Origin of the sequence: Salmonella sp. NW1250 (genome assembly GCF_051812965.1) — a bacterium.
GTDB classification, from domain to species: Bacteria; Pseudomonadota; Gammaproteobacteria; order Enterobacterales; family Enterobacteriaceae; genus Salmonella; species Salmonella enterica.
On sequence record NZ_JAMNDD010000005.1, the window covers coordinates 115,344 to 228,683 of the forward strand.

The window sequence follows — 113,340 nt, forward strand, 5'->3', positions numbered from 1 at the left end:
AGGTGCAGAAGAAAAATCCGTTATGATGACCGGATAGCGGGACTGTCATTTTACAGCTAAAGGTGTCGATTTTTTCAGGGGCGCTTTCTACGATGACCAGATCATCCGACATAAGCGCCCGGGCGTTCAATTTTGGCAGGCAGATCCCTGACACTTCAGGCGCCAGGGTTACGTCCGGGAACGGTTATCGATCGCTGCCGGCTGGTAAGCCGAACTGATTTCATGATCAGTGCAGGAATCAGGAAAAATAGCCCGACCGGGAATATTCACCCGGATGGGCTGACAAAGAAATTTGTAAAAGCCAGAAAAATTTCAGGCGCTAAATTTAGTGATAACCCACCGACATTTTACGAGATCCGTAGCCTGCCCGGGCGGCTGTACAAAAACGAGCACGGCGAGGTGTTCGCCCAAAAACTCCTGGGCCACACATCAGCGAACACCACGAAACTCTATCTCGATGAGCGTGATGATAAAGCTTATATGATGCTCTAATACTCCAATTTTCCTTGTGAAATAAATGTTAAATTTAATTTGATTGTGATATAACCAAAAAGACCGGAATACAGAAATTCGGACAAATTTCGGACATTTTCGGACAAGCGTTTTTAATTGTTTGATTTGTAAGGAAAATAAAAAGAGACCGAATACGATTCCTGTATTCGGTCCAGGGAAATGGCTCTTGGGAGAGAGCCGTGCGCTAAAAGTTGGCATTAATGCAGGCTAAATCGCCTTGCCCTTTAAGAATAGATGACGACGCCAGGTTTTCCAGTTTGTGACGAAGGTGATTGAAAAAACCTGGCGTTTTGTCTGTTATCAGGGATAAAAAAACCGTAAGCCTTTTCGTGAAGGTTTACGGTTTTTTATTAAAAGTCAGTCAGCTATTGGATGGATCACAAAGCTTTTGCGCCCGTTCGATAAACGGTGCCAGACTCATTTTCTCACCGGGCTTCGCCGGGTCATCGATTTGAATGACGGCAATAGGCTGAGCGCGCGTTTTACCCTCCGCTACTTGCTGTTCGGCAATGGCATTCAAGGGATACTGCACCAGCGTACTGGGGTTGATCACATAGAGCGCCTGGCCAGGCCGACAGGTCAACATGACCTCTTCCCGATTAAACGCCCACTTGTCTTTTCCTACTTCAAAACGACTTACGGTAATCACCTGCGGCGCCGCCAACGCTACGCCCGAAGTGGCCAGCAGAAGCGCCGGAAGGAGTATTTTTTTCATTCGTTATGCCAGTCCATCAGAAAGGTTCGAGGGTTGCAAACAGGCTGACGATCGCCAGAACTATGCCTCCAACTCCCCATTCAATTTGCGTCATCCTGACAAACCATAGGTCAGTCCGGGGATTTTCCTGTCGCATACGTGGTACGAGAACATACCGATTCGTCAGCGCAATTGCTACCATAAGCACCACCAGCGCACATTTTAACAAAAGCAACTGTCCATAGGTGGTCTGCCAGATAGCGGTAAGTCCCGTGATAAATAGCGTGTTGCCAATGCCTGTGAGCAATACGCCCGCCACAAAAAAGTGACCATAACGAGAAAAACGCATCATGGCGCTAATAGCATGTTGACGCCAGCGTCCCTGAGCCATGCGCATACAATAAACCACTGGTAACAGCCCGCCAAACCAGGCTGCGGCACAGAGCAAATGCAGAGCATGGTTAATCTGCTGTAATGTTCCCGCTACACCGTCGCGCATCGTCGCATGTCCAACGCCTGCCAGCAGGATAAACTGAGCAACGGTTAGAATAAGAAGCCGTCGTTGCATTTTTACCGGCGCAATGACTACCACCGCCAGCGTGACCAGCGCGAGGATAATTTGCCATATCCAGACCGCGCCAAAGCGGGTTTGCAGTACCGCGCCCCACACCGAGACGGAAAAAACATCGGGCCAGCCGCCGCCCATCAGTCCGCCCTGAATCGCCAGCATAAAAGCCGCGCTGATAACGCTCCAGGCGGCGGCATGTCGTTGCAGATGTAAAAATCGACGCGTCATTAAACGACGAATTGATGCGGGTGCCAGCCAGGCGCCGTAAAGCGCGCAGCCGTAGACCAGCATCAAACTAGCAAAATGAATAAATCGGAGAGTTATCCAGACGAATGTCAGCATCATTTATTTCACGCTGAAGGTGTATTTCCCTTTTGTTTTATGTCCATCCACCGACACAACGTGCCAGTCTACCGTGTAAGCGCCAGATTTTAACGGCTGCTCAAGCGGGATAATCAACTGCGTTTTATCCTGTTCATTTCGCTTTGCCGGGCGCGTTTTGATGAGCTCTTGCTGAGGGCCAGTAATGGTTGCGCCGCTGAACCCTGGCTCAATCCCTTCAGAAAAGTTCAGGGTCAGCGCCTGTGGCGAGGCCGTAACGGCAGCATTAGCCGCTGGATACTGATGCGTCAGGTGCGCATGTGCCCAGGCCGCTGGCGTCGCAAATGTCGATGCCAGCAGCAGTAAAGCTAAACGTCGCGATGGTGCAGAAGAAGCCATATTCACTATTCCTTTTTGTTATACCTACGTTACAAAGAATAACCTTCAACAATCAATGAGTCGAGGATCATCATTTCCATCTTGCCATTACCGCGGACTCTTAGTACCTTCTGGCGGCAACAAAAAAGGAGACGCGTATGAAAACGAATCTGGCTCAGCTTGAACAAGCGGAAATGGATAAAGTCAATGTGGACCTGGCGGCAGCCGGGGTGGCATTTAAAGAGCGCTACAATATGCCAGTTGTCGCGGAGGCGGTCGAACGTGAGCAGCCAGAGCATCTACGCGCCTGGTTTCGCGAGCGGCTGATTGCCCATCGTCTGGCTTCCGTATCACTATCCCGACTCCCTTACGAACCCAAAGTTAAATAAAAATTATATAACGTTACACTTCCTTACATGCAGACGACTACATTATAAGGCGATTCTTAACCTATGCTTTTTAGAATGGCTGTAGAGACTATGAAAAGGAAGTCATTATGTCCTCCTGGAAAATTGCTGCTGCGCAGTATGCGCCCCTGAACGCCTCGCCGGCGGAGCATGTCGCCCATCATCTGGAATATATTGAGCTTGCGGCTCGTCAACAGTGCGAACTGCTGGTCTTTCCGTCACTGTCGCTATTAGGCTGCGACGAAAGGAATAAATCGTTGCCCGCCCCGCCTGACGAGGCGCTTTTACAGCCGCTCACTCATGCGGCCGATACCCACCATATGACTATCATTGTGGGTATGCCTGTTGAGCATAACTGCCGCTTCGTAAAAGGCATCGCTATTTTTGCCCCATGGCTAACGTCGCCGCTCATGTTTCACAAAAGTCATGGCGCCTGTATTGCCAGGCAGCGAAGCGCTATCAACGTGGTGGATGAGCAGCCAGAAGGTGGTGATATAGATCCCTCATTTACGTTATTCACAACCAGTCAATGTCTTAACGAACCTGAACTCCATGCTTCTACCTCACGCTTACAACGTTTTTCGCATAAATATGCGCTGGCCGTACTGATGGCCAATGCCTGTGGCAGTAGCGCGCTGTGGGATGAAAGCGGGCAACTTATTGTTCGTGCCGATTGCGGTTCGCTATTACTGACGGGCCTGCGCACAACCGAGGGTTGGCAAGGCGATATCATTCCATTACGCTAAGGTCTTTCGGTGAGGAATGAATCATGTTGCGGATTATAGACACGGAAACCTGCGGGCTGCAGGGCGGGATCGTAGAGATAGCTTCTGTAGATGTCATTGATGGCAACATTGTCAATCCCATGAGTCACCTGATACGCCCCGATCGCCCTATTACGCCGCAGGCAATGGCGATACACCGTATTACCGAAGCCATGGTCGCCGATAAGCCGTGGATTGAAGATGTCATACCGCTTTATTACGGTAGTGAGTGGTATGTCGCTCACAATGCCAGTTTCGACAGACGCGTATTACCTGAATTGCCGGGTGAGTGGATCTGTACCATGAAGTTGTCGCGACGCCTGTGGCCGGGAATAAAATACAGCAATATGGCGCTCTATAAATCGCGCAAACTAAGCGTACAAACGCCGCCGGGGCTGCATCATCACCGGGCGCTTTATGATTGCTATATCACCGCCGCCTTGCTGATTGATATTATACGAACCACCGGCTGGACCGCGGAAGAAATGGTCAATATCACGGGCCGTCCTGCGCTGTTAACCACTTTCCCGTTCGGTAAATACCGCGGTAAGGCGGTATCTGAAGTCGCAAAACGCGATCCGGGCTATTTACGCTGGCTTTTTAATAACCTTGATAATATGAGCCCGGAACTTCGCCTGACGCTTAAACACTACCTGGAAGATGTTCAGGCTGGCGAGCAACGCAGCAATGGAACACCACAATAACCCGCGACGCTCACAAGCCATTGCGGGCGCGCGTCTATGCGCTATGTAAGGTTCCCTGCGCCAGGCCGATTAAAAAGGCGAACTCCAGCGCAACGCCTTCGTAGGATTTAAACCGCCCCGACTTACCACCGTGCCCGGAGTCCATATCCGTACATAACAGCAGCAGACGTTGGTCCGTTTTTAGCTCGCGTAATTTTGCCACCCACTTCGCCGGCTCCCAGTATTGCACCTGAGAATCGTGCAATCCTGTTGTCACCAGCAGGTGCGGATAGTCCTGCGCTTTGACATTGTCATAAGGACTATAGCTTTTCATATAGTCATAATACTCAATATCTTGCGGGTTCCCCCACTCTTCAAACTCTCCTGTCGTTAGTGGGATCGACTCATCCAGCATCGTGGTTAATACATCAACAAAGGGTACCTGGGCAATAACGCCGTGGAAAAGCTCGGGGCGTTCGTTGATAGCGACGCCCATTAACATTCCGCCCGCGCTCCCGCCCATCCCATAACACAGCGACGGTGAACCGTAACCCAGTTTTAATAAGGCATCGCAGGCATCAAGATAGTCATTAAAAGTATTCCGCTTTTTGAGGAATTTGCCATCTTCATACCACTGCTGCCCCAGCTCACCGCCGCCGCGAACGTGTACGATTGCGTAAACAAAGCCACGATCCAGCAAGCTCAGTCGGCTGCTGCTGAAGTCGGCGTCAATACTGGAACCGTAAGATCCGTAGCCGTAAACCAGAAGCGGATTTTGCCCTTTACGAAAATACTTCTGATGATAAACCAGCGATACCGGCACTTCGACGCCGTCGCGCGCGGTGATCCACAGGTGTTCGCTCTGATAACAGCCAGAATCAAACCCAGGCACTTCCGTCTGTTTAAGTATCCGTCGCTCTCCGGTATCCATATCCAGTTCAAACAAGGTATCTGGCGTCGTCATTGAAGAATAGCCGTAACGCAGCCGGGAGGTCTCAGGTTCGGGATTATAGGCAAGCCACGTCACGTAAGCCGGATCGTCAAAGGCGATGCCTATCACTTCACGGGTTTTACGGTTAATTTGCCGCAGGCTGGTAAGCCCCCGTTGACGCTCTTCTACTACTAACCAGTCGGTAAACAGGGTAAACCCTTCCAGCATGATATGCTCGCGCGGAGGGATCAGCTCTTCCCAGGCGTTTTCATTGCGCACGCGGGTACGGTACAGCCCAAAGTTTTTACCGTTCCGGTTAGAACGCAGGTAAAACTTATGTTGATAGTGATCGAGACTATATTCATGGTCTTTGCGGCGCGGTAAAAATGAAAACGGCTCGGCATCGGCCAGTTCCGCGTCAAGTAACAGCACTTCGCTAGTGGTGGCGCTGGCAAGATGAATCACCACATAATGCTGCGAAGTGGTTTTATGCAGGCTGACATAAAAGGTATCGTCTTTCTCTTCATATACCAGTTCATCTTGCGATGACGGAGTGCCAATCGTGTGCCGCCAAACCTGATAGGGCAGCAGCGTCTTCTTATGCTTACGCACATAGTAAAGGGTCAGGGAATCATTGGCCCAGACAAATTCAGGCGCAACGTTATCCAGCAGTTCCGGATACCAGTTACCGCTTTCGAGGTTACGAAAACGCAACCCATACTGACGACGGGATAAATAATCTTCTGCCAGCGCCATGATGGTATTATCCGGCGTAATGGCAAGTCCGCCGAGCGTATAAAATTCGCTGTGCGCGGCCCGCTGGTTCGCATCGAGCAAGGTTTCCCACACATCCCACTCTTCGCTTAACGCCGATTGTCGTTGATAGATGGCATATTCGCAGCCGGGTTCATAGATATAACGGTAGCGATAGCCATTTTTCACATACGGAGCGGAAACTTCTCTGGGCGGGATGCGATCGATAATTTCTTTTAGAATGCGGTCCTGTAACGCCTGCTGAGAGGACATGACCTTCCGGCCATACTCATTTTCCTGATGCAGGTAATCAAGGACTTCCGGCTGCGAGCGAGTGTCATCTCGCAGCCAGTAATAATTATCAATGCGCGTATCGCCATGTACGGTCATGGCATAGGGAATTCGATTGGCTTTTGGCAACATGTCGTTTTTTCTTTTGCGTTAATATTTGTTATATATCACGCGGCAAACACAGCGGCTTAGCATGGTAGTCCCGGTCCGCTCACCTCGGTAAGCGCCTGAGATGTCACTGCTTCGCCGCTATCTTGCAACATGAATGACGTAAACTATCCATCCTATAAGGGTGGCAAAAGACACGCATGATGCAAGCGAAACATGTTACTTAATGGCAGGTTATCAGCCTGGTAGCGCTTGTTTTTGCTGCTGCAAGTCCTGCTCGATACCGTCCCGAACCTCTTGAGGAATTTTTAGCGCGTCTCCTAACGCATTCAGATAGCTACGTTCCATAAAGTGGTCAATATCAATGGCGGCACAGCTCAGGAAGTAGAGTTCCAGGGCTTCTTCTTCATTACGAACGCCCTGTGCCAGACGTTGTGGATCAAGCGGCTGCTCAATAGCTTTCTCGATAAACACACGCCCTTGCTCTTCCACACCTGATTCTCGCAGTTGGTGCTCAATCGCCGCGCGTTCTTTGGCATCAATATGCCCATCGCTTTTTGCAGCAAAAACCAGCGCCAGGATCAGTCGCTCAGTGCGAACATCCAGCGGCGTACTTTGGCTGCCGAATTGCGGCTCCCCCTGATGCGCGGCGCGTACTTTATCTTTGTACTTATTCCACAATACGGAACCCGCTACCGCGCCGCCGCCCACCAGCAAAGCGCCAGTACCGTATTTGGTTAATAATTTGCGCGAAGACTTATTGGCGACCAACAGTCCAGCCAGACCGCCCAGCGCGCCGGGAACCAGCAGTTTATTTAACCCCTGTTCACCGGAAGGCGATGCAGAAGCGCCTTTTTGCCCAAGAAGTGATTGTAATTGGTTCAACCAGTTAGCCATAGTACCCCTCAAATACAGACCAATAATGGTCAAGCGTACCTGAGGGGATGTCAGGAATTGTCTGTTCCGGCAAAAGAAGCGCAAATTACGCTGCTAGCGGGGCTTATATTCCGCCTTGCCGGCTTTGCAATCAACGATAACCTGATAATGAATATCGGCACTTTTACCGCGAACGGTTAGCGGAACTGTCCATTTATCATTTTGACCCACAACGTCCTGCACATTAACCCACGCGACCGGGTCAGCCTGCCCGACCTTTTTTTGGTCGTCTGCCCACCGCACGATACGATTTTGCTGGTAGTCGCGCTTCACGCTTGCCGCAATCCCGGCAGCATCCAGCCCTTCGCACTGCGGAAACTTAACCGATTTACTCTCGGTGGATGCCGCAAATGCCGATACGCTGGCGGATAACAACAGCAGGCTCAACAACGCTCCTCTTTTATTCATACTTTTCTCCTTAGCACAATGATTCAGGAAAAGCATGGTACAAAACGCTGGGAGCGCAAGTGTGGGTTCAGGCGGCTTGCTTTTTCGTTTTACTCACGGCGTCCTTTTCAACCGCCTGCGGAGAAGGCAACTTACCGGTTTTGAGGATAGTGCTTAACACCTCTTTATGTTCCGCCAGCCACAGCGACAACGCTTCGCGCTGCCCATCTTCCAGCACGACTGGCGACTGCTCAAGCCAGGTATCAAGAAGATCGGCAGTATCGAGCATTTTGTCCCAGGCGTCGGCTTCCTTTTTACTGGTAAATGACATCTTCTCCTCACCCTCGCGAATGACTACGTATTTAACTTCAACCGCCATTTTGCAGCCCCTTATTTACCTGTGTTTATATACAGTATATTGCAAGGCAGCAAGAAAAGCAATCTATTCGAAAAGACATACGCAAACGTTTTCGTATATACTGCGCGCAGGTAAATAAGGGGACAGAAATATGACGCTATTAGGCACTGCGCTACGTCCGGCAGCAACGCGGGTGATGTTATTAGGGGCAGGTGAATTGGGAAAAGAGGTGGCGATTGAATGCCAACGCCTGGGGATCGAGGTTATCGCCGTCGATCGCTATCCTGATGCTCCCGCCATGCATGTGGCTCACCGTTCACACGTCATTAATATGCTGGACGGCGAGGCGCTACGTCATGTGATTACAGAGGAAAAACCGCATTATATCGTGCCGGAAATAGAAGCGATCGCCACCGATACGCTGCGCGAGCTGGAGGGCGAAGGGTTGAATGTCGTGCCTTGCGCCCGTGCAACGCAGCTCACGATGAACCGCGAAGGGATCCGTCGCCTGGCCGCAGAAGAATTAGGACTGCCGACATCGACGTATCGCTTTGCCGACAGTGAGGCCAGTTTTCATGATGCGGTAGCCGCAGTGGGTTTTCCTTGCATCGTCAAACCGGTCATGAGCTCTTCCGGCAAAGGCCAGAGCTTTATCCGCTCGGCCGAACAGCTTGCGCAGGCATGGGAGTATGCTCAACAGGGCGGACGCGCTGGCGCGGGTCGCGTGATTGTGGAAGGCGTGGTTAAATTTGATTTTGAAATTACGCTGCTCACCGTTAGCGCCGTCGATGGCGTGCATTTCTGCGCGCCGGTCGGTCATCGTCAGCAAGATGGCGACTATCGCGAATCCTGGCAGCCACAGCAGATGAGCGAACTGGCGCTGAAGCGGGCGCAAGAGATTGCGCGTCATGTGGTACTGGCGTTAGGCGGTCATGGGCTGTTCGGCGTTGAACTCTTCGTCTGTGGCGATGAAGTCATTTTCAGCGAAGTCTCCCCTCGCCCACACGATACCGGAATGGTCACGTTGATTTCTCAGGATCTCTCTGAGTTTGCGCTGCATGTGCGCGCCTTTCTGGGAATGCCCGTAGGCGCTATTCGCCAGTATGGTCCCGCTGCCTCGGCCGTGATTCTGCCGCAGCTTACCAGTCGAAATGTGACGTTTGATAATGTACACGCGGCGGTAGGAGCCGGAGTACAGCTACGGCTGTTTGGTAAGCCTGAGATCGACGGCACTCGTCGTCTTGGTGTAGCGTTAGCGACAGGTGAAAACGTTGAAGAAGCGGTGATAAGAGCGAAAAAGGCCGCCAGCCGCGTGACGGTAAAAGGCTAATGCGCCATCGCCTGATGGCGACGTTAGCGCATTTTTATCAGACCTGCCTGATCGCCACTCGTAAGCCCGATAAGCAAGCGCCATCGGGCATTTAACGGCTTACTGCTTCGCGCCTTCTACCGCTTCGCGCGCCAGTTTGGTGATGCGATCGTAATCACCCGCTTCCAGCGCGTCAGCCGGCACCAGCCAGGAACCGCCGATGCACAACACGCTTTTCAGCGCCAGATAGTCACGATAGTTTGCCGGAGAGATGCCGCCGGTTGGGCAGAAACGTACCTGAGAGAACGGACCGGCAATCGCCTGCAACGCTTTGGTGCCGCCATTTGCTTCCGCCGGGAAGAATTTGAACTCTTTCAGACCATAGTCCATGCCCAACATCAGTTCAGAAACGGTGCTAATACCGGGAATCAATGGGATAGTGCCTGCCGTCGCGGCTTTCAGCAGTGGCTCAGTCAGTCCCGGGCTAATCGCAAATTGCGCGCCCGCTTCCGTCACCTCCGCCAACTGCTGCGGATTGAGAACGGTTCCGGCGCCGACAATCGCTTCCGGCACGTCTTTAGCGATAGCGCGAATAGCATCCATCGCGCAGGCCGTACGTAAAGTCACTTCCAGAACGCGAACGCCCCCGGCCACCAGCGCTTTAGCCATCGGCACCGCGTGCTCCAGTTTATTGACTACAATGACCGGGACAACCGGGCCGGTGGTCAGGATTGCTTCTGCACTTGTTTTCCAGTTTTTCATCGGAATTCTTCTCTCGCCTGATTACTAGTGTGTCATCTTAAAAAGTGATACAGGTTGCGCCCTGCTCCGCACCCGACAGCTTTTCGCGCAGCGCGCCAAACAACTCACGCCCCGTTCCGACGCGCGACGCGCTCAGGTCCGGAATATGAGGCTGACGAGCGGCAAGTTCCGCCTCGTCGACCAGCAGAGTTAACTCACCTGTCTGCCCATTCACGCGAATGATGTCGCCATCGCGCACTTTTGCCAGTAAGCCGCCATCGTAGGCTTCCGGCGTTACGTGGATAGCTGAAGGCACTTTACCCGAAGCGCCTGAAAGTCGTCCATCAGTAACTAACGCGATTTTGAAACGGCGGTCCAATAATACACCAAGTGGCGGCATGAGTTTATGTAATTCTGGCATTCCATTCGCTTTTGGTCCCTGATGACGCACGACAACGACACAATCCCGGTCAAGCAGGCCCGCGTCAAACGCAGGCAGCACATCATGCTGACTTTCAAATACCATGGCAGGCGCTTCAATGCTCTGGTTTTCAACCGGTACCGCAGACGTCTTCATTACTGCGCGCCCCAGATTACCGCTTAGCACCTTAGTACCGCCGTGAGGAGAGAACGGCTTATCAAAAGAGGCAATGACATCGTTATCCAGTGACCTTTCCGCGCCTTCACGCCAGTCCAGCTCGCCGTTGTTGAGCCAGGGCTCCAGCGTATAGCGTTTCAGGCCGAAGCCTGCGACAGTATTAACGTCTTCGTGCAGCAATCCGGCATTGAGCAGCTCACGCATCAATACCGGTACGCCGCCCGCCGCCTGGAAGTGGTTAATGTCCGCCGGACCGTTCGGGTACAGACGCGCCATCAACGGAACCACTTCCGACAAATCCGAGAAGTCATCCCAGTTGATCAGAATGCCCGCCGCGCGCGCCATTGCAACCAGATGCATGGTGTGGTTGGTGGAACCGCCGGTAGCCAGCAGCGCGACAATGCCGTTCACCACGACTTTTTCGTCGATCATTTTACCGAGCGGCATCCACGTATTGCCGTTGCCGGTAAGACGTGTTACCTGACGTGCGGCAGCGGCAGTCAATGCCTCGCGCAGCGGCGCATCCGGATGCACAAACGAAGAACCCGGCAACTGCATTCCCATAAACTCCACCACCATCTGGTTGGTGTTGGCGGTGCCGTAAAATGTACAGGTGCCCGGCGCATGGTAAGAGGCGGCTTCTGACTCCAGCAGCGCCATTCTGTCTACTTTTCCTTCCGCATATAGCTGACGAATACGGACTTTTTCTTTATTCGGCAGGCCGCTCGCCATCGGGCCTGACGGAACAAAAATCGCGGGTAAATGACCAAAAGAGAGCGCGGCCATCGCCAGCCCCGGAACGATTTTGTCGCATACGCCGAGGAATAACGCGCCGTCAAACATATTGTGAGAGAGGCCTACTGCTGCCGACATCGCTATCACTTCGCGGCTGAGTAATGACAACTCCATGCCATCCTGCCCTTGTGTAACGCCATCGCACATTGCCGGTACGCCGCCTGCGACCTGACCTACCGCATTCACGGAATGCAGGGCCTGACGAATAATCTGCGGATAATGTTCATACGGTTGATGCGCAGAGAGCATGTCATTGTAGGAGGTAATAATGGCGATATTATTGCGCAACATACTTTTCAGCGAGGCTTTGTCCTCTGGCTGACAGGCGGCGAAGCCATGCGCCAGGTTGCCGCAGGCCAGTTGAGAGCGGTGGACCGTGGCGGTTTTCGCCTGCTCAATGCGGGCAAGATAGGCTTTTCGGGTCTGCTGCGAGCGTTCGACAATGCGCTGTGTTACGCGTAACAAATTAGGATTCATAGAGGCTCCTGAAATTTATCTGTCCGGCTACCGGGTTTACCATGCGTTTCATCAATGTGGAAAGACAGTAAAATACATGATGTCCGGGGATAATGGGGCAAAATCGTTTCAGGCAGTGTAATAAAAAAAGCCTCGCAGGTGAATCCACACGAGGCTTAAAAGTGCAAAAATGATTCTACAATCTGTGTTAGATCATGTTACCGGTAAAATACCACCTAAGAGTGAGTGGCAAATTTACTCAAACTCATTCCACGAACGACCGTCACGGGTAATCATCGCCACGGACGCTACCGGTCCCCAGGTGCCCGCCTGATACGGCTTCGGCGCGTCGTTGTCCATCGCCCATGCTTCGGTAATGGAGTCCACCCACTTCCAGGCTTCTTCCACTTCGTCACGGCGGACAAACAGCGCCTGAATGCCACGCATCGTTTCCAGCAGCAGGCGCTCATATGCATCCGCCAGGTGCGTCTGATTAAAGGTCTCGGAGTAGCTCAGATCAAGCTTCGTGATCTGCAGATTATGCTTATGATCCAGCCCCGGTACTTTGTTAAGCACCTGAATATCTACGCCTTCATCCGGCTGCAGGCGAATCGTCAATTTGTTCTGCGGCAGGTCTTGCCAGGACTCTTTAAAGAGGTTCAGTTCAGGCGTCTTGAAATAAACCACGACTTCAGAGCACTTGGTTGGCAGACGCTTGCCGGTGCGCAGATAGAATGGCACGCCCGCCCAACGCCAGTTATCGATGTCGACGCGGATCGCGACGAAAGTTTCGGTGTTGCTGCTTTTATTCGCGCCCTCTTCTTCCAGATAGCCCGGCACCTTTTGCCCCTGCGCAAAGCCCGCGGTGTATTGACCACGAACCGTTTTTTCACGCACGTTGGAGCGATCAATCCGGCGCAGCGATTTCAACACTTTGACTTTTTCATCGCGAATACTGTCGGCGCTCAGGTCAGACGGCGGTGACATGGCAATCATGCAGAGAATTTGCAGCAAGTGGTTCTGGATCATATCGCGCATCTGACCGGCCTGGTCAAAATATCCCCAGCGCCCTTCAATCCCCACCTCTTCCGCTACGGTAATCTCAACGTGATCGATAGTGCGGTTATCCCAGTTATTAACGAATAACGAGTTGGCAAAACGCAGCGCCAGCAGGTTGAGAACCGTTTCTTTACCCAGATAGTGGTCGATACGATATACCTGGCACTCTTCAAAGTATTCGCCGACCCGATCGTTAATCTCACGCGAGGTCGCCAGCGAAGTACCCAACGGTTTTTCCATCACGACACGCGCCGGTTTGGCGTTGAGTTTAGCCTCCCCTAACCCTTTGCAAATAGCGCCAAACGTGCTGGGCGGCATCGCAAAATAGTTAATGGTGGTGCGGTTTTTTTGATCCAGCATATCGCCCAGGCGACTGAACGCAGGCGTATCGTTCACGTCAAGATTACAAAAATCCAGACGGCCGCTCAGCGTATCCCACAAGCCTTCATCAATTTTTTCCTTCATGAAGGTTTCCAGCGCCTCACGCACGACGTGGGTATAAGCTTCTTTATCCCAGTCCGCGCGCCCCACCCCAATGATCCGGGTATCCGGATGGATCTGGCCGGCTTTCTCAAGCTGATACAGGGAAGGCAGCAGTTTCCGGCGCGCCAGGTCGCCTTTCGCGCCGAAAATGACCAGGTCACATGCCTGGGCTGTTTGCGTTACCGCCATGTCATTCTCCTCAGTTAATCTCCTGGTACTTTAGCCAGGATATCGTTGTAATTTTATTACACAGCACTGTACTGCTTTTACGAGATTACGGAAACCGTAAACGCCTTTTCATAGGTGAACCGGCGTTTGATTGGCAATATAATCGGCAAAACGCCTAATAAAATTGTCGCTTTTCCACACAAGCTGGAACTTAAAATCCGACGTCGGTCATGTAATGAAAAAAAACGACACCTTTTTTAGCCATTTTGCCCCCTTTGACAGCCGCCAGGAGTAATATCTAACAAAACGCGCTCGGTTTCGCGCATCATTGAAATCGCTAATACCCATGAGCCTTGCTAATCATGAATATGCTGGAAAAAGTCCAGTCTCAACTGGAACATTTAAGCAAATCTGAACGAAAAGTCGCCGATGTTATTCTGGCCGCCCCAGGCAGATCGATTCACTTAAGCATTGCCATGCTGGCCCAGGAAGCTAACGTTAGCGAGCCAACGGTGAACCGTTTCTGTCGCAGCATGAATACCCGCGGCTTTCCTGATTTTAAACTGCATCTGGCGCAAAGTCTGGCAAATGGCACCCCCTATGTTAATCGCAATGTGGATGAAGATGACAGCGTTGAGGCCTATACAGGAAAAATCTTCGAGTCCGCCATGGCCAGTCTCGACCATGTTCGTCAGTCGCTGGATAAATCGGCCGTCAACCGCGCCGTCGATTTACTGACCCAGGCAAAAAAAATCGCCTTTTTTGGTCTTGGTTCCTCCGCCGCGGTCGCGCATGACGCCATGAATAAGTTTTTTCGCTTCAATGTGCCGGTGATTTACTCCGACGATATCGTGCTGCAACGGATGAGCTGTATGAATTGTAACGATGATGACGTCGTCGTGCTCATTTCGCATACTGGCAGAACCAAGAGCCTGGTGGAACTGGCGCAGTTGGCGCGGGAAAACGATGCGATGGTGATCGCCCTGACCTCCGCTGGAACGCCGCTGGCGCGCGAAGCCACGCTGGCCATTACCCTCGACGTACCGGAAGATACAGACATTTATATGCCCATGGTCTCTCGACTTGCTCAGCTGACCGTGATAGATGTGCTGGCAACGGGATTTACTTTGCGTCGCGGGGCGAAATTCAGAGATAACTTGAAGCGTGTCAAGGAAGCGCTCAAGGAATCGCGTTTTGATAAAGAATTACTCATCAAGAGTGATGACCGCTAAAAGCAATAACAATGTTCTACCCTTTTCGTCATCCGGGGACGTTCATTTTATACCGTTAAGGTTTCAGAACGACCGGATCAATGTTCACGCAACACCAAGTTGTTTTAGTCAACGGAGTATTACATGTCCAGAAGGCTTCGCAGAACCAAAATCGTTACCACGTTAGGCCCGGCAACTGACCGCGATAACAACCTTGAGAAGGTTATCGCCGCGGGCGCAAACGTAGTACGTATGAACTTCTCTCACGGCTCGCCGGAAGATCATAAAATGCGTGCTGATAAAGTCCGTGAGATTGCCGCCAAACTGGGGCGTCATGTGGCTATTTTAGGCGACCTGCAAGGGCCAAAAATTCGCGTTTCCACTTTTAAAGAAGGCAAAGTGTTCCTCAATATCGGGGACAAATTTCTGTTAGACGCTAACCTGGGTAAAGGCGAAGGCGATAAAGAAAAAGTCGGCATTGATTACAAAGGGTTGCCGGCAGACGTCGTTCCTGGCGATATCCTGCTGCTTGACGATGGTCGAGTGCAGTTGAAAGTGCTTGAAGTCCAGGGCATGAAAGTCTTTACCGAGGTCACCGTCGGCGGCCCGCTGTCTAACAATAAAGGCATTAACAAGCTCGGCGGCGGGCTTTCTGCTGAAGCGCTGACCGAAAAAGACAAAGCCGATATTCAAACCGCGGCGCTGATAGGCGTTGACTATCTGGCCGTCTCCTTCCCGCGCTGCGGCGAAGATCTGAACTATGCACGCCGCCTGGCGCGCGACGCCGGCTGCGACGCGAAAATTGTGGCTAAAGTCGAACGCGCCGAAGCGGTATGCGATCAAAACGCCATGGACGATATCATTCTGGCCTCTGACGTTGTGATGGTCGCACGTGGCGATCTGGGCGTTGAAATCGGCGATCCGGAGCTGGTTGGTATCCAGAAGGCGCTGATTCGCCGTGCGCGTCAGCTAAACCGCGCAGTCATCACCGCAACGCAGATGATGGAGTCGATGATCACCAACCCGATGCCGACCCGTGCGGAAGTGATGGACGTGGCGAACGCCGTCCTGGATGGCACGGATGCGGTTATGCTGTCTGCCGAAACCGCAGCCGGTCAGTATCCTTCTGAAACCGTTGCCGCAATGGCGCGCGTCTGCCTGGGCGCAGAAAAAATCCCCAGCATCAATGTGTCTAAACACCGTCTCGACGTGCAGTTCGACAACGTTGAAGAAGCCATTGCCATGTCTGCGATGTATGCGGCAAACCATCTGAAAGGCGTTACCGCGATCATCACCATGACGGAATCCGGTCGTACCGCGCTAATGACTTCCCGTATCAGCTCCGGCCTGCCGATTTTCGCCATGTCGCGCCATGAACGCACGCTCAACCTGACCGCGCTCTACCGCGGAGTAACGCCGGTGCATTTTGATAGCGCGGCTGATGGCGTTGTCGCGGCGCATGAAGCTGTTAATCTGCTGCGCGATAAAGGGTATCTGGTTTCCGGTGACCTGGTTATCGTGACTCAGGGCGATGTCATGAGCACCGTCGGCTCAACCAATACCACGCGTATTTTGACCGTTGAGTAAAACTCCCCCACACCTGTTCATCAGGTAGTACAGGGTTTGTCAGCATAAAGCCTCTCTTACGAGAGGCTTTATTTATTTGATGGGATAAAGATCTTTACGCTTATACGGCTGAATCTCGCCTGGCTTGCGGGTTTTGAGCAGCTTCAGGATCCAGGTGTACTGTTCCGGATGCGGGCCGACAAAAATTTCGACCTCTTCGTTCATCCGTCTGGCGATAGTGTGGTCGTCAGCCGTGAGCAGATCGTCCATTGGCGGGCGAATCTGGATAGTCAGGCGATGCGTTTTACCATTATACACCGGGAAAAGCGGTATCACGCGTGCGCGGCACACTTTCATCAGCCGACCAATTGCAGGCAGCGTCGCTTTGTATGTCGCAAAGAAATCAACGAATTCACTATGCTCCGGGCCGTGATCCTGGTCCGGCAGGTAGTAACCCCAGTAGCCCTGACGAACAGACTGAATAAAGGGTTTAATCCCGTCATTACGCGCATGCAAACGTCCGCCGAAACGCCGACGCACTGTGTTCCAGATATAGTCAAAAACCGGATTACCCTGATTATGAAACATCGCCGCCATTTTTTGCCCCTGAGAGGCCATCAGCATGGCTGGAATGTCGACGCCCCAGCCATGCGGTACGAGAAAAATGACTTTTTCGTCGTTACGACGCATCTCCTCAATGATTTCCAGACCTTCCCAGTCAACACGCTGTTGAATTTTTTTCGGACCGCGCATCGCCAACTCAGCCATCATCGCCATTGCCTGTGGCGCGGTGGCGAACATCTCATCGACAATCGCTTCGCGCTCAGCTTCGCTACGCTGCGGAAAGCACAATGACAGATTAATTAGCGCCCGGCGACGAGAACTCTTCCCCAGCCGTCCGGCAAAACGCCCCAGCGTCGCCAGCAAAGGGTCGCGGAATGATGCCGGCGTTAATGCGATCCCCGCCATTGCCGCAGCGCCCAACCAGGCGCCCCAATACTGCGGATAGCGAAAGGATTTTTCGAATTCAGGGATATACTCACTATTATTTTTTTTGGTTTCCATGCTTTTCCAGGGTCTGCTGACGCGAAAAGGAATTGTGAATAGTGTAGCGACGTCTGCGTCTCACACAAAACAAAAAAGCCGGCACACATCGCGTACCGGCTCTGTCAGCGCATTTGTTAATCGAAGCGCAGTTGCGGCAGAACCTCTTTCACCTGTGCCAGGTATTCACGACGATCTGACCCCGTCAGACCTTCCGTGCGCGGCAATTTTGCTGTTAGAGGGTTAACGGCTTGCTGGTTTATCCATACTTCATAATGCAGATGCGGCCCTGTGGAACGCCCGGTGTTACCAGAAAGCGCAATACGATCGCCACGTTTCACTTTTTGCCCCGGTTTCACCAGCAGCTTACGCAAGTGCATGTAACGTGTGGTGTAGGTGCGTCCATGACGAATCGCAATGTAGTAACCGGCAGCGCCGCTACGTTTAGCGACCACGACCTCGCCATCCCCCACCGACAGCACCGGCGTACCCTGCGGCATCGCAAAGTCAACGCCACGATGCGGCGCAACGCGTCCAGTAACCGGGTTCAGACGGCGCGGATTGAAATTGGAGGAGATGCGGAACTGTTTGGCGGTCGGGAAGCGTAAAAAGCCTTTCGCCAGGCCAACACCGTTACGGTCATAGAATTTACCGTCAGCGGCGCGAATGGCGTAGTAATCTTTACCATCGGAACGCATCCGCACGCCCAACAACTGACTCTGTTCACGCTTGCCATCCAGCATCTCGCGCGACATCAGAACCGAAAATTCATCGCCCTTTTTCAGCTTGCGAAAATCCATCTGCCACTGCATGGCTTTTATCACTGCGCTGATTTCGCTGCTGGTTAAACCTGCCTCTTTCGCGCTGGCGACAAAGCTACCCCCTACCGTACCTTTCAGCAGACTGTTGACCCAGTCCCCCTGCTGCATTTCACTGCTCATTTTAAAACCGTTGGCAGTGCGATCGTAGGTACGCGTTTCACGGCGGGAGACTTCCCATGTCAGACGCTGTAAATCGCCATCGGCGGTCAGTGTCCAGGAAAGCTGTTGGCCAATTTTCAGATTGCGCAGCTCCTTATCAGAAGCGGCAAGTCGGCTAATATCGCTCATATCGATGCCGTACTGATTCAGAATGCTGCTTAACGTATCGCCTGTGGAGACGACGTATTCATGGACGCCGACTTCGCCTGCGGTTTTATCGTCCAGCTCATCCTGAGGAATAGCTTCATCTTCCTGCGCGGCCTGATCGATGGGTTCGCTGGCCTCCGGTAAGAGGGAACGAATCTCGCTTTTCTCCAGTTCAATAGTTTTAACGATTGGCGCGGATTCTGGGTGGTAAACATAGGGCCGCCATACGGCGACGGCCAGTGTCAGAACGGTAAGTGACCCCAGCATAACGCGGTGGGGTCGGGGCAGATTATTAAATGCCAGGGCGACAGAGCGGGCTATCTGTTGCACGTATTCACTTCCTCGTTAATCTCCTTTCAGGCAGCTCGCATACTGGTTGGCTAATTGGCTTAAAAACGCTGAATAGCTTGTTTTACCCAGTTTAATGTTCGTCCCGAGGGGGTCCAGTGTTCCCATTCGAACGGATGTCCCTCTCGCCACGGCTTCCACGACCGCTGGCCTGAATTGTGGCTCAGCAAAAACGCAGGTTGCTTTTTGCTCAACCAACTGTGTTCTTATTTCATGTAAACGCTGCGCGCCAGGTTGTATCTCAGGGTTCACGGTAAAGTGACCGAGCGGGGTGAGTCCGTAGTGTTTTTCGTAGTAACCGTAGGCGTCATGAAAAACGAAATACCCTTTCCCCTTGAGCGGCGCGAGCTCGTTACCGACCTGTTTATCGGTTGCGGCTAATTGTGCCTCAAAATCCTTCAGGTTGGCGTCGAGTTTGGCTCGACTTTGCGGCATAAGTTCCACTAATTTTTCATGGATTGCAACCGCTGTAGCCCGCGCTATCTCTGGGGAGAGCCAAAGATGCATGTTATATTCGCCGTGATGGTGATGTACGTCACCTTTTTCCTCATCGGCGCCCGTATGCGCATGTTCATCCTCATCATCATCCGCGCCCTTCATGAGTAACGGTTTTACATCGGCAAGTTGCGCAATGGTAACCTGCTTATTATCAGGGATATTCCTGACCGACTTCTCCATAAAGGCTTCCATTTCCGGGCCAACCCAGACGACTAAGTCCGCGCCCTGTAAGCGTTTTACGTCTGATGGACGCAATGAATAATCATGCTCGGATGCCCCATCCGGAAGTAATACTTGCGTATCCGTAACGCCATCAGCAATGGCGGAAGCGATGAACCCAAGCGGTTTAAGCGAAGCGACAACGGCGGCGTCGGCAGCCTGGGTTGCACTCCCCCAAAGCGCGGCGGATAATGCTGCGAAAAGAAGCGTATTTTTCTGTAACATAATGCGACTAATCATCGTAATGAATGTGTGAAATGTGATATTATAACATTCTATCACTTCTGCAAGCCTAAAATTAACATGACAAGTTTAGTTTCACTGGAAAACGTCTCGGTCTCATTTGGTCAACGCCGCGTCCTCTCTGACGTGTCGCTTGAATTGAGCCCCGGAAAAATTTTAACGCTTCTCGGCCCTAACGGCGCGGGGAAGTCAACGCTTGTACGCGTGGTTTTAGGACTGGTAGCCCCTGATGAAGGGGTGATCAAGCGCAACGGGCAACTCCGTATCGGCTATGTCCCGCAAAAGCTCTATCTCGATACCACGCTTCCGCTGACGGTAAACCGATTTTTACGTTTACGTCCCGGCACGCAAAAAACGGATATTCTCCCGGCGCTTAAACGCGTTCAGGCCGGACATTTGATTGACGCGCCCATGCAAAAACTCTCCGGCGGTGAGACACAGCGCGTACTGCTGGCGCGTGCTCTGCTTAACAGGCCGCAGTTGCTGGTACTTGATGAGCCGACGCAAGGCGTGGATGTCAACGGCCAGGTCGCGTTATACGACCTTATCGATCAGCTGCGCCGTGAACTCGATTGCGCCGTGCTGATGGTGTCGCATGATCTACATCTGGTCATGGCAAAGACGGATGAAGTGTTATGCCTGAACCATCATATTTGCTGTTCCGGCGCGCCGGAAGTGGTGTCTATGCATCCGGAATTTATCTCTATGTTTGGCCCGCGAGGCGCGGAGCAATTAGGGATTTATCGCCATCATCATAATCATCGCCACGATTTACAGGGTCGTATTGTACTGCGCCGGGGAAATGGTCACTCATGATTGAATTATTACTGCCCGGCTGGCTGGCCGGGATGATGCTGGCCTGCGCCGCTGGTCCTTTGGGCTCATTTGTGGTCTGGCGTCGGATGTCCTATTTTGGCGATACGCTGGCTCACGCGTCGCTTCTGGGCGTGGCGTTTGGCCTGTTGCTGGACGTTAACCCCTTTTATGCGGTAATCGCCGTTACGCTGCTGCTGGCCGCCGGTCTGGTATGGCTGGAGAAACGCCCTCACCTCGCGATTGATACCTTACTGGGCATTATGGCGCACAGCGCCTTATCTTTAGGACTGGTCGTGGTCAGCCTGATGTCCAACGTCCGCGTTGATTTAATGGCTTATCTGTTTGGCGATTTGCTGGCCGTCACGCCGGAAGATCTTATCTCGATCGCTATTGGGGTCGTTATTGTGCTGGCCATTCTCTTCTGGCAGTGGCGCAACTTGCTGTCAATGACTATCAGTCCGGATCTTGCCTTTGTCGATGGCGTGAAGTTACAGCGCGTGAAGCTGCTATTGATGCTGGTAACGGCGTTAACTATCGGCGTGGCGATGAAGTTTGTCGGAGCGCTGATCATTACGTCGCTACTGATTATCCCCGCCGCAACCGCGCGTCGCTTTGCCCGTACGCCGGAGCAGATGGCGGGCGTCGCCGTTGGTGTAGGTATGATAGCGGTTACAGGTGGACTGACCTTCTCAGCCTTTTATGATACCCCGGCAGGGCCATCCGTAGTGCTGTGTGCCGCGCTGCTGTTTATCTTCAGTATGATGAAAAAGCAGGCAAGCTAAGCGTGTGTTGCCCGGTGGCGCTGCGCTTACCGGGCCTACAAAATTGCCCAGGTCTGATGAGCGCAGCGACTTCAGGCGCTAAGGCATCTCTGGCGGCGTGATCCCGAAATGGTTCCAGGCGCGCACCGTTGCCATACGCCCACGCGGCGTGCGCTGCAAAAAGCCTTGCTGAATCAGATACGGCTCCAGCACATCCTCAATGGTTTCACGCTCTTCGCCAATCGCCGCTGCCAGGTTATCCAGTCCCACCGGACCACCGAAGAATTTATCAATAACCGCCAGCAGCAGCTTGCGATCCATATAGTCAAACCCTTCCGCATCGACGTTCAGCATATCCAGCGCCTGCGCGGCAATTTCCGCTGAAATAGCCCCGTCATGCTTCACCTCGGCGAAATCACGCACACGTCTGAGCAGGCGGTTGGCTATACGCGGCGTACCGCGCGCCCGACGCGCCACTTCCAGCGCGCCGTCATCGCTCATCTCAAGCCCCATGTGCCTTGCGCTGCGCCCGACGATGTGCTGCAGATCGGGCACCTGGTAGAACTCCAGGCGCTGCACAATACCAAAACGGTCGCGTAGCGGCGAGGTCAGCGAACCTGCTCGCGTCGTCGCGCCAATGAGCGTAAACGGCGGCAGATCGATCTTAATTGAACGTGCAGCAGGCCCTTCGCCAATCATAATATCCAACTGGTAATCTTCCATCGCCGGATAGAGTACTTCTTCCACCACCGGTGAAAGCCGGTGAATCTCATCAATAAACAGCACATCATGCGGTTCAAGATTGGTGAGCATAGCCGCCAGATCGCCTGCTTTTTCCAGCACCGGGCCGGACGTGGTTCGGAGATTGACGCCCATTTCATTGGCAACGATATTCGCCAGAGTCGTTTTACCTAACCCTGGCGGGCCGAAAATCAGCAAGTGATCTAGTGCGTCGCCACGCCGTTTTGCCGCCTGAATAAAGATCTCCATCTGGGAGCGCACCTGCGGTTGGCCGACATATTCCGCCAATAGCTTCGGGCGAATGGCGCGATCGGCGACGTCTTCTGCGATCGTGGCGCCTGCTGAAATCAGGCGATCTGCTTCTATCATCCTTTACCTCATAACGCGGCGCGTAACGCGTCGCGAATCAGTGTTTCACTGCTTGCATCCGGACGGGCGATCTTGCTTACCATCCGACTGGCTTCTTGCGGTTTATAACCCAGCGCCACCAGCGCAGCAACTGCTTCTTGTTCTGCATCTTCCGAGGTTGGGCTGGCCGGCGATGTCAATACCAAGTCGACCGCTGGCGTAAAGAGATCGCCATGTAGCCCTTTAAAGCGGTCTTTCATTTCGACAATCAGCCTTTCGGCGGTTTTCTTGCCGATACCCGGCAGCTTCACCAGTGCGCCAAGCTCTTCGCGCTCAACCGCATTCACAAACTGCTGCGCCGACATGCCGGAGAGAATCGCCAGCGCCAGCTTAGGCCCGACGCCATTCGTTTTAATTAGCTCTTTAAACAGCGTGCGCTCTTGCTTATTGTTGAATCCGTACAGCAACTGCGCATCTTCACGCACCACAAAGTGGGTGAAGACGATTGCCTCCTGCCCGGCCTCCGGCAGCTCGTAAAAGCAGGTCATAGGCATATGTACTTCATAGCCTACGCCCCCTGTCTCCAGCAGCACGATCGGGGGTTGTTTTTCGAGAATAATGCCTCTGAGTCTGCCTATCACATGACGCTCCTGCGTAAAGGGCTGAAAAGATAATGCACTATCATAAAAAAAGACTGGATGTTTATCCAGATGAAAAACACGTTATTCGCCTATCTCAATGGCCTTCCCTTCGAATCGGTCGCGCAACACCACCGGGTGCCGCCGCGCCCCATGATGTGGAGATATAATAAGTGTCTATAATAAATATAATTCAATAACATTTTCTGTAAGAATAATAAATAAAAAGTCCAGATACGCATTATCACTATAGCTTGAATTTCCTCCGGTGAAAGCACATCCTTTATAAACATTTTTAATCATCTTGTTATTTAATCATTCAGGACAGAAATTCAATGTTATTGAAAAATATTGTCATAGGTGCATTAATGGCTATTCCTGCGCTGGCGTCAGCTAATAGCCTCACGGAAACACGGGAAAGAATGGCCATTGAGCAACAAGCTATCGCCTATACTGTCAGCCAAAAGTGGGACAAGCTGGACGCTATGTTTCAGGAATACAATACCGGATTCCCGACAACCAGCGGCGGAACTCATAAACTGGTTATCGCATGGGGAGGGATCTATAATCTTTTTTCAGTAGATGTTTCCGACAATGGTATTTCTGGCGTGGCAAAAGAGTGGCTTAAAGCAAACCCCAAATCCACGGGTGCAAGGCTGCTGCAAGCAATGGTTTTTGATGCTAAAGCCGTGAATTTACGCGGTGAAGGTGCGGCCAGCACGGTGGACTCTGATATATGGCCGAAATATAAGAAGCTGATGATTCAGGAAAAAGAGTATCTGTTAAAGAACAAAGATATTGCCGACAAAGATGTGACCTGGTATCAGGAAATGGAAATGGTCGCACGCAATCTTGAGGATAAAGAGCTGCTCTATAGCACTTTGGAAGAAGCCAGCAAAAAATATCCCGCCTATCAAAATATTTATATCGAGGCCATGGTCGCTCGTTTGCCTAAATGGGGTGGTTCTCCGGAAGAAGTCGAAAAAATCGCCAGAATGGCCGCAGAAAAAAACAAAGATCAATCGGGACTTTCTTACTACGCTTATATCTGGAGTAATGCAATCCATTACCAACCTAAATTAATGGCTTTACTGAATAAACGTCAGATTGTCTCCTGGGACGATATGCTGCAAGGTTGGAGAGATCGCTACAAACAGTTTCCATCAACCCGCACGCTTAATAATATTCTGATAAGCTCCTGCATTGCCCGCGATAAAGACTCCTTTGTGAAAGCAGATAAAATGATTCAAGGGGAAACGGAGCGGGATACCTGGCCACAAGGGTTAAATTATCGGGAATGCCAGCAGTCCTTCCAATAATTGCCAGATTACCATCACAGTTTAATGCACAGCATTAATTGAATTAAGCCGCCTCAGCCGTTATATGCAGAAGTGGTTTAATGGAAAATGTCCTTCAACCTCTGGACCATGAACGAGATAAACGGTACCGTTGTTAATCACTTCCTTACCCTTTACAAGAATAATAATCAGCGATTGATGAACAGTACAAACTCGATATTTTTTTGCATTGCAACCTAACCTTTTGCACTTTCGCCTCCTGCTCCCCCTGGCGCTGAATATAACGCAGAGTCAGCCAAATATTTGCGCCAACCACTCTTGCCAGATCACACCTCAAATGCCTATTAAAAACAAAAGCAATAAGCATGAAGAGAAACACAACCAGACAATAACATAGACTCAAAAAAATATATGGCGATACAAACAATTATGTAATATGGAAAGGACAGTCCACTTATTCCCTGCGTTCGTCTATCTTCCCTTTCACTTTCACCTCTGGAAAGAGGTAAAAACATTATCACCGTAAATTATAATATTTATGATGGATATTTATTGATAATAATATCTTGTCATTATGTGAGTATAATGCTAATTATCCAATAGCGTAAAATAAAGGATATTATTTTAGGTAATAATGGAACGTGAACATGAAAAAACATTATTCTGTCCAATATGAAACCGGAGATATCGTCTTTACCTGTATAGGTGCCGCGCTTTTCGGCCAGATATCCACCGCTTCACAGTGCTGGAGCAACCATGTTGGGATTATTATTGGTCATAATGGTGATGACTATCTGGTGGCGGAAAGTCGCGTCCCCCTCTCAACCGTCACCACGCTGTCACTGTTTATACAACGTTCAGCCGGACAACGTTACGCCGTTCGCCGTCTGCGCGGCGGCCTGACGGTCGAGCAGAAACTCGCCATCATGGAGCAGGTTCCCACCCGGCTGAATAAGTTTTATCACACGGGGTTTAAATACGAGTCATCGCGCCAGTTCTGCTCGAAATTTGTGTTTGATATCTATAAAGAAGCATTGTGTATTCCGGTAGGCGATATTGAGACATTCGAAGAATTACTTCACAGCAATCCTGATGCGAAACTCGCCTTCTGGAAGTTCTGGTTTTTAGGTTCAATCCCGTGGGATCGTAAGACGGTGACGCCCGCCAGCCTGTGGCAACATCCCAATTTAGAATTAATTAGCGCCTGTGGAATTGAACCCCCTCAACGCGAGGCTGAGGGAGAATGATTTAGCGCAACCTTCCCCGCGCCAGATTGAGTCGGTTCTCGCTCATTTGCATCGCGTTCTGGCTAACGTGGCAATGCGTAATGGCGATAGCCAGCGCATCTGCGGCATCGGCCTGCGGGTTAGCGGGGAGCTTTAGCAACGTGCGCACCATATGCTGAACCTGGCTTTTCTCCGCGCTACCAATACCGACGACGGTTTGCTTCACCTGACGCGCCGCGTATTCAAACACGGGCAGTTCCTGATTGACCGCGGCGACAATCGCGACGCCGCGCGCCTGTCCCAGCTTGAGGGCTGAATCGGCGTTCTTCGCCATAAACACCTGTTCGATAGCAAAATAGTCCGGCTGGAACTGCGTGATGATTTCCGTCACGCCTGCGTATATGAGCTTCAAACGAGACGGCAAATCATCGACTTTGGTACGAATACATCCGCTGCCCAGATAGGTCAGTTGTCTGCCTACCTGGCGAATAACGCCATAACCGGTAATGCGCGAGCCGGGGTCAATACCGAGAATAATCGACACGCTATCCCCCCTGCCCGCCGGCGTTTAACAGCACCATTACAGGGTCGCCGCCACCTCATCAGAGATCTCACCGTTATGGTAGACTTCCTGGACATCGTCACAGTCTTCCAGCATATCGATCAGACGTAGCAGTTTCGGCGCGGTTTCCGCATCCATATCCGCTTTGGTTGACGGGATCATGGACACTTCGGCGCTGTCCGCTTTCAGACCCGCCGCTTCCAGCGCGTCACGCACTTTGCCCATCTCTTCCCAGGCAGTGTAAACATCAATCGCGCCATCATCATAGGTCACAACATCTTCCGCGCCAGCTTCCAGAGCGGCTTCCATGATGGTGTCTTCATCGCCTTTCTCAAAGGAGATGACCCCTTTCTTACTGAACAGGTACGCCACTGAGCCATCGGTACCCAGATTACCGCCGCACTTGCTGAAAGCATGACGCACTTCCGCTACGGTACGGTTACGGTTGTCACTCAGACACTCAATCATAATGGCCGTGCCGCCAGGACCATAACCTTCATAGATGATGGTTTCCATGTTTGAGTCTTCATCACCACCCACACCGCGAGCGATGGCACGGTTCAGAGTGTCGCGGGTCATGTTGTTGGCCAGCGCTTTATCTACGGCCGCGCGCAGACGCGGGTTGGCATCCGGATCGCCGCCGCCCAATTTAGCTGCCGTTACCAGTTCACGAATAATTTTAGTGAAGATTTTACCGCGCTTGGCATCCTGCGCAGCTTTACGATGTCTGGTGTTGGCCCATTTACTATGACCTGCCATAAATATTTCCTCAAAAAAAGCGCGCCTTTTCAGGCGACGTTAATGACAAACTCTTCAATCGCTTGCCGGTTACTCCAGGACTTGGTAAGCGCCGCCGCGTCAGGCGCATCAAGCCACTGGTACGTCAGATGTTCAGTGAATATCACCTGCCGCTCATGCGGTAACGCAAGGCAGAACCAGAATTCTGTATTGTGCATGACGCCCGGCGCATAGCGATGACGTAAATGTGAAAAAATTTCGAACTCCACCGTACGCTGGCAGTCGATTAAGGTCAGTTGCTCTGCCGCAACATCAATCGTGACCTCCTCTTTGACTTCACGTACGGCGGCCTGCAACGCGGTCTCCCCTTCTTCTATGCTGCCAGTCACTGACTGCCAAAAATCCGGGTCATCGCGTCGCTGCAACATTAGCACCCGTTTCGTATCCTGCGCGAAAATAACCACCAGGACCGAAACGGGGCGCTTGTACACTTTATCCTTCACGCGACCTCGTTGTTGGCTGTTGGGTGACGGATGAGACTCGCCCCTGCGGGCCGCCGCGATATCACGCGAATGATGTCGTGTACATTGTTCATATCAGTTATTCTCGGCTTTCTTTACAACCTGAATCCCCAACTCCGTCAACGCTGCCTGGTTGGCGAAACTCGGCGCTTCGGTCATCAGACACGCGGCGGCGGTCGTTTTCGGGAAGGCGATAACATCACGAATATTATCGGTGCCGGTCAACAGCATGGTCAGACGGTCCAGACCAAACGCCAGGCCCGCATGCGGCGGCGTACCGTATTTCAACGCATCCAACAGGAAGCCGAACTTCTCGCGCTGCTCCTGCTCATTGATACCGAGAATACCAAATACGGTTTGCTGCATTTCACCGTTGTGAATACGCACCGAACCGCCGCCCACTTCATAGCCGTTAATCACCATATCGTAAGCGTTAGCGACGGCTTCTTCCGGCGCAGTTTTCAGTTCAGACGCCGTCATATCACGCGGGGCGGTGAACGGATGGTGCATCGCGGTCAGACCGCCTTCGCCGTCGTCTTCGAACATCGGGAAGTCAATCACCCACAGCGGCGCCCATTTGTCTTCGTCGGTCAGGCTCAGGTCTTTGCCCAGTTTCAGACGCAACGCGCCCAGCGCATCGGCAACCACTTTTTTGTTATCTGCGCCGAAGAAGATCATGTCGCCGTCCTGCGCGCCGGTACGTTCAAGGATAGCGTCGACAATGTCGGCGGTCAGGAACTTGGCCACCGGACTGTTAATCCCGTCCAGACCTTTCGCGCGCTCGTTAACTTTGATATATGCCAGTCCTTTCGCGCCGTAGATCTTAACAAAGTTACCGTAATCGTCGATCTGCTTACGGCTAAGCTGTGCGCCGCCAGGCACACGCAGCGCTGCCACGCGGCCTTTCGGATCGTTAGCCGGGCCCGCGAAGACCGCGAACTCTACCGATTTCAGCAGGTCAGCGACATCTACCAGCTCCATCGGGTTACGCAGGTCTGGTTTGTCGGAACCGTAACGACGTTCCGCTTCGGCAAACGTCATGACCGGGAAATCCCCCAGATCCACGCCTTTCACTTCCAGCCACAAATGGCGCACCAGCGCTTCCATCACTTCGCGCACCTGTGGCGCGGTCATGAAGGAGGTCTCGACGTCGATCTGAGTAAACTCCGGCTGACGGTCAGCACGTAAGTCTTCATCACGGAAGCATTTGACTATCTGATAGTAACGATCGAAACCGGACATCATCAGGAGCTGTTTGAACAGCTGCGGCGACTGCGGCAACGCATAGAATTTACCTTTGTGCACGCGCGAAGGCACCAGATAGTCGCGCGCGCCTTCCGGCGTGGCTTTGGTCAGCATCGGCGTTTCAATATCAAGGAAACCGTGATCGTCCATAAAACGACGCACCAGGCTGGTAATTTTGGCGCGAGTTTTCAGGCGCTGCGCCATTTCCGGACGACGCAAATCCAGATAGCGGTACTTGAGACGCGCCTCTTCGGTATTAACGTGGTTAGCGTCAAGCGGCAGTGAGTCTGCGCGGTTGATGATAGTGAGAGAGGACGCCAGCACTTCAATTTCGCCGGTCGCCATATCCGCATTGACGTTTTTCGCGTCACGCGCACGCACGGTGCCCGTAACCTGAATGCAGAACTCATTACGCAGTTCAGAGGCCAGCTTTAACGCGTCCGCACGATCCGGATCGAAGAACACCTGCACAATACCTTCGCGGTCGCGCATATCGATAAAGATCAGGCTGCCAAGATCACGACGACGGTTGACCCAACCACACAGAGTCACCTGCTGCCCCACGTGGGACAGACGTAGCTGTCCGCAATATTCTGTACGCATGAGATATCCCTTAACTTAGCCGCAGGCGGATTGTTGCCTGCCATGCAGGCGACGAAGTCGCAGCTTTAGCTGTATGTCACAACTGGATGAAAAAAGGCGGCTATTATACTGGAAATTCTGCCGCACGATAAGAGTCAATCCAGCATGGGAGCGATAACTTGCCCGTTTCATGCGGTATCGACACTTGGTTCATACTGACTGTACCCGGGTTTTTCACGCGGGTATTGCGTATACTCACAAAAATTAACAATATTTGTCGCCGCTTTCCTCTTTAATCGCGCTTAAGGTGTAGTGAAATCCGCTATTTTTAGGAGAGTGATTATCATGCTGAAACTCAACGCGACCACAACCGCCCTGGTGGTTATTGATTTACAGGAAGGAATTCTTCCGTTTGCCGGCGGCCCGTATACGGCAAATGAGGTGGTCGCCCGCGCCGCGCGGCTGGCGGAAAAGTGTCGCGCCAACGGCTCGCCCGTGGTTATGGTACGCGTCGGATGGTCTGATGATTATGCCGAAGCGTTAAAACAGCCGGTGGATGCCGCAACGCCTGCGCACGCGTTGCCGGAAAACTGGTGGACCTGGCCTACGGCATTGGGTAAAAAGGACAGCGATCTGGTAGTGACTAAACGCCAGTGGGGCGCGTTTTACGGCACCGACCTGGAATTACAGCTTCGCCGCCGGAGTATCGACACCATCATATTGTGCGGGATCTCAACCAATATCGGCGTCGAATCCACAGCGCGTAACGCCTGGGAGTTGGGGTTTAACCTTATTATTGCCGAAGATGCCTGTAGCGCCGCCAGCAGTGAGCAGCATCAGAGCAGTATGACGCATATTTTCCCGCGCATTGGCCGGGTACGCAGCGTAGAGGATATTTTAAACGCCTTATGATCTACATTGGCCTGCCGCAATGGTCGCACCCGAAATGGGCGCGGCTCGGCATCACCAGTCTGGAAGAGTATGCCCGCCACTTTAACTGCGTGACGCGGGCATTTTAAAAATCATTAAAGAACGCCCAAGAGCATGTGTTTTCTTTAGTATAATCAATTCATTACTAATCTAGTGCATATAAATTTCGGCAAAGTTCATATGTGCAATAATGTCCCATTCATGCCCCATAATAGATATTTTTGTCCCATCCTTGCCCCATAAATCCACCGCCTACTGTCCATAACTTCTATACTTTCTGTCTGTTGTAAATTTGGAGGTTTCTATGTGCGGACGCTTTGCCCAGTCAATGACGCGTGAAGACTACCTCATTCTTCTCGCTGAAGAAGCAGAACGCAACATCCCATATGATCCTGAACCGATCGGGAGATTCAACGTAGCACCAGGCACCAAAGTTTTGCTACTAAGTGAACGTGATGAAAAATTACATCTCGACCCGGTGCTTTGGGGTTACGCTCCCGGATGGTGGGATAAAGCTCCACTGATTAACGCCCGCGTCGAGACAGCGTCCTCCAGCAGAATGTTTAAGCCACTATGGCAGCATGGCCGAGCTATCTGTTTTGCCGATGGATGGTTCGAGTGGAAGAAGGAAGGCGACAAGAAGCAGCCGTATTTCATTCACAGGAAGGACGGTAAGCCTATCTTCATGGCGGCGATCGGCAGTACACCGTTCGAACGCGGCGATGACGCAGAGGGATTCCTGATTGTCACATCAGCTGCTGATCAAATGCTGGTCGATATTCATGACCGCCGGCCGCTGGTTCTCACACCGGAAGCGGCCCGGGAATGGATGCGCCAAGATATTGGCGGGAAGGAAGCGGAAGACATAGCTATCGACGGCACTGTGCCAGCAGAGAAGTTTATCTGGCACGCTGTTACTGACGCAGTGGGGAATGTTAAAAATCAAGCTTCAAATTTGATAAAGCCTATTAAATAGGCCTTATCTCATGTGCATGATTTAATCAGCGGATCGCATATGATTCATCTTTCTGAATGTTAAACACATCACTAAGGACGCCATCAAGCTCTCCTTGCATATCTCCGACAAAACAAATTTTTGAATTGGCTTCAGCTTTCTTAAGAATGGACTTCACCTTATTTTTTAATGGCGTAGGACCAATTTTAATCTCTTGAATGGTAAGGGTATCATTTGGAGATGGATGATTCATGAGTACTTCTAAAGCAGCCCTACCGACAAGCGAAAAGTGAACATCACCATTTTCGATTTTTCCGCCAGAAAGGCAGCAGTAGTATTTCTTTCTATCGTAATCGACTTCCAGAGCCATAAACATCATATCTGTATCTTCAGAAAGTCCAAGTTGCTCCTGGAGTTCTTTTAGCGTTTCCTCGTTCGGCTTAACACCTCTAATCATACGCGATTTAATAGTTGGCATAAAACACCCTCTTGAAGTAAGTTAATGAATCAATTGAAAAAATAATCCATTAATTTACCATTGAAAGGGTAATTTTACTATTGAGCTATTTCACAATTAGTAAATCCGACCATCGTGTAGTGTAACGAGGGGAAAGCATCTCCCTTTTCATCTGCCATTGCTGCTGGATACCCTGCCCGGCGAAATAGAGCGTTCCCCGTCCTCCTTCAGCATTCAGGCGATCCAGCACACTCATCAACTTCTCACTGCCGGCGCGCGGCGCGTTATCGTCGAACAGGTTTAGTTGCGCGACGCCCTGACTGAAAAAGTCACCCAGCATCACACCCGCTTTCTGGTAGCGATAGCCGTCGCGCCAGATTTTATCCAGGCACTTCACAGCCGCATTGATAATGTCGCGTGAATCCTGCGTGGGGATAAGAACCTTCACTGCGGCGCTATTCCCATAGTAGGGCTCGTTTAGGGCAAAGGGGGAAGTTTTGACGAATGTTGAAATGAAACGACAGTACTGGTGTTCACCGCGGAGTTTTTCTGCCGCGCGCGCAGCGTAGCTGCAAATGGCTTGGCGCATATCCTCATAATCTGTGACCCGCTCGCCGAAGGAGCGGCTACAAACGATTTCCTGCTTTGCCGGCGCAAATTCTTCAAGCTCCAGACATGGCTCTCCGCGAAGCTCTCTCACGGTACGCTCCAGCACGACATTGAAGTGTTTCCTGATGATCCAGGTACTTTGTTCAGAGAGATCGAGAGCAGTTTTGATGCCCAGGGCATTGAGCTTCTTACTGATGCGCCTGCCGACACCCCAGACATCCTCTACGGGTATCAGGGCCAGCAGCCGACGCTGGCGGTCAATGTTCGACAAGTCAACCACCCCGCCGGTCTGGCGCTGCCACTTTTTCGCAGCATGGTTAGCCAGCTTGGCAAGGGTTTTCGTCTGGGCAATGCCTACACCGACAGTCAGGTGCGTGCGCTTCAGGACCGTCGCTCTTATCTCGCGCCCGAAATCTGTCAGATCCCGGCAGCTTCGTACACCAGTCAGATCACAAAAAGCCTCATCAATGCTGTAAATTTCTACCCGCGGCGACATCTCCTCGAGTGTGGTCATTACCCGGTTCGACATATCAGCGTAAAGCTCATAATTACTGCTGAAGCAAACAACGCCAAATTGCTTGAAGCGTTCTTTCTGTTTAAAGTATGGCTCACCCATTGCGATACCGAGCTGCTTCGCCTCGGTGCTGCGCGCAATCACACAACCATCGTTGTTCGACAGTACGACAACCGGACGCCCTCTCAAATCTGGTCTGAATACAGTTTCACAACTGGCGTAAAACGAATTAACATCGCAAAGTGCGAACATGCTCAGCTCACTGCTTTAACGATGAAAGTAACGACGCCGAATACGTCCAGCGTGTCTTCGCTGCCGACGATGATCGGCGAATAAGCGCTGTTCATCGGATTGAGCTGAACTGTAGGTCGCAGCTGCAGGCGTTTAACAGTAAACTCCCCATCCACGGCTGCAATAACAATATCGCCGTGTTCAGCGGTTCGTGAGCTATCCACCACCAGCAGATCACCGTCGTTGATGCCTGCATCAATCATTGAATCACCCGTTGCTTTGACAAAATACGTTGAGCTGGGATGAGAAACGAGCAACTCATTAAGATCGATACGCTGCTCAATGTAGTCTGCCGCGGGACTTGGGAAGCCACACGGTACTAAATAACTGAAAAATGGCAGATAAATAATTTCGCGCAACTCTGTAGGTCTGAAAAATTCCATAATCCATACCCAAATACTGTTTTTATATACAGTAGTTTCATTTGAATATACGCGCAAGATACAGGAATCGCTACGGCTGTTTAATTATTCATCTCTTCGTTTGTAAGTTTCTCTCTCAATTCAAATTATGGGTTTTGTAAATTTTCTGGTGGTATTGCCATATGCGCATATTTAAGCCAGTTTAGAGGCCGGGAACTTTCTGTACAGCGTCGACAGCCCCACATCATAAATAATCGCTACCTGCTGCCGCGGTACGCCTGCCCTAATCAGGCGCCCAGCCTGCGCCCATTGCTCCGGGGTGAGCTTTGGACGCCTGCCACCAATTCGCCCCTGCGCCCTTGCCGCTACCAGCCCGGCGCGGGTTCTTTCCACAATTAATTCACGTTCCATTTCAGCGAGTGCGCCCATGACATGAAAGAAGAAACGCCCCATTGGTGTACTGGTATCGATGGAATCGGTCAGGCTGCGGAAATTAACGCCACGCTCCCGCAGCTCCTCTATCAGAACGACCAGATGACGCATACTGCGACCCAGGCGATCTAACTTCCATACAACCAGCGTGTCCCCTTCTGATAACGTCCTGAGCAACTTTTTCAGTCCGGGCCTTTCGGATTTCGTTCCGCTTATTTTGTCTTCAAAAATCAGTTCACATCCTGCGCAATTTAGCGCGTTTCGCTGTAAATCGGTGTTCTGGTCATTTGTTGACACCCGCACATAGCCAATTTGCACAATAGGCCCCCTCGCAAAAGGCGGGATCATGCCATTTACGACCGTTTTCTGCATTTTCAGAAACGTTGGTTTACGGGAAACCATAAATAGCGCCGCCGGCGCCATGCAAAAATCGCAGAACGGCGATGATATTCCGGACAAAACGCGATTTGCGAGAACTATCGGCGCTGTGACTTCTACCAGCGTTACATTTGGTGAATCGGGATGGTTCAAAATCGCCACTGTTTTCATGCCGCAGGCCACATCTACTGCGGTGATTAAATTGTATGGCGGGTCGGGGTTTAACGTTGGTTCATTTGAGCAATCAACTATCAGTGAACTGGTGCTGCGCGCCGGTAATGGTTCGCCTGTCGGAATTACTGCCACATTATGGAAACGCTCACCTAACGGTGTTCTTGAGTGCGCCTGGATTAACACATCAGGCGACAATTACGACATTTATGTCAGGATCAACCAGTATGCGTATTGGTTAATTGCACAGTACGATTATACCGGTAATGCAAATGTCACACTATATAACGCTCCTGAATATTCAGAAACAAAACCTGCCAACGCTACGAACGGTCAGACATATACGCTGTATAACAGCATGATGAAACCCACTCCCGACGATGTCGGAGCGCTGTCAGTTAATGGAGGGAGGCTAAACGGTCCGTTAGGCATTGGTACTGATAATGCGCTGGGTGGCAATTCGATTGTATTCGGCGATAACGATACCGGGCTTAAACAGAATGGTGACGGGATACTGGATGTGTTTGCGAATAACCAGCACACCGTTCGTGTCGCTCCCGGTGAAATGATAGCTCTGGGAGTTATTCGTGCAGGCAACGGAAAAAAACTGTCACTGACGAGTGCTAATAATTCAGCACTAAATGCCGGGTTTAATTTGTGGGGCGACGGAGGAAACCGCCCAACGGTTATTGAACTTGGCGACGACCAGGGGTGGCATTTGTACAGCCAGCGAAATCCTGATGGCAGTATTCAGTTTGTTGTTAATGGACAGATTATTCCGGATAATTACGGTAATTTCGACGCCCGTTATTTATCATCAGGAAACGTATATACAAAAGGCGAGTCAGATAATCGTTATGTCCAGAATATCCAGCGTGGCGCTCCAGTATGGCCTGGAAAAGTAGATGAATATGGACCAGCAGAAGCACCTGCTGGTTGTTTTTTAACACAGGCCAGACATGACCCAACAACAGCATACGGTGTGACATTTGCGTATCGACCGCTGCAAATGTGGGTTGGTAATGGCTGGCGTACAATTAATGGATAATTTAGGTGAATATAATGGAATTAAAAAACGTTAACCGATACATTCCTGACGACCCGGATTATGATAGCAATTTTCTGTATTTTTGTAGTGAAGATGGTCAGGATTTTTATGAGTCGCTGAGTAAATTCACGAAAAAATATAAGTTGTGCATTGATTCTGAAAATATAATCCGTTCCGTATCAGAAGATGTGTCGCGACTCTATCCAGCTGGCTTTTCAGTTGTTGAGGTCAATAAACTACCAGCCGGATTTAATATCTATGGCGACTGGAAATATTCGAACGGCGCTGTTGTCGCTGTTCCCGTTGATTATCAGGCAAAAGCCGAAACCACCCGACAGAAACTACTGGATGCCGCAAACAGCACCATTGCTGACTGGCGAACCGAACTGGCGTTGGGTGAAATCAGTGATGACGATAAGGCCAGCCTGACTAAATGGATGGCGTATATCAGGGCGCTTAAAACGCTGGATTTGAGCGGCGTGAAAGACGCGGCCACCTTTACTGCAATCAGGTGGCCTGAATTACCACAATAACGACTACTGACTGGCTGGTCTTTCCGGCCAGTCAGGTTTTGATGTGTCCACCCGATTAACCAGAACGCTGTATTCCTCCCATACCTCCAGTCGCTTCTGCTCCTCATCAGTCGCGATACCACGCTTTACTGCACGCGCCAGTGGCGTAATAACGGTCTCGGCTTCTTCAAGTAACTTCAGTTTTTTCACTTCTGCCTGCTGGCGCAGCTCCTCCGATGTATAAACTCGCTTAATTACCTTCTCACCATCAAACACCCAGCCGCCGTATATATCAGCACGTCTGTTTGCTGTGATGTTCGGTAATTCAACGACGCTCAAACCAGATGGGTTTATTGTTGAAACATCTTTGCTGATATTCACAATAACACCGTTCTTGTCATAGGCTATTTTCAGTGTGTCAGCCGCAAAGTTTTTCTGTTCTTCGTACCAGTTCTGTCCGTCCTCCGAGAATAGCCAGATAACGCCGGAACGTTTAGTTAACTGAAATTGCGCCATCGTTTTTGGATTACCCGCAGAAATATTTTTCAAATGCATCATATCTAAATACTCGCAACATTATACCAGACGCCGCCAATGAGTTTTTGCAACGGGCGTCGGTGTACCCCATCAATTAATTCATCGCTATTGCCGTTCGTGACACCTGTGATGACATAGCCTGGTGTGTCGTTGTATCCAGGTCCGTTCCATGCCTGAGCATATTCAATTCCACCAAGCCTGATATCCTGGACAAAACGATTGATAATGGTGTTATTAATCCAGTCATTCAGCCAGCCGCCCCATAGCGAACCGTAAATATTTCCATCAGTGGAGATAGTATTGGCCCCCGCATGAATAGAGCTGGTAGTGAAAATCTCACCATTGACCATAAAACGAATTGAACCATCAGGGTTTCGCTGACTGTAATACTGCCACCCCTGGTCGTCGTCCAGTTCAATCACTGTGGGCCTGTTTGCATCGCCCCATAAATTAAAACGCGCATTTAGCGAGGAGTTATTGTCACTCGTCAGTGATAATTTTCTACCGTCACCCGCGAGTACATCACCCACAACATATAATTTCCCCGGCTGCAAACGAGCCACAAGAGCGTTATTGGCATAAACATCCAGTACCCCGTCGCTATTCTGTTTAAGCCCGGTATCGTTATCGCCGAGCACAATAGAATTACCGCCAAGCGCATTATCCGTACCGATACCCAACGCACCGTTAATGCGACCACCGTTAACTGAAAGCGCCCCCATTTCGTCGGCTGCTGGTTTGTTTACGGTGTTGAAATCGCGTCGCCAGCCCGGAGAGTAACCGTCTCCGTTATTGATATACGTAAACTGAGCGCTGGCAACCCCTCCTCCTGATGTTGTGGTGGGCGTTGTCACCCGAATAGTCATCGCGCCACGCACTCCCATGACCTCAATCACTGCGCCAGCGAGACAGATATTACCGCAGCCAGTATCCGTGATGATTTTGTTATGAGCGTAAGACCAGGAGCCACGACACATCCAGTAAGGGTGATTGAATGCGCCGCAACTCTCCAGCCAGGAGATAAACTCCGCCGTTGTCCACGGATTATCATCACCGCCGATATTAACTGCGCCATCAAACGCTCGCGTGGCGCCGATACGACGTACAAACAAATCCTTGTCCGGAATATCACCGCCGTTCTGCGATTTTTGCATGGCGCCGGCGGCGCTATTTATGGTTTCCCGTAAACCAACGTATTCGATAAGACCGTCAACGCTTTTTCCTGACAGCGCCGTCAGGGTTTCGTCCAGCGGCTGTTTGCCAGCCAGTTTATTCAGTACTGTGGTGGCAAAGTTCGGATCGTTTCCCAACGCGTCAGCCAGTTCCTGCAGGGTGTCCAGTGACTCCGGTACGGAACCAACCAGCGCGGCAATCAGTTTGCGGACAAACTCCGCGTTTGCAGTCTGAAGTCCCTTAGCGTCATCTGGCGGCGTCGGTGTGGTCGGTGTTCCAGTGAATACCGGACTGTCCAGCGGCGCTTTGGTCTGTACCTCGTCCATGACAGCATGGACCGCCTTTGGCGTGGCTGCCAGCGCTTCGCTGTCACTGTCCGTGGCGCTGCTTAACTTAACGATACCTTTTTTCGTCAGGCTGGCATCTTCCAGGGAAATCACGTCCGCGATATCTTCTGCCCGTTTTGCGGCATCTTCTGCTCTGGTGGCTGCTGCTCCGGCAGCAGTACTGCTTTGCGCCGCCAGTGATGCGCTGGTATCAGATGCGGCGGCGTGAGTGGATGCCTCCGATGCTGATGACGAGGCGGCTGTTGCGCTGGCCGCTGCTGTACTTGCTGACGTTGCTGCATTTGTCTCAGATGTTTTCGCTGCGGCTGCCGATGCGGCTGCCGCCTTTTCCGACGCTGCCGCCGCAGTTGCTGACGCACCTGCATCACCGGCACTGGAAGCCGCCTGCGTTTCTGACGTCTTCGCGGCGGTTTCGGATGCTCCGGCGCGCGCTGCTGATGTCTGCGCCGCCGTCGCGCTGGCGGCTGCGGCAGCAGCTGAATCTCCGGCGGCAATACGGGAGGCATCTGCATTCGCTTCAGATGTTTTCGATGCGGCTGCCGATGCGGCTGCCGCCGTTCTGGCTGTGTCAGCCGACGCCGCGCTGGCTGATGCCTCCCCGGCTTTTGTGGTCGCCGTACCTGCGCTGCTCTCCGCAGATGCTGCGGATGAGGCTGCCTGTGTGGCTGATGCTTCTGCCGCTCCGGCTGCATTCACTGCTGCCGTGGCGCTTTCCGCTGCCTGACCTGCTGATGTCTGCGCCTGTTCAGATGCCTGCCCTGCGGCGGTGGCATTCCGCGATGCCTCCGATGCCTGGCGGGCAACTTCTTCCACCATCGCCTCAAAACGCCGCAGCGCCTCCGGGCGGACGTCGTCTTCCGTCATAGCCCCCAGAAAATCATTCAGGGTGCCCGGCTTTGAATCATCGTAAACCGTAATAACTCCGGCATGTGACGGGGGATACCCTTCCACCAGGAGCGTGACAGTGTACTGCCCCTGCTCCACATCCATGCTGTAGCGCCCGGCGTCATCCGGATTTTCCGATGCCACCGTATTCACGACCACCGTCGTACTGGTCCGGCAGGCCTTCAGCTGAATGGTGCAGTTCTGTACCGGCGTTCCCGTAGCATCTTTCAGTACGCCGGAAATAAGTACTGGCATATTACCTCCATAAAAAAGCCCGCCCGCAGGCAGGCTTCAGATTCATTCACATCTCAGCACTGATTATCCGGGTCACGTAAATATGCCGGCAGAGAACACTGGACGCTCCGCGTGATTGTTTTTCCCTTTGCCTCGCGGTGCTGTTTCTGCCCACGGTCGGTGCCGGTATAAATCCGGGTCTGGTTTTCAATATTGCTGTTGCCGCTTCCTCTTCCGTTATCGGCAACGGCAGCAGTGGAGAATAAAACGGACAGGGAAAGCCCTGCCGCCAGCGAAATTAAGCGCGACATAGTCATATCTGTTCCTTGTTAAACGAAAGGGACCGGAAATCCGGTCAGTTTGTGAAGTTGTTCCCCGACCGGGAAACCATCACCAGCGGCCAGACGGAAGCAGACGTGGTGTACTGCCCACGAACCCTCAGAGAGACGCTGATATCCACGACAGGTGAAGTGGTGTAGACCGAAAAGACGACGGTCTGATACATGGCCGGAATACCTGCGGTATACGGCATAACCTCCGCCGTTTTCACCTGGCCGTTAATATTTATCGTGACGGTGATGGCACCGGAGCCACCATTACGCTCACAGTTAGCCATCACCGTGATGGTTTTCCCAATCTGATAGGTGGCGCTGTCGGTATACCGTGTTGAGGTGCTGCGTTCGTCGTTCGTCGCCCTGATGCTCACGCCCTGCATGACTTTTGAGCCGCAGATATCACCGACAAACTCTCTTGCTTCTATCACGCCAGAAAACTTACCGGAGGTGGCATTGATTTCTCCCGTAAACGAGCCAGATACAGCGTTGATATGGCCGCTGATATCCGCATTTTTCGCAGTCAGCTTTCCATCCGGCGTCAGGGAAAATGCCGGAGGATTCCCGCCACTGGTAATGGTCGGCGCGCTCAGGTATTTCAGGAACGCCTCGTTCATGATTATCTGGTCGCCCTGCATGACGAATCCGGGCGTCTCGTTTCCGTTTGCCGGGTTAATATAAGCAATGCGATCCGCCGCCACCAGGAACTGGCTTATCTTCCCGTCAGGCGTGTCTTCCATGCTCAGTCCAAGTCCGGCCACATAATATTTGCCGTCTTTGGTCTGCTCTATTTTGACGCCCCACATGGCGTTCCATTTATCGTTAGCGTCCTGCCACTCCTTCGAAAACTGCTGCAGTTTGCTGGCGTTATCCTCCGTCAGATCTACTTTTTCCAGCAGCTCCTTACCCAGGTGACTTTCAGTTATCTGCCCTTTGAAAAAATCCAGATAGCCTGCGGCATCGTTGCTGGCCTGCCCGGTCGCCTCCACGAATGCGGATTTACCGACCTGATTTACCGCCCGGATATAAAAATAGTAATCCCTGCCGGGCCTGATATTCACGCTGGCCGCTATCCAGTACAGCGCTGTTCCCAGATATCGTGCGGCGTTTTCCACCTGATGGATATCCGTAATCTGCGCGTCTGAAAACCAGAACTCATACTGCACCGTCGGGTCGTATACCGCCTGACGCGGTGTGGCTGTAATCTGGAAATAGCCAGGGGTGAGTTCGATAAATGATGGTGCCGCCGGCGCGGAGATGCTGAACTGTGTGCTGGCCGGGTCTCCCTGTTGTCCCTGGCTGTTCACCGCCCTGACGGACAGGGTGTAGCGCCCCGGCATCAGCCCCCGGAACCGGTACTGCGTATCCGGCGTTCCTGCGCTGCTTACCAGCCGGTCACTGCCATCTTCCGCCGCCACGTTCAGGCGCAACGAAAAAGAGACGCCCTTAACGACTCGCGGTGTGTCCCAGCGCGCCAGTACCTGATACTGTCCCTCCTCCGCCAGAATTTCTGTGGTCAGGTGCTGTATCGCCGGGGGAACGGTGCCGTGAATCGTTCCGGGCTGCGGGTCGAACGATGCCCCGTTGTCCACGATGGACTCTTTTTCCGGAACATGCTGTACGGCGGTGATGGCATACGTTCCGTCGTCGTTTTCCCGGACAGCCACACACCGGAAGAGACGCTGGCGCAGCGACGGCAGTTTCAGCCCCCAGACGCTGTATTCCGCCACGCCGTCCGGTATGCGGCTGACCTGAACCTGCACACCGTCGGTAACAGACTGCACGTCCACGCTGACCGGCGAACCTTCGCCATCCACCAGGCTTATCAGCGTGGTGCCGGACGACGGCAGGGTAATTTCCCTGTCAAGGGTCAGAATGCGGCGGGCGCGGTCAACGGACAGAATCCGCCCGCCCAGGCTGATGCCGGCATAATCCTCGTCGCAAACCTCAATCACATCACCGGGAACGTGGCGCAGCCCCTCCGCACCCACACTAAAATCAACCGTCTGGGTTTCCAGCAGCTCCGTTTTTATCAGCCACAGCCCGGCGCGGTGCGCCTGCCCGCGACTGGTACAGCCAAACGCATCCATTTTTACCAGATTGCGTCCGTAGTGACTGATGGCGACCGTGTCTTCCACCAGTTCCGTGGATGTCTGCCAGCCATTATCAGGGTCGATCCAGTTCACCTCTACCGCATTATGGCGGTCCTTCCGCGCACTGAAGCTGTAACGGAACGGTGTACCCTCATCCGGCATTACCACATTGCTGCGGGTATAGGTCCAGACTGTATCCGAGGGCCTGTCCTGCACGAAGGTCAGCCTCTGCCCGTTCCACACAGGCATACAACGCATGGCGGAGCAGAAGTCGGTCAGCACATCCCACGCCTTACGCTGCTGTGCCAGATACGCATTAAAGGTCATACGCGGCTCTGTCCCGCCGAATCCGTCAGGGACCATCTGGTCGCAGTACTGGCCTATTGCATACAGCGCCCACCTGTCCACGTCCGCCGCGCCGATTCGCTGTCCCATGCCATAACGGGGATGTGTCAGCACATCCCAGAGACACCACGCCGGATTATTGCTGTATGCAGGCTTGAACGTGCCGTCCCAGATGCCGCTGTAGGTTCGCGCTACCGGATCGTAATTCGACGGCACATGAATAATCCGCCCGAAAAAATGGTAATTTCGCGTCACCTGCTGGCTGCCGAACTGCTCAGACTCCACCTGCAGGCCAATTACGGCGGTGTTGGGATAGCGCTGCCGGACATCAATAATCTCGGTATACGACGACCAGACTGTGTTGTTCTGTAACTGGTCAGTGGTACTGTCTGCCGTCACACGTACCATCCGGATACCAAATGGCCGGGGAGGGAGATTATCCACTATCACCGAGGCCAGATACTGTGTGGTTGTTTTCCCGGTAATCGTAATCTCTTTTTCCACCACCCACTGACCATAGCGCTCAAGATGGATTTGCAGCCTGACGGATGTCGGATTGCGGTCGCCCTTGCTGTTGGCCTCCACCAGTGACTGCACGCCGAACGTAAAACGCAGGCGGTCAATATTTGCAGCCGTGATGGTTCTGGTTACCGGATTGTCGTATTTGACCTGTACACCAAGCACCGTCTCGGCGCCGGACGATTCAAATCCCTCGAGCGGGGTCTGTTCCTGCTCACCGACGCGGTATACCACCTTCACGCCGTGGATATTCGTGTTACCGTCGCGGTCCACCACCGGCGTCTGGTTTACCAGAACACTGTGCAGACCGTTCACCGGGCCTTCTATCGGTCCCTCGCTGATGGCATCGATGACGCTCAGTAGCTGCGTGGATTTCAGGTTATCCGGTGCCTCGCGGGGCGTATGCCCTTTTCCTCCGCCCTTTCCCATTTATTACCCCGTAAAACGACAAAACCGCCCGGAGGCGGTTCTGTCTGAATCTGTTCTGTTGTCAGCGGCCAATCACCACAACCTGACCACCATCTCCTTCATCAGCGGTACTGACTTCCTGGGAAATCACGCGTGACCCCACCTGCATCTCGCCGTACAGCACCGGCAACGTGTTACCGTTGGCAACCATATTATCCAGCGACGAGAAATACGTGTTCTGCCTGCCGTTATCGGTCTGCCTCATTTCGGACATTTTTGGTTTGGGGGCCAGCATCTGCGCCACACCGCCCAGAATCATCGACGCGCCGGTCATATACATACCGGATACCGCCGCCGCCCCCAGCCAGCCTGCCGGGTTCCACCAGGCAACGGCAATCAGCGCCGCACCAAGCACCGCCTGAAACACCCCGCCAGGTTTGGCCCCGGCCAGACGCGGCACAATATGAATCACCGCGCCAGGCGGCAGCGGGTCATGCAGGCTGGTTGTCAGGGTATCAGCCGTAACATCGTCTCCGGCTATGCGTACCTGATACCAGCCGTCGTTCAGTTTCTGCCGGAGACCGGGCAACTGTACCGCCAGTGCCCGGACAGCTTCAGCACCACTGGCTACCTGCAGGCTGACGCGGCGGCAAAATCGTTGCAGATCCCCGTAAAGGCAAATTCGCGCCATGCCCGGTGTCGCCAGATGGAGTGCGTGCGTCGTTGCCATTTGTCGGTATACCTCTCACGTTTACTCAGTTGTTCAGGAATATGGTGCAGCAGCTCTCCGTCGCCGCAGTAAATCGCTGCGTGGTTCGGAACGGAGGAGCCAAAGCAGCAAATCAGCACGTCGCCGGGCTGCGCACTGGCTGCGCTGACACGGTAAAACCCCGTCGTCTCCAGATTATCCAGATAGAGATTGTCACCATGCCGCCACCAGTCGTCGTCCCGGTGAAAATCCGGCATATCAATCCCCGCCAGATGATAGGCATCACGGAACAGCGTGTAACAGTCAAAAACCCCATGTTTAAAATGCCGTCCGGTCAGGTGTGGTACACAGCGGAATTTATGTACCTGCCCGTCGCATACCAGCCACCACGGCAGGTCGCTTTGAACCTGCAGCCTGCGGTCCACATCGCTCAGATACGGCTGGCCGCCAGGATGGCTGTGAACCAGCGCCACAATCTCCCCCTGCGTTTCAGCCCTCAGCCAGTCCTCCGGCGCCATACGGAAATAATCCTCCGGCGCGGCAGAAATATTCACACAGGGGAGATACCGTTCTCCCGCCTGTGTTCTCACCACGAAGCCGCACGACTCCGCAGGCGCACACCGTCTGGCGTGCGCCAGAATATCCTGTTCTTTCATGATGATTTACTGTGAAAGTTTATTAATGGAGAGGAAACCGCCAAAGTTTCCGGTATTGTTACGCAGGGCGCATCCCCGGGCGCAGCGGCTGCAGGCATCTTTTGCCGGATCGGCGGTAGGGTTATCAAATTCATCTGCGACAGCTGGTCCCGTATAACCACATTCGTCAGAGCGGTATATCCATGTACAGGTATTGGCCAGCATAATTCGCCCGGGGAAGACACATCCGTCCGTTTCAGTCGGTGTTGCCAGGACAAATGTCGCACTTACCGCCGTCAGATCACTGCACTGCTCGATCACCCATCGGCTTACGGATTCCTGCTCCGGGTCAGCCTCCTGGTTGCCGTTTTGAAAATTCACGGCATCGAGAAACCGGGCATATACTATCCTGCGGATGACCGTCGCCCCAACCAGGCTATGCAAATCCTCCACCATTCCGGTCACCATACCGTAAAGATTGGATACCTTCAGTGACGGGCGCGCAGCTGCGCCTTTGCCGTTCATTTCAAATCCGCTACCCTCTACAGGATAAACATCATATTTCCGTCCCCGCCAGGTAACCGCCTCCCCCTTTTCATTCGCCTCGTTACAAAAAAAATAACGATCACCACCAGACTGTGTCAGATCGATTTCCCACAAAGTGATCCTGGCGGACTGCGCCAGTTTAGCGGCTTCGTTCAGCGTATCCTGCGAAATGTCCTGCATCACTCCTCCTCAGATAACAACCTGTTCAAAAGTCGTGGTCACAGTCACCCAAAGAGAGCCAACGCTAATCGACCATTTGCGGCAAATCACCCGAATTTGTGTCCAGGTATAAGGCGGTGTCCAGAGAAAGGATTTCACTCCACCGTGGCGGGATAAAAATGCCTCAAGATTCTGATGTTCTCCCTTACGAATCCGGACCGTTACGTTATACTTCGCCAGATGGTTGTTCAGCCCGGCTGGACGCCGTTGTTCATACCCGTCACCCAGTTTTATGGAGGTGACTTTTGGTTCTGATTCCACTGTCATATCAGGGCGGATCTTCCAGTTAAATGTTTCCATTGTTATCGCCCTCCTCCAGCAATACCCCCGTCACGCGACTGCTGTTGCCAGAAATCAATGGCGGCTTTTTTTCCAATGTTATATACGGCCTGTAATGCCTGCGGACCAATCTGTCCGTTGCCGGCGTCGTTGTGGATTTCAATGTTGTACTCAGGCGCAAACATCGCCATCCCTCCTGAACCGGCTGCCACGACACCCAGCTTACCGTCAGCACCACGACGAAGTGGTAATATTGCCTCCGGTCCTGCCTCGCCCATCACCCCGGCACCTTTGGCAAAAGCAAAAAATGTCGGGCGATTAACAATGCTGCCGCTGTATCGGCTCAGTTCAGAAGACTGATAAACTCCACCAGTCGCATTGGCTGTCACACCAAATCCCAGAGCAGATCCGATTCCCTTTACAGCCTGCATCATTGCCATACGTGCTGAAATTTTTGCCAGATCTGACACGATGGATGCGGTGAAAGATTTAAAGTTTAGTTTTCCAGTGGTAACGAACGTCGCCAGCCCGTCGCCCATACTGTTGAATGCCGATGTGAACATTTGCTCCGTTGCGCCCGCCACGTTGCTGCCCTGCGCCATAAAGTTATCCAGCGCACGCGACGCCCCCAGAGTCCAGTCTCCCTGCGCAGCATCCACTTTCGCATTGTACTCAGCCCACTCAGCCAGCCGGCGATTGAGACTGCCCTTCAGCGCCTGCTCAGCCTGACGATATTCATCAGAACCGTATGTTCCCTTTGCCTTACTGTCGCGCTTAAGCTGCTCCAGTTGTTCCTGGTAGCGCTGCTGAATTTTCAGACGCTCTTCGTACCGGCCTCGTTGCTGATCGCCCATACCCATTGTGGCCAGCACCATTGCGTGCTGCTGCCTGACGCGGGATTCTTCGTCAGCGAGCTGGCTGGTTAATGTGAGCGTCTTTTTCTTCAGTTCATTAAGGGCATTCTGGTGTTGCAAATCCTGTTGTGAGATATCCAGCTTCTGTAGCGCAAGCGCAATTTCATCCTTATGTGCCAGTACGCTTTGTTCATCCGCCGTCAGTTTTTTACCGGACAAATCAGCGATGCGCTGCTGAAATGACAAAAGCTGCTTATGCGCTTCCGTCATTTTTTCGGTCGTGGAAAGCTTCGCGGCGGCAATCTGCCCTTCAGTCTGCGCCTGTTGCTGGCTGTACTGCAAAAGCAGTCGCCTGGCCTCGTCGTTGTGGTAAGTCTTTGGCTTTTTCGCCTGTTGTGACAACGCCTTTTTATGACGTTCATTTTCGCGCTCCAGTGCGGCATTGCGTACAGCAGCATCGGCATACTGCATGGCGGTAATGCGCGCCACCTCCCGTTGGTGCCGCAGGGATTCAGTTTCATTATCCCGGTTCAGCGCGGCGTTCTGCTCGTTCCGACGTTTCTGCGTTTCCTGATAATTACGCTCTGCCTGCGCCTTCGCATCCAGCAGGTCCTTCTGGCGTTTCTGTTCCTGAAGTTCGTTCAGCTGCTGCTGATCGTATTCAGTCTGGGAGGAAGACACCGTCCAGGGCGTTTTTCTGTCGCGCGCGATTTTTTCCTGCAGTGTCGCGATCTTTTCATCGAGCGTGTCTTCCCGCCCGATATCCAGCATCCGATCCCATGCCCACTTCGCCGCATCACCGACAGCATTCCATGCTCTTTCAATCCAGCCCAGATTGTCGTGTACGTCCCCCATCCGCTTATTCATTTCTTCCGAATACGCGGACATGGCAATTTTCGCGGCATCAGCCACTCTTCCCTGCTCACCCAGTACCCTGATTTGTTCAAGCTGGGTGGCTGTCAGAAAATGCAGTGTCCTGTCCAGTTCTTTCGCCGCATTCACCGGATCATCCCGCAGGCGTTTAAACTGGCGGATGGTTTCATCCACTGATTGTCCCACGTTTTCCTGCATTCTGGTCGCGGTACGGGATACCATTGCCACTGCCTGCCCGGTAAACGCTCCGCTACCGACCACCTGTGCCAGCACGCCTGCAGCATCGTGCTGCGTGACGCCATTTCCGGCGAGCGACTTCGCCATCGCATTAAGCTGGCCTGTGGTTTTTCCGGCATAACTCCCGGTCAGAATAAGCTGTTTATTGAACGTCTCGCTTTCTTTAGCTCCTTCATAGTAGGCCTTGCCCAGCCCGTAAACAGCAGCAGCCACGCCGCCAACCAGCCCGCCGAGCATCATGCCCTTCGGAGACATCAGTTGCTCGATCCACCCGGCGCGGTTAGCGAGCGTGATACCACTTCCCCGCAGTGCCCCGAAATTCCCACGGGCCAGCTCACCAGCCAGCACGCCCAGTTCACGACGGGCAGCAGCGCTTTTCAGTCCTAGCGTATGGGTGGCAGTTCCGGTACGCTCCAGTTTACGGATATAAATATCTGCGGCGCTGCTGACACCCAGTTCAGCCGCCTTCACCCGCAGCAGCTCGGCACGGGTGAGGCCCTGTACCGTCGTCTGCTCTTTCAGGCGGCGTATAAACTGTGCTTTTTTCTGCGTGGCCAGCGCTTCGGCATCGGTAAGCTCACGGGTCTTCCTGGCGGTTTCAGACACCAGCGCCAGATAATCGCCCTGTGAGATATCTCCGCGTCCTTTCGCCTGTCGTACCTGCGCCTGGATACGCTGCAGCTCCTGCAGACCACCGCTTAACTGTTTTACACTGTCAATCTGGCGGTAAAAAGCAGCACTTGTCCTGTCCTGTGCTGCCGCCACAGCCGCTGACTGCGCCTGTTCCTCACGCAGTTTCCTTCCCAGTGCCTCCACCCGCTGTCGCGTCTGATCCACATCCGCCGCCAGACGCGTACTGGCCGCTGCGCTTTTCTCCACAGAGGAACTGTACGCGGTACTGCTGGCAGTCACTTGCTCCAGACTGGCGGACGTCAGGCGCGTCGCCTCCGTCTGCTTATCCAGAAAACGCTGCATCCGGGCCGCTGAACGTTCTGAGTCACCAGCCGCATCGTTCAGCAATTTTTTAATGCGCGGAACTTCGTTTCGGAACTCTGCGCTGTCGATACTTAAATCAATGACCAGGTTCGCTATCTGGTCCATAGCGGACACCTCCGGTAATACCTTCGCCCAGGATCATCAGTTCATCATCCGTTTTTTCGTGCAACGACTCAGGATCAGTGATCAGGCTGAATATTTCTGCATCGTGATGCGTGCCTGTAACCAGTCCGGAAATCAGCGATTTCAGCGTTGCAAACTCCGCATCCAGCAACATGTCACTGAAGCTGTTCTTCCCGAAATGCTCCGCCCACTCACCCAGCTCTGTCGCACTCATTTCCGCCAGCATCCGCCGCCAGTCTGGTCGCCGGAACTCACGTGCGAGCCGCATCACAAACGCCAGCTCCCGGTTCAGGACTTTTCCGGCGTGGTCGTGTCCTTTTCACTCCCGCTGTCGTCTTCCTGCGATGCCGGAAGACGCATACCACTCAGGGACAGAACCATATCAGCGCCACGTCCCAGCGCCTCATAAGACCATTCCAGTCTGACGGACTCATACAGGGCGCGGGCCTCCTCCTCTTTTTTGCTTTCACACAGGGAGCGGGATACCAGCCATGCATTAATATCCACCCCCATCTGCATAAATTCTGTCTGACGCTCTGCTTCCGTCAGGGTTTCAGGCTGTGCGTCATAGTCTGCCGTCCGCTGCTGAATAAACTTCAGATAATCCACACGTTGCAGGGCAGAAAGCTCACTGAGCACGATGGAATGCCCACCGTAGTTAAAGGTGTCTGTATTGAGAAACATGATGATTTTCCATAGAAGCCCCGGAACCGGGGCGGACTGATAAGAGAGGGTTATGACGCCGTCACTGTCACTGCTGCCACCGCGACAAGACTGCCGTCACTGCTGATACCAACAATATTCACGCTGCCCGCCTTCACGCCTTTAACCGTGGCCACATTATCCTTCAGCGTGACGGTGGCGATCAGCGGATCGGCGGTCGCAACCTGCAGCGTTTTATCTGACGCGTTATCAGGTTTTACCGTAAATGTCAGCGTGGTGGTGGCTCCGGCAGCCACCGTGGCACTGGCCGGCGCAACGGTCACGCCGGATACGCTGACTACGTCAGGTGTATCCTCCTCCGCAAGAGAAGGACGCCCGACGCCGGTGATTTTTACGCTGCGTGTCATCACCTCTTTGGACGTCACGGTTTTACCCAGTGAACTCAGCCAGCCGCGGAACACATCAACCGTCCCGTTAGGATACCTGATACGGAAGGCGCGAACTTCGCCGGTGTCAAACAGCTCAACCAGTTTTTTCTGTCCGGTCTCACCGGGTTTCCAGGCCAGCGTGGCCGTGGTGTCACCGACGCTTTTCTGCCCCTGCGTAGTGCTTTTCCAGTCGGCATTTTCATCATCAAGATAGTCATCGTCTTCCGCATCTGCACTCATTTCTCCGGGCTGCAGATCCTTAATACCTGCCAGTCGCAGCCAGTCATCATCAGCCAGTGGATTTTTAAACGCATCGCCGCTGCCGGTATACAGCCAGAATGTGGTTCCGGCGCCTTTCGTTTTTACCAGTGGGTTTGGTGTTCCCATCATATCCTCCTCAGTTGGTATAGGTGATCCGGTAAGTAATTTCTGCCATCCCCCACGTTGCCATTTCGCTGTCACGCTGGTAGTCATAACCCAGCGGGGTCATGGTATCGATAAGGCGCTCCAGACCACTAACCTCTTCCAGCGCAGGAAAGATTTTTTCTTCCATCCAGATATCAAGCTCTGTATCAGGAGCCTGAGCCCTCAGAAAAACTGCCGTATGGAGAGTAGCCTGCCAGTCATCCTCATCGGTCATAAGGCCTGTATACTGTGCGTCTGTCAGCCAGACAGCTATTGCGGGTAAATCTTCCTGTTCTACGAAAGCAGGAAGTCCATCAAAAAGAGTGACAGGTGCGCCAGTCACGGATTCCAGCTTTTCCAGAACGGCCCGGCGGATTAATGTGTGTTTGCTCATCGTGAAAGATAAAGCCTCAGTTGTTGTTTCAGGGCATACCCCAGTTGCTTCGGTATTTCCTCGTCAATCAAGCTTTGTGTGGCGCTTTCGAATGCCTGAGTCAATGGTCCGGAAAGAGGAATTTTCACTACATCAATTGGATAACGGTTTTTCCCGTTAACGCGTCGCATAACATGCCAGCGTCCGTTAGCCAGTTGCTGAATAAAGGCATCCCGGAACAGATATGGCCCGATTTTCAGCACACTTCCACGATACAGCAGTTTTCCCCTCCGTTTGCTCATCCTGACCTGTGCAGCGCCCAACTTTATGGCGGGAAGGTTTCCCCGGTTAATCCGTATCCGGGCAGAGCGTTTACCGTCTGTACCGGCTTTAAATAACCTCACCCTCTGGCGAACCAGCTTCAGCGGAAGTCCTCTTACCTGGTTATCTCCGGCGACAGTCTCCCGCGCCACCTTACGGGTTGCCACTGAAACAGCTTTCTGCGCCACGCGATTCACAGCCCAGATACTGGCCCGGGGAACCATCTGCCGGTCAAGGCTGTTCAGATTCCGGATCGCATTTTCAAGCCCTTTCAAACATTCCTCCCGTCCTGCGCCGGTTATCCGTCGGCGGCTCCCCCCTGCCCAGCAGAATAATACTGCTGTCTCCACCAGCCGGAGTGATGCGATCCACCCAGAAGGTGTCACCGAGAATGGTTAGTGTGTCCGGGCGCTTCAGATGGACTGTCAGGGATGTTTTGACAAAAAATGTAGGCTTGTCCCCCTCAATCCGGACACCTCCGGCGGCATACGACACACTTTCAGGATCGTCAAATACGCCCGTAAGCGTGGCCCCTGCCAGAACGCCGGAGGTTATTGTTGCTACCGTTCCCATCACCCGGAGGATGGCATCATCAGCCTGAGAAATCGCGGTATCAAACAGGTTTTCGGACTGCGACATATCGCCACCATTACAGTTCAATAATAAGTCCTGCAGCAATCAGCTCGTCCACATCGTGTTGCGAAATACGCGCCGGGTTTCCCGCCATAACCATATCCAGTTCCCGGTTACTGTCCGGATCGATGGCGCAGATGTGTAGTGTACGAAGCGCCCTGATAAGTACCCGTTCGGATCTTTGCCCGATCCCGGGCGGCACTATGGATTCATCACTGTCATTTTCCACAGCAGGCAAATGCTCCGCCTCCGCCTCCGCTTCCTCTTCCCATTCCATGACACGCTGGCTGAGTTCAGCGGCGCTCCCGGACACATCCGGATCACGACCAAGCCGCGTCGCAAGCTCCCGCAGACGCTGTATATTCTCTTCTTTTGTTGCCATAAAAGATCCTCCCGCAATTTGTAACAATAAAGGCCTGAATCAGGCCTTTTGGGATGCTTAACCGACAGTGACAATGACAAACTCATCCGGGTCCGGCAGGACCATCAGCGGCGCAGACTGCGTCATGGTATATTCATTCGCCGGGTCCCCCACCGTCAGCCAGTGTTTGGGATAACGGGTGGCGGCAACAATACCCTCCGCGAGCGCCTGTGAATCCTGAATGGCACCATAGCAGCGGATACCTTCTGCCGCCATATTTCCCAGAACCAGAGTCCCTTCAGGCAGGTAACGCTTTTCGGTCCCGTTATCAGCAACATAGGATGTTTTAGCCACCACAATAGCCAAATCTCCGTAATACCCCTTGAACGACACCACAGCCCCAAGATCCTTCACCGCCGTTTCCAGCTGAGAATTTGAACCGCGGCTTGTATCCAGTTTTTCACGGAACAGCTTAAAACCGTTCAGCAGACGCCAGACTTTCCCGTCCATCACGGCAATATTGATCAGACCGGATGCCTGGTCGCAGTACATATCCAGATCATAAGTCGGGTCAAAGGTTTCCCTGTCCTGCTCTGACCATTTTTTACCTGTGGCCTGAATAATGTTATTCCCGGCGGAGCGACCAAAATCCACCTCCACGGTGTCAAACTGCTCGCCCTGCATGGTGTATTTCCCGTTCAGCACCGCACTGACGGCCTGCATCTCCTCCACCTGGACGATGGCCTTCTCTTCCTGCTTCAGGTTATCGGTCAGAATGCGCAGACGACGGTAGGCCGGATCGTTAAGCCTGGCCGGGTCTTCACCCGGCAGACGCTCAACAACCTGCGCATAGTTAACTTCATGCTTCGGTTTGACATACCCCGGACGCAGTACGCGCGTTTCCCCGCCGCGGTTACGCAGAACCTTCCCTCCTACCACCGGAGATACATAAGCGGCAATCGGTGTTTTTCCGGTAATTTTGTCCAGCATGACTTCCTGGGTAGGAAATGTCACAGTACGGCGAAAAAACAGGCTCAGGAAGAGTGGGTTAAATTTAACTTTCTGCTCGGTATAACCCAGCAACTGGCGGGTGGTAAACAATCCCATAAATGGTGTCCTCCGGACGTTAAATACGATAAAGGCCGCTTCGCGGCCTTCTTATTACGGTAAAGCGGCGTGACTGACGGCGCTTCCGGCGAATGCATTTGCCTGCTTAATGGCATCCACACTCTTCGGCCATGCCAGTGATTCTGTGGCAAAGGTGCCGCTCTTCCAGTACGTCAGCAGGTTTTCCGACCCGTCCAGCTCAAGGGCCAGAACCCCGACTGCCGTTCCGGCCTTCTGCCCGTCCCAGGCCACCAGTTTCCCGGTGGTATCATCCAGCATCAGGGGCGTCAGCATCGGTGTGGCCGCCGTTATACCGCTGACTCCCGTTGCGGTATGTGCCGGATCGTTACCGGCGAAAATGCGGTTATCCGCACGTTTCTCAATAGTGGTGGTAAATGACATACTGTCTCCTTATCAGGTGGCTGAAGTACCGGGAATACTCATCAACAACGTCGTTTCGGTATCATTACTGTGGCCTTTGCCGCCGGATATGGGGCCCGGGGAATGAGACTGCATGAAAGCATCAAATGCGTTGTTCATGCTCAGCCCCGCATTACCGGATTTGTCCGGCGCGGCAGCCAGCAGGTCACGGGCCTGATCTGTGGTCATACCAGGCATGACAGCCAGTTTTTCCGCCAACTCTTCACGGCCTTTCGCCTCATCAAGCGCCATCACGGCATCATGAAGTGACGTTGCCGCAGCGATCGGCGATGCTGCCAGAATGGTTCTGGCCTGTTCCACCGTCATCTCTGGCATGGCCGCCAGTGTCTGTGCGAGTGTTTCCCGACCACCAGCTTCTTCCAGGGCAAGGATACGGTCAGCGGTGCTGGTCGTGTCCGCCGGCGCGGCGGCAGCCAGAATAGACTTCGCCTGAGCAACGCTCATTCCCGGCTGCCCGGCCAGCATCTGTGCCAGTGCCTCATGCCCCCTGGCCTCCGGGCAACCCAGAATTCCCATTACGCGCTGGTTTTCCTGCGTGACAGCGTCAGCTGCACTTAATTCAGGCATAGTGCCTCCTGTCTTGTTACTGTTGATAGCTTCTGCCATCACGCCGATGGCGTCAGCAGCATTCACCATTCCATCTGCCAGTCCGGTAGTGATAATGGCCTGCCCGTCATACACTGCCGCCTCCGTCGCCATTACCGCATCGACAGACAACCCCGTGTACCGGGCCACTTTTTCTGCAAACATCTTTCTGGCCTCGTCCATTCGCTGCTGGTAGTCGGCATAGACGCTTTCCGGTAATTTCTGGCTGGGCGTCAGATCAGCCTTGTGTGCGCCAGAATAGATAAGGGTGATATCGATCCCTTCCTGTTTCAGTTTTTCGGCGTAGCTGGTATGCGCCATCACCACACCAATTGATCCCATTCTGGACGTCTGGGTCACAAGGCGGTGCGAACAGGCTGCCGCCAGCAACATGGCCGCCGAACAGGCTGTTTCATTTGCCAGTGCCCAGACAGGTTTCTGTTCGCGCATCCGGTAAATCATGTCAGCACAGTCAAACGCCCCGGCAGCCTGACCGCCGGGACTGTCAATATCCAGCAGAATGCCTTTTACCTCCGGATCTGAAACCGCCTGTTGTAGCCGGGCAGTGACACCGTCATATCCGGTCATCCCTGAAAAGGGACGCATTCCGCCGAGTTTATGAACCAGTGTTCCGGTCACGGGTAATACCGCAATACCGTTCACTACCTGATAAAAACGTGCCTGCGGCTTTCCGGTCGCCATAAAATCGCCTGTGACCAGTGCCATATCCGACTGATCCAGACTTTCGTTATTACCGGGAATGTGCAGGCTGTTAATGCCTGACTCCCTGCCCAGCGCGCAAAAGAAAACCCGCGCATAGGCGGGTTCAAGCAGCAACGGAGCACTGGTTGCCTGGCTGATGATGTGCGGGAGATTACGTTGCACGCTTTTCCTCCTCCGTCTGACGGCTCGCCGCGATCTGTTGTTGATAGGTATCAGTGATCCATACCGGACGCGAAAGTCCGGCTGCCCGCCGTTCTTCGGATTCCCTGACCTGCTGGCGGAATATCTCCTGGTAATCCTCGCCCATAATGGCGAGTTCTTTTTCATAGGTACTCAGCCCGGCCTCAATACGCATCACGGATTCCTGAACCTCCTTGAGTCCGTCAATCGCCATACGTCCGGCACCAATCCACTCCGAGCGGCTCCAGCTGGATCGGGCCTCCCAGAAGGAAAACCTGGCCCGGGGTGCCCGGATAACTCCCCGTATCAGCGCCTCCTCCAGCCAGCAGGAAAACATTTGTGTCGCCAGCCGTCCGGCAATGAACCGGCGCCGCCCCAGGAAATAGCGCCAGGACTCATTGGCAGATGCGCGGGCGCTGGAATAGCTGACCTGAGAATAATCACGCGAAAGCTGCTCATAAGAGACCCCCAGCCCGGCGGCAATATACCGGAGCAGCGCCTGCTCCAGCGCTGAAAAGCCATTATCGGAATCCTGCGCAGTCTGCAGATTCAGCTCATCACCCGGGTACAGGTGGGGAATTTTTACACCGCCCAGTTTGATACTGTTGGTACTGTAATAGCGGGCATAATTTGCCAGCATGTTAACAAGGGGCGTATCTTTGTTATCTGCCGCCGTGATGTATTCAAAGGCTTTCTCGGAATCGAGTTCGCTTTCGATCGTGGCGGCGTACATGGCTTTGACAATCGCGGACTGAAGCTGCGTTGCCTGCAGGGTATCAAGCATCTTCAGCCGCTCCATCACACTGTAAAACTGATTGGCACCGCGCGTCTGTCCGTCCTCAACCGGCTCGAAAATATGTAACATCGCGGGTCGTCCGGACGGCAGAAAACGAGGAATACGGGTCCAGCGTTCCCCACCAGCCACCGGCCAGTCATCATCACAGACATGATAGGCGAGGGCTTTTCCATTCCGGTCCGTTTCCACTCCTGCGCGAAGCTGGCGGTTTCCGCGGGCATACCCCGGTGTGTCCACCCGTTTCGGACTGACAGCCTTGAATCGGGTACGGAAAACCTGCGTGGTTTCAGCGTCCCAGACAGGCTGGAGAAAAATTTCACCATTAAAGGCGTGAACGCCCACGCCTTCACGGATGAACTCTGTAAAAGTACGCTTCCCCTCGGCATCCATTTCGCCAAAAATACCATCGCAATATTCTGTCCATGCAGCTTCAACCTCATCCACAAAACTCTTCGCTGCGCTCTCACGCATACCAAGATAGCGCCAGTCTGGACGATAGCTGATAAGAAACAGGTGTCCGACAATATGATCCTTGTGCAGCGCCACCGCATTTGCTGCAATACCATTATTACGGACCAGATCATCAGCCCGCGCATTGCCGAGGCGCAACGAAGGCAGCAGCGCGGCATCCACGCTTTCCGCCGGGGGCATCCAGTCAGCCATCTGTCCGCCGAAACCGATCCCCCCGCCGGTGTATCCCAGACTTTCCCGCAGCGGCGTGCCGTGAACATCCACCAGAACCGGGGTGCGCTTCACAGTCTCACCCCCACAGGTGCCCGGCGGCGACCATTGCACAGTGACGCCTCAAGTTCCGCGACATATTTTTTCAGATCCCCTACCGATGTCGCGGTAAATTCAACCCGTCGCCCGTCTTTCTGAACCGTCGCCACCCGTTTTCCCGTCATCAGGTCATGCAGCGCGACGCGGGCTTCCTGTAGCTCAGTGATTGTTGCCATTAACTCCTCCTGCCAGCATTGCGGCCAGTTGTTCAAGTGTCGGGGTATCCTGCTCTTCGCTTTTCCTTGATGTCGCCAGCGCCTCCAGATCCAGTTGCCAGCGCTGCACAGACACCCGTAACGCTGCACTGGCATAGACAAGACAATCCAGCGCTTCGTTACGACGTCCTTTGGCATCCCATAACAGCCGGAATTTTCCGTTAACCAGTTTCTCCACCAGCTCTTCAGCTACCAGTTGCTTCGCTTCCACCTCCGTAAAAACATCCGGATTATCCGGAAAGCGGATCGCATAAGGCGTGGCTTCGTCGGCAGGCGCAGTAACCGCCCCCATTCTGGCGTAAAGCATTTCTTTGGCAGTATCAGTACCGATTTCGCACAGGAATACCCCGCTCTGGTTGCGTTTTTTAGGCATGGTAATAACGGGTTTTCCGTAAACGGAGGCCCCTTTGACAGGCAGCACGCGGAAAATGCCGTGTTTTTTTGAGCGTTTATAGACGATTTCTGCATCGATACCGCCGATATCCCAGCAGATACGGGAAATGGAAATATCCGTCCCGTCAGCATGACGATATTTTTTATTAATGACGGCATCCACACGCTGCAGGGTATCTTCATCATCATGCCGTCCCATGATAATTTGCTTATCAATAAGGAAAGCCTCTTCGCCCGGCGCCCAGCCCCAGATATACATTTCATAACGGTTACGCTGGGAGTCGATACCAGCGGTCAGATACACCACCCGCTCCGGAACCGGCGCCGCATAATGAATCACTTTTTCCAGCAAAAGCTCATGGCTGAGTTTTTCGGCCACCGCCTCTTCATAAGGCTCGCCCAACGTGGTGTTTATAAAGGTTTTCACACCATTTGGATCTTTCAGCGCATCCAGCCAGTCATAAATAATCTGTATCCAGGTGGTAAAGGGACTGTAAGCCGTCCAGATATGAAAGGTAATGGATCGTGGCGGCGGAACCTCCTCACCGGACGCGCTGAAATAAGCCAGTCCATCGCGTGTCCACATGCCTGTGTTATCGCAAATCCAGCGGCCTGCTTTCTGATCAAGTTCCGATTGACGGATCACGCATCCATTATGTTCACAAAGGTAATACACCGTCTCCGGCTTGCTTTTCTCCCATTTCAGACCGAACGGCGTACTGCCATCACCGAATTTAAGGTACTGTTCTTCGCCACAGTGCGGACACGGTACATGAAAACGCATAAAATGCGCCGATTCATTTGCCGCCTTTTCAATCTGGCATGACCCTTTGACTTTTGGTGTGGAGCCCCGAATGGATTTAGGCCAGACAGAACCTTCAATACGTTTATCCCCCAGCAGCGTCGGCGAACCTTCTTTCTCGACATCCGGCTCAAAAGATGACAATTCGTCATAGCAGACCACATCCACCGATTTTTCACGGTAGTTTTTGGCTGCTGCACCGCCGAGGCACCAGAACCCGACACCGGAAGAAAAGCGTTTCAGGGTGAGCGTGTTATCACGATGTTTACGCCCGAACCAGGGGGCCAGCTCCAGCAATACAGGAACATCCCTGATAGTCGGCTCCACGTGGGATTTCATAAAATCCTCAGCGGATGAGTCGGTCGGCTGGAACAGCAGGCTGTTGCGCGACTTGTGCTCTATGAAATAGCCTTCCACCCCCAGCAACATTTTGGTATAGCCCACGCGGGCAGACTTAATGAGGTTTACAACGCGGATCAGTTCATACCCCATCGCGTTCATTATCGCTACCTGAAACGGCAGCGTTTCCCATTTGCCGGGGGTGTAGGAGGACTCTTTTGGCAGATAGTAATACTTATCAGCCCACTGCACGGTGGTAAGCGGTACGGGAATATGAAGCGCTATCAGCCCGTTAGTAATGGCTCTGTTGGCATTATTCGCCCTGCGCTCTCCGGAAATCATCGGTCCACTTCTCCACATCCGCTATCGTGGCGGCCCTGCCTGACGCCCTGGCGATTTCCGTTCTGACCACATCGATGTGCGACTGGCACAGATCAGGATATTTGCGCTGTAATACCAGCGGTACCCTTGACAGTATCCCTGCTATTTCCTGAGCCACCCGTTGCAGGATGTAGGTGAACAGTTCGGTCTCAAGAACCAGCCCTTCGCGCTCAGCATTTTTAAGTTCCTGCGCATCCGCCTGAGCTTTTGTCAGGCGGTAGCGCTCATAGTCGATGGTGCCGGGATTAAGATCTGATTCCGCAGCGGCACGTAAATCATCAACCTCTTTACGCAGCTTTTCATTTTCAATAGACGCATCACGCTCCGCGTACCATGAAATCGCTGCCGCGGTGTCGAACACTGCTTCGTTACCTTTTCCTCCTCCGGAAACAAGTGGCAGCCCCTGGCTTTGCCAGGCTGTGACAGTTCTGACGTCACAACCAAAAATTTCAGCCAGTTTTTTTTTGTTCACGTTCATGGAAAAGTCTCCCGGAAACAGGAAAGGATCTGCGATCTTCGTTTTTAACTAAAAACGTTATCCAGCAGATCCTTTCTTTTTTCTAAAAAAACCTTTAAAAACAGGAAATAAACGATAAGAAGAACGGATCTGGCTTTTCCCTGAAAATTTTCATAAGGAGTGAAATCCTGCGACGCTGCCGCCCCGTAATGTCCCTGACTGCCGGAAAGGACCCGTAAAGATTGATGTCCTCCCACGGATTAGCCCCTGCTGTAATGCTTACTTACGTAACCGTTCCAGCAAATCCTTCTCAAATATCCCGGTACTTTTACACTCAACCGGCTTCACCTTATCGTTACCGTCGGCAGTATCCAGTCCGGCAGTGCCTGTCACCATTACCGAAACATTACTGCCTTCACCGGCACTCCAGACCTGCGCGACAATACGGTAATGCTCCTGTATATTTTGTGTCTGCGGTAACAGTGAACAGTCCAGATACAACGAGCTCAGTTCCGGGTCATCCCCGGTACCGGCGATAATCCCTGTGGTCTGGTCATTAACACTGGCTGTGATGGCCTTCTCCCTGAAATACAGCGCCACGGCATTCAGCAACTCATCCGGTTTACGGTTACCGATGAATGAGGTCGATATCTGTTCGCTCACCCCTGGCTGCTGCCCGGCCTGGCTGTCCTGCTGTTGCTGCCCTCCTGTTTTAACCGGACCATACACAGTAATGCAGCCGCCAAGACAAAGTGCGGCAGCGGTGGCTAATATACGGCGCATAGTCATTACCGATAATAAAGCGTTGTACAACCGGCGAGGGACACACATACCAAGGCCAGTACGAATAATTTTGCCTTCATTAATTTTCCTTGTTATCAGGTTTCAGTTCTGCCCGGTCACTTTGTCCCAGGTACGTTCGCATGTGCTTCCGGCGACATAACGCTCATCAGCCTCTTTTGCGAACTTTCCCGCCAGATCGTCAGCTTCGCCAAGCAACTGGGCGAGCAGTATTCCGGTCTCGGCTTTTGCCTGGCTTGCTGCGGCAAGAGCGGAAAGCCTGCCGGTTTCACTTCCTGCAAGTTGCCGTTGTACTGCTGCGAGCTGCTGTTGCAGCCCACCGCGAGCACGCTCAGCAGCATCAGCATCGGCCTGTATTTTTGCCAGTTCTTCATCGGCTCTTTTCCGTTCTTCATCTGCGGCGTGCTGGCGACGCTGCTCTTTCGCTCTTTCGGTTACTTCTTGCTGCAATGCGGCGGTCGCATCGGTAAGGTCTCGTTGCGCCCACTGGAATTTCCAGGATGAATCTGCCTTCTGATAACCTCGTGAATAACACCAGTACGCACCAGCACATAACAAAAAAGCCACCAGCAGTATTTCTGCTAATGGCTTCCAGAATTTTTTAAGCAATTTCAGCAGTACTATCATACGAGCACCGATTTTGCTTTCTCAAAGCGCTCCCGCCGATCACCAATACCGTTCTGTCCTCCGTTGATTATCTGCGTAACGCGTACCATGTCGCCGGAGTATTTCAGACACCCTTTAGTCACAAAAAACCACGCTGCGGATCGGGCGGCATGACGTTCCAGCTCAAGCTGTCCCGGATTCGCCACCAGATCCAGTTTCAGGGCAACGCCACATCTGGTGTAATTCTCCAGCCCGGTAATCTGGATAAGCCCACGCCCACGATACTTCCAGCCATCTCCGGCGTCTTTGTTGCCCATGCGGCCGCCATAAACCAGATTGGCTATTTGTGGCTGGTGGGCAACCTGGCGACCATCAATACGCCCCAGCATTTCGCACTGATAAGTCGTCAGGCGTTTACCAAACGTATTTTTCAGTGCCTCCACCGAATAATTGAAGCTTTCCTTCAGAACAGTAAATCCTGCTGATTCATGTCCCGTTTGTGCAATGAACATGGCCTGATCCAATGGCGCAGTAATACCGAATTCGCTCATTGCCGCCGTAATATGCGGATACCAGCGCGCAGAAATCCCGGCGCTAATACCAGCCGCTTGCTGAAATTGTTGTTGATTCATCAGTGCCTCAGTGCATCAACCAGACGCGCCACATTACCGCGAGCCCACAGCACAGCAGCGCAGATAAGGATATTCACCATCACCACCAGCCAGTGGGATGATTCATATAAACCAAAAACAAACCGGAAAGGGACGCTGGCATATACCAGCACCATGACATAGGCCAGTAACGAAATCAGGGGGCGGTGTGCCGCATCACCGCGTCGGTAAAACATCAGAACGATTACTATTACCCCACAAATTACGGCATTCAGAACTGCAGAAGGGTCATTTGCTACCATTTGATCCCCCTCCCCTGATACGAGAAAGAATACTGAACAGGCTGTTCAGATCCTGACTGTTAAGAAAAGTGAGAAACTTTATACACATTGCAGAAATAATCACTGCGCCAAGAGCATCCAGTGGTTTTTCATAATGCGTTATTGCCGCAAGCTTAGTACCTATCAGCCCGGCGCCAAGCACTCCCACAATAAATGATGTTATAAAATAAGCGACCAGCCTGATGCGTCCGATGTTGGTTGCCGTGGCGACATAAAACACCGCGCCGGCAAAAGCACCGAATACCACACCATAATCGGTTCCGGTCGCCAGACCGAATACACTGGCCCCCATTAATCCACCAGCCAACACTGTCGCACTGGATACAGGTTCGGACATTAAGCCCCCTCTTGTTATGTGAGTCCTCTCAGAAATGAGGGGAAGGAGATCACCTGTAGGCGATCGGAATGTGAGCCTTTAGCCCGATCAGGCTCACATTGTGAGACCTTTAACGTTTTGCCAAAGCCTCTACCTCACTGACCGTCTGACTAAACCTTTCTGTTTCCAGTTCAACGCTAATCGCACGCCGCCCTGATAACAGCGCTGCCTTTACGGTTGAACCGGAGCCCATGAAAAAATCAGCAACAAGATCGGCGGGTTTACTGCTGGCATTAATAATTTGCAGCAGCATATCAGCTGGTTTTTCACATGGATGTTTTCCTGGGTAAAACTGAACAGGTTTATATTCCCAGACATAGGTGTAAGGTATAGATGCTGAAACAGTGAAGTAACGCCAGAGCGATTTGTACTCTTCCAGCAGTTATGACTATCTGCGACTTAAGAAATGCCAGGTAGTTTCGGATACAAAAACCCGCGCAATGCGGGTTTTCCAGGTTGCCTTAAAATTCTGCTTTCATCTGACCGGGGAATTTCTTAGTTGCAGCGTAATAGCTTCCAAGTGTGTAGGCTTTCATTTGTTGTTCGGTATCAACTTTACACGCTGCATTATAGCAAGCACCACTCACCATTCCAAAAGACACGCCCTTGCTTGAGAGGTCTGATTTAACTTCCTCTATGTTATTTTTCCCCATAGCTACTACACATCCCGTCACGATATATCTTGCCTTAGCATCATCCATGCTCAGAATAACCGTATTGCCCAACTTACTATAGCCATCGTTTTTATAAACACCCATTGCAAACTCACGACACTCAGCATAATACGGGCTTGATTTTACTTGTGTATAGTCGGGTAATTTCATCCCTGCGCAACCAACTATACTAAAACCGATCGCTGTGATTAGTATTTTTTTCATCATACTGATATCCCAAAACATCCTATGAACTCATTCATTTAATAATGATTCCCTCGTTGGATCGTAGATATACGTTTTTGTCCAACCACCAAAAATGATAAAAAGATTTTTTTAGGGATACCAACGCATTTTTCTGTTTTGTGATGTTTCAGGTACAAAAAAACCCGCTCAGTGGCGGGCTTGTGTGTGTTGCTCAGTTCGCTTTACCGTCCCGAGCCTATCACAATTCAATCATTTACTGGCTCACTTTTCAAGTAAAATCTGTCGCTATTTGTGCCAAATTTGTCACACATTGGCGCGTATAGCATGGATTCGGCAAGACTTAGCCAGGAGTCAATACGTCGGCGGCAAGTCATATAACACCATTCCGGGTGTTTTACCTGTAGTTCTTCAGCCATAAGGCGTTTGCTCTTACGCAGGCGATATCGATTCACTATGATGCTGTAAAGTCCTGAATGACCTTCTCTAACCAGAGTGGTGCCAATAACACCGTCTATTTTCAATCCCTCCTCGTCAGAACAAAATGCTAATCCTGACTTATTTTTGCTGTCGAGTATTTCACGAAGAAAGGCCTCCAGCTCTGGCTTAGTAATGCCAGATTTTTTCATCCGACGAAGAGCGTCGTTAATAGCGGTTTTAGTTATCTTCCCGGATGACAGAAGCTGGTTAAACATATTCCCACCACTACCACCACCAATATATGACCAGCGCCCCCACATTCGAAGCTTGCCTTGTATCCAGATACTTTCAAGAGTCCGGAGGCGAACCATTTCACCAGACTTACCAACTTCAGAAGGATTAATCATTAAGCGTTCTCCATTTACGCCAGCACGCCAATTGCCAGCGCGCGATCGATAAAACGAAATATCAACTCCAGTTGAGAGCCGTATTTCTCTTCGAATGCCACGGTGTCCGCATGTAACTCATTATGATGCGTTCTGCACAACGGCAGCACAAAGAGGTCATGCGCCTTTGTTCCCATCCCTCCCTGACCGTGGCCTATCAGGTGGTGCGGATCATCCGCCTGCTTCCCGCAGCAGGCGCACGGCTGGGATTTAACCCAGCGGGTATATCTCTCATTGACCCATCGATGGCGTTTCGGACGTAACATGAAGCTTTCCGGCGATTCCGGATCAACCCTGAGCGCCAGTACCTTTTTCGCCTTATCCTGTACAATGCTGGTGGCCGGCATCGAGGGAACAATTTCACTTTCACGGGTAGCTGACTGGACAATTGCCTTCGGCATCCTTAATGCTTTTCTCGCAGCGCTCTCCGGCAAGACTTCTGCCAGGTCATTGCGTACCATCCACCAGCACAGTTCCGGGAGAGTAACTGCGTGCATATCGTCAAAACCCAGATCACGACAAACAACCGATAAAACCCATTTTGTCGTGTTCTCCACAGCTATTGATTTCAGCCGTTCCGTAAACTGTTCGCGCAGCAGGTTATCGCAGTGCCAGCACAGTCGGATTGCCCCCGGAGCGTGGCGCATGGTTGTCATCTGTTCGCTGTGCCAGTCTGAATGCGGCCACTGACAGCCATTCCCCCGGAGTAGCCAGCTTTCCAGACTATCCAGACCACCAGCACGATAGATAACCGACTCATTACAGAACACATCACGAACAGCAGGATCATCCGCCAGCGGCTGTGATACCGCCGGGACCGCGCCGCAGGCGAAAGATGAATATTGCTCCGGCTCTGGTTCAAGCAGAACACGCCCCTGCATAAACAGGGGCATCAGTTCCGATCCCGGCCTGAACAATACAACGCCCATACGAGGAGCAATTTCAGGGGTCAGTAACGCTCTCACGATCACCTCAATGAACGGTATCGAGCAGCTTCAGCAGCTCAGGAAATTTGGACTCGAAGAAATGCGGCTGCGTCTCGCGAGGGTTTGCCGGGCTGGTGATGTTTTTGCCAAACATGCAGCCTTTCGCCGTCAGCGACCAGAATTTTTTAATGCCGTTAATCGCGGAGCGACTGTAACGCTCACGATGTTCAACAACACCCAGCTTTGCTAACTGCTGATACGCCTGATTAGCCGTCATCCGGATACCATGCTGTTTTAACAGCGCGCTCAGTGCCAGCGTCGGGCGGCTTGAACCATCCAGCGCGCCCGCCGGAGCATCAATGGCATATTGTGGCGCCAGGTTAGGTAGTCCCACTGCCTCCTGGAGTTTCTGACACGCGCCCAGTACCGATGAATTGGACAGGTTTAACTCTTTGCGCATAAAACCCAGCAGAATCACCCCCGCCTGCATCTTATCGGCAGCCATACCAGAAGATGTTTGTGGCACACTAGTAATCCGATCGAACGTACGGATCACCTTGAGATGGAAAGACGGGCTGATCCACATTGCATAAGCAAACACCAGTTCTTTGCATACGTATGTACCTTGTTCAGCACCACCGCGAATAGTATTTACTGGAGCACGTACCAAACTTCGGGTATCACTACCGCCCTGAAAAAAGCTAACAGATTGATTTTGTTCCGAGGGTGGAATTCCGCCCTCGGTGAAAAGTTGCTCAATCAGGTCACGGGTTTGCTTATTATCAAGCCAGTATTTCGGACGATATTTCTGCTCTCCACCAGCAGCACGGTGCAAATCGTTAAGACAATAGCGCCCATGAACGTCGCGGCGAACTTCGATACCATCAATGACCATTAAATTATTCATGCTTCTTTCTCCATTTTCAGGCGGCTGCACCCGCCCCTGTTTCAAATTTCGTGATCGTGATTTCTACCTTCCCCTTCGGGAAAACTGGTCCCCACTCCACCAGCATTCTCTTTACCTGGCTGTCGTCCTCCCAGACTCCTGCGTGAGTCAGTGCGTCGAACAGCGCTTTGTTGTAATTGTCCAAATCCCTGATCCGCTTATCTGGCGGATACAGGATGATTTCTACCGCTGCTAGTTCAGTCGATGGCTTCGGGAGACGTCGTAATTGCTCAATGATCGCCACGCAGGCAGCGCTCTGGTATTTACGGCCATCAGCGCTAATGAGGTGACGACCGGCCAGCGGCCCCTTGTTAGGGGCGCGCCAGTAAGTGTTCACGCTCGGAGGAAAAGGCAGGATCAGTTTCACACGGCCTCTCCCCGCATATTGCAAACAAGTTCAGAAGCTGCAGTAATGATTTCGCTGGTGGCCGTTCGTTCCAGCCAGAGTTGATTAATGTTGGCTTTCAGCTTGTTCTGCTGTAATGCGCCCAGAGAATCCGCCCCCTCAACCTGGTTGAACACCAGACCAACCTCAAGCGGCCAGATACGCGAATCCACATCAGGTAATACTGCTGGCGCTACAATGGGTTCTTCTTGCTCTGGAACCGTGGTGGCTGGTGGCTGAACCTTTCCCGCAGCAAATTCGACCAGTGACATAAACGCCTTCCCTTTTTCCTCCAGTTCGGTACGGCTGATGTAGCTGAAATGCTCGCCGCGCCAGGATTTATCGAAGATTGCAATGGCGCCAGCAAAGAAAGCACCAGTGGGTTTCTGCTTATTGTCCGCAGGAACAAACCACACTGGGAGATCGAAACCAATACGACCGCGGATAAACATGATGTGGTCAGCGTCTTCCGGCCACCACGTTTCACTTGTCGCTGCTTTAATGAGGAATACGTAACGCCCACCCTTTTCACGCATCGCCATTGTGTGATCCATGATGTGGGTCATGCAGGTGATCGCCTGCTTCTCGTGGTACTGAGAGCGGCTATAGGGTGGATTACCGAATGCGGCCCCGCCGATTGACTCCAGCATTTCAGCCCAATCTTGTACCAGCGCGTTATCATCGGCGGTGTACCACACAGGGCACTTAGCGTTATCGTCGTCAGCAAAGAGATCCAGCGTTAGGGGACCGAACATCGCATTAATGCCCCAAAAAAGCAGGTCTGGTGTCCGCCACTGATCGCCGACTTCTTTCAGTTCATGTGCTGATTTGTTGCGCAGTTCTGCCAGCGCCTGGCAATATTTATTGCTCATTAAGACCCCACATAATTCCCTGACAGATACCACTCACTACCTGATGCAACATACTTTCTGCTCTTCCGCAAACACCGTTCACGGCGCGCCAGAAAGGCGCTACGTTCCGACGGGATATGACTCTCCCGGAATGCCTCCATCCATACCGTAGCTGCACGACGGAACAACCCTCCCGACTCCAGTGTTTCTGCCTGACGTATCAGATGCATAATCACCTGCGGGTCGTTGGTTCCGACATAACAGCTCCGCACAGGTTTAGTCCCGATATCTGGCTCCTGATCCGGCTGTATGTCTGTCTCAAGAGCAAAATGCCTGCGAGTTTTACCTTCAAAGCGATGAGCAACACGCCCGCACTGGCGTAACTTACTTGCCGACTGCAGGACGCTTTTACGCGGGAAATCTGCAAAAGCATTCGCTATATCGCTGGAAGTACATCCCGGATGGGATTCAATGAATTTCTGAACGTCTCCCATAAGACTCATATCACCCCCTGAACCCTGTCGGGATCTGGCTGTAATCCACATTCCCGTAGCTGGATTTGAACATCGGATCTTCACGGTTTTCGAAACGTCCGCCGGTGGGTGCGGACAAACGCAGTGACAATTCATCCCACTTTTCCCGGAGCTTTGAGGGGCTGAGAATGTTACGGCACCAGAACGGATCACGGCTGACCCGGCTGTACATTTCGCAGATCTGTTTGTGGGTACGCCCGTCCTGAGCACACATCAGGCGAATTTCATTTGCCCAGACGGTCCAGTTAGGTTCCTTCGGACGAACCAGCTCGCCGTCACTCTCCGCGGCCTGTTCGTACAGGGCGATGATTTTTTTCCAGATCCACTGAGCACAGGTCAAATCGTCCTGCGTTCCCCACTGACGCTTTTTAGGGCTCAACACAGCGGCATCCGGATGACGGGTTAAAAACTCCTGGTCTGTCATCTGCTGGTCCGGTTGCGAAGCGTCCGGACAAGAAGGGGTTTTATTAACTTGTGGATCTTGTTTTGATTTTACTGACGGATCCCCGCCAGATTCTGACGGGTCAAAACCGCCGTTTTTGCCAGATTTCGACGGGTCAGATTTTGATGCGTCAGATTCTGATGGGTCAGATTTTGACTGGTCAGGATCTGACAGGTGAGCAAATGCAGCCGCCTGCAGCTTTGCCACATTTAGCTGATAAACATTGGAGGCATTACGGTTTCCCTGACGTCTGGCTTTACGTGATAACCAGCCGTCAGCTTCCAGTTTTGCTATCGCCGTTCTGACTGTACTTACCCCGGCCCCAAGCTGACGAGAAATTGTCTCAATGGATGGCCAGCAGACCCCTTCGTCATTGCTGAAATCAGCCAGGCGAGCCATGATAGCCACACTGGATAATTTCATTCCCGAAGCTGCACAGGCATCCCACACATAACCTGTTAATTTAGTGCTCATGCAGCACCTCCGAGATGCTTCATGTTTTTGCCGGAACGAAAGGCAATAAGCGGCATGTTGACGCGGTAATTACGCCCAAGAGGCTCACAGACAACCTTCTGACATTCACGATCAACCAGGCTAATACGCAGTACGTACCCTTCTGGTGTGCTGTACCACTGTCCTGGACGAGGGCAATGAAAACGTTGGCTGGTGAACCGATTAAAAATATTCCGGATCATTTGCGCCCCCTTACCTCTGAACGGTTCAGTGTCATATTGATAAGGCTCGCAAGCGCCGCAGCGTCATTGATGCGGTCGTACAGGCTTACGGCCAGCGGAGATTCCACTTTTTCCAGCATGGGATAAAGCTGCTGTAACCAGACCTGATGAATGGATGAAATGTAGGAATAAAGAACGCTGGCATTATGTGCTGCATCGCTCAGCACCGATGGAGTTGAAAGTTGTTTCTCCATCTGGTTAAAGGCGTTGATGTATGCCTCTTTAAACTGAGCAGCACGTTTACCAGTGAAACCCATTGCCAGGAACGCAAAACCATCGCGTGTTATTTGATAGCATGGGAGTTTGCGGGTACCGCCGTTGGGCTGATTTATTGAAATCGATGTAAACGCAAAATTGCGTTGACGAAATAGAGTGGAACATTCGAGAGATTCTATTTTACGGATAACATCAGCGTGACGCTTGATGAAGTAGTCGGCAACAGCCAGGGAGGAAGTAACGGCTTGGCCGTTAATAATTCTAATTTCAGGTTGAGCGAGGGTTGGGACAGTAGCCATGATGGCAGCCTCCGTGTGTGGTAAAAATCCTCCACCACCGGAAACGCCAATTTCACTGGTGGTGAACTGAGCAGGGTTGGCGTAACCGGCACACACGGAAACCGGCGCACCTTGCGGTGCCCCCACCCAGCCCACCATAATTTGGATATAGCCGAGCTGCGACAATAAAAAAGACGCTGGGGCGTCATTTGTCGCCGTGTGTATTTCCAGGACGCCAATCCCGGCACCCGCTTTATAAGGTGCCTGAACAGTGTAACGTCCCGGAATTGCAGAATCAATGTGTTCCTGGCGCTTCACACTCAACAAAATCACGCCTGAATTTCCACAACGGGCTAAAACACTCATGCGGGTAGCCCTTGCGCAGATAGATAACGCGCTCAGTTTCTGGTTCCCAGCGAATGACATGGACATAAAGTCCCCTTCCATCCCGAAACCAGCGGTTAAGCTCCTGCACGATTCACCCCCCACGGTCAGGCTGTGTTCCCTGTGGTTACGCACGACCAGACTATTTGGTAATCTGCATTCATGACGCAACGGCCGGTGCTCATACATCCCCGGTTGTTGCGACAAACGGTTATTTACCGTTAAACTGTTCATGCGTTGGTTTTCTCCATAAAATTTGACGCCACGGCGCCCGGAGCTGCACACTCGCGGGCGTCACCCTTTTCTGGCGCGCAAAAAACTCTGTATACCAGTGTCGAATGCTGTTGCAGCTTTGCGATCGCCTGATACAACTCCTCATCAATCACGGCTTTTTCATGTGGCTCAATAACGCCATCTTCGATAGCTACCCTGATTTGCTGGGAATAACTGGTGATCTGCTCAATCGCTTCCAGCAGGCGCTGATTAATATCTGCGTTATCCACTTCTTCCATATCTGCCAGCGGAACAAAAACGCCACCTGATGCCCTGGCTACTGAATGTGCCAGGTGATAGGTTCCTCCGGCACGTTGCAGTACCAGCGCCCACCCAATCGGGAAGATCTGATCACCACCAGTACGCAGGCGGTTAAACAGAGCATCTTTGGTGACATCCAGCCATTCCGCAGCTTCTTCATAACCGCCATGCAGACTGGAAATCGTCTTTTTAATCGCAGCCACCAGCCAGCGGGGCTGCTTTTCAACTTTCCATTCAGGTTCATGTCCCACGGATCTACTCCTTCTGCTGTGGTGGCGGTCAAATCGCTGAATCACTAAGCTGATATCTGTTTGGATACAAAATTTGCATCTCGCTAATTTCTCCGGCGTAAAATTGAGCCAGGCGCTCAGCAAGCTCTGTTGAAGGAGCCTGCTCGCATCTTTCAACCCGGCTTAATGTTGCAGGATCAACCTGAACCCCTTTAGCGACGTGCTGTAACGTATAACCATGCGATTTCCGCAATTTTCTCAATGGTGATTGCATAAAACCTCCTTCTTTTGCGTATATCGCATGTTATTTCATACAGCAAATTTGCGCAAGTTGATTTGCACAATGCGCAAAAAATTAATGTAATGAACGCATGAATATAGGAAACCGTGTCAGACAACTTCGCCGCGCGAAGAACATGAAAATTGCTGAGCTAGCAGAAGCCATCGGCGTGGATGCCGCAAACATCTCTCGTCTGGAGACTGGCAAGCAAAAGCAATTCACCGAACAAACACTTTCTAGGCTGGCTGACTGCTTAGGTGTTGATATAGCAGAACTCTTTACCTCAGACTCAAAAGGTAATACTGTATGTAAACACAGTGATATGAGGAAGGATTCAGCTAACGTGAAGGATTTGTTCCGTATCGAGATACTGGATGTCAGTGCAAGCGCCGGTAATGGACTCATTCAGGGCGGTGATGTTATCGATGTAATCCATGCTATCGAATATAACAAGGACAAAGCATTAGCTATGTTTGGCGGGCGCCCTGCCGCTGAGCTTAAAGTGATTAACGTGCGCGGTGACAGCATGGCGCCAACAATTGAACCGGGAGATCTTATTTTTGTCGATATAAGCATCAACCAGTTCGATGGTGATGGCATCTATGTCTTTGGCTTTGATGATAAAATATACGTAAAAAGGCTGCAGATGATCCCCGATAAATTATTGGTGATATCTGATAACACTAACTACAGGGAATGGAGTATTACCAAAGACAATGAGTGCAGGTTCGGCGTTTTTGGCAAGGTTCTGATAAGCCAGACGCAGTCACTCAAACGACACAATTAATAGAAAGCGTCGACAAGGCCACCATTATGGTGGCTTTTTTTTTGACTCAAAATTGCATATATCGCAATTTTATACTTGCGCAATGTGCAATTTAAATGTAATTTGCATTCATAGAGCAGCGAACAGGCAGGACGCCCACGAAGTAGCCGCCGGTGGCATACGAATGACCGGATGATTCGCTGAAAGGTGTCTTCGGGAGGGGTTGCGGAACTGGGTTGACCACCAGCAACAGATAACTCAGCCGACAACACGGAGCCGTTTAACCCACGGCGTCGGAGTGTAAATACCGTAGGGGTTGTACCGACTGGTCATCGGTGCCCCGCCCGAAGATACCTGTAGCCAGTGCAAGCGATATTCTGGCGGCCCGTTCCATTACGTTAGCGGAAACCGCCAGCTTTTTCAGGAGAGCAACAGATAAGAGTTTTTCCGCGCGGTAAAGCGCTTCTGTTAAGAGAGAGAACTCTTATCGTTGTGGTGAATGCGGCTCAGCGCACGCGGGTAAGGTTGAAGCTGATAGTCGATCCTCTGTAGTTAAGCACCCGTCTGGCGTGCAACCTTCGCCAGATACCGGGAGGCACCCGGCACCACAACGTTATTGCTGTGTGAAGTCTTGTCGGCGTCCGGCTCTTCCAACAACAGGAGGAAGGCGACAGTGTTCTGCCGTGACGCCGACCTTTTTACACAACAGAAAAGAGCATCTCCGCGCGACGGGCTCATTACCCAATCCACCCGGAAAGCTGTTATAGCAGGTGCTCTTTTCTGTTTTGTGGAGAAACCAACTGGCGGTGGCAACCGCCATCTTGAGGGGTTAACGATGAATGATGACCGCATGACCGTAGTGCCCGACTTTCTGGGCGAACTGGATGCCGGCGTGTTCATGAACAAAATCGCGGCAGCGCTGAATACTGTCGGATTAGGCGTTCTGAATAACGGCAATAAAGGCAAGGTAGTCCTCACCTTTGATTTTGAGCGCATGGGAAATTCAGTCGAAGAGAAGCGCGTCAAAATTAAACACAAGCTGCAGTACAGCACTCCGACGCCGCGCGGTAAAGCGTCAGAAGAGGACACAACAGAAACCCCAATGTGGGTTAACAAGGGCGGAAAGCTCACCATACTGCAGGAAGATCAGGGTCAACTGTTCAGTATTAAAGGCACTACTGACGGAAAGCTTAAAGCGGCTCAGTGAACCGCAGCTAACCAATTCACTGCCACCACTTCGATCATTAGTTAATAAGGAATTTTTATGTCTCAGTTAGACAGCGGCACTTTTCAGCAGGTAAAAGACCTGGTTCTTTCTGGCTATCACCTGAACGATATTCAGGGGCTGGCTTGCCCGACAGCATTATTGCCTGCCGGGACAGGTGTTGAAAGCCTCGAACGCTTTGCTCTGGAGCGTTTCCGCTTCCGCGGCGCCATGACTACCACCAGCATTGAAGACTTTGTCCGTTATTCAAAGGGCTATGCCAGTGCAACCGAAAAAGCACGCTGCTTTATTGATGCTGACCATATGACAGCTCGCTCAGTTTTCAATATTGGTACGCTGGATAACCCCGGTCATGCAGACAACGTTGCTTCTATCACGCTGAAACAGACTGCACCATTCCGCGCCCTGCTCCAGATCAACGGGGAACGCCTGAAACAAAAACAGATCGCCGAATGGCTTGAAGACTGGAGCGATTATCTCCAGGCGTTCGATTCTGACGGTAACACAATGCAGATTTCACAGGCTGCCCAGGCTGTTCGCCGCATTACGATCCAACAGGCAACCCAGCAGGATCATGAAGATGGCGATTTCAGCGGTAAGAAATCCCTTATGCAAAGCATTGAGGCCAGCAGCAAAGACGTTATGCCGGTGGCTTTTGAGTTCAAATGTGTTCCATATGAGGGTCTCGGTGAACGTGCGTTCAGCCTCCGCAACAGCCTGTTGACCGGTGATGAACCTCGCTTTGTTCTGCGTATCGTACAACTGGAAGCGCAGGAGGAAGCGATCGCCAATGAATTCCGCGACCTGCTGATCAGCAAATTCGACGGTGAATCAGTAGAAACGTTCATCGGTAACTTTAAAGCGTAATTGCTCTGCATTAAATCCCCGGCGCCGCGGGGATTTATTGAAGTGTAATTCTGTTAATTATCGCCACCCGGCGAGGGATTCGCACAACCAAAATTCACGCGGTGCAGCGCGAAATAAATTATAAGGAGAACCAACGATGAGTTTTATTCAAACACTTTCAGGTAAACAATTTGATTATCTCAGCGCAACTATTGACGACATTGATATTGAAGATATCGCCGTGGCGCTTTCCAATATTTGCCGCTTCTCCGGACATCTCCCTGAATTTTATAGCGTGGCGCAGCATTCCGTACTGTGCAGCCAGCTTGTATCACCGGAGTTTGCCTTTGAAGCCCTGATGCACGACGCAGCCGAAGCGTATTGCCAGGATATCCCTGCCCCATTAAAAGCGTTACTGCCTGATTATCGCGAGATTGAGAAACGTACCGATCAACTGATCCGCTTTAAGTTTGGCTTGCCACTGGAAGAAGCCAGCGTAGTGAAGTATGCAGATCTGACCATGCTGGCAACTGAACGCCGCGATCTGGATATTGATGACAGTATTCCCTGGGTAATACTGGAAGGTATCCCCCCGACAGATTTATTCGAAATCTACCCACTTCGCCCCGGTCAGGCTTTCGGCCTGTTTATGGCCCGCTTTAATGAACTGATGGAGCTACGGCAATGTGCTGCATGAAAGATAAAGAGTCTGTAGTGAAGGCAATCAGATCAAGACGTTTGTGGGAGCGCGTTGAAGGCGGTGCAGCATGACAATCGACAAGCAGGCGCTACGTGAAGAGTTCCGCTACATGCAGGTGCACTATAGCGACCCAGCAGACCGTGCACGCCAGGTTATTTATATCACCGCAGAGGCGCTGCTGGATGAGAATCTTCAACTCCAGCGGGAAAAAGACGCAATAGAGGCCGTAGCGCTGGCGCTGCGTGATGATATGCGACAGGCGCGGGAGCAACTGGAGGCCGCAGAGAAGCGTATTGCTGATGGGAGTAAGCGCATAGCAGAACTGGAGAACAGCGAAACCCAGCTTATCAATGAGCGTGATGCTGCTGAATCTGCGCTGGCCGATATGTACCAAGCCGCAACAGGAGAGCGTCCAGAATGGAGCAATATGTTTGGTTTTGCTGACGCCGTTGATGTGGTGGAAGAACGACTGGCGACGCTGGAGGCCAACCAAAGCCAAACCACGCCAACAGGAATTCAGCTCATCACAGAAGCCATAGGTGCGCACGGCTATATCGTTGGCTGCCTGTTGCAAGGTCGCCCTGATTTGGCGCTGGAAGAATCGAGAAAGTGGGTATCCGCTTTCGGTCAGGCGGCGGAAATAGTTAGTGCTCAAGACGCCGCTGGCATCAAGGTTAAGGGGGAGTAAGATGAGCGCTAACGCAGCAATAATCGTCCCTTCAGATATCAGCATGATGGTTCGTGAAATTGAGTTGGCTTATAACCGTTATCTCACTGAATTTCGCATTCCGGACGACCACAAAATTATTGTGAATTTTTCTGCCGGAAAGGACAGCACCACCACGGCGACGATTGCCAACCATCTGTTCGGCGACCGCGTACAAAACGTAATGGCAGATACAGACAATGAACATGAATTGACCGTTGATTTTGCACGAAATATTCATCATCAAATTGGTTGTAAGCCGGTGCAGATAGTTAAGCGCGTTTACACTGAATCTGAGTTTGAACGCCGCCGCCAATCCCTGATTAAGCGCTGGGCGCAGTGTCAGCCTATCCGTATGGGTGCCTATCGCGGCGTGGTTATGCCATCTCTTGCCCGGTCGGATACTAAGTTCGGCCAGGCATGGCAGCGTACCGCCGAACGGTGGGGAATTGAGTTTGAAACACCGCTAGAAGCTGCGTTGTCGGTCATGCGTCCAAGCGGCAATTCATTCCTGGATGCGGCCCTGTTGCATGGAAAATTCCCGATGATGCGCGACCGCTTTTGTACTGAAGAACTGAAAATTCAGATTGCGTTCGATGCTGCAATAAAGCCACTTCTTGATGATGGAGAGGTAGTCGTTCAGTGGTCTGGCGTGCGTGCAGATGAGTCCGACAAACGTGCCGGTTACGCAAGATTTGCATGTGATGAACGTGACCCGGGCTTCCTCTACAACTTCCTGCCAATCCACAAATGGACGGCGACTGACGTATTCGCGCTGCATAAATATTTCGGTATTAAGCCTAACCCACTTTATTTGCAGGGGGCTGACCGGGTCGGATGTATGAACTGTGTTTTATGCACGAAAGAGGAAATCGCGCAAACCGCCGCACGATGGCCTGAGCATATCGAAAAGCATCACGCATGGGAAAAAAAAGGTTCGTCTCGCGTCCCGCTGGGTACACTGGATGAGCGTGGGAACTGAAAGTCAGGCGTGGATGCGCTCTCAGTTAGGCGTTCGGGAAGTCACCTGGTTTGATGAGGATGAGTTCACAGGGGAAGAAATAGCGATGCGCAAGCGGTATCCGGTAAACCTCGGACAGGAAGTCAGGCTGCATGGACTTGAACCTGACGTTCAGCGAATCGAATGGTCTGGTTTCTACGGTCCGCGCGGTGGAATGGGTGCGCCATCTGCGCAGGATGTTGTTGAATGGGCCAAAACAGGACGAGGTGGCAAGGTCTATGACCTGGTAAAAGCGAGCCTTGACACGGCTGTGTGTTCATCCCGCTACGGTTTATGTGAATAAGGACTAACCCATGACCACTATTACCAAAGAATGGCTACAGCAAACTATCGCTGAATTTGAAAACACTCGCGACGATATTCCGTTTGGCCTGAGCGATGACGACGCCAAAATTCTGATTGTGCTGAAGCGTGCGCTGGTATCGCTGGATGCTGAGCCTGTAAGCCAGCCTTACAAGTTGCCAGAAGAGAAAAGCGCATCACTACAATTGCGAAATCTCATTCGCAAACGACACGCGGAGTGGTCAGATTCAACGTTCGGTAATGTTGGCCCTGTTGGCCCACTTAAACACCTCTCAAAAGAAGCGTTAGAGGCAGCGGCAGAACCTGGCGACCTCAGTGAGTGGGCTGACATGCAATTCCTGTTATGGGATGCGCAACGCCGCGCCGGTATCAGCGATGGTGAAATCACAGCTGCGATGGAAGAAAAGCTGAAGGTGAATATGGCGCGCCAGTGGCCTGAACCGAAAGACGGCGAGCCGCGGCTACATATCAAAGAGCAGCCAGTGCCGGTAGTGCCAGCGGAAATGCCAAAAGGTCTGGCTGGTCAAATTGTCAGTCTGCTGGCGCATAACATAGGCGATAAGTTATTGGCACAGAAAATATGGAACGCTTGCCGTGCCGCCATGCTTCAGGGGGCCGAACCTGTAAGTGATCGTGATGAGTTGCCAGTCATCGGCTGGTTGCGTAGTGATTACAACAGCGACGACAAACGCGACCCTAACGCTCCGTTGTTTATGCTGGGTAGCAATGACCCGTCAGATGCCTGGGGAGTTAAGTACATCCCGCTTTCTGGCAACTCTCCGGTAATTCCGGGTGGTTGGGTTATGGTGCCGAAGAAACTAACTGCTGAGAACGGCGCTAAAAGTTTGCTATCCGGTGAGTTTTTAGAAACTACTTTTATAAGCTGTCCTGAATGCTTTGCCGACGAGGAATGTGAAAGCTGCGACGGCAGTGGGCGAATTAAGATTGAGGTTCCTGTCAGTTGGACGACGATTAAGGCTATTTGGAATAAAGGCGTTGAACATTTTCGTAGCAGCACCGCAACAGGGGACAACTAATTTATGAATAACTTGATGATCGACCTTGAAACTATGGGTAAAAAACCTAACGCGCCTGTTGTCTCCATCGGTGCTGTGTTCTTCGATCCGCAAAGTGGTGAAATTGGACCTGAGTTCTATACCGCCGTTAGCCTTGAAAGCGCAATGGAACAAGGTGCCGTTCCTGATGGCGATACCATTCTATGGTGGTTAAGACAAAGCCCGGAAGCGCGGTCGGCTATTTGCGTTGATGCTATGCCCATTACGACGGCATTATCTGAACTGACTCAGTTCATCGGACGCCACGCGGATAACATGAAGTACATGAAGGTTTGGGGGAACGGGGCTACATTCGACAACGTCATTTTACGCGGTGCTTATGAACGTGCCGGCAAAATCTGCCCGTGGCCATTCTGGAATGATCACGATGTGAGAACACTGGTTACTCTAGGTCGTTCGATTGGTTTCGATCCTAAAAAAGATATGCCATTTATAGGTGAACAGCATAACGCACTGGCCGACGCGCGCCACCAGGCAAAATACGTGTCCGCGATATGGCAGAAGCTGATTCCGACCATCAGTAACAATCTGTAATTTCACCTGGGTGCAGCCAGGGTAATGGATGAATAACCATGAGCAATATTTTACAGTTAGCCCCCAACGAGTGGGTTTGTGAAAGCGTCCTTATCGCGGTTACCGGGCTCAAACCCGGAACCATCCTCCGGGCAAGAAAAGAGTGCTGGATGGTTGGGCGGGAGTATATCCACGTCTCGCCTGACGGGAATCCAAAACCCTCCAGTGAGTGCATGTATAACAGAAAGGCTGTAGATGCCTGGGTCGCCTCAATGAAAAACAAGCAGCCAGGGTGATTTGATGCCATGAAAAAGGTAAGCTCATATCGCTCTTGGGCGTCTGGAGGTAACACCAATGGATAAAATCACGTATCCAACAGGCGTCGAAAACCACGGTGGCAGTCTGCGCATCTGGTTTAATTTTAAAGGTAAGCGTGTCAGGGAAAACCTCGGTGTCCCTGACACCGCTAAGAACAGGAAGATCGCCGGGGAGCTGCGGACATCGGTGTGTTTTGCCATCCGCACAGGAACCTTTGATTATGCAATGCAATTTCCTGACTCCCCTAACCTCAAGGCTTTTGGTGTAAGTAAGAAAGAAATTACAGTGAAAGAACTTGAAGAAAAATGGCTGGATCTGAAACGGATGGAAATCTGCTCGAACGCATTCAATCGCTATGAGTCTGTCGCAAGGAATGTAGTGCCGAGGATCGGAGGTAATCGACTGGTGTCAGCAGTCACCAAAGAGGAATTGCTGTATCTCAGGAAAGATTTGCTAACCGGCTACCAGAATCCAACGAAAGGAAAAGCTCCTGCAAAAGGGCGAAGCGTCGTTACGGTGAATTATTACATGACGACAATTGCTGGAATGTTTCAGTTTGCTGCAGATCACGGTTACATAGAAGCAAACCCCTTCGAAGGGATCAAGCCTTTTAAAAAAGCCAGGGCAGAGCCAGATCCGCTAACTCGTGACGAATTTATTCGCCTGATAGATGCATGCCGACATCAGCAGACGAAAAACCTGTGGTCACTTGCAGTATACACAGGGGTACGTCACGGGGAGCTGACCTCCCTAGCCTGGGAGGATATCGATCTTGAAGCTGGAACAATAACAATCAGGCGTAATTATACAAAACTGGGAGAATTCACTCTACCGAAAACTGAGGCGAGCACGAACAGGGTCATACATCTTATCCAGCCTGCGATAAACGTCCTGAAGAATCAGGCGGAAATGACCAGGCTAGGAAAGCGACATCACATTGATGTTCAGCTGCGCGAGTACGGCAGAACGGAGGGTCACGAATGTACATTTGTCTTCAACCCTCAACTGATCAGAAGATGTCAGCATGTTGGGTTCATCTACAAAGTCGACTCGATAGGCGATTTATGGGACGCAGCGATGAAGCGAGCAGGGATAAGGCACAGAAAAGCATATCAGTCGCGTCACACGTATGCGTGCTGGTCACTGTCAGCTGGCGCTAACCCCAGCTTCATTGCCAGTCAGATGGGCCATGCGAGCGCCCAGATGGTCTTCAATGTATACGGTGCGTGGATGGCAGACAGCAGTCGTGAGCAGATCGCAATGCTGAATCAGCGGCTTGCGGATTTTGCCCCACAGATGCCCCAAAGCCTACATAGCAGTACCAGAGCATTATTGAAATCAGTAAGTTAGTTAAGAACGCCCGACATGTTAACTGCGTGGAGGGCAACACCACGCTTTACGCGCTGCCGAAAGCGGAAATTGTCGATCGCTGGTATGCGCAAACTACGGACGATTTCCGTTTTTGCTTTAAATTTCCCGCGACCATTTCTCACCAGGCCGCGCTGCGCCATTGCGACGATCTGGTACAGGCGTTTTTTACCCGCCTGGCGCCGCTGGAAACGCGTATTGGCCAATACTGGCTGCAGTTGCCCGCCGCCTTTGGACCGCGCGATCTCCCCGCCTTATGGCAGTTTCTTGATGCGCTCCCCGCCACGTTTACCTATGGCGTAGAAGTTCGTCATCCGTGTTTTTTTGACAAAGGAGAGGATGAACAGCGGCTCAATCGCGGGTTGCACGCGCGCGGCGTAAACCGCGTGATCCTGGATAGTCGTCCGGTACATGCCGCCCATCCCCACAACGAGGCCGTCCGCGACGCGCAGCGAAAAAAACCCAAAGTCCCGGTACATGCGGTCGTGACGGCCAGCCATCCGATGGTGCGTTTTATCGGTAGCGATAATATGGCGCAAAACCGTGAATTTTTCGCCGCCTGGTTGCAGAAACTCCCGCAGTGGCGGCAGACCACCACGCCTTTTCTGTTTTTACATACTCCGGATATCGCGCAGGCGCCGGAACTGGTGAATACGCTTTGGCATGATTTACGCAGCGTCTTACCGGAAATCGGCACTGCTCCGTCCATTCCACAGCAATCTTCTCTTTTCTGAAAATGCCCCCTATCATAGACAGTGCCATCAGCCATTTTAAAAGGGAGTTTGTATAGTAAGCGCGCTGTATGCCGTTTTGGGTGCGTTATTATTAATGAAGTTCTCTTTTAATGTCGTTCGCTTGCGAATGCAGTACCGTGTCGCCTATGGCGACGGCGGTTTTAGCGAATTACAAAGCGCCATCCGTATTCATGGCAACGCGGTGGAATATATTCCTGTCGCGCTGGTGCTGCTGCTGTTTATGGAAATGAATGGCGCCGAAACGTGGATGGTGCATATCTGCGGCATCATTTTAATCGCCGGTCGGCTGATGCATTATTACGGTTTTCACCACCGCCTGTTCCGCTGGCGGCGGGCGGGGATGAGCGCTACCTGGTGCGCATTGTTGCTGATGGTGCTGGCAAACCTGTGGTATATGCCCTGGGAGTTGGTTTTCTCCCTGTATTAGCGCACAATATGCGCCTTTATTTTTCCCGGATGTATACGTTATGTCTCACCGCGACACGCTTTTTTCTGCGCCTATCGCCCGTCTCGGCGACTGGACTTTTGATGAACGAGTAGCCGAAGTTTTCCCCGACATGATTCAGCGTTCGGTACCAGGCTACTCCAACATCATCTCCATGATCGGCATGTTAGCTGAACGCTTTGTGCAGCCGAACACGCAGGTCTACGATCTGGGCTGCTCGCTGGGCGCCGCGACGCTGTCTGTTCGGCGCAATATCCGCCATGAGCATTGTCGCATTATCGCCGTCGATAACTCCCCGGCCATGATTGAACGCTGCCGCCGTCATATTGATGCGTATAAAGCGCCTACGCCGGTTGAAGTCGTTGAAGGCGATATCCGCGATATCACTATTGAAAACGCCTCGATGGTGGTGCTGAATTTTACCCTGCAATTCCTTGAACCTGCCGAACGCCAGGCATTGCTGGATAAGATTTACCTGGGGTTGAATCCCGGCGGCGCGCTGGTACTGTCGGAAAAATTTAGCTTTGAAGATGCGAAAGTGGGCGAGCTGTTATTCAACATGCACCACGATTTTAAACGCGCGAATGGGTACAGCGAACTGGAGATCAGCCAGAAGCGCAGTATGCTGGAAAACGTGATGCTCACCGACTCGGTGGAAACACATAAAGCGCGCCTGCGTCAGGCGGGTTTCGAACACAGTGAACTGTGGTTCCAGTGCTTTAATTTCGGGTCGCTTGTCGCGTTAAAAGCCGGAGTTGCCGCATGATCGAGTTTGGTAACTTTTATCAGCTCATTGCTAAAAATCACCTCTCCCACTGGCTGGAAACATTGCCCGCGCAGATTGCCGCCTGGCAACGCGAGCAGCAGCATGGCTTGTTTAAACAGTGGTCGAACGCGGTAGAATTTTTACCGGAAATTACGCCCTGGCGGCTGGATTTACTGCACAGCGTCACGGCAGAAAGCGAAACGCCGCTCAGCGAAGGTCAGCTAAAGCGTATTGATACATTGCTGCGTAATCTGATGCCGTGGCGTAAAGGCCCGTTCTCGCTTTATGGCGTAGATATTGATACCGAATGGCGCTCCGACTGGAAGTGGGATCGCGTACTGCCGCATCTGTCAGATTTAACCGGCCGGACGATCCTTGATGTCGGCTGCGGCAGCGGCTATCACCTGTGGCGGATGATTGGCGCGGGCGCACATCTGGCGGTCGGCATCGATCCTACGCAGCTTTTCCTCTGCCAGTTTGAGGCGGTGCGTAAACTGTTGGGTAACGATCAGCGCGCGCATCTGCTGCCGTTGGGCATTGAACAACTCCCGGCGCTGAAAGCATTTGATACCGTCTTCTCGATGGGGGTGCTTTATCACCGTCGCTCGCCGCTGGAGCATCTGTGGCAGTTAAAAGATCAGTTGGTCAACGAGGGTGAGCTGGTACTGGAAACGCTGGTCGTCGACGGCGACGAAAATACCGTTTTAGTGCCCGGGGATCGCTATGCCCAAATGCGTAATGTCTATTTTATTCCTTCCGCGCCGGCATTAAAAAAATGGCTGGAAAAATGCGGCTTTATTGACGTGCGTATCGCCGATGTCTGCGTCACTACCACCGAAGAGCAGCGCCGTACCGAATGGATGGTTACCGAGTCGCTGGCCGATTTCCTCGACCCGAACGATCGCAGCAAGACGGTGGAAGGCTATCCCGCCCCGCAGCGCGCGGTGCTGATTGCGCGTAAACCGTGATGGATTGCCGAATGACCGTTACGTATAGCACCGTTTCTCCAAAATAGTTCAAGTTGCAGCAAGGCGGCAACGCAGCAAATCCCCGGGAACGTAGGTAGCTACGTGACCGGGGTGCGCGAGGCGGCCAACGCTGCTGCGGCTTGAAATATGAAGGAGAAAAAAAGGCCCCTGTTGAATTGGCAGGGGCCTGGTACGAGCAAGCATCATATTGGGCGACATGATGCAACGGTAAAAATCATTTGGCCTGATGGCGAACAATGATTCCTTTCATTTCAGCGACCGCCGCACCCTCTACCCTATAGCGAGAATACTCGTCCGCCTGTATATCGGCAGACATCGATAACCCCTGATTGCGATAGCGCATCGGCGAAGGCAGTAAGACTCCGGCGGAACTGTGTACTTCCCGTACTCCGGCATCGAGGAAATTCTGCAGGTTATTTGCACGAACCCCCGCACCAGCCATAATGGTTGGAGCATCCCCCTGGGCAATAAGTTCCATAATTATTGATAAACCTTGCGCCGCATCGGCTTTTTGCCCGGAAGTCAGTACTCTTGCTACGCCTGTGTCAGCCAGATTCTTTAGCGCATTGAAGGGATTAGCGCACATATCGAAGGCGCGGTGGAATGTCACCGCCAGCGGCCCGGCCGCCGCCATTATTTTTTCCATTCGCGACATATCGACATCCCCATCAACGGTCAACACGCCAGTAACCAGCCCGGGAAACCCCAACTCTCTGACGAGGCGGATATCTTCCAGCATGGCGGCAAATTCGCCGTCAGTGTAGTAAAAATCCCCGCCGCGAGGACGAATAATCGGATGTACGGGAATCGTAATATGCTCGCGTACGCTGCGTAAGACGCCGAAAGAAGGCGTAAGCCCCCCTTCTTTCGGCGCGGCGCACAGTTCGATACGATCCGCGCCGTTTCGCTGCGCGGTGAGCGCGCATTCCATGCTGTAACAACAGATCTCAAGTAACGCCATATTCACTCCGCTCGGCAGGTTAATGGGCCGCCTGTTCGCTGGCGACAATCTCTTCAATCGACCATGGATGAAATTTTACCGTGATGCGGCCATCGGTCACGGCCAGCGTAGGGTTTGGCAAACGTTCATGCTCGCCCTGTGGCGAACTGGTTTTAACCACTATCCCCGGCTGACTAAGCCCCTCATCCGACAACAACGCCAGGGCCCTCGCGTTCAAGGTCTCCGGCTCGCCGGGCAGCACGATTTCAATATGCTCCCACCCCTCGTGTGGATAGCGTTTTTCTCCCGGCCACGGTAATTCAATAACAGAAAACCGCCAGTGTTCCACACATACCGGTTCATGCAGTTTAAACAGACAAATCGGCCTGCCGTTGATGATATTTTCCGACAGTAGCTCGCCGCATTGTTCAAAACCGCGACGCCAACGCTCCGCCGTCGTATTCTGGTGACAGCGCAATGAAATGTGATCGGCCTCAAGGGCGCTAATCTGCAGACCAAGGCGAGTGGAAAGTTCTCTGAACGCCAGAGTGAATCGCGGTAAATCTGCGGAAATATCATGCAGTTCATCAATGTGTTGCCAGTTCGCCATATCAGGACGCTCTTCTTGCTGTGAAAACCGCTAATTTACGCTGTTGCGCCCCGGCAACCAACCTTTGATTTGATTGGGCGTTTATTGAATGCTTATGCAGATTATTGTTGCGTATATTTCAGGCGACGCGCCGCGCGCGCAATGCTGACGCCAACGGGCATTTGCAGTATACTCCCGCCCTAATTCTTAAACTGGCGCGGGCAATACAGCCCGCTTCATAAACGTAAGGTATTCCGGTGAATATTCAGGCTCTTCTCTCAGAAAAAGTTAGTCAGGCCATGATTGCTGCAGGCGCGCCTGCAGATTGCGAGCCCCAGGTTCGTCAGTCAGCCAAAGTTCAGTTCGGCGACTATCAGGCCAACGGCATGATGGCAGTTGCGAAAAAACTGGGTATGGCCCCCCGACAACTTGCAGAGCAGGTGCTGACTCATCTGGATCTCAGCGGCATCGCCAGCAAGGTTGAAATCGCCGGCCCTGGCTTTATCAATATTTTCCTCGAACCGGCTTTTCTCGCTGAACAGGTGCAGCAGGCGCTGGCCTCCGATCGTCTGGGCGTTTCTCAGCCGACTCGCCAGACAATTGTCGTCGACTACTCCGCGCCCAACGTCGCGAAAGAGATGCACGTTGGTCATCTACGCTCCACGATCATTGGCGATGCGGCAGTGCGCACGCTGGAGTTTCTGGGCCATCATGTTATTCGCGCTAACCACGTCGGCGACTGGGGCACCCAGTTCGGTATGCTTATCGCCTGGCTGGAAAAACAGCAGCAGGAAAACGCGGGCGACATGGCGCTGGCGGATCTCGAAGGATTTTACCGCGATGCGAAAAAGCATTATGACGAAGATGAAGCGTTTGCCGAGCGCGCGCGTAACTACGTCGTCAAATTGCAGAGCGGTGATACCTATTTCCGTGAGATGTGGCGTAAGCTGGTTGATATCACGATGACGCAAAACCAGATCACCTATGATCGTCTGAACGTCACTCTGACGCGTGACGATGTGATGGGCGAAAGTCTGTATAATCCGATGCTGCCGGGCATCGTCGCCGATCTGAAAGCCAAAGGCCTAGCGGTTGAAAGCGAAGGCGCAACGGTGGTTTTCCTTGATGAGTTTAAAAACAAGGAAGGCGACGCGATGGGCGTCATTATTCAGAAGAAAGATGGCGGTTATCTGTATACCACTACCGATATCGCCTGCGCCAAATACCGTTACGAAACGCTGCACGCCGACCGCGTGCTCTACTACATTGACTCCCGTCAGCACCAGCACCTGATGCAAGCCTGGACCATTGTGCGCAAAGCCGGTTATGTACCGGATTCCGTTCCGCTGGAACACCACATGTTCGGCATGATGTTGGGTAAAGACGGTAAACCGTTTAAAACTCGCGCGGGCGGTACGGTGAAACTGGCGGATCTGTTGGATGAGGCGCTGGAGCGCGCGCGTCGTCTGGTGGCGGAGAAGAACCCGGATATGCCGGCTGACGAGCTGGAAAAACTGGCTAACGCCGTCGGTATTGGCGCGGTGAAATACGCCGATCTGTCAAAAAACCGCACCACTGACTATATCTTCGACTGGGATAATATGTTGGCTTTCGAAGGCAATACCGCACCTTATATGCAGTATGCCTATACGCGTGTGCTGTCTGTTTTCCGTAAAGCGGATATCGACGAGCAGGCGCTGGCGAGCGCACCGGTTATCATTAGCGAAGATCGCGAAGCGCAGCTCGCTGCCCGTCTGCTGCAGTTTGAAGAAACCCTGACGGTGGTCGCGCGTGAAGGTACGCCGCACGTCATGTGCGCGTATCTGTATGACGTCGCCGGGCTGTTCTCCGGCTTCTACGAGCACTGCCCTATTCTCAGCGCCGAGAATGACGCGGTTCGCAATAGCCGCCTAAAACTGGCGCAACTGACGGCGAAGACGCTGAAACTGGGTCTGGATACGTTGGGTATCGAAACCGTAGAACGCATGTAAACGCGCCGTCGTTAACATCATCAGGCCTGACTCCGGGTAACGGACTCAGGCCTTTTTATTGCCACAGCGGTATATCTGTAACAAATCACAAGGAATGACACATTTCTATAGAGAGATGGAACATCTTTTACCTGTGCTGGCGCTGACCGCCCCGTATCATTAGGCGGCGGATTGTTCAGGTACAGGTAATGACTTTTAAAGACTTTGATGCGGAAGAGAAACTTTTCCTGAGACGTGTGATTGTGGCGTTTGGTGTAGTGGTTGTCTGCTTTGGTATCCTGATCTTCAACCTCTATAACTTGCAAATCCGTCAGCACCACTACTACACCACCCGTTCGAATGAGAACGATATCAAGATGCTACCCGTCGCGCCCACGCGCGGCATCATTTACGATCGCAACGGCATTCCGCTGGTGCGTAACGTAACCTGGTATGATATCGCGGTTACGCCCTATAAAATTGCCGATATGGATGCGCTGCTAAAACAGCTCACCCCTATTGTTGATCTCTCCCCCGATGATATCGCCGACTTTCGCCATGCGCTAAAATCCAGTAGCCGCTATCGTCCGGTGGTGCTCAAAAACGCGCTAACGGATGTTGAAATCGCACGCTTTGCGGTCAATCAGTTTCATTTCAACGGCGTCACGATCAATAGCTATCAGGATCGGCAGTATCCTTACGGCGCGGAGCTGGCGCATGTTCTCGGTTACGTGTCAAAAATAAACGATAACGACCTTAAAGCGCTGGATAAAAAAGGGCTGGCAGAGAATTACGCGGCGGACCATAACATCGGTAAACAGGGGATTGAGCGTTACTACGAAAACGATCTTCATGGTAAAACCGGCTATCAGGAGGTCGAGGTGGATAATCACGGGCGTATTGTCCGCCTGCTGAAAGACGTTCCTCCCATCGCGGGTAAGAACATTCACCTGACGCTGGATCTCCATTTACAAGAGTACATTGAAAGTTTGCTGGCCGGGCAGCGTGCTGCCGTACTGGTTGAAGATCCACACGATGGTTCAGTGCTGGCGATGGTATCTATGCCCAGCTACGATCCGAACCCCTTTGTAAAAGGCATTAGCTATCAGGATTACGGCAAACTGCTGCACGATAAAAATCTGCCGCTGATCAACCGCGTGACGCAAGGGCTTTATCCCCCGGCGTCAACGGTTAAACCCTATATGGCGATGTCCGCGCTGTTATGCGGGATTATTACGCCGCAAACCACCTTCTTTGGCGCGCCAACCTGGACGCTTCCCGGCACGCAGCGTCATTACCGGGACTGGAAAAAAACCGGACACGGTATGCTGGATGTCACTAAAGCGATTGAGGAATCTGCGGATACCTTTTTCTATCAGGTCGCGTATATGATGGGTATTGACCGTATCGACACGATGTTGTCTCAGTTCGGCTATGGCAAACCGACGGGTATCGACCTTAATGAAGAGTATGACGGGCTGCTTCCCAGCCGCGCATGGAAACAGCGGGTCCATAAAAAAGCCTGGTATCAGGGCGATACCATCTCTGTCGGCATCGGCCAGGGCTACTGGATTGCCACCCCCATCCAGATGGTAAAAGCGATGGTGGCGCTCATCAACAACGGTAAGGTGATTGCCCCTCACCTGTTACTCAATGAAGAGAGCGGCAAAACGGTGGTTCCGTATCGTCCTTCAGGAACACCGGCACAGATAGCCGATCCGGCGTCGCCATACTGGGGACTGGTGCGTCAGGCGATGTATGGCATGGCGAATGCACCCAACGGAACGGGCTATAAGTTCTTTCACACCGCGCCCTACGGCATTGCGGCCAAAAGCGGCACGTCGCAGGTATTTAGCCTGAAAGAAAATCAGACCTACAACGCGAAAATGATCCCCATTCGCCTGCGCGATCATGTGTTTTATACCGCTTTTGCACCGTATAAAAACCCTAAGGTCGCTATTGCCTTGATTCTGGAAAACGGCGGAAGCGACGGCGTTACCGCCGCGCCCATCATGCGAAAAATCCTTGACCACCTGTTTGATCCACAGGCTGATACCACACAGTCGGGTCAGGCGCCATAGTCAAATAAGCAAAGCGCCATCAGACAAGGATACGACCGGAATATCCGCATACATCAGAAATAGTTACGCAGATATTCCGTCAAACACAGCATAGCCATCGCCTGCCCGTAAGGCATAGAGGTCAACGGAATATGACGGTAAAAATCGAGATCGTGGCCCATGCCAGTGCCAAATGACGTTTGCAGCAGTTCACCTTCCGGCGAGATATGTTTCACTATCCCCCGAATAGCTTTTTCCGCCACCTGCGCATAGTGCCGTTCGACATAGCGTTTGCGCACCGCTTTAAGAATACCGTAGGCAAAACCCGCCGTCGCCGACGCCTCAAGATAAGAGTGCGGATCGTCAAGCAGCGTATGCCACAAACCGCTTTCATCCTGACATTTCGCCAGCGCGGCGATCTGCGCATTCAGTACCTGGACCAGGTAACGGCGCACGGCATTATTTTCCGGCAAGTCCAGCAGTTCAAGAAAATCCGGGATCACAATGGTCAGCCAGCTGTTGCCGCGCGCCCAGCGAGCGTTAGCGAAGTTATGATGACCGTCATAGCTCCAGCCGTGGAACCACAGCCCCGTCTCTTTATCCATCAAATTCTGCACGTGTAGCAGGAACTGATAGGTTGCCTCTTCCACATATTCCGGCCGGTTCAACAGTTTACCGATTTTCGCCAGCGGCAGCACCGTCATCATTAGCGTGTCGTCCCACATCTGCTGATGATTCTCCTCCGCCAGCGTGATGTGCTGCATTCCGCCGTGATCGGTTCGGGGCATTTCATTCATCGCCCATTCGGCCCACGTTTCCAGCCACGGTAAATACGCTGGATTACGCGTCTCTTCATAGCGATACGCCAGCGTTAAAAACGGCGCCATCGTATTAACGTTTTTCGTCGTCGCGCCTTCCGCAAAACGATCGGCAAACCAGTCATCAATGATCTTACGCATCGTCTGGTCGCCGGTCTGTTGGTAATAGTGATACATTCCGTACAGGCCCACGCCATGCGTCCACTCCCATCCGGCCCAGCCTTTAGTATCGATCACGCGTCCGTCGTCCAGTCGCAATAAAAATTCGCCTGTCTCATCTTTAATATTGACCAGGTTATGCGTCACCTTTTGCACCAGGGCTTTTAGTTCATCTCTGGCGATAAAATGCTCAGGCTGACGCAATAGCGGACTGTGTTTGACTGGATAAACCATCATTTGCTTAACCTCTGTGTAATGTCGAATTCAGTGCTGCGTGCAGTTTTACCGCCGACGCAGTCGATTCGCTACAGTAAAAGCTAAGCTGGGCGGAAACCTTTTTGTTTCTGCCATTGCCAGAGCGTAAATGGCAAAAACGCAAAGAGTTCGGCAACCTACCTCACCATTTTATAAAACGGTGTTTCTATTTATTCAAAAAGAGAGTCAGGTCTGTTACCTGGCCAAGAAAGGGGCGGTTAGCGGTAGTTCACAATCACCTGATTGCTCCGCACTTTTAACGCCGGGATAAGTCGGCCGCCGCCGGGGACTTCCCAGACAAAGCGGAGCGGCTCGACTGCGGGAACATGAGCAAAACCGTGGGTCGTGCCACTCTGACCATCAAGTTCTACGCAACGGGACTGGGAACATAAACGTACCCGTAATCCTGCGGGGGTCGGGCCATTCAGTTCATAACGCCAGGCGACCAGCGTCATCACACCGGAAACCGGCTGACGCGCCGACAATGGCGAAGACGATGCGGAAACACCCCGGTAATTTAAGGTTACACCCATACCGCTATCCTGCCACGCGCCTTCGCCTGCGGCCTGAACCGTCAGGGGAAAGAGCAACAACGCCAGCCATTTACGCATTATTTTCCTCCAATGGTCGCCGTCATGCGGATATGACGGTTATCGGAAAGCTCAAGGTTCGACAACACCACCAGCTGCGGTAAACTGCGCCGCAAAAAGCGGGACAATAATGGACGTAGCGCATGGTTAACCAGTAATACCGGCGGCGCGCCAAGCATCTCCTGGCGAGAAAGCGCCTCTTGCGTCTGCGCCAGCAGGCGATCCGCCAACCCAGGCTCAAGTCCACCGCCGCCCTGCAATGCCTGAAGCAGCAAACGCTCCAACGCGGTATCCAGGCCAATCACCTGCACTTCTTCATTACCAGGGAACCACTGTTGCGTAATCGCTCGTCCTAATGCCACGCGTACCACGGCGGTTAATTCATGCGGATCGCTTTGTAACGGCGCATGTTCCGCCAGCGTTTCCAGAATGGTGCGCATATCGCGAATAGGGACTTTTTCCGCCAGTAAGTTTTGCAGGACTTTGTGTAAAGTCGTGAGGGTCACGACGCCGGGGACCAGATCTTCCGTGAGTTTAGGCATCTCCTGAGAGACACGATCCAACAGTTGCTGCGCTTCCTGGCGGCCAAACAGTTCAGCGGAGAATTGGCCAATCAAGTGGTTAAGGTGCGTCGCCACAACGGTACTGGCTTCAACAACGGTAAAGCCCTGAATTTGCGCCTGCTCTTTCAGGGCGCTTTCAATCCAGATGGCATCAAGGCCAAAAGCTGGATCGACGGTTTTCTCGCCCGGTAGCGTTCCCGCCGCCGTGCCGGGGTTAATAGCCAGCCAACGTCCCGGATAGGCGTCCCCGCTGCCAATCTCTACCCCTTTCATCAAAATACGATAGCGCGCAGGCTGTAAATCCATATTGTCGCGAATATGGACAACCGGCGGCAGGAACCCCATATCCTGCGCGAATTTTTTACGAATGCTGCGAATACGTCCGAGCAATTCGCCATCCTGTTGAAAATCCACCATCGGGATCAGGCGGTAACCCACTTCCATTCCCAGTGAATCCTCAAGCTGTACGTCATTCCAGGTGGCTTCGACCACCGAGTTATTTTCCGGCATTTTTACCGGCTGCGGCTCCTCTGGCGCTTTTTCTTCACGCCCGCGCAGCCACCATGCCAGGCCGAGCAAAGCGGCGGTAAAGAGTAAAAATACCAGGTTAGGCATTCCTGGCACCATGCCAAGCAGCCCCAGCACCGCCGCCGCCAGCAGCATCACCCTTGGATTACTGAACAGTTGGCCAACCATCTGCTCGCCTACATCCTGATCGGTACTGACGCGGGTCACAATGACGCCCGCCGCCGTGGAGATAACCAGCGCCGGGATCTGGGCGACCAGGCCGTCGCCAATGGTCAGCAGGGTGTAGCTTTCCGCCGCGCTGCCCATGCTCATTCCGTGCTGCAATACGCCGACCAGCAGCCCGCCGACCACGTTAATGACCATGATGAGAATACCGGCGATGGCGTCGCCGCGTACAAATTTACTTGCCCCGTCCATCGAGCCGTAGAAGTCGGCTTCCTGAGTGACTTCCGAACGCCGTTTTTTGGCCTCGTCTTCACCAATCAGACCGGCATTAAGATCGGCGTCAATCGCCATTTGCTTACCGGGCATACCATCCAGCACAAAGCGCGCGCCGACTTCGGCAATACGTCCGGCGCCTTTGGTGATGACCATGAAGTTGATAATGACGAGGATGATAAAAACCACAATCCCGATCGCGAAGTTACCGCCGACCAGGAAATGACCGAACGCCTCCACCACCTTTCCCGCCGCCGCCGCGCCGGTATGCCCTTCCATCAAAATAATGCGCGTTGAGGCTACGTTAAGCGCCAGACGCAGTAGCGTGGTAAACAGCAGGATGGTCGGAAACGCGGCAAAATCCAGAGTGCGCTGGGTAAACATCGCCACCAGCAGCACCATGATTGATAGCGCAATATTAAAGGTAAACAATAAGTCGAGGATAAAAGCAGGCAGCGGCAGCACCATCATCGACAAAATCAGCAGAATGAGGATCGGCCCGGCAAGAATTTGCCATTGCGTCGATTTCAGGTTGCTGGGCAGGCGCAGCATCGCGACCAGATTAGCCATCAGTATTCTTCTCGTTCATAAAATCCAGCGCTTCTGGCACCGGAAGGTTCTCAGGTTGTGGAGGATGTTGCCCACCCGCAAGCCGCCAGCGTTTAAGCTGCCAGACCCAGGCCAACACTTCCGCAACGGCAGCATATAACTGTCCGGGAATTTGCTGACCGATTTCGGCGTGGCGATATAATGCCCGCGCCAGCGGCGGCGCTTCTAAAGTGGGAACCCGATGTTCAGCGCCGATCTCGCGAATGCGCAGCGCTATTAATCCAGCCCCCTTCGCGACCACTTTCGGCGCGCTCATTTTGTTTTCGTCATACTGCAGCGCCACAGAATAGTGCGTCGGGTTAGTGACAATGACGTCCGCTTTCGGCACATCTTCCATCATGCGGCGCTGCGCGGCGGCGCGTTGCATCTGGCGAATTTTGCCCTTAACATGCGGATCGCCTTCGCTCTCTTTAAATTCGTCGCGAATGTCCTGCCGCGACATGCGTAATTTTTTCAGGTGGCTAAAGATCTGGAAAAACACGTCAAATCCCACCATCGGAATCACGCCCAGTACCACCAGTAACGCGCAGAGTCCAACCAGATCCAGCGCATTCCCCATTGCGACGATCGGCGACTCCGCCATCAGGCGCATCATTTGCGGCCAGTGATGCCAGAGATAAAAGCCGGTAACGCAGCCGACCAGCGTGGATTTCAACACCGCTTTTAGCAGTTCCGCGCCGGTCTGCGCCGAAAACATGCGCTTAATTCCCGGCAGCGGGTTTAATTTAGAAAATTTTGGCTGTAGCGACTTACCGCTAAAAATCAGGCCGCCAAGCATAACCGGCGAGATAAGCGCCACCAGCACCACGCCCGCGATGAGCGGTAGCAGTGCCATCATCGCCGCTTTAATCAGCAAAATTATCTGCCCCAGGATCAGGTTAGGATCGTTCACCATACGGTGATCGAAGTGCAGGCCTGCTGAGAGCATTCCCGCCAGTTGCCGCGCTAACGACTCGCCGCCGAACCAAATAATACAAACGCCCACCAGCAATATCAGCAGTGAGGTCAGTTCTCTGGAACGGGGGATCTGCCCTTCTTCCCGCGCTTTTTCAAGTCGGTGGGGTGTGGGGGCTTCTGTTTTGTCGTCGTCGCTCTCTTCTGCCACGCAGCAAACCCTGGATAGATTGATAAGCGAGAATGATGCCAGAACCGCTTTACGCCAATGGGCAGAGTAAGCGGTAAAAAAGGCGGGGTTTATGGCGTTAATAGAGATAGCCGGATACGATAAGAAAGTATCGTATCCGGCCGGGTTAACGGATTCGGACCCGATAAGCGCAGCGCCATCAGGTCAAAAAAGCTTAAAAGCCAAGACTGTCCAGCAGGTCGTCCACCTGATCCTGACTGGCGACGACGCCAGCTTTCGAGGTATCCACCTGCGGGCCGTTGAGCAAGCTTTCGTTCTCGCGTTTTGGTCGCGCGCTCTGTTCCGGGATGTTTTCCAGCAGCACCATTAACAACTGGCGTTCAATCTCCTGAATCACGTCCATCATGCGTTTGATCACCTGACCCGTCAGATCCTGGAAATCCTGCGCCATCATAATGTCCAGCAGTTGCGCGTTAGTAAAGCTGGTATGGCCCGGGACATCCCTGAGAAACTGGCGCGTATCCGTCACCAGTTCACGGGCGTCGGAAAGCTCGATCGGATTGTCAAACCACTCGTCCCAACGTTGGGTTAGCGCTTTCGCCTCTTTTTCCATCGCATCCTGATGCGGCTGCGAAGCTTCGACACTGTTTAGCGCGCGTTCCGCCGCCTGCGCCGTCATCTGGACGACGTAATCCAGACGGTCGCGCGCATCAGGGATCGCCTCCGCCGCTTCGGCAATCGCCTGGTCCAGCCCCAGTTCACGCAGGCTGTCGCGCAGCATTCGGGTCAGACTACCGATGCGCGCAATGATGTCTCCTGCTGAGCCTTCATCAGCAGGCTTGATAGATGGTTGCATCATCATCGCATCCTCACATGCCCAGTTTCTCAAAGATTTTGTTGAGCTTCTCTTCCAGAGTCGCTGCGGTGAACGGTTTTACGACATAACCGCTGGCGCCAGCCTGTGCGGCGGCGATAATATTCTCTTTCTTGGCTTCCGCCGTGACCATCAACACGGGTAACGCCGACATGGCGCTATCGGCGCGAATGGTTTTCAGCAGCTCCAGGCCATCCATATTCGGCATGTTCCAGTCGGAGATAATAAAACCAAAGCCGCCCGCCTGGAGCTTGTTCAGCGCATCGACGCCGTCTTCGGCCTCTTCCACATTGTTAAATCCAAGCTCTTTTAAGAGGTTGCGCACGATACGACGCATGGTCGAAAAGTCATCCACAACCAAAAATTTAAGCTCTTTATCCGCCATAAAATACTACTCCTGGTTCAAATACGTATCGCCTGTCCGGCACTGATTTTCGCCAGCATCTGCTGGCTTACCTGGCTAAGATCGACCACTTCGCTTACGCCACCCATATTGATGGCCTCGCGCGGCATGCCGAACACCACACAACTTGCTTCGTTTTGCGCAATGGTCCAGGCGCCAGCCTGGTACATCGCTAACATTCCAGCGGCGCCATCGTTGCCCATCCCCGTAAGAATGACGCCTACGGCGTTGCGCCCCGCGTGTTTCGCCACCGAATGAAACAGTACATCCACGGAAGGCCGATGCCGGTTTACCGGCGGGCCATCATGAATTTTTATTTGATAATTCGCCCCGCTACGCGCCAGCTCCATATGCTTGTCGCCGGGCGCAATGTAGGCATGACCTGGCAATACGCGTTCGCCGTCCTCCGCCTCCTTCACGCTGATTTGACAGAGTTTATTCAGACGCTCGGCAAACGAGCGGGTAAAGCCAGGCGGCATATGCTGCGTAATAATCACTGCTGGACTGGAAAGCGGCAGCGGTTGCAGCACATGTCGGATAGCTTCAGTACCGCCCGTTGAAGCGCCGATAGCAATCAGTTTTTCCGAACTGAGCAGCGGACCGGCTTTTAAGGTTGCCGGGGCCGCCATCGGTTTATGTGCGGCGATGCGGGCCCGCGCGGCGGTACGCACTTTTTCGGCGATCATCTCGCTATACGCCAGCATACCTTCACGAATGCCAAGCTGCGGTTTGGTGACAAAATCGATGGCCCCCAACTCCAACGCCCGTAGCGTCACTTCGGAACCTTTCCCGGTCAGCGAAGAGACCATCACCACCGGCATCGGTCGCAGGCGCATCAGTTTTTCCAGAAAATCGAGGCCGTCCATACGCGGCATCTCAACGTCCAGGGTCAATACGTCCGGATTAAATTTTTTGATGAGATCCCTGGCGACCAACGGGTCCGGCGCAGTCGCCACCATCTCCATATCGCTATGGCTATTAATAATTTCAGTCATGATTTGGCGCATTAGCGCGGAATCATCAACTGACAATACCCTGATTTTACTCATGCTTTATCCTTACTTAGCGCATACACCGTCTGTCCGCGCAGGCTAAACTCGCGCACGAGGTTGCTAAAGTTTTCTGAGTGACCGGCAAACAACAGTCCGTCAGGTTTAAGGAGTGGAACAAAACGGCGCAGAATGTCCTCCTGAGTCGTTTTATCAAAATAGATCATGACGTTACGGCAAAAAATCGCGTCAAAGGGACCGGGTACGTTGTACTGCTTTTCCAACAAATTAACGGAGGAAAATTCAACATAATTGGCCAGTTCCTGACGCACGCGCACCAGTCCTTCATGCGGCCCCGTACCGCGCATGAAGTAACGTTGTAGCTGCTGCGGCGATAACGTTTTCAGTTCGCTGAGGCGATAAATACCGCTTCTCGCTTTTTCCAGCACTTCAGTATCAATATCGCTGGCGAATACTTTCCAGCGACCGGGGGCCATCCCCAACGCATCCGCCAGCGTAATGGCGATACTGTAAGGTTCTTCTCCTGTCGATGCCGCCGCACTCCAGACGCGATACTCGCCGTGGCGGCGACGCGCATGTTCCGCAAGGATGGGAAAATGGTGCGCCTCGCGAAAAAAAGCGGTCAGGTTGGTAGTCAGAGCGTTGATAAAAGCCTGCCACTCAGCGCTGTTTTGATTAGCCTCCAGCATACTGAGATAACGGCCAAAATCATCCAGTCCCAGGGCACGCAGCCGACGGACCAGGCGGTTATAAACCATATCCCGCTTATGGTCGGCCAGCACGATCCCTGCGCGCTGGTAGATTAATTGACATATCCGACGAAAATGCGCGTCGGACAGCGCGAGGCGCTGTGTCATCTGTAACAATACTGACGTTTGCCCGGAGGGCAGAGATGATGTCATAGCGCCTTCTTAATCACATTCAAAGTACAACGGGCGCGCCCTGCGGCAGCGCCATGCTTCCCGTATTACACATTTTTTGCTTTTATCTATGCGAACCAGACGAAATGTATCGGCGGGTTCGCAAATTAATCGAGAACCGACAGCGCACGTCGATCAGAAGGTTTCCCAGTTCGCATCATCCCCGGCGGCTACTGACCGCGGCGTATTGCCGGACTGAGCGTCCACTGACAAACGCATCTCAGGTTTATTTACCGCCAGCGGTCGCGATGCCAGGCGGAAAGCCGATACCGCCTGGGTCAGACGGCTGGCCTGCTCTTCCAGCGCGGCGGCGGCCGCTGCGGATTCCTGAACCAGCGAGGCGTTCTGTTGCGTTACGCGATCCATTTCGGAAACGGCCAAAGCGACCTGATCGATACCCCGGCTTTGCTCATCCGAGGCGGAGGCGATTTCGCCCATGATATCCGTGACGCGCGTAACGGCATTGACGATGTCAGTCATGGTTTCCCCGGCGCTTTCCACCAGCACTGAACCGGTATCGACACGCGAGACGGAATCTTCAATCAACGCTTTTATTTCTTTCGCCGCCTGGGCGCTGCGGCTGGCCAGATTACGCACCTCGCCTGCCACGACCGCAAAACCGCGCCCCTGCTCTCCCGCGCGCGCCGCTTCTACCGCCGCGTTCAGCGCCAGAATGTTAGTCTGGAAGGCAATACCGTCGATAACGCTGATAATGTCAGCGATTTTTTTCGAACTGTCGGCAATTTCGTGCATGGTGTTTACCACGCCGTCGACCACTTTGCCGCCATGACGCGCGGTCTCGGAGGCGCTTTGCGCCAGTTGCGAAGCCTGACGGGCGTTATCGGCGTTTTGCTTCACGGTGGCCGTCAGTTGTTCCATGCTGGCAGCCGTCTCCTCCAGAGCGGAGGCCTGCTGTTCGGTACGGGAAGAGAGGTCGGTATTACCGGCGGCAATTTCACTGGTGCCGGAATAAATCGCATCCGAACCTTCACGAACCTGCGTCACGGTGTCAATCAGCGAGCGTTGCATATGTTCAACCGTTCCCGCCAGTTCGCCAATTTCATTACGTCCTGAGACGGTGAGCGTTTTCGTCAGATCGCCGCTGGCAATTTCACGGATATGAGTAATCACTCGCGCTAATGGGTTAAGCAGGGCATGACGAATGCCGAACCAAACCACCATCAAAATCAGCACCAGCACGACCGCAAGCCCCCCCAGTTGCCATTGCGCAAAACGGTAGTCATGAGCGCTTTGATCAAATGTCTGGCGGTACAGGTTTTCGCTCACCCGGGCGTAATTGCCCAGCGCCTCGCCCAACGCGTTTTGCATTCCCTGGGTTGGCTGGGCGAAGTAGGCATCCATATTGCCATTGTCCAGAAACTGAATAAGTTCGGCTAATGCGGCCTGATAGCGCTGATATTTTTCATCGACGTTCGCGCTGGCCTCCGCCATCGCTGGCAATGGCGTCATGTTTTTGAAATTGGCGTAGTGCGCCGCCGCCTGTGCGAGGGTCGTTTTTGCATTCTGGAGTAAATCCGTTTTGGCGCTGCTCTGCTGGTTAGAAGCGTCCATCATCATGCGTGCGGCGGAGCGGCTCAGGTTAATGCGCGTTTGCAGCATTAAGTCCCATGTCGACGTGAGTTCGCTTTGTTGCTGACGTAATTCGTTAGAAATAACAAAACCTTGCTGGTTATGCTGTAATGAAGAAAACAGCAAACCACCGGAAACAAGCTGTAGCAGTGCGAAAACCCCCAGCACCATCATCAGCATTGTGACAACGCGGATACGGTTAAACATAAGGCACCTTCCTGATAACGAGTTATCAACGTTATCGGCACCTGCGGTGATAACTTTACTTTTGCAAAAAGGAAATACGCTGTTCCGGAAGACGATATTGACAATAACAGCGTCGCAGCGGCGATGTCGGCACAAAATGCAGGGGCTGGGCGCGGGCGATGAAGAGGCACTCTCACCGCTGGCGGAAGCATAACGGTGAATATTGCCGGATGGCGCGACGCCATCCGGCAACGTTATTACGCGACGTGTGATGCTGCGATATCCAGCAGCGCCATCTCTTCGCTGTTAAGCAGTTTTTCGATATTCACCAGAATCAGCATACGCTCGCCGAGCGCGCCCAACCCCGTCAAATATTCTGTTGACAAGGTCACGGCAAATTCTGGCGCCGGACGGATCTGTTCCGCCGTTAACGACAGTACGTCAGACACGCCGTCTACCACTATCCCGACGACGCGTTGCCCCAGATTCAGTACGATCACTACCGTATTGTCATCATACTCAACGTCGCCTTCGCAGAATTTCACGCGCAGATCGACAATGGGGACAATCACGCCGCGCAGGTTAGTCACCCCTTTTATAAAGGCCGGTGTATTGGCGATGCGCGTCACCTGGTCATAGCCACGGATCTCCTGCACTTTCAGGATATCGATGCCGTACTCTTCATTTCCCAGTGTAAACACCAGGAATTCCTGACCTGACGGCTCGCCGGCCAGTTTGCTTACATTACTCATACCGGTCATATTATTCCCTTCTCACTCAATCAGGCGGCTGTGATCGCCATACGTTGTTCGCGGTTTAAACCCTGCAATGCGGAAACATCAACAATCAGCGCGACGCTGCCGTCGCCCAGGATCGTCGCGGCGGAAATCCCCGGTACCTTGCGATAATTGCTTTCCAGATTTTTGACCACCACCTGGTGCTGACCGATGAGCTGATCGACCAGCAGCGCGTAACGGCGTCCCGCGCTTTGCAGGATCACAACAATGCCCTGCGTGGCTTCGGTTTTCGCCCCGTCCACGTCAAACACTTTCCACAATTCGACCAGCGGCAAATACTCGCCGCGAACTTCCAGAACCCGTTCGCCGCCCGCCAGCGGATGAAGATCCTCTTCACGCGGTTGCAGCGACTCCATCACCGCATTTAACGGCAGGATAAAAACTTCCCCCGCCACGCGAACCGACATCCCATCGAGGATGGCCAGCGTCAGCGGCAGCAGAATACGAATCGTGGTGCCGGAGCCTTGTTTTGACTGGATCTCAACGTGACCGCCCATCTCCTGAATGTTACGTTTCACCACATCCATGCCAACGCCGCGACCGGAGACATCCGTGACCTGTTCCGCAGTTGAGAATCCCGGCGCGAAGATCAACATGCCTACTTCATCGTCGGTCATGTTTTCATTCACCGCCATCCCCTGCGACATGGCCTTCGCCAGGATACGCTCACGGTTAAGCCCCGCGCCGTCATCGGTCACTTCAATACAAATATTCCCGCCCTGATGTTCTGCGGAAAGAATCAGGTTGCCGACAACATTTTTCCCCGCCTCAAGGCGTTTTTCCGGCATTTCAATCCCGTGGTCGAGACTGTTGCGCACCAGGTGCGTCAGCGGGTCGATAATGCGTTCGATCAGGCTTTTATCAAGTTCAGTGGAGCTCCCCACCAGCGTCAGCTCTACCTGCTTGCCCAGTTTGCCCGCTAAATCGCGTACCAGACGCGGGAAACGGCTGAAGACGTACTCCATAGGCATCATACGAATCGACATCACCGACTCTTGTAAGTCGCGGGCGTTACGTTGTAACTGCCCCATACTGGTAATGAGATCGCCGTGGTTTACCGGGTCCAGCTCGTTAGAACGCTGGGCCAACATTGACTGGGTAATCACTAACTCGCCGACCAGGTTTATGAGCTGATCCACTTTCTCTACCGCCACGCGAATGCTGGTGGACTCGCGTTCACGCGCAGGTTTTTCACGCCCCGCATGATGTTCATGCGCCGCGCTTTTGGCGGCTGGCGCAACGACTGCCGGAGGCGCTACCGGCGCTACCTCGGTTTTCTCTTGCGCTTTTTCAACCGGCGCGGCGACCACTTTTTCAAAAGCGATCTGATCGGCCTCAATGACAAAACAGAGCACCGCGACAATGTCATCTTCCGCGACGCTGCCATCCAGAGTTGCCGACAGTGAATCCGCCCCCTTAACGACATCCGTCAGAGTAGCCAGATTGCCCAACTCTTCTTCAAGCAGATCGACCTCATTGGCTTTCAACCGTGAAAGTACAATGCGCAGTTTACTCTCGTCACGAGGCGATTCGGTTTCGGCTACGCTCTCTTCCTGGATCGCCGCGCTTAGTGCCGCGGTTTCTACGACCGCTGGCGTGGTTTCGCCTTTCGCCTCCAGCGCCAACTGGCGTAGCGCATTGCAGATATATTCGAAGCTTGCGGCATCCGGCTCTTCGGAGTTTTTATAGGCGTCGAGCTGTTCCTGCATAATATCTTTCGTTTCCAAAAACAGGTTGATAATGTCGGTATTGAGCTGCATTTCACCGCGTCGGGCTTCATCCAGCAGGTTTTCCATTAAATGTGTGGTTTCCTGCAGAATAGTGAAGCCGAATGTGCCCGCGCCGCCTTTAATGGAGTGCGCCGCGCGAAAAATGGCGTTCAGTTGTTCAGCGTCCGGGGATTCCGGCACCAAATCCAGCAGATGCTGCTCCATATCAGCCAACAGCTCGTCAGCTTCATCAAAAAATGTCTGATAAAAATCGCTAATATCCATGCTCACGCTATCACCTCGGTTCCGCTTTTGGCGATGTGGGTACGCTTGCCGGCGGGGCTGCCGCAGGCTGTTGTAATACACTTACCGGCTCATTCTGGCTTTCAGCGTTTTCATGCAAAATGGCCTGTTCCGCCTGTTTGTTTAATACCAGCAGGCTTATACGGCGGTTGATGGCGTCATCAGGACCGCGATCGCTCAGCCGCATCGTGGCGGCCATGCCAACCACCCGTAATACTTTTCCGTTATCCAGCCCGCCAGCGACCAGTTCGCGACGAGAGGCATTGGCGCGATCGGCGGATAACTCCCAGTTGCTATAGCCTTTTTCGCCGTTCGCGTAGGGAAAGTCATCGGTATGGCCGGCCAGGCTAATGCGATTAGGTATACCGTTTAACACTGGCGCAATCGCACGCAGGATATCGCGCATATACGGCTCAACTTCGGCGCTGCCGGTTTTAAACATCGGGCGGTTCTGGCTGTCGATAATCTGGATGCGCAACCCCTCCTGAACTAAATCAATTTTCAGATGCGGACGTAACGCGCGCAGTTTGGGATCGGATTCGATCAGTTGATCCAGATCGCCGCGCAGTTTGTTTAACCGACTCTGCTCCATCCGTTTTTTCAGCTCGTCGATATTCGGCTGCTTTTCCACTTCACCCTGCTGTTGGGTGTAATCATCGCCGCCGCCTGGTATCGGGCTCTCGCTATTGGCAATCCGATTCCCCCCCGTTACCGCGGTGGCCAACGGCGTACGAAAATATTCGGCAATCTGAATTAATTCTTTAGGGCTGGAGATGGAAATCAGCCACATCACCAGAAAAAAAGCCATCATCGCCGTCATAAAATCGGCGTAGGCAATTTTCCAGGAACCGTGCGCCCCGCCGCCATGCGGTTTGTGCCTGCGGCGTTTTACGACGACAATGGGATGAGCCTGATTTTTCATGCTTCCTCAGTCGTCTGCTGCTGGTTTGGGTTTCTCACTGCGCGAACGTGTTCTTCCAACTCAATAAACGATGGACGCTCACTGGAATAAAGCGTTTTACGACCAAATTCCACGGCAATCGGCGGCGCATAGCCGTTCAGATTAGACAGCAGTGTGATTTTTACGCACTGCATCATCTTGGTGGTTTCGGCGCTCTTCTGGCGCAAAACGGTCGCTAACGGTGAAATGAATCCATAAGCCAGTAAAATACCGAGGAACGTACCTACCATGGCATGGGCAATCAGCGCCCCCAACTCCGCTGCCGGACGATCGGCTGAAGCCAGAGCGTGAACCACCCCCATTACCGCCGCGACGATACCAAAGGCAGGCAGCGAATCCCCCACCATCGCCAGACTGTTGGCCGGGACTTCCGCCTCGCTTTCATGGGTTTCAATCTCTTCATCCATCAACGCTTCAATTTCGAACGTATTCATGTTGCCGCTGATGATCAGGCGCAGATAATCGACAATAAAATCAAGCATTACCGCATCGGCCAGAATACGCGGATAACTGGCGAAGATTTCACTCTCTTTCGGATTTTCAATATCGCGTTCAAGGGAGAACATCCCCTGCTGGCGTGATTTGGCCATCAGGCGATAGAGCAACGCCAGCAAATCCATGTACATAGATTTCGTGTATTTCGAACGACGAAATAACAACGGGATCGCTTTCATCGTGCCTTTGATGGCCTTCCCGTTGTTGCCGACAATGAACGCCCCTATCCCCGCGCCGCCAATGATGACCAGTTCAGCAGGTTGATAGAGTGCCCCAAGGTGTCCGCCGGTCATGACATAACCGCCGAAAACTGTACCGATAACCACCAGGTAACCTAATAAGATAAGCACGACATCATCCTTCCGCTGTTGACTATGACAGGATGCGCAGTCGGGCGATTAACGCGAAGGCAAGGCAAAAAAAAGCAGCGGTAATGACTTACCGCTGCTGGAGTGTTTGTCCACACCGTTTCGGTTAAACAGCCTGTTCGATCTGTTCATCCAGCAGTTGTGGAATAATATCGGCAGCATCTCGGGAAAGTTTACGTCTTTTTACTGCGCGGGATGGCGGCTGGCATAAACTACACGCAAAGCTGCCTACGGGCTGATGCGCATGGGTAATAAAGTTCCCACCGCAGCAGTTACAGCTCGACAATTCAAGCAACCCACTTTCAACAAAACGCACCAGCGTCCATGCGCGAGTCAGCGCCAACAACGGCCCTTCAGGCGGTTGCGGACACTGCTCAAGATAAAGCCGATAAGCTTTAATCACCGCATCCACACCGCTGCATAAGCCGGTCTTCAGTAAAAATTGCCAGGCGTTGCAGAACATGGAGGCATGAATATTTTGCTCCCAGGTCATAAACCAGTCTGTCGAAAATGGCAGCATCCCTTTAGGCGGCGGGCTACCGCGTAATTCTTTGTACAGCCTGATGAGGCGACCACGGCTGAGCTGTGTTTCGCTTTCCAGCATTTGTAGACGAGCGCCAAGATTAATCAACTCCATCGCCAACTGGATATCGCGAGCTTCCTGAACAATGCTTTTTTCACTCATTATCATGCCCTTTTCTTACGCGCCGTATCGTCCACTTCATTGAGCAGACGTGTTGAAAGCATGATACCTGTGTGAATCTGCTGTAAGTCATCGACGCGCGAATCCTGAGTCAAACGGGTGATCGTCTGATGATCGTCAAACCGGAAATGACAAACTAACTGGTTCGTCTCCGCCAGTTTGACCATCTGCGGCAGGGTCAACGCGCCCAGTGTGTTTGCCATCTCTTCGTTGATACCGAGGCGGAACATCGCAGATGCTTTGTCCTGGACGATCAAACGCTGTGCAAGGAGTAAATATGACAAATTGATGTCATAAATGTGTTTTAGCAACTCGGATGTATGCATTGTTCCCATCCAGAATAACCAACTTTATTTTTGTGCGACGTAGCCGCACCCCGTGATGTCGCCGGGAAGGCCCGGTAAAAGAAGCAAAAAGGTCAAATGCATAGCAGCGCTCAGACATTGTGGACATTGTGACGTATAACGCAGCTTCCCACTGAGATTCGCCTTACACGTTTACATCAATTTTTACAAATGCCTAAGATTTTTCCTAATTCGACGCAACTCTACTCGTCAGCTTCGTGACATACAACGGAGCGGGACGGCGATTTTAGAAAATATGTGATGTAGATCACATATTTTAACGGAATACTTACGATAAAACCATCAGCATGGCTTTTACTTTGTTTAATTAATAACCTAATGTTCACTTTTTCTATTCCACACTGCTGAATAGGGGTACGTCAACACCAAATTCTTTTTTGTTTCTCTCTGTTAAAATAACGCCAGGATAATAGATAACAGGCTATTATTTCTATTTTAGAAACGATTTTATTTTACCTTTAGTAAACAGTGGCTTAAATATTAAACGTTATTAATTAATCTCGTCACAGCATACGCCCTCCGCTGTTAAAAATAAGCTCATTTGATTTAACTTTTAGCTTTCATTGTTCACCCGTTTAAATGAAGCATCCTGGTGGTGTGTAAAAAGTGTCTTATGCCACGATTCTTTACATAAGAATAATTAATGATTAATTATGATGTCCTTCACATTAATGTGGCATTAGCGCATTGCAGAAATGCGATAAACAGAGTAAAGCTAAAGCACAATCTCATATTCTTGCAATCAAGGAGCGAGTTATGAGCTACACCCATATTCTTGTCGCCGTTGCCGTCACCCCGGAAAGTCACCAGCTACTGGCTAAAGCGGTCTCTATCGCCCGCCCTGTTCAGGCGAAAGTAAGCCTGATTACTCTCGCTTCCGATCCTGAACTGTATAACCAGTTCGCCGCGCCCATGATGGAGGATTTACGCGCGGTTATGCATGAGGAGACCGAGAATTTTCTTAAGATGCTGGGGGAAAAGGCGGATTATCCGATTGAACAAACTTTCATCGCATCAGGTGAGTTAAGCCAGCATATTTTGGCTGTGTGCCGCAAACACCATGTTGATCTGGTCATTTGCGGCAACCATAACCACAGTTTCTTTTCGCGCGCGTCCTGCTCGGCAAAAAGTGTCGTCAGCGCCAGTCAGGTAGATGTGTTGCTGGTACCGTTAGCGGGCGACTAGTCGCCGCTCGCGATATTTCAGGCCAGCTTAGGGAACGTCGCCACGTTGTTCTGCTGCTGACGCTCAGGGCTACGCGGCGTGACCTCCTTTAGGTCATGAATAAAACGCTCCTGCCAGCGGTTAATGTCATTTTTAACGATCACGTCCAGCATTTCCGCATGACGCGAAATACGCTCGGCAAGGGGCATCGTTAACGCGCGATTGAGCGCCGCCGCCACGTCATCCCGATCGTAAGGATTGACGATTAACGCCGACGTCAGTTCATTCGCCGCGCCGGCAAACTGTGACAGTACCAGTACGCCAGGATTAGCGGGGTCCTGCGCGGCGACAAACTCTTTCGCCACCAGGTTCATCCCGTCACGCAACGGGGTGACGAGCCCGACGTCTGAATAACGGAATATCTTCATTAACAGTTTACGGTCGAAATGCTGATTCAGATAATAGAGCGGCGTCCAGCCCAATTGTCCATATTTCCCATTAATCCGGCCTGCTTCCGTCTCAAGCTGGTGGCGAATATCCTGATATGCCTGTACTTCGCCGCGTGACGTAGGCGCAATTTGGGTATAACGAATTTTTCCCCGATGCTGCGGGTAGTTTTCCAGTAGCGCTTCATACGCCAGAAAACGTTCCGGCAGCCCTTTCGAATAATCCAGCCGCTCAACGGAAAAAATATTCTTCACATTTTTCAGTTCCGCCTTGAGCTGCGCCAGTTTTGGCGGCAACGGCCCGGCAGCCTGCAGAGCAATCTCATCGGGCTCAATACCGATAGGATACACTTCTGTCTGGAAGTCTTTACCCCACGCGATATGCTGCTTGCCGCTGCGAGTCGTGACTCGCGTTTGACTCGAAAGGCTATCCAGAAAAGCCAGGCGATCATTTTCGGTCTGGAACCCTAGCAGATCAAAGTCACACAACTGCTCCAGCAGTTCATCATGCGGCGGTAAAGCGTTAAAAATCTCCGGGGTCGGGAATGGAATATGCAGGAAAAAACCAATTCGGTTGTTCACGCCGCGTTTACGCAGTTCGCTGGCAAACGGTAACAGGTGGTAGTCATGCACCCAAATGATGTCGTTCTCTTTAATGAGGGGCAATAACTTATCCGCTAATAACGCATTCACCCGCATATAGCCTTCCCATGCAGGACGCTGAAACTGTACCAGGTCCAGACGATAGTGGAACGCAGGCCAGAGAACCGCATTGGAAAATTGACAGTAATAATCTTCGTAATCTTGTTCACTCAGGTTAAACGATGCCCAGGTAATATTACCTTTTGTCACCTTTTTTAATGGCTCATCCTCGTTACCTGTCTCGCCACTCCAGCCGAACCACAACCCGCCAGCCGCTTTTAGCGCGCCAAGCACGCCAACGGCGAGGCCGCCGGCGCCGCCTTTATTATCCGGGGGGGCAATTCGATTAGATACTACGACTAAACGACTCATAGCCATCTCTCCTGTTATTCATTACTTGTTGTTCTTGTTGTGGATAATTGATTTGTTCCAGCCAGCGCCAGACATCGGGTACGCTTTCCAGCCGCCATGCCGCCTGGGTTGCCCCGACGCCCACTTTTACGGAAATTCCGCCAGCGTGATTCACCACGCCAAAGCCAGCCTCATCGGTCAAATCGTCGCCCACAAAAACGGGAATCCGTCCCGCAAAGGGCGCCTCCTGCATAAAGGCGGCAATCGCTTCGCCTTTATTAGTTCCCTTAGGTTTGATTTCCACAACACATTTACCAGGCTGCAACGCCAGTTGCGGCCAGTGCTGCGTAACGTGTTGCGCAAGCGCCAACAGCGCCGCTTCATGTTCCGGAGCCTGACGGTAGTGCAGCGCAAACGCCATCCCCTTCGTCTCCAGCTCCGTTCCGGGCAGCGCTACAAGCGTCGAACGTAATAACGCCTCTACCTCACGGACTACCGCTTCAGGAAGGCGCACGATATGGGTTTTACCATTGATGTCACGACGCTCTGCTCCGTGAACGCCAGCGAGCGGAAAGCGAAAAGGCTTCGCCAAAGCATCCAGCTCAGTCATTGAACGCCCTGAAATCAATGCCAGTGCCCCTGCGTTGTGCGCCGCGAGACGGTCTAACAACTGAAGGATTTTATGCGGTACCACTACCTGATCGGGATGAGGCTTTATCTCTGCCAATGTGCCATCAAGGTCAAAAAAATACGCATAGTTCGCAGTGAGTTCGGGGGATACGGTTAACGGTTCTGCCACCCTGGTCTCCTCCTTATCATCATATTGAGACTCACAAACGGTCTCATTAGTCATGTAAGTATAGACAGTGTGACGCTGCTCGCCATTTAGAAAGACCATCGCCAGCCGGGGTAGCGGCTGGCGATGACGTGAAGCTATACTGTTTAGTTGAGTGTTAATTCATCAAATCATACGCTTCGCTTTTTACTTATAATGGTCGAAGATAACTGTTGTCAGAAGGATTCAGCCGCGAACCACGTACTGTGCAAAAGGTGAAATGTTGAGCAGGTTCATCGCGTTCTCCACTGCTCCTGATATCAGTACGCTCGCCACCACATATGAGACTTTTCCGAGGCCGCCTTTCAGGAATCCCCCCTAAGACACATGCAGAAATAACGATTAGCTCATAACCCAGGGAAGTCATTAGCCAGCATGACATAACCCAGAGCGAATTCATCAGCCAAAAGGCAGAAAAGCCAGCACATTAATCCATAACATCAGCCAGCTAATCCTTACGGCCCTGGGTGAATAACGATTACCAGGGATAATAGATATGTTCAGCCTGTTCGCGAACCGGCGCATCGTCTCCTAGCAGTCTGGCGGAAAGGGTTAGCGCGAAATCAAAGACATGACCCAAGCCTTTGCCGCTAATTAAATTACCATCTTCAACAACGGGCGCATCCACATAGACACCTTCCGGAACCGCTTTCCACAGGTCGCCGGAACAGACATAACGACGCCCCTTCAGCAATCCGTGAGCCCCCAGCACCCTTGCCGCCGCGGAACAGATAGGACAAATAAATTTCCCTGCCGCATCATGACGCGCAACGAAAGCGATCACCGCCGGATTAGCCGCCAGATTAGCGCTCCCCTGCGGACCGCCCGGCAGCACTACCGCATCAAAAAGCGCCTGCTGGCGTTCACTCAGCGTGCTGTCCGCAACCATAGGAATATTATGGTAACTCACCACCGCCCGTGATTCAGCACACGCCAGCGTTTCGACGTCGATATGCAAACGTCGCAGAATATCAAGAGTAACAATGGCCTCTGCTTCTTCAAATCCTGGTGCCAACAGCACCGCGACCTTTTTCATTGACTGCTCCTTGTTAACGAGTCACCCATCAAAACTGCGCTCAACCGAATAACGTGCTCGTATGATTAATGACATTAAAAATGATCTACCGCAAAATCGGCTAGTTTATAAAAACAGGCATATTTGCTCTCAACCGTTTATGCGTGTGATATCCAGACTGACTAATGTTTATTTTATTGAAATTACCATACTTGAAAGACACACCTCATGATCTGAAACAATGTTTCATAAACCAGAAATCCATATAATATCATTTAACTTTCAAACAGTTGCAATCTTTCCACACTCAAAATCATTACACCTGAAAAAATCACACCGCTGAAAATGTAAAAAAAGATAAACAATTGCATTTAAGGATTTTCTTATTTTTATTGACGCGCTATTCTCATTACCGATCGATAAACAGGAAATGAGATCGCATAAGGGACTGGCGGAACGGAGTTCTTCTGCTAAGAGTATTTATTGTGCATAGAGGTAAGAATGTGACAACGGCCCGTTGCATTCTCGTCTGTCATGCACATCAACACTTTCTGGAAATAAGGATATTGTTATGGCAGCTGTAGGAATGGTTCAAAAGCTCAACACGCCAATGAACCTTGAGTTTTACGCATCAAATCTTTACCTCCATCTAAGCGAATGGTGTTCTGAACACAGTTTAACAGGCACCGCCACCTTTCTTCGTACCCAGGCGCAAGGCAACGTGACGCAAATGATGCGCATGTTTAATTTTATGAAAAACGCCGGCGCCACCCCTATCGTTAAAGCCATTGACGTTCCGGGTGAAGAGCTCTGCTCTCTGGAAGAATTGTTCCAGAAAACCCTGGAGGATTATCAGCAACGCGCCAGCACGCTGTCGCGTCTGGCAGATGAAGCGAAAGCGCTGAATGATGCCTCAACGCTCGATTTTCTCCATACCCTGGAAAAAGAGCAGCAGCAGGATGGCGTACTTTTACAAACTATTCTCGAAGAAGTTCGCAGCGCTAAACGAGCAGGGTTATGCCTGGCGCAAACCGATCAGCATCTCCTTAACGTCGTGACCTATCAGCATCACTGATAGCGGCACCCCGAGCGACGATATTGAGACATTATTAGCCGGATAGCAACGCGAAGCAGCTTATCCGGCCTACACCGTTTCTGATCTGTTTGCCAGAGGTGGTGCCTGTCGCTACTGGCGTATTATCGGCACATCATGCCAGCCGACAGGCGCGAAACGTCTCTGTCTTGTCCAGGCATTACCCCAGCATCTCACGTACAAACGCTTCTATTTCTTTATTCTGGCCGTTTTCAAACAAACATTGCTGGAAACGCGGCCCTGAAACCGCCGTTTTAACCAGTTCAGGATCGATAGCCCGTAGTGTATCCAGATAATTCTCTTTGACGACCGCGGCCTTAACCTGGTTCAAAATGCCCGCATTGCGTACCTGCGGCGCTTTGCGCTCAGGCGGATACCCCTCGCCTTTACGCCCGGTAAACGCTTTTTCAAAGATGAAACGCACGTTCAGCTCAGCGCCCCAGCCAAAACCTTTCGCAAATGGCAGGGACAACGCATTGCCGTTGTTGATCTGCGCAAACAGAAAAGCATCTGCCGGATCGATGCAATAGCCACAAATGACACCTGGATGAATATTTAACGACATCAGCGCGCCCTGCCCGGTGCCACAGCCAGTAACCACAAAATCAACCGCGTTTGCATTAAGCAAAATACTCGCCATGATGCCTAAATGAATGTACGTCAGGTGATGGTCATTTTCGTCGCACATGCCGACATTAAAAACGGGAAATCCCTTTTCATTGGCGACGGCGCTAAGTTCGTTATAAATGATGGCATTTTTGCTGGCCTGGCTATTTTCCATCATCAGTGCAATTTTCATCGTGTTCCTCCTGAATGCAGACGGCCACGCCTGCGTAAATCATGACGTTTTGCCCACACTACACATTTGCGAACACGCATTCAAATTTAATGAAACCAAGTTTCATTAAATGAAGGGACGCTCACACATTTTCTGTTCCCGCTGTAAACCTCCTGCCGTTACCTTTAATCAAGGCGAATCCGTAAGTTATTCCAGCCATTGACGGTGCAAGACACGAGGTAGCATGGTCTGATACCGAATTGTCGGAGCGATTTTATGAAGCCTCTTATTTTTACTCTTTCACTGCTAGCCCTGACGGGATGCACCATTACTCGACAAGCGCAGGTCAGCGAAGCCAGCCCGATAAGCGGCATCGTGCGCCTGACGTATAACCAGCCGCTATTTTTTACTTCACGGACAGATGACTATGTATCTCACGGGACCGCAACACGCGAATGCCAGCAGATGGGCTATGCCGATGCCGTTTCGTTTGGTCAGCCGGTAGGAACCTGTAGCATTTATGCGGGCTCGTTGTGTCTGAACACCCGATTTACCCTCTCCTGGCAGTGCCGGGGCGTTGCCGTCCCGCAAATCATGCCGCTTTATTATTAAGGCGGCTGGCTTAACGCCGACACCATCTACAATGGAGGAGAGTGCAGGGTCGCTATTGCCAGCATGAAGGTGCTGGCTTTCCTTTATTTTTATACGCTATACACTGGCGTTAATGCGTTTTATTCCCATTCGTATTTTTAATAATTAAATTTAATATTTTACCTTTTGCAAATAATAAAATAACAAATTATAGTGGCGCCACATTACCGTATATCTTTTGCTATTTGTGGAGCGGAACCATGCTGAAAACAGAAATGATCGACAAACTGAATGAGCAAATGAATCTGGAGTTGTACTCCTCCCTGCTCTATCAACAAATGAGCGCGTGGTGTAGCTATCACAGTTTTGAAGGCGCGGCCGCATTTCTTCGTCGCCATGCGCAAGAAGAGATGACGCATATGCAGCGCCTGTTTGACTACCTTACCGATACCGGAAGCCTGCCGCGCATTAATACCGTTTCTTCGCCCTTCGCTGAGTACACCTCACTGGATGAGCTGTTCCGCGCGACCTATGAGCATGAGCAGATTATTACGCAAAAAATTAATGAACTGGCTCATGCCGCAATGACCAGCCAGGATTATCCGACATTTAATTTCTTGCAGTGGTATGTGGCCGAGCAGCATGAAGAAGAAAAATTATTCAAATCTATTATTGATAAATTAACGCTGGCGGGAAAAAGCGGCGAAGGGCTTTATTTCATTGATAAAGAACTCTCCACCCTGGATACGCAAAATTAATCCAACACGTCCTTACACGGTGAGACGCGCTCTCACCGTGGCGTATTAATGGCGGCAGATTTTACTCTCATGCGTTGAAAAACCGTCCTCCACGGCAATAAACTTTCCTTTCGCCGCCAGAAACGCGACCAGTTCCGCCGCCGTCATATCTGACGCTGAACAGGTGTGAAATCGTGCCCGCTCGCCAAAGCGCGCTTTTATTGCCGCCTCCAGCGAGGTATGCGTGTACTGCTCGCCAGACTCAATCATCATGTTGAGCACTTCGTGACCGTGAATGGAATCCATAACCCCTCCTGAATAAAACTCGTAGCCTAATGTGTCCGTGTGCGAGCGACTTTGCGCTAGCGCAGGTTTGCGGCGGTTGTCCGCGTCTCCTCCCATATTCGCTTTTATGTCCGTAACTGTAAATTTTACAGTACACCTATTGTAACGACCATTTGACGAAAATAGCGTAATGCCTTACCCTGCGCCGCGGATATCACCGTTCTTTGTTACCGGGGTAGTAGAAAGCGTGAAAAACAGAACTCTGGGCAGTATTTTTATCGTGGCAGGCACCACTATCGGCGCCGGGATGTTGGCAATGCCGCTGGCAGCGGCTGGCGTTGGTTTCAGCGTCACGCTGGGATTGTTGATTGGCCTGTGGGCGCTGATGTGTTATACCGCGCTACTATTACTGGAGGTATATCAACACGTTCCGGCGGATACCGGGCTGGGCTCGTTGGCAAAACGCTATCTTGGACGTTACGGACAGTGGCTTACGGGATTCAGTATGATGTTCTTAATGTATGCGCTCACTGCCGCCTACATTTCCGGAGCCGGAGAATTACTGGCATCCAGTATTAATAACTGGCTTGGCGCCACGCTCTCGCCCGCTGCCGGGGTGCTGCTGTTCACCTTTGTTGCCGGTGGGGTGGTGTGTGTGGGCACCTCGCTGGTCGACCTTTTTAACCGCTTCCTGTTTAGCGCAAAGATCATTTTTCTGGTCATCATGCTTGCGTTGCTCACGCCACATATTCATAAAGTAAATCTTCTTACGCTTCCTTTACAGCAGGGGCTGGCGTTATCCGCCATACCGGTCATTTTCACCTCGTTTGGTTTTCACGGAAGCGTACCGAGTATTGTGAGTTATATGAACGGCAACATTCGCCGGCTGCGTTGGGTCTTTATGACGGGTAGCGCCATTCCGCTAGTGGCCTATATTTTTTGGCAGCTCGCCACGCTGGGAAGTATCGACTCGCCGACATTCAGAGGGCTACTGGCCAGCCATGCCGGGTTAAATGGCCTGCTGCAGGCACTCAGAGAAGTGGTCGCTTCGCCACATGTCGAACTGGCGGTCCACCTGTTCGCCGATCTGGCGCTGGCGACCTCTTTTCTGGGCGTAGCGCTAGGATTATTTGATTACCTGGCCGATCTATTCCAGCGCCGCAGTACGGTGTCCGGGCGTCTGCAAACCGGGCTGATTACCTTTCTGCCGCCGCTGGCGTTTGCGCTTTTCTACCCGCGCGGATTTGTGATGGCATTAGGCTATGCCGGCGTAGCGCTGGCAGTGCTGGCACTGCTCATCCCAGCTATGCTGGTCTGGCAATGCCGTAAACAGAGCCCTCAGGCGGGATATCGTGTGGCAGGCGGCACCCCAGCGCTGGCGCTGGTGTTTATCTGCGGCATTGTCGTGATTGGCGTCCAGTTTTCGATCGCACTGGGGTTCCTGCCCGATCCAGGTTAATGTCAGGCAAAGATTACCGGGCCCGGACGCCGTCCAGGCACGATAATCATCACGCTATGGCCGTTTACGAGCCATTAATGCAGGCAGCACTGCTTAAATTTTTTGCCGCTCCCGCATGGACAAGGATCGTTACGCCCCACTTTCACCTCTGCTTTTATCGGCATCTGTAGCGGCGTCGTGTGCGGATGCGCCATCCACCAGGCATGAAGCTCAAGCGCCGCGATACGGATAGCGTCAACGCTTTTATCGAACGCTTCCGGGCTCATTTTATCCAACAGCGCAAAGTTTTCTTCCGTGCCGTGTAAGGCAATCGCTTCCAGCGCCGGTTTTAGCGTATCCGGCAAGTCAGACCAGTCGGACAGCGACACTCCGCGCATGTAACCAAAGCACCATTCTTCAACAATCGTTAATTCATGGCCATCAACTTCTCGCAGGCCAAACAGCGGCTCGAACTGTTCTGGATAGTCTTCAAGCCGGGCGGCTGTGTCCGCCATGTGCTGGAACACCAGATCCATAAATCGCGTCATTTCTTTTTCAGATGTCCAGCGCGGTACGTACGCGGGTCCCCCCCATATCGCGACCAGCCACTGTTCCGGCTCGATGGGGCGCGGAGAGCTTAGTACCGCAGTAATCAGACCGTCCAGCTCCGCGACATCCAAAATGGCCTGATCGGTATTGTATTTCGTCAGCACATCATCCAGCCATTCCAGCTCGTTCTCGTTTAATGGTTCCATTTTCATAACGCTTTTCCTCAGTGATGACTTCCGCCTGTAGGCCTCTTACATTGCAGCGGATAAAAATAATTTTTTTGCAGGCAGTTTGGATGGCAACCATCAGGAGCCAG

Annotated in this window: 122 protein-coding genes and 5 pseudogenes; 38 read left to right on the plus strand and 89 right to left on the minus strand. The window is 52.4% G+C overall.

The genetic code is table 11. The features are described 5' to 3' along the window. Positions 1-138 precede the first annotated feature (138 nt). Positions 139-492, plus strand: a pseudogene (locus NBA72_RS10440) (tyrosine-type recombinase/integrase); the annotation flags it as partial. A 382-nt stretch (positions 493-874) separates the two neighbouring features. Here NBA72_RS10440 and NBA72_RS10445 read toward each other — a convergent pair. The 3 genes from NBA72_RS10445 to yobA are packed head-to-tail and all read right to left on the minus strand — an operon-like array spanning position 875 to position 2,495. Beyond that, complete coding sequence (locus tag NBA72_RS10445) at positions 875-1,228, minus strand: YebY family protein (RefSeq protein ID WP_042949703.1); 354 nt, start codon at positions 1,226-1,228, stop codon at positions 875-877. Between the two features lie 16 nt (positions 1,229-1,244). Next, positions 1,245-2,120 (minus strand): copper homeostasis membrane protein CopD, encoded by an 876-nt coding sequence (gene copD / locus NBA72_RS10450; protein WP_000979690.1) that lies wholly within the window; start codon positions 2,118-2,120, stop codon positions 1,245-1,247. Then, positions 2,121-2,495, minus strand: coding sequence for a CopC domain-containing protein YobA (gene yobA, locus NBA72_RS10455; RefSeq protein ID WP_000168393.1), 375 nt, complete (start codon positions 2,493-2,495; stop codon positions 2,121-2,123). Positions 2,496-2,632: 137 nt separating this feature from the next. On the opposite strand from yobA, the gene NBA72_RS10460 reads away from it, so the two are divergent. From NBA72_RS10460 to exoX, 3 genes are all read left to right on the plus strand, one after another. After that, entirely contained in the window at positions 2,633-2,863 is a 231-nt protein-coding gene (locus NBA72_RS10460; RefSeq protein WP_000856224.1) for a DNA polymerase III subunit theta, read from the plus strand. A gap of 107 nt (positions 2,864-2,970) precedes the next feature. Beyond that, positions 2,971-3,627: a carbon-nitrogen hydrolase family protein gene (locus NBA72_RS10465; protein WP_000100257.1), complete on the plus strand. Its 657-nt coding sequence runs from the start codon at positions 2,971-2,973 to the stop codon at positions 3,625-3,627. 23 nt (positions 3,628-3,650) lie between these two features. Beyond that, the gene (exoX, locus tag NBA72_RS10470; protein ID WP_042949704.1) at positions 3,651-4,349 is read left to right on the plus strand and encodes an exodeoxyribonuclease X; all 699 of its coding nucleotides are present in this window, start codon (positions 3,651-3,653) and stop codon (positions 4,347-4,349) included. Positions 4,350-4,383: 34 nt separating this feature from the next. Here the strand turns inward: exoX and ptrB are convergent, their stop codons facing one another. The 4 genes from ptrB to yebG all read right to left on the minus strand — a co-directional run bounded on the left by ptrB (position 4,384) and on the right by yebG (position 8,113). Continuing rightward, positions 4,384-6,435, minus strand: coding sequence for an oligopeptidase B (gene ptrB / locus NBA72_RS10475; RefSeq protein WP_042949705.1), 2,052 nt, complete (start codon positions 6,433-6,435; stop codon positions 4,384-4,386). A gap of 213 nt (positions 6,436-6,648) precedes the next feature. Further along, on the minus strand, positions 6,649-7,308 hold the full coding sequence (locus tag NBA72_RS10480) for a tellurite resistance TerB family protein (RefSeq protein WP_000024709.1): 660 nt from the start codon (positions 7,306-7,308) through the stop codon (positions 6,649-6,651). 93 nt (positions 7,309-7,401) lie between these two features. After that, a complete protein-coding gene (yebF, locus tag NBA72_RS10485) occupies positions 7,402-7,755 on the minus strand; it encodes a protein YebF (RefSeq protein ID WP_001042123.1) in 354 nt (117 codons plus the stop codon). 67 nt (positions 7,756-7,822) lie between these two features. Then, positions 7,823-8,113, minus strand: a complete 291-nt coding sequence (gene yebG, locus NBA72_RS10490) for a DNA damage-inducible protein YebG (RefSeq protein WP_000257726.1) — start codon at positions 8,111-8,113, stop codon at positions 7,823-7,825. A 130-nt stretch (positions 8,114-8,243) separates the two neighbouring features. Here yebG and purT point away from each other — a divergent pair, with 130 nt between their 5' ends. Further along, the gene (gene purT / locus NBA72_RS10495) at positions 8,244-9,422 is read left to right on the plus strand and encodes a formate-dependent phosphoribosylglycinamide formyltransferase (protein WP_042949706.1); all 1,179 of its coding nucleotides are present in this window, start codon (positions 8,244-8,246) and stop codon (positions 9,420-9,422) included. A gap of 99 nt (positions 9,423-9,521) precedes the next feature. On the opposite strand, the gene kdgA is transcribed toward purT, so the two are convergent. The 3 genes from kdgA to zwf form a co-directional block, all read right to left on the minus strand. Then, positions 9,522-10,163 carry a bifunctional 4-hydroxy-2-oxoglutarate aldolase/2-dehydro-3-deoxy-phosphogluconate aldolase gene (gene kdgA / locus NBA72_RS10500; protein WP_000800494.1) on the minus strand — a complete coding sequence of 214 codons (642 nt, stop codon included), beginning with the start codon at positions 10,161-10,163 and terminating at the stop codon, positions 9,522-9,524. A 37-nt stretch (positions 10,164-10,200) separates the two neighbouring features. Further along, positions 10,201-12,012, minus strand: coding sequence for a phosphogluconate dehydratase (gene edd, locus NBA72_RS10505; RefSeq protein ID WP_042949707.1), 1,812 nt, complete (start codon positions 12,010-12,012; stop codon positions 10,201-10,203). A gap of 234 nt (positions 12,013-12,246) precedes the next feature. Continuing rightward, positions 12,247-13,722, minus strand: coding sequence for a glucose-6-phosphate dehydrogenase (zwf, locus tag NBA72_RS10510; protein ID WP_000301711.1), 1,476 nt, complete (start codon positions 13,720-13,722; stop codon positions 12,247-12,249). 341 nt (positions 13,723-14,063) lie between these two features. On the opposite strand from zwf, the gene NBA72_RS10515 reads away from it, so the two are divergent. Then, on the plus strand, positions 14,064-14,933 hold the full coding sequence (locus tag NBA72_RS10515) for a MurR/RpiR family transcriptional regulator (RefSeq protein ID WP_020898861.1): 870 nt from the start codon (positions 14,064-14,066) through the stop codon (positions 14,931-14,933). A gap of 123 nt (positions 14,934-15,056) precedes the next feature. After that, positions 15,057-16,499, plus strand: coding sequence for a pyruvate kinase (gene pyk, locus NBA72_RS10520; RefSeq protein ID WP_000091156.1), 1,443 nt, complete (start codon positions 15,057-15,059; stop codon positions 16,497-16,499). Between the two features lie 72 nt (positions 16,500-16,571). On the opposite strand, the gene lpxM is transcribed toward pyk, so the two are convergent. From lpxM to znuA, 3 genes are all read right to left on the minus strand, one after another. Then, a complete protein-coding gene (gene lpxM / locus NBA72_RS10525; protein ID WP_000448401.1) occupies positions 16,572-17,543 on the minus strand; it encodes a lauroyl-Kdo(2)-lipid IV(A) myristoyltransferase in 972 nt (323 codons plus the stop codon). 116 nt (positions 17,544-17,659) lie between these two features. Then, a complete protein-coding gene (mepM, locus tag NBA72_RS10530; RefSeq protein ID WP_001184028.1) occupies positions 17,660-18,979 on the minus strand; it encodes a murein DD-endopeptidase MepM in 1,320 nt (439 codons plus the stop codon). Positions 18,980-18,994: 15 nt separating this feature from the next. After that, complete coding sequence (znuA, locus tag NBA72_RS10535) at positions 18,995-19,939, minus strand: zinc ABC transporter substrate-binding protein ZnuA (protein WP_000939597.1); 945 nt, start codon at positions 19,937-19,939, stop codon at positions 18,995-18,997. A gap of 78 nt (positions 19,940-20,017) precedes the next feature. On the opposite strand from znuA, the gene znuC reads away from it, so the two are divergent. Next, on the plus strand, positions 20,018-20,773 hold the full coding sequence (gene znuC, locus NBA72_RS10540) for a zinc ABC transporter ATP-binding protein ZnuC (protein ID WP_000203023.1): 756 nt from the start codon (positions 20,018-20,020) through the stop codon (positions 20,771-20,773). Continuing rightward, positions 20,770-21,555 carry a zinc ABC transporter permease subunit ZnuB gene (gene znuB, locus NBA72_RS10545; protein WP_000571508.1) on the plus strand — a complete coding sequence of 262 codons (786 nt, stop codon included), beginning with the start codon at positions 20,770-20,772 and terminating at the stop codon, positions 21,553-21,555. The genes znuC and znuB overlap by 4 nt, the downstream gene beginning before the upstream one ends. Positions 21,556-21,633: 78 nt before the next feature. On the opposite strand, the gene ruvB is transcribed toward znuB, so the two are convergent. Both ruvB and ruvA read right to left on the minus strand, forming a co-directional pair. Then, entirely contained in the window at positions 21,634-22,644 is a 1,011-nt protein-coding gene (gene ruvB, locus NBA72_RS10550) for a Holliday junction branch migration DNA helicase RuvB (RefSeq protein ID WP_000568508.1), read from the minus strand. A gap of 8 nt (positions 22,645-22,652) precedes the next feature. Then, positions 22,653-23,264 carry a Holliday junction branch migration protein RuvA gene (ruvA, locus tag NBA72_RS10555; protein ID WP_000580335.1) on the minus strand — a complete coding sequence of 204 codons (612 nt, stop codon included), beginning with the start codon at positions 23,262-23,264 and terminating at the stop codon, positions 22,653-22,655. Between the two features lie 419 nt (positions 23,265-23,683). On the opposite strand from ruvA, the gene NBA72_RS10560 reads away from it, so the two are divergent. Together NBA72_RS10560 and NBA72_RS10565 are read left to right on the plus strand one after the other, a co-directional pair. After that, positions 23,684-24,580 (plus strand): DUF4034 domain-containing protein, encoded by an 897-nt coding sequence (locus tag NBA72_RS10560; RefSeq protein WP_077917576.1) that lies wholly within the window; start codon positions 23,684-23,686, stop codon positions 24,578-24,580. 626 nt (positions 24,581-25,206) lie between these two features. Continuing rightward, positions 25,207-25,806, plus strand: a complete 600-nt coding sequence (locus NBA72_RS10565; protein WP_042949709.1) for a YebB family permuted papain-like enzyme — start codon at positions 25,207-25,209, stop codon at positions 25,804-25,806. Between the two features lies 1 nt (position 25,807). Here the strand turns inward: NBA72_RS10565 and ruvC are convergent, their stop codons facing one another. The 4 genes from ruvC to aspS form a co-directional block, all read right to left on the minus strand. After that, positions 25,808-26,329 (minus strand): crossover junction endodeoxyribonuclease RuvC, encoded by a 522-nt coding sequence (gene ruvC / locus NBA72_RS10570; RefSeq protein ID WP_023203216.1) that lies wholly within the window; start codon positions 26,327-26,329, stop codon positions 25,808-25,810. A 36-nt stretch (positions 26,330-26,365) separates the two neighbouring features. Next, positions 26,366-27,106 carry a YebC/PmpR family DNA-binding transcriptional regulator gene (locus NBA72_RS10575; protein WP_000907242.1) on the minus strand — a complete coding sequence of 247 codons (741 nt, stop codon included), beginning with the start codon at positions 27,104-27,106 and terminating at the stop codon, positions 26,366-26,368. A gap of 29 nt (positions 27,107-27,135) precedes the next feature. Next, on the minus strand, positions 27,136-27,588 hold the full coding sequence (nudB, locus tag NBA72_RS10580) for a dihydroneopterin triphosphate diphosphatase (RefSeq protein ID WP_000653693.1): 453 nt from the start codon (positions 27,586-27,588) through the stop codon (positions 27,136-27,138). A gap of 93 nt (positions 27,589-27,681) precedes the next feature. Continuing rightward, the gene (gene aspS / locus NBA72_RS10585; protein ID WP_001258629.1) at positions 27,682-29,454 is read right to left on the minus strand and encodes an aspartate--tRNA ligase; all 1,773 of its coding nucleotides are present in this window, start codon (positions 29,452-29,454) and stop codon (positions 27,682-27,684) included. A gap of 324 nt (positions 29,455-29,778) precedes the next feature. Between aspS and NBA72_RS10590 the strand changes: the two genes are divergently transcribed. The 3 genes and pseudogenes from NBA72_RS10590 to NBA72_RS10600 all read left to right on the plus strand — a co-directional run bounded on the left by NBA72_RS10590 (position 29,779) and on the right by NBA72_RS10600 (position 31,339). Further along, on the plus strand, positions 29,779-30,345 hold the full coding sequence (locus tag NBA72_RS10590) for a hydrolase (RefSeq protein ID WP_024797679.1): 567 nt from the start codon (positions 29,779-29,781) through the stop codon (positions 30,343-30,345). Then, a pseudogene (locus tag NBA72_RS10595) lies at positions 30,342-30,437 on the plus strand (hypothetical protein); the annotation flags it as partial. The gene NBA72_RS10590 and the pseudogene NBA72_RS10595, both read left to right, overlap by 4 nt. Before the next feature lie 230 nt (positions 30,438-30,667). Then, positions 30,668-31,339 (plus strand): SOS response-associated peptidase, encoded by a 672-nt coding sequence (locus tag NBA72_RS10600; protein ID WP_023223468.1) that lies wholly within the window; start codon positions 30,668-30,670, stop codon positions 31,337-31,339. Between the two features lie 25 nt (positions 31,340-31,364). Here NBA72_RS10600 and NBA72_RS10605 read toward each other — a convergent pair whose 3' ends face one another. From NBA72_RS10605 to NBA72_RS10620, 4 genes are all read right to left on the minus strand, one after another. After that, entirely contained in the window at positions 31,365-31,796 is a 432-nt protein-coding gene (locus tag NBA72_RS10605) for a hypothetical protein (protein WP_023223469.1), read from the minus strand. 85 nt (positions 31,797-31,881) lie between these two features. After that, positions 31,882-33,150 (minus strand): Y-family DNA polymerase, encoded by a 1,269-nt coding sequence (locus NBA72_RS10610; protein ID WP_023223470.1) that lies wholly within the window; start codon positions 33,148-33,150, stop codon positions 31,882-31,884. Between the two features lie 2 nt (positions 33,151-33,152). After that, positions 33,153-33,572 carry a translesion error-prone DNA polymerase V autoproteolytic subunit gene (locus NBA72_RS10615; protein WP_023223471.1) on the minus strand — a complete coding sequence of 140 codons (420 nt, stop codon included), beginning with the start codon at positions 33,570-33,572 and terminating at the stop codon, positions 33,153-33,155. Between the two features lie 171 nt (positions 33,573-33,743). Beyond that, entirely contained in the window at positions 33,744-34,331 is a 588-nt protein-coding gene (locus NBA72_RS10620; protein ID WP_202923814.1) for a recombinase family protein, read from the minus strand. Between NBA72_RS10620 and NBA72_RS10625 the strand changes: the two genes are divergently transcribed. After that, positions 34,330-35,580 (plus strand): phage tail protein, encoded by a 1,251-nt coding sequence (locus tag NBA72_RS10625; RefSeq protein ID WP_075995157.1) that lies wholly within the window; start codon positions 34,330-34,332, stop codon positions 35,578-35,580. The genes NBA72_RS10620 and NBA72_RS10625 overlap by 2 nt on opposite strands. A gap of 14 nt (positions 35,581-35,594) precedes the next feature. Further along, a complete protein-coding gene (locus NBA72_RS10630; protein ID WP_023223579.1) occupies positions 35,595-36,113 on the plus strand; it encodes a tail fiber assembly protein in 519 nt (172 codons plus the stop codon). Positions 36,114-36,116: 3 nt separating this feature from the next. Here NBA72_RS10630 and NBA72_RS10635 read toward each other — a convergent pair whose 3' ends face one another. From NBA72_RS10635 to NBA72_RS10840, 42 genes and pseudogenes are all read right to left on the minus strand, one after another. Then, positions 36,117-36,650 (minus strand): tail fiber assembly protein, encoded by a 534-nt coding sequence (locus NBA72_RS10635; RefSeq protein ID WP_023223580.1) that lies wholly within the window; start codon positions 36,648-36,650, stop codon positions 36,117-36,119. Positions 36,651-36,652: 2 nt separating this feature from the next. After that, on the minus strand, positions 36,653-39,289 hold the full coding sequence (locus tag NBA72_RS10640) for a prophage tail fiber N-terminal domain-containing protein (RefSeq protein WP_079984894.1): 2,637 nt from the start codon (positions 39,287-39,289) through the stop codon (positions 36,653-36,655). Between the two features lie 53 nt (positions 39,290-39,342). Continuing rightward, the gene (locus NBA72_RS10645) at positions 39,343-39,585 is read right to left on the minus strand and encodes a hypothetical protein (RefSeq protein WP_023223576.1); all 243 of its coding nucleotides are present in this window, start codon (positions 39,583-39,585) and stop codon (positions 39,343-39,345) included. A gap of 38 nt (positions 39,586-39,623) precedes the next feature. After that, positions 39,624-42,986, minus strand: a complete 3,363-nt coding sequence (gene gpJ, locus NBA72_RS10650) for a phage attachment tail tip protein J (RefSeq protein WP_023223575.1) — start codon at positions 42,984-42,986, stop codon at positions 39,624-39,626. Between the two features lie 61 nt (positions 42,987-43,047). Then, entirely contained in the window at positions 43,048-43,695 is a 648-nt protein-coding gene (locus tag NBA72_RS10655) for a tail assembly protein (protein WP_001736578.1), read from the minus strand. Beyond that, complete coding sequence (locus tag NBA72_RS10660) at positions 43,593-44,330, minus strand: C40 family peptidase (RefSeq protein ID WP_031606484.1); 738 nt, start codon at positions 44,328-44,330, stop codon at positions 43,593-43,595. Before NBA72_RS10660 ends, NBA72_RS10655 begins: the two co-directional genes overlap by 103 nt. Before the next feature lie 6 nt (positions 44,331-44,336). Next, positions 44,337-45,035 (minus strand): phage minor tail protein L, encoded by a 699-nt coding sequence (locus tag NBA72_RS10665; protein WP_023223573.1) that lies wholly within the window; start codon positions 45,033-45,035, stop codon positions 44,337-44,339. Between the two features lie 9 nt (positions 45,036-45,044). Further along, a complete protein-coding gene (locus tag NBA72_RS10670; RefSeq protein WP_000447370.1) occupies positions 45,045-45,374 on the minus strand; it encodes a phage tail protein in 330 nt (109 codons plus the stop codon). 2 nt (positions 45,375-45,376) lie between these two features. Beyond that, a complete protein-coding gene (locus NBA72_RS10675) occupies positions 45,377-48,418 on the minus strand; it encodes a phage tail tape measure protein (RefSeq protein ID WP_023223572.1) in 3,042 nt (1,013 codons plus the stop codon). After that, positions 48,390-48,728 (minus strand): phage tail assembly protein T, encoded by a 339-nt coding sequence (locus NBA72_RS10680; RefSeq protein ID WP_077905125.1) that lies wholly within the window; start codon positions 48,726-48,728, stop codon positions 48,390-48,392. Before NBA72_RS10680 ends, NBA72_RS10675 begins: the two co-directional genes overlap by 29 nt. Next, positions 48,725-49,120, minus strand: a complete 396-nt coding sequence (gene gpG, locus NBA72_RS10685) for a phage tail assembly chaperone G (protein WP_000479607.1) — start codon at positions 49,118-49,120, stop codon at positions 48,725-48,727. Before gpG ends, NBA72_RS10680 begins: the two co-directional genes overlap by 4 nt. A gap of 50 nt (positions 49,121-49,170) precedes the next feature. After that, the gene (locus NBA72_RS10690; protein WP_000971954.1) at positions 49,171-49,917 is read right to left on the minus strand and encodes a phage tail tube protein; all 747 of its coding nucleotides are present in this window, start codon (positions 49,915-49,917) and stop codon (positions 49,171-49,173) included. Positions 49,918-49,924: 7 nt separating this feature from the next. Continuing rightward, the gene (locus NBA72_RS10695; protein WP_000033885.1) at positions 49,925-50,326 is read right to left on the minus strand and encodes a phage minor tail U family protein; all 402 of its coding nucleotides are present in this window, start codon (positions 50,324-50,326) and stop codon (positions 49,925-49,927) included. Continuing rightward, on the minus strand, positions 50,323-50,901 hold the full coding sequence (locus NBA72_RS10700) for a phage tail protein (RefSeq protein ID WP_000677089.1): 579 nt from the start codon (positions 50,899-50,901) through the stop codon (positions 50,323-50,325). Before NBA72_RS10700 ends, NBA72_RS10695 begins: the two co-directional genes overlap by 4 nt. Continuing rightward, positions 50,888-51,265, minus strand: coding sequence for a head-tail joining protein (locus NBA72_RS10705; protein WP_000083293.1), 378 nt, complete (start codon positions 51,263-51,265; stop codon positions 50,888-50,890). The genes NBA72_RS10700 and NBA72_RS10705 overlap by 14 nt, the downstream gene beginning before the upstream one ends. A gap of 10 nt (positions 51,266-51,275) precedes the next feature. Beyond that, positions 51,276-51,641, minus strand: a complete 366-nt coding sequence (locus NBA72_RS10710; RefSeq protein WP_000201485.1) for a DNA-packaging protein FI — start codon at positions 51,639-51,641, stop codon at positions 51,276-51,278. Positions 51,642-51,698: 57 nt separating this feature from the next. Next, positions 51,699-52,727 carry a major capsid protein gene (locus NBA72_RS10715; RefSeq protein ID WP_023223571.1) on the minus strand — a complete coding sequence of 343 codons (1,029 nt, stop codon included), beginning with the start codon at positions 52,725-52,727 and terminating at the stop codon, positions 51,699-51,701. Positions 52,728-52,781: 54 nt separating this feature from the next. Next, a complete protein-coding gene (locus NBA72_RS10720; protein ID WP_000011260.1) occupies positions 52,782-53,129 on the minus strand; it encodes a head decoration protein in 348 nt (115 codons plus the stop codon). A 12-nt stretch (positions 53,130-53,141) separates the two neighbouring features. After that, entirely contained in the window at positions 53,142-54,638 is a 1,497-nt protein-coding gene (locus NBA72_RS10725) for a S49 family peptidase (protein ID WP_006669512.1), read from the minus strand. Further along, positions 54,628-56,208, minus strand: a complete 1,581-nt coding sequence (locus NBA72_RS10730) for a phage portal protein (RefSeq protein WP_042949161.1) — start codon at positions 56,206-56,208, stop codon at positions 54,628-54,630. Before NBA72_RS10730 ends, NBA72_RS10725 begins: the two co-directional genes overlap by 11 nt. Next, positions 56,205-56,408 (minus strand): phage head-tail joining protein, encoded by a 204-nt coding sequence (locus NBA72_RS10735; RefSeq protein WP_000201415.1) that lies wholly within the window; start codon positions 56,406-56,408, stop codon positions 56,205-56,207. The genes NBA72_RS10730 and NBA72_RS10735 overlap by 4 nt, the downstream gene beginning before the upstream one ends. After that, a complete protein-coding gene (locus NBA72_RS10740; protein ID WP_023223570.1) occupies positions 56,392-58,323 on the minus strand; it encodes a phage terminase large subunit family protein in 1,932 nt (643 codons plus the stop codon). The genes NBA72_RS10735 and NBA72_RS10740 overlap by 17 nt, the downstream gene beginning before the upstream one ends. Beyond that, positions 58,295-58,840: a terminase small subunit gene (locus tag NBA72_RS10745; RefSeq protein ID WP_001102153.1), complete on the minus strand. Its 546-nt coding sequence runs from the start codon at positions 58,838-58,840 to the stop codon at positions 58,295-58,297. Before NBA72_RS10745 ends, NBA72_RS10740 begins: the two co-directional genes overlap by 29 nt. 44 nt (positions 58,841-58,884) lie before the next feature. After that, complete coding sequence (locus tag NBA72_RS10750) at positions 58,885-59,076, minus strand: hypothetical protein (RefSeq protein WP_023223569.1); 192 nt, start codon at positions 59,074-59,076, stop codon at positions 58,885-58,887. Between the two features lie 22 nt (positions 59,077-59,098). Then, positions 59,099-59,602 (minus strand): hypothetical protein, encoded by a 504-nt coding sequence (locus tag NBA72_RS10755; RefSeq protein ID WP_023223568.1) that lies wholly within the window; start codon positions 59,600-59,602, stop codon positions 59,099-59,101. A gap of 102 nt (positions 59,603-59,704) precedes the next feature. Continuing rightward, positions 59,705-60,247, minus strand: a complete 543-nt coding sequence (locus NBA72_RS10760) for a DUF2514 family protein (RefSeq protein WP_000636436.1) — start codon at positions 60,245-60,247, stop codon at positions 59,705-59,707. After that, positions 60,244-60,858 (minus strand): glycoside hydrolase family 19 protein, encoded by a 615-nt coding sequence (locus NBA72_RS10765; RefSeq protein ID WP_023195402.1) that lies wholly within the window; start codon positions 60,856-60,858, stop codon positions 60,244-60,246. The genes NBA72_RS10760 and NBA72_RS10765 overlap by 4 nt, the downstream gene beginning before the upstream one ends. Next, positions 60,858-61,139 carry a phage holin family protein gene (locus NBA72_RS10770; RefSeq protein WP_000226306.1) on the minus strand — a complete coding sequence of 94 codons (282 nt, stop codon included), beginning with the start codon at positions 61,137-61,139 and terminating at the stop codon, positions 60,858-60,860. Before NBA72_RS10770 ends, NBA72_RS10765 begins: the two co-directional genes overlap by 1 nt. Then, on the minus strand, positions 61,126-61,515 hold the full coding sequence (locus NBA72_RS10775) for a phage holin family protein (RefSeq protein WP_001294873.1): 390 nt from the start codon (positions 61,513-61,515) through the stop codon (positions 61,126-61,128). The genes NBA72_RS10770 and NBA72_RS10775 overlap by 14 nt, the downstream gene beginning before the upstream one ends. Positions 61,516-61,624: 109 nt before the next feature. Then, positions 61,625-61,936: pseudogene (locus NBA72_RS10780) on the minus strand (site-specific DNA-methyltransferase); the annotation flags it as partial. A gap of 79 nt (positions 61,937-62,015) precedes the next feature. Continuing rightward, entirely contained in the window at positions 62,016-62,435 is a 420-nt protein-coding gene (locus NBA72_RS10785; RefSeq protein WP_001539755.1) for a hypothetical protein, read from the minus strand. Between the two features lie 224 nt (positions 62,436-62,659). Then, a complete protein-coding gene (locus tag NBA72_RS10790; protein ID WP_023195405.1) occupies positions 62,660-63,238 on the minus strand; it encodes a DUF1133 family protein in 579 nt (192 codons plus the stop codon). Between the two features lie 14 nt (positions 63,239-63,252). Then, positions 63,253-64,242 (minus strand): DUF968 domain-containing protein, encoded by a 990-nt coding sequence (locus tag NBA72_RS10795; RefSeq protein ID WP_006762306.1) that lies wholly within the window; start codon positions 64,240-64,242, stop codon positions 63,253-63,255. 7 nt (positions 64,243-64,249) lie between these two features. Next, positions 64,250-65,110 carry a KilA-N domain-containing protein gene (locus tag NBA72_RS10800; RefSeq protein WP_023223565.1) on the minus strand — a complete coding sequence of 287 codons (861 nt, stop codon included), beginning with the start codon at positions 65,108-65,110 and terminating at the stop codon, positions 64,250-64,252. 16 nt (positions 65,111-65,126) lie between these two features. Beyond that, positions 65,127-65,516: a RusA family crossover junction endodeoxyribonuclease gene (locus tag NBA72_RS10805; RefSeq protein WP_000767086.1), complete on the minus strand. Its 390-nt coding sequence runs from the start codon at positions 65,514-65,516 to the stop codon at positions 65,127-65,129. Further along, positions 65,513-66,406 (minus strand): phage N-6-adenine-methyltransferase, encoded by an 894-nt coding sequence (locus tag NBA72_RS10810; RefSeq protein WP_023223564.1) that lies wholly within the window; start codon positions 66,404-66,406, stop codon positions 65,513-65,515. The genes NBA72_RS10805 and NBA72_RS10810 overlap by 4 nt, the downstream gene beginning before the upstream one ends. Next, positions 66,406-66,888, minus strand: a complete 483-nt coding sequence (locus tag NBA72_RS10815) for a PerC family transcriptional regulator (protein WP_001669427.1) — start codon at positions 66,886-66,888, stop codon at positions 66,406-66,408. Before NBA72_RS10815 ends, NBA72_RS10810 begins: the two co-directional genes overlap by 1 nt. 1 nt (position 66,889) lies before the next feature. Continuing rightward, complete coding sequence (locus tag NBA72_RS10820) at positions 66,890-67,834, minus strand: helix-turn-helix domain-containing protein (RefSeq protein ID WP_023223563.1); 945 nt, start codon at positions 67,832-67,834, stop codon at positions 66,890-66,892. Then, entirely contained in the window at positions 67,831-68,055 is a 225-nt protein-coding gene (locus tag NBA72_RS10825; protein WP_023223562.1) for a hypothetical protein, read from the minus strand. Before NBA72_RS10825 ends, NBA72_RS10820 begins: the two co-directional genes overlap by 4 nt. Further along, positions 68,052-69,206 (minus strand): Rha family phage regulatory protein, encoded by a 1,155-nt coding sequence (locus NBA72_RS10830; RefSeq protein ID WP_031606483.1) that lies wholly within the window; start codon positions 69,204-69,206, stop codon positions 68,052-68,054. Before NBA72_RS10830 ends, NBA72_RS10825 begins: the two co-directional genes overlap by 4 nt. Next, a complete protein-coding gene (locus NBA72_RS10835) occupies positions 69,203-69,757 on the minus strand; it encodes a YmfL family putative regulatory protein (RefSeq protein ID WP_000509731.1) in 555 nt (184 codons plus the stop codon). Before NBA72_RS10835 ends, NBA72_RS10830 begins: the two co-directional genes overlap by 4 nt. Before the next feature lie 28 nt (positions 69,758-69,785). After that, positions 69,786-70,010 carry a helix-turn-helix domain-containing protein gene (locus NBA72_RS10840; RefSeq protein WP_001191666.1) on the minus strand — a complete coding sequence of 75 codons (225 nt, stop codon included), beginning with the start codon at positions 70,008-70,010 and terminating at the stop codon, positions 69,786-69,788. 97 nt (positions 70,011-70,107) lie between these two features. Between NBA72_RS10840 and NBA72_RS10845 the strand changes: the two genes are divergently transcribed. From NBA72_RS10845 to cmoB, 14 genes and pseudogenes are all read left to right on the plus strand, one after another. Then, positions 70,108-70,803 carry an XRE family transcriptional regulator gene (locus tag NBA72_RS10845; RefSeq protein WP_001020640.1) on the plus strand — a complete coding sequence of 232 codons (696 nt, stop codon included), beginning with the start codon at positions 70,108-70,110 and terminating at the stop codon, positions 70,801-70,803. Between the two features lie 814 nt (positions 70,804-71,617). Further along, complete coding sequence (locus NBA72_RS10850) at positions 71,618-71,989, plus strand: hypothetical protein (RefSeq protein ID WP_000997190.1); 372 nt, start codon at positions 71,618-71,620, stop codon at positions 71,987-71,989. Between the two features lie 57 nt (positions 71,990-72,046). Next, a complete protein-coding gene (locus NBA72_RS10855) occupies positions 72,047-72,874 on the plus strand; it encodes a YfdQ family protein (protein ID WP_023223560.1) in 828 nt (275 codons plus the stop codon). 136 nt (positions 72,875-73,010) lie between these two features. Next, positions 73,011-73,550: a hypothetical protein gene (locus NBA72_RS10860; RefSeq protein ID WP_000008351.1), complete on the plus strand. Its 540-nt coding sequence runs from the start codon at positions 73,011-73,013 to the stop codon at positions 73,548-73,550. 112 nt (positions 73,551-73,662) lie between these two features. Further along, complete coding sequence (locus tag NBA72_RS10865) at positions 73,663-74,241, plus strand: ead/Ea22-like family protein (RefSeq protein WP_371062426.1); 579 nt, start codon at positions 73,663-73,665, stop codon at positions 74,239-74,241. Position 74,242: 1 nt separating this feature from the next. Next, positions 74,243-75,563 (plus strand): annotated as a pseudogene (locus NBA72_RS10870) (phosphoadenosine phosphosulfate reductase domain-containing protein). Between the two features lie 10 nt (positions 75,564-75,573). Further along, positions 75,574-76,620: a DUF550 domain-containing protein gene (locus NBA72_RS10875; RefSeq protein ID WP_023223558.1), complete on the plus strand. Its 1,047-nt coding sequence runs from the start codon at positions 75,574-75,576 to the stop codon at positions 76,618-76,620. Between the two features lie 3 nt (positions 76,621-76,623). Continuing rightward, positions 76,624-77,193, plus strand: a complete 570-nt coding sequence (locus NBA72_RS10880) for a 3'-5' exonuclease (RefSeq protein WP_006669542.1) — start codon at positions 76,624-76,626, stop codon at positions 77,191-77,193. 38 nt (positions 77,194-77,231) lie between these two features. Further along, complete coding sequence (locus tag NBA72_RS10885) at positions 77,232-77,468, plus strand: excisionase family protein (protein WP_006669544.1); 237 nt, start codon at positions 77,232-77,234, stop codon at positions 77,466-77,468. A 58-nt stretch (positions 77,469-77,526) separates the two neighbouring features. Continuing rightward, positions 77,527-78,840, plus strand: a complete 1,314-nt coding sequence (locus NBA72_RS10890) for a tyrosine-type recombinase/integrase (protein ID WP_000357987.1) — start codon at positions 77,527-77,529, stop codon at positions 78,838-78,840. Continuing rightward, a complete protein-coding gene (locus NBA72_RS10895; protein ID WP_052324020.1) occupies positions 78,819-79,592 on the plus strand; it encodes a DUF72 domain-containing protein in 774 nt (257 codons plus the stop codon). Before NBA72_RS10890 ends, NBA72_RS10895 begins: the two co-directional genes overlap by 22 nt. Positions 79,593-79,644: 52 nt before the next feature. Continuing rightward, entirely contained in the window at positions 79,645-80,040 is a 396-nt protein-coding gene (locus NBA72_RS10900; protein ID WP_000252975.1) for an MAPEG family protein, read from the plus strand. A gap of 40 nt (positions 80,041-80,080) precedes the next feature. Further along, positions 80,081-80,824 (plus strand): carboxy-S-adenosyl-L-methionine synthase CmoA, encoded by a 744-nt coding sequence (gene cmoA, locus NBA72_RS10905; RefSeq protein WP_000019609.1) that lies wholly within the window; start codon positions 80,081-80,083, stop codon positions 80,822-80,824. Then, positions 80,821-81,792, plus strand: a complete 972-nt coding sequence (gene cmoB, locus NBA72_RS10910) for a tRNA 5-methoxyuridine(34)/uridine 5-oxyacetic acid(34) synthase CmoB (RefSeq protein WP_000569026.1) — start codon at positions 80,821-80,823, stop codon at positions 81,790-81,792. The genes cmoA and cmoB overlap by 4 nt, the downstream gene beginning before the upstream one ends. Before the next feature lie 235 nt (positions 81,793-82,027). On the opposite strand, the gene cutC is transcribed toward cmoB, so the two are convergent. Together cutC and NBA72_RS10920 are read right to left on the minus strand one after the other, a co-directional pair. Continuing rightward, positions 82,028-82,774, minus strand: a complete 747-nt coding sequence (cutC, locus tag NBA72_RS10915; RefSeq protein ID WP_042949143.1) for a copper homeostasis protein CutC — start codon at positions 82,772-82,774, stop codon at positions 82,028-82,030. 19 nt (positions 82,775-82,793) lie between these two features. Beyond that, on the minus strand, positions 82,794-83,363 hold the full coding sequence (locus NBA72_RS10920; protein WP_042949141.1) for a VOC family protein: 570 nt from the start codon (positions 83,361-83,363) through the stop codon (positions 82,794-82,796). Positions 83,364-83,599: 236 nt separating this feature from the next. On the opposite strand from NBA72_RS10920, the gene argS reads away from it, so the two are divergent. Beyond that, the gene (gene argS, locus NBA72_RS10925) at positions 83,600-85,333 is read left to right on the plus strand and encodes an arginine--tRNA ligase (protein WP_042949138.1); all 1,734 of its coding nucleotides are present in this window, start codon (positions 83,600-83,602) and stop codon (positions 85,331-85,333) included. A gap of 188 nt (positions 85,334-85,521) precedes the next feature. Continuing rightward, positions 85,522-87,393 (plus strand): penicillin-binding protein 2, encoded by a 1,872-nt coding sequence (gene mrdA, locus NBA72_RS10930; protein WP_000142857.1) that lies wholly within the window; start codon positions 85,522-85,524, stop codon positions 87,391-87,393. A gap of 53 nt (positions 87,394-87,446) precedes the next feature. Here mrdA and bglB read toward each other — a convergent pair whose 3' ends face one another. The 15 genes from bglB to flhD all read right to left on the minus strand — a co-directional run bounded on the left by bglB (position 87,447) and on the right by flhD (position 103,061). Further along, positions 87,447-88,586 carry a beta-galactosidase BglB gene (bglB, locus tag NBA72_RS10935; RefSeq protein ID WP_000989908.1) on the minus strand — a complete coding sequence of 380 codons (1,140 nt, stop codon included), beginning with the start codon at positions 88,584-88,586 and terminating at the stop codon, positions 87,447-87,449. Positions 88,587-88,822: 236 nt separating this feature from the next. Beyond that, entirely contained in the window at positions 88,823-89,215 is a 393-nt protein-coding gene (gene flhE / locus NBA72_RS10940) for a flagellar protein FlhE (protein ID WP_001233619.1), read from the minus strand. Further along, positions 89,215-91,293 (minus strand): flagellar biosynthesis protein FlhA, encoded by a 2,079-nt coding sequence (flhA, locus tag NBA72_RS10945; RefSeq protein WP_000002392.1) that lies wholly within the window; start codon positions 91,291-91,293, stop codon positions 89,215-89,217. The genes flhE and flhA overlap by 1 nt, the downstream gene beginning before the upstream one ends. Beyond that, positions 91,286-92,437 carry a flagellar biosynthesis protein FlhB gene (gene flhB, locus NBA72_RS10950; RefSeq protein WP_042949134.1) on the minus strand — a complete coding sequence of 384 codons (1,152 nt, stop codon included), beginning with the start codon at positions 92,435-92,437 and terminating at the stop codon, positions 91,286-91,288. Before flhB ends, flhA begins: the two co-directional genes overlap by 8 nt. A gap of 193 nt (positions 92,438-92,630) precedes the next feature. Beyond that, positions 92,631-93,275 carry a protein phosphatase CheZ gene (cheZ, locus tag NBA72_RS10955; protein ID WP_000983586.1) on the minus strand — a complete coding sequence of 215 codons (645 nt, stop codon included), beginning with the start codon at positions 93,273-93,275 and terminating at the stop codon, positions 92,631-92,633. A gap of 10 nt (positions 93,276-93,285) precedes the next feature. Then, the gene (cheY, locus tag NBA72_RS10960) at positions 93,286-93,675 is read right to left on the minus strand and encodes a chemotaxis response regulator CheY (RefSeq protein WP_000763861.1); all 390 of its coding nucleotides are present in this window, start codon (positions 93,673-93,675) and stop codon (positions 93,286-93,288) included. A gap of 17 nt (positions 93,676-93,692) precedes the next feature. Then, complete coding sequence (gene cheB, locus NBA72_RS10965) at positions 93,693-94,742, minus strand: protein-glutamate methylesterase/protein glutamine deamidase (RefSeq protein WP_000036389.1); 1,050 nt, start codon at positions 94,740-94,742, stop codon at positions 93,693-93,695. After that, positions 94,739-95,605, minus strand: coding sequence for a protein-glutamate O-methyltransferase CheR (cheR, locus tag NBA72_RS10970; RefSeq protein ID WP_000204362.1), 867 nt, complete (start codon positions 95,603-95,605; stop codon positions 94,739-94,741). The genes cheB and cheR overlap by 4 nt, the downstream gene beginning before the upstream one ends. 153 nt (positions 95,606-95,758) lie before the next feature. Then, entirely contained in the window at positions 95,759-97,420 is a 1,662-nt protein-coding gene (gene tar, locus NBA72_RS10975) for a methyl-accepting chemotaxis protein II (protein ID WP_023258501.1), read from the minus strand. 236 nt (positions 97,421-97,656) lie between these two features. Then, positions 97,657-98,160 (minus strand): chemotaxis protein CheW, encoded by a 504-nt coding sequence (gene cheW, locus NBA72_RS10980; protein WP_000147295.1) that lies wholly within the window; start codon positions 98,158-98,160, stop codon positions 97,657-97,659. Positions 98,161-98,180: 20 nt separating this feature from the next. Then, a complete protein-coding gene (gene cheA, locus NBA72_RS10985; RefSeq protein WP_000061302.1) occupies positions 98,181-100,196 on the minus strand; it encodes a chemotaxis protein CheA in 2,016 nt (671 codons plus the stop codon). Positions 100,197-100,200: 4 nt separating this feature from the next. After that, positions 100,201-101,130, minus strand: a complete 930-nt coding sequence (gene motB, locus NBA72_RS10990) for a flagellar motor protein MotB (protein WP_000795653.1) — start codon at positions 101,128-101,130, stop codon at positions 100,201-100,203. Continuing rightward, positions 101,127-102,014, minus strand: coding sequence for a flagellar motor stator protein MotA (motA, locus tag NBA72_RS10995; RefSeq protein WP_000906312.1), 888 nt, complete (start codon positions 102,012-102,014; stop codon positions 101,127-101,129). Before motA ends, motB begins: the two co-directional genes overlap by 4 nt. Positions 102,015-102,138: 124 nt before the next feature. Next, complete coding sequence (flhC, locus tag NBA72_RS11000; RefSeq protein ID WP_000605987.1) at positions 102,139-102,723, minus strand: flagellar transcriptional regulator FlhC; 585 nt, start codon at positions 102,721-102,723, stop codon at positions 102,139-102,141. Continuing rightward, positions 102,720-103,061, minus strand: coding sequence for a flagellar transcriptional regulator FlhD (gene flhD, locus NBA72_RS11005; RefSeq protein ID WP_001518146.1), 342 nt, complete (start codon positions 103,059-103,061; stop codon positions 102,720-102,722). The genes flhC and flhD overlap by 4 nt, the downstream gene beginning before the upstream one ends. A 682-nt stretch (positions 103,062-103,743) precedes the next feature. On the opposite strand from flhD, the gene NBA72_RS11010 reads away from it, so the two are divergent. Then, entirely contained in the window at positions 103,744-103,860 is a 117-nt protein-coding gene (locus NBA72_RS11010; protein WP_001617301.1) for a hypothetical protein, read from the plus strand. Beyond that, positions 103,857-104,285, plus strand: coding sequence for a universal stress protein UspC (gene uspC, locus NBA72_RS11015; protein ID WP_000122606.1), 429 nt, complete (start codon positions 103,857-103,859; stop codon positions 104,283-104,285). The genes NBA72_RS11010 and uspC overlap by 4 nt, the downstream gene beginning before the upstream one ends. Positions 104,286-104,302: 17 nt before the next feature. On the opposite strand, the gene otsA is transcribed toward uspC, so the two are convergent. From otsA to NBA72_RS11035, 4 genes and pseudogenes are all read right to left on the minus strand, one after another. Further along, on the minus strand, positions 104,303-105,724 hold the full coding sequence (gene otsA, locus NBA72_RS11020; RefSeq protein ID WP_000089042.1) for an alpha,alpha-trehalose-phosphate synthase: 1,422 nt from the start codon (positions 105,722-105,724) through the stop codon (positions 104,303-104,305). After that, complete coding sequence (gene otsB / locus NBA72_RS11025; protein WP_000840114.1) at positions 105,699-106,502, minus strand: trehalose-phosphatase; 804 nt, start codon at positions 106,500-106,502, stop codon at positions 105,699-105,701. The genes otsA and otsB overlap by 26 nt, the downstream gene beginning before the upstream one ends. Positions 106,503-106,724: 222 nt before the next feature. Continuing rightward, positions 106,725-106,905 (minus strand): annotated as a pseudogene (araH, locus tag NBA72_RS11030) (L-arabinose ABC transporter permease AraH); the annotation flags it as partial. A 111-nt stretch (positions 106,906-107,016) separates the two neighbouring features. Continuing rightward, complete coding sequence (locus tag NBA72_RS11035; RefSeq protein WP_042949116.1) at positions 107,017-107,574, minus strand: DJ-1/PfpI family protein; 558 nt, start codon at positions 107,572-107,574, stop codon at positions 107,017-107,019. A 550-nt stretch (positions 107,575-108,124) separates the two neighbouring features. Here NBA72_RS11035 and NBA72_RS11040 point away from each other — a divergent pair. Continuing rightward, positions 108,125-108,628, plus strand: coding sequence for a non-heme ferritin-like protein (locus NBA72_RS11040; protein ID WP_000741707.1), 504 nt, complete (start codon positions 108,125-108,127; stop codon positions 108,626-108,628). 178 nt (positions 108,629-108,806) lie between these two features. Here NBA72_RS11040 and NBA72_RS11045 read toward each other — a convergent pair whose 3' ends face one another. Then, entirely contained in the window at positions 108,807-109,445 is a 639-nt protein-coding gene (locus tag NBA72_RS11045; RefSeq protein ID WP_000684804.1) for an RpiB/LacA/LacB family sugar-phosphate isomerase, read from the minus strand. Positions 109,446-109,700: 255 nt separating this feature from the next. On the opposite strand from NBA72_RS11045, the gene NBA72_RS11050 reads away from it, so the two are divergent. Then, entirely contained in the window at positions 109,701-110,036 is a 336-nt protein-coding gene (locus NBA72_RS11050; RefSeq protein WP_000803229.1) for a YecR-like lipofamily protein, read from the plus strand. 239 nt (positions 110,037-110,275) lie between these two features. Then, positions 110,276-110,773, plus strand: a complete 498-nt coding sequence (gene ftnA, locus NBA72_RS11055) for a non-heme ferritin (protein ID WP_000920618.1) — start codon at positions 110,276-110,278, stop codon at positions 110,771-110,773. A 45-nt stretch (positions 110,774-110,818) separates the two neighbouring features. Here the strand turns inward: ftnA and NBA72_RS11060 are convergent, their stop codons facing one another. Then, positions 110,819-111,058, minus strand: coding sequence for a YecH family metal-binding protein (locus NBA72_RS11060; protein WP_000377238.1), 240 nt, complete (start codon positions 111,056-111,058; stop codon positions 110,819-110,821). Between the two features lie 226 nt (positions 111,059-111,284). Here NBA72_RS11060 and tyrP point away from each other — a divergent pair, with 226 nt between their 5' ends. Next, positions 111,285-112,496 carry a tyrosine transporter TyrP gene (gene tyrP / locus NBA72_RS11065; protein WP_001562965.1) on the plus strand — a complete coding sequence of 404 codons (1,212 nt, stop codon included), beginning with the start codon at positions 111,285-111,287 and terminating at the stop codon, positions 112,494-112,496. Positions 112,497-112,570: 74 nt separating this feature from the next. Here tyrP and NBA72_RS11070 read toward each other — a convergent pair whose 3' ends face one another. Continuing rightward, the gene (locus NBA72_RS11070) at positions 112,571-113,236 is read right to left on the minus strand and encodes a YecA/YgfB family protein (protein WP_000781521.1); all 666 of its coding nucleotides are present in this window, start codon (positions 113,234-113,236) and stop codon (positions 112,571-112,573) included. Positions 113,237-113,340 lie beyond the last annotated feature (104 nt).

Bases quoted from the DNA above. Each gene is read 5' to 3' on its own strand.
- NBA72_RS10785 (WP_001539755.1), bottom strand. From the start codon at position 62,435: ATGATGAAAAAAATACTAATCACAGCGATCGGTTTTAGTATAGTTGGT.
- NBA72_RS10800 (WP_023223565.1), bottom strand. From the start codon at position 65,110: ATGAATAATTTAATGGTCATTGATGGTATCGAAGTTCGCCGCGACGTT.
- NBA72_RS11070 (WP_000781521.1), bottom strand. From the start codon at position 113,236: ATGAAAATGGAACCATTAAACGAGAACGAGCTGGAATGGCTGGATGAT.
- tar (WP_023258501.1), bottom strand. From the start codon at position 97,420: ATGTTTAACCGTATCCGCGTTGTCACAATGCTGATGATGGTGCTGGGG.
- cheB (WP_000036389.1), bottom strand. From the start codon at position 94,742: ATGAGTAAAATCAGGGTATTGTCAGTTGATGATTCCGCGCTAATGCGC.
- NBA72_RS11045 (WP_000684804.1), bottom strand. From the start codon at position 109,445: ATGAAAATTGCACTGATGATGGAAAATAGCCAGGCCAGCAAAAATGCC.
- NBA72_RS10600 (WP_023223468.1), top strand. From the start codon at position 30,668: ATGTGCGGACGCTTTGCCCAGTCAATGACGCGTGAAGACTACCTCATT.
- yobA (WP_000168393.1), bottom strand. From the start codon at position 2,495: ATGGCTTCTTCTGCACCATCGCGACGTTTAGCTTTACTGCTGCTGGCA.
- NBA72_RS10630 (WP_023223579.1), top strand. From the start codon at position 35,595: ATGGAATTAAAAAACGTTAACCGATACATTCCTGACGACCCGGATTAT.
- gpJ (WP_023223575.1), bottom strand. From the start codon at position 42,986: ATGGGAAAGGGCGGAGGAAAAGGGCATACGCCCCGCGAGGCACCGGAT.
- flhA (WP_000002392.1), bottom strand. From the start codon at position 91,293: ATGGCTAATCTGGTCGCGATGCTGCGCCTGCCCAGCAACCTGAAATCG.
- ruvB (WP_000568508.1), bottom strand. From the start codon at position 22,644: ATGATAGAAGCAGATCGCCTGATTTCAGCAGGCGCCACGATCGCAGAA.
- gpG (WP_000479607.1), bottom strand. From the start codon at position 49,120: ATGTTTCTCAATACAGACACCTTTAACTACGGTGGGCATTCCATCGTG.
- flhC (WP_000605987.1), bottom strand. From the start codon at position 102,723: ATGATAATGAGTGAAAAAAGCATTGTTCAGGAAGCTCGCGATATCCAG.
- NBA72_RS10710 (WP_000201485.1), bottom strand. From the start codon at position 51,641: ATGGCAACAAAAGAAGAGAATATACAGCGTCTGCGGGAGCTTGCGACG.
- NBA72_RS10480 (WP_000024709.1), bottom strand. From the start codon at position 7,308: ATGGCTAACTGGTTGAACCAATTACAATCACTTCTTGGGCAAAAAGGC.
- NBA72_RS10790 (WP_023195405.1), bottom strand. From the start codon at position 63,238: ATGATTAATCCTTCTGAAGTTGGTAAGTCTGGTGAAATGGTTCGCCTC.
- NBA72_RS10460 (WP_000856224.1), top strand. From the start codon at position 2,633: ATGAAAACGAATCTGGCTCAGCTTGAACAAGCGGAAATGGATAAAGTC.
- mrdA (WP_000142857.1), top strand. From the start codon at position 85,522: ATGACTTTTAAAGACTTTGATGCGGAAGAGAAACTTTTCCTGAGACGT.
- NBA72_RS10740 (WP_023223570.1), bottom strand. From the start codon at position 58,323: ATGATTTCCGGAGAGCGCAGGGCGAATAATGCCAACAGAGCCATTACT.
- NBA72_RS10670 (WP_000447370.1), bottom strand. From the start codon at position 45,374: ATGGAAACATTTAACTGGAAGATCCGCCCTGATATGACAGTGGAATCA.
- NBA72_RS11010 (WP_001617301.1), top strand. From the start codon at position 103,744: ATGATTAATTATGATGTCCTTCACATTAATGTGGCATTAGCGCATTGC.
- NBA72_RS10760 (WP_000636436.1), bottom strand. From the start codon at position 60,247: ATGATAGTACTGCTGAAATTGCTTAAAAAATTCTGGAAGCCATTAGCA.
- yebG (WP_000257726.1), bottom strand. From the start codon at position 8,113: ATGGCGGTTGAAGTTAAATACGTAGTCATTCGCGAGGGTGAGGAGAAG.
- znuB (WP_000571508.1), top strand. From the start codon at position 20,770: ATGATTGAATTATTACTGCCCGGCTGGCTGGCCGGGATGATGCTGGCC.
- NBA72_RS10675 (WP_023223572.1), bottom strand. From the start codon at position 48,418: ATGGACCAGATAGCGAACCTGGTCATTGATTTAAGTATCGACAGCGCA.
- cutC (WP_042949143.1), bottom strand. From the start codon at position 82,774: ATGGCGTTACTTGAGATCTGTTGTTACAGCATGGAATGCGCGCTCACC.
- NBA72_RS10735 (WP_000201415.1), bottom strand. From the start codon at position 56,408: ATGGCAACAATCACTGAGCTACAGGAAGCCCGCGTCGCGCTGCATGAC.
- NBA72_RS10865 (WP_371062426.1), top strand. From the start codon at position 73,663: ATGCAGGTGCACTATAGCGACCCAGCAGACCGTGCACGCCAGGTTATT.
- NBA72_RS10625 (WP_075995157.1), top strand. From the start codon at position 34,330: ATGCCATTTACGACCGTTTTCTGCATTTTCAGAAACGTTGGTTTACGG.
- NBA72_RS10635 (WP_023223580.1), bottom strand. From the start codon at position 36,650: ATGATGCATTTGAAAAATATTTCTGCGGGTAATCCAAAAACGATGGCG.
- znuA (WP_000939597.1), bottom strand. From the start codon at position 19,939: ATGTTACAGAAAAATACGCTTCTTTTCGCAGCATTATCCGCCGCGCTT.
- NBA72_RS10880 (WP_006669542.1), top strand. From the start codon at position 76,624: ATGAATAACTTGATGATCGACCTTGAAACTATGGGTAAAAAACCTAAC.
- NBA72_RS10720 (WP_000011260.1), bottom strand. From the start codon at position 53,129: ATGTCATTTACCACCACTATTGAGAAACGTGCGGATAACCGCATTTTC.
- NBA72_RS10715 (WP_023223571.1), bottom strand. From the start codon at position 52,727: ATGGGATTGTTTACCACCCGCCAGTTGCTGGGTTATACCGAGCAGAAA.
- ptrB (WP_042949705.1), bottom strand. From the start codon at position 6,435: ATGTTGCCAAAAGCCAATCGAATTCCCTATGCCATGACCGTACATGGC.
- NBA72_RS11060 (WP_000377238.1), bottom strand. From the start codon at position 111,058: ATGGATTCCATTCACGGTCACGAAGTGCTCAACATGATGATTGAGTCT.
- NBA72_RS10620 (WP_202923814.1), bottom strand. From the start codon at position 34,331: ATGATCCCGCCTTTTGCGAGGGGGCCTATTGTGCAAATTGGCTATGTG.
- exoX (WP_042949704.1), top strand. From the start codon at position 3,651: ATGTTGCGGATTATAGACACGGAAACCTGCGGGCTGCAGGGCGGGATC.
- NBA72_RS10610 (WP_023223470.1), bottom strand. From the start codon at position 33,150: ATGTTCGCACTTTGCGATGTTAATTCGTTTTACGCCAGTTGTGAAACT.
- cheY (WP_000763861.1), bottom strand. From the start codon at position 93,675: ATGGCGGATAAAGAGCTTAAATTTTTGGTTGTGGATGACTTTTCGACC.
- NBA72_RS10830 (WP_031606483.1), bottom strand. From the start codon at position 69,206: ATGAACAGTTTAACGGTAAATAACCGTTTGTCGCAACAACCGGGGATG.
- cheZ (WP_000983586.1), bottom strand. From the start codon at position 93,275: ATGATGCAACCATCTATCAAGCCTGCTGATGAAGGCTCAGCAGGAGAC.
- flhE (WP_001233619.1), bottom strand. From the start codon at position 89,215: ATGCGTAAATGGCTGGCGTTGTTGCTCTTTCCCCTGACGGTTCAGGCC.
- NBA72_RS10860 (WP_000008351.1), top strand. From the start codon at position 73,011: ATGAGTTTTATTCAAACACTTTCAGGTAAACAATTTGATTATCTCAGC.
- NBA72_RS10810 (WP_023223564.1), bottom strand. From the start codon at position 66,406: ATGAGCAATAAATATTGCCAGGCGCTGGCAGAACTGCGCAACAAATCA.
- bglB (WP_000989908.1), bottom strand. From the start codon at position 88,586: ATGATGGTTTATCCAGTCAAACACAGTCCGCTATTGCGTCAGCCTGAG.
- NBA72_RS10755 (WP_023223568.1), bottom strand. From the start codon at position 59,602: ATGCGCCGTATATTAGCCACCGCTGCCGCACTTTGTCTTGGCGGCTGC.
- NBA72_RS10845 (WP_001020640.1), top strand. From the start codon at position 70,108: ATGAATATAGGAAACCGTGTCAGACAACTTCGCCGCGCGAAGAACATG.
- NBA72_RS10560 (WP_077917576.1), top strand. From the start codon at position 23,684: ATGGCCATTGAGCAACAAGCTATCGCCTATACTGTCAGCCAAAAGTGG.
- cmoA (WP_000019609.1), top strand. From the start codon at position 80,081: ATGTCTCACCGCGACACGCTTTTTTCTGCGCCTATCGCCCGTCTCGGC.
- NBA72_RS10855 (WP_023223560.1), top strand. From the start codon at position 72,047: ATGTCTCAGTTAGACAGCGGCACTTTTCAGCAGGTAAAAGACCTGGTT.
- NBA72_RS10890 (WP_000357987.1), top strand. From the start codon at position 77,527: ATGGATAAAATCACGTATCCAACAGGCGTCGAAAACCACGGTGGCAGT.
- copD (WP_000979690.1), bottom strand. From the start codon at position 2,120: ATGATGCTGACATTCGTCTGGATAACTCTCCGATTTATTCATTTTGCT.
- NBA72_RS10840 (WP_001191666.1), bottom strand. From the start codon at position 70,010: ATGCAATCACCATTGAGAAAATTGCGGAAATCGCATGGTTATACGTTA.
- NBA72_RS10665 (WP_023223573.1), bottom strand. From the start codon at position 45,035: ATGCAGGACATTTCGCAGGATACGCTGAACGAAGCCGCTAAACTGGCG.
- lpxM (WP_000448401.1), bottom strand. From the start codon at position 17,543: ATGGAAACCAAAAAAAATAATAGTGAGTATATCCCTGAATTCGAAAAA.
- yebF (WP_001042123.1), bottom strand. From the start codon at position 7,755: ATGAATAAAAGAGGAGCGTTGTTGAGCCTGCTGTTGTTATCCGCCAGC.
- NBA72_RS10695 (WP_000033885.1), bottom strand. From the start codon at position 50,326: ATGAGCAAACACACATTAATCCGCCGGGCCGTTCTGGAAAAGCTGGAA.
- NBA72_RS10820 (WP_023223563.1), bottom strand. From the start codon at position 67,834: ATGAGCACTAAATTAACAGGTTATGTGTGGGATGCCTGTGCAGCTTCG.
- cheR (WP_000204362.1), bottom strand. From the start codon at position 95,605: ATGACATCATCTCTGCCCTCCGGGCAAACGTCAGTATTGTTACAGATG.
- NBA72_RS10815 (WP_001669427.1), bottom strand. From the start codon at position 66,888: ATGAGTCTTATGGGAGACGTTCAGAAATTCATTGAATCCCATCCGGGA.
- edd (WP_042949707.1), bottom strand. From the start codon at position 12,012: ATGAATCCTAATTTGTTACGCGTAACACAGCGCATTGTCGAACGCTCG.
- zwf (WP_000301711.1), bottom strand. From the start codon at position 13,722: ATGGCGGTAACGCAAACAGCCCAGGCATGTGACCTGGTCATTTTCGGC.
- cheW (WP_000147295.1), bottom strand. From the start codon at position 98,160: ATGACCGGTATGAGTAATGTAAGCAAACTGGCCGGCGAGCCGTCAGGT.
- NBA72_RS10445 (WP_042949703.1), bottom strand. From the start codon at position 1,228: ATGAAAAAAATACTCCTTCCGGCGCTTCTGCTGGCCACTTCGGGCGTA.
- pyk (WP_000091156.1), top strand. From the start codon at position 15,057: ATGTCCAGAAGGCTTCGCAGAACCAAAATCGTTACCACGTTAGGCCCG.
- NBA72_RS11050 (WP_000803229.1), top strand. From the start codon at position 109,701: ATGAAGCCTCTTATTTTTACTCTTTCACTGCTAGCCCTGACGGGATGC.
- NBA72_RS10645 (WP_023223576.1), bottom strand. From the start codon at position 39,585: ATGACTATGTCGCGCTTAATTTCGCTGGCGGCAGGGCTTTCCCTGTCC.
- NBA72_RS10885 (WP_006669544.1), top strand. From the start codon at position 77,232: ATGAGCAATATTTTACAGTTAGCCCCCAACGAGTGGGTTTGTGAAAGC.
- NBA72_RS10765 (WP_023195402.1), bottom strand. From the start codon at position 60,858: ATGAATCAACAACAATTTCAGCAAGCGGCTGGTATTAGCGCCGGGATT.
- NBA72_RS10705 (WP_000083293.1), bottom strand. From the start codon at position 51,265: ATGTCGCAGTCCGAAAACCTGTTTGATACCGCGATTTCTCAGGCTGAT.
- NBA72_RS10465 (WP_000100257.1), top strand. From the start codon at position 2,971: ATGTCCTCCTGGAAAATTGCTGCTGCGCAGTATGCGCCCCTGAACGCC.
- NBA72_RS10515 (WP_020898861.1), top strand. From the start codon at position 14,064: ATGAATATGCTGGAAAAAGTCCAGTCTCAACTGGAACATTTAAGCAAA.
- uspC (WP_000122606.1), top strand. From the start codon at position 103,857: ATGAGCTACACCCATATTCTTGTCGCCGTTGCCGTCACCCCGGAAAGT.
- NBA72_RS10745 (WP_001102153.1), bottom strand. From the start codon at position 58,840: ATGAACGTGAACAAAAAAAAACTGGCTGAAATTTTTGGTTGTGACGTC.
- aspS (WP_001258629.1), bottom strand. From the start codon at position 29,454: ATGCGTACAGAATATTGCGGACAGCTACGTCTGTCCCACGTGGGGCAG.
- NBA72_RS10920 (WP_042949141.1), bottom strand. From the start codon at position 83,363: ATGGCGAACTGGCAACACATTGATGAACTGCATGATATTTCCGCAGAT.
- NBA72_RS10590 (WP_024797679.1), top strand. From the start codon at position 29,779: ATGCTGAAACTCAACGCGACCACAACCGCCCTGGTGGTTATTGATTTA.
- flhD (WP_001518146.1), bottom strand. From the start codon at position 103,061: ATGCATACATCCGAGTTGCTAAAACACATTTATGACATCAATTTGTCA.
- znuC (WP_000203023.1), top strand. From the start codon at position 20,018: ATGACAAGTTTAGTTTCACTGGAAAACGTCTCGGTCTCATTTGGTCAA.
- purT (WP_042949706.1), top strand. From the start codon at position 8,244: ATGACGCTATTAGGCACTGCGCTACGTCCGGCAGCAACGCGGGTGATG.
- NBA72_RS10605 (WP_023223469.1), bottom strand. From the start codon at position 31,796: ATGCCAACTATTAAATCGCGTATGATTAGAGGTGTTAAGCCGAACGAG.
- motB (WP_000795653.1), bottom strand. From the start codon at position 101,130: ATGAAAAATCAGGCTCATCCCATTGTCGTCGTAAAACGCCGCAGGCAC.
- NBA72_RS11035 (WP_042949116.1), bottom strand. From the start codon at position 107,574: ATGAAAAAGGTCGCGGTGCTGTTGGCACCAGGATTTGAAGAAGCAGAG.
- NBA72_RS10655 (WP_001736578.1), bottom strand. From the start codon at position 43,695: ATGGCAACGACGCACGCACTCCATCTGGCGACACCGGGCATGGCGCGA.
- NBA72_RS11040 (WP_000741707.1), top strand. From the start codon at position 108,125: ATGGCAGCTGTAGGAATGGTTCAAAAGCTCAACACGCCAATGAACCTT.
- NBA72_RS10850 (WP_000997190.1), top strand. From the start codon at position 71,618: ATGAATGATGACCGCATGACCGTAGTGCCCGACTTTCTGGGCGAACTG.
- kdgA (WP_000800494.1), bottom strand. From the start codon at position 10,163: ATGAAAAACTGGAAAACAAGTGCAGAAGCAATCCTGACCACCGGCCCG.
- NBA72_RS10615 (WP_023223471.1), bottom strand. From the start codon at position 33,572: ATGGAATTTTTCAGACCTACAGAGTTGCGCGAAATTATTTATCTGCCA.
- cmoB (WP_000569026.1), top strand. From the start codon at position 80,821: ATGATCGAGTTTGGTAACTTTTATCAGCTCATTGCTAAAAATCACCTC.
- NBA72_RS10640 (WP_079984894.1), bottom strand. From the start codon at position 39,289: ATGCCAGTACTTATTTCCGGCGTACTGAAAGATGCTACGGGAACGCCG.
- NBA72_RS10690 (WP_000971954.1), bottom strand. From the start codon at position 49,917: ATGATGGGAACACCAAACCCACTGGTAAAAACGAAAGGCGCCGGAACC.
- NBA72_RS10775 (WP_001294873.1), bottom strand. From the start codon at position 61,515: ATGTCCGAACCTGTATCCAGTGCGACAGTGTTGGCTGGTGGATTAATG.
- NBA72_RS10565 (WP_042949709.1), top strand. From the start codon at position 25,207: ATGAAAAAACATTATTCTGTCCAATATGAAACCGGAGATATCGTCTTT.
- NBA72_RS10660 (WP_031606484.1), bottom strand. From the start codon at position 44,330: ATGAAAGAACAGGATATTCTGGCGCACGCCAGACGGTGTGCGCCTGCG.
- NBA72_RS10575 (WP_000907242.1), bottom strand. From the start codon at position 27,106: ATGGCAGGTCATAGTAAATGGGCCAACACCAGACATCGTAAAGCTGCG.
- otsA (WP_000089042.1), bottom strand. From the start codon at position 105,724: ATGAGTCGTTTAGTCGTAGTATCTAATCGAATTGCCCCCCCGGATAAT.
- NBA72_RS10770 (WP_000226306.1), bottom strand. From the start codon at position 61,139: ATGGTAGCAAATGACCCTTCTGCAGTTCTGAATGCCGTAATTTGTGGG.
- NBA72_RS10875 (WP_023223558.1), top strand. From the start codon at position 75,574: ATGACCACTATTACCAAAGAATGGCTACAGCAAACTATCGCTGAATTT.
- ftnA (WP_000920618.1), top strand. From the start codon at position 110,276: ATGCTGAAAACAGAAATGATCGACAAACTGAATGAGCAAATGAATCTG.
- NBA72_RS10825 (WP_023223562.1), bottom strand. From the start codon at position 68,055: ATGATCCGGAATATTTTTAATCGGTTCACCAGCCAACGTTTTCATTGC.